Raw genomic sequence first — 115,343 nt, 5'->3', positions numbered from 1 at the left:
TAAAATCAATTGAAGATGAAAATCATGAATTTATTATAAATTGCAAAAAGGATGAACGTAAAGGAGTTCAGGCATTACTACAGCGGTGGCAGAAAAGAAAAGAAAAAGAAAGAAAATTAAAAGATCGTTTTTTTGAAATGATGACATATGAAAATTCCCTTTATAATAAAGGAATCAAGTATATTGCGGGTGTAGATGAAGTTGGGCGTGGTCCACTTGCAGGACCAGTCGTAGCAGCGGCAGTAATCTTACCACAAAATATTTTTTTGCCTGGTTTGAATGATTCAAAAAAGCTAACTGAAACGAAGAGAGAAGAATTATTTGAACAAATTATGAATGGTGCACTCTCAATAGGGGTAGGAATTATTACTCCTCAAATGATTGACGAGGTTAATATATATCAAGCTACAAAACAGGCAATGAAAAAGGCGGTAATGGGAATGGCACTTAAGCCGGATCTCTTATTGGTAGATGCAATGGAAATCCCAATACAGATACCACAATCGTCCATCATAAAAGGGGATGAAAAGTCAAACTCAATTGCCGCAGCCTCAATTATCGCTAAGGTAACGAGAGATCGCCTAATGAAGAGATTAGGGGAAGAATATCCACAATATGGTTTTGAAAGAAATATGGGTTATGGTACAGCTATACACATGGAGGCACTACAGAAATATGGAATTACGAAAGAGCATCGTAAATCCTTCTCACCTATCCGAGAATTAATCAATAATGATAAGGGGTAGAAAGCATGTTACCAATAAATCTTCTCCAATCCTTTTTACGAAATATGAATACTCACGATTTACATATTGAAGCAAAACACGCTAACAAGCTTGAAAAAAATCTCGAGCAGGAAATGGTTTCTCTGATGAAATTTTCTATGAATCAAAAAAATATGAGTAAAACAAATCCTTTGTTCTCACAGGTAGACCAAATTCAATTTAATCAGAGTGAATCAAGTCAGCTTCAACAAATTAGTATGCAATTTCCACAATTAGTAGGGTTCCCATTCAATAGGGCAACTGTTCAGTGGAATGGTAAAAAGGACAATGATGAAAAAATAAACCCTGATTACTGTCAAATACTATTTTATTTGGATTTAAAAGAAATAAGAGAAACTGTGTTGGATGTAAAAGTCCAAAATAGAATTGTGACAATTACTATTTTTAATCATACAGTAGGTATTGACAATTTGATTGAGGAATTAAAACCAACAATAAAGGAAAACTTAGCAAAGCTTCAGTTTAGCCTTGCCTCTGTTAAAGTAATCAATCCAAATGATGAACAGCAATCCCAGAAGGATACTCAAAAAGGATCTGGCCAAAATAATGGGGTGGACATTAAGATATGAGTAAAAATCTGAATAAAAAAAGTAAAGCTGTTGCATTGTCATATGATGAAAAAATTCACTCAGCACCAAAAATTATTGCAAAAGGAAACGGTATTGTAGCAGAGAATCTTATTGAAACAGCAATTGCTAATAATATTCCTGTGCAAGTTGATACTAATTTAGTAGAGTTGTTAAGTAAGTTAGAAATCAACGAAAGTATTCCAGAAGATTTATATTTAGCTGTGGCTGAAATATTTGCATTTATCTATAAGATTGATCAAAAGGTGTCAATCAATGAGGAATAATACTTTTTGAGTATAATAATTCATTACTCAATCTATTTTTAAAAAAACTATTCTACTATTTTTGCTAAATGGTAGACAATCACTATTTCATCTTATAAAATGAAAGCGCAGTCTATTTTTTAAATTAGAATTTTATAATTAATTCTGACTGTAATTAGAAATTTGCCAGGAGAAAATGTATAATAGCATTTGGACTGACAAAGTTATCATTACTTTTTTTACATAAGAATGGAGGATGGGAAATGAATATCCATGAGTATCAGGGGAAAGAAATCCTCAGGAAATATGGGGTAGCAGTTCCAAATGGTAAGGTTGCATTTACAGTTGATGAAGCTGTAGAGGCTGCTAAAGAACTGGGAACTGCAGTTTGTGTTGTTAAAGCGCAAATTCATGCAGGTGGTCGTGGAAAAGCTGGTGGTGTAAAGGTTGCCAAAAATCTTGATGAAGTACGTGGTTATGCTAGCGAAATTCTTGGTAAAACACTTGTCACACATCAAACTGGTCCAGAAGGAAAAGAAGTAAAACGTTTATTAATTGAAGAAGGCTGCGATATCAAGAAAGAATATTATATCGGACTTGTACTTGATCGTGCGACTTCACGAGTTGTATTAATGGCATCAGAAGAAGGTGGAACTGAAATCGAAGAGGTTGCAGAAAAAACACCTGAGAAAATCTTTAAGGAATATATTGATCCAGTAGTTGGACTGCAAGCGTACCAAGCTCGTCGAATTGCTTTCAATATCAATATTCCAAAGGAATTAGTTAATAAAGCAGTTAAATTCATGACCGCTTTATATACTGCATTTGTTGAAAAGGATTGCTCTATTGCCGAAATTAATCCGTTAGTTGTTACTGGTGATGGAAATGTAATGGCGCTTGATGCAAAATTAAACTTCGATGATAATGCACTATTCCGTCAGAAGGATGTTCTTGAGTATCGTGATCTAGATGAAGAGGATCCAAAAGAAATTGAAGCTTCTAAATACGATCTTAGCTATATTTCATTAGATGGAAACATCGGTTGTATGGTTAATGGAGCAGGTCTTGCAATGTCTACAATGGATATTATTAACCATTATGGCGGTGATCCGGCTAACTTCCTTGATGTTGGGGGCGGTGCTACAGCTGAAAAAGTTACTGAGGCATTCAAAATCATACTTTCTGATAAAAATGTTAAAGGTATTTTCGTAAATATCTTTGGTGGAATAATGAAATGTGATGTAATCGCTGAAGGTGTTGTAACGGCTACTAAACAAGTTGGATTAGAAATCCCACTAGTTGTACGTCTTGAAGGAACAAATGTAGACCTAGGTAAAAAGATTCTAAAAGAGTCGGGCCTTAATATAACTGCTGCTGAATCAATGGCAGATGGTGCACAAAAAATCGTATCACTAGTAGGATAGAAAGGCAGGGGACAAACATGAGTGTTTTTATTAATAAAGATACAAAAGTAATTGTTCAAGGAATAACTGGTTCAACCGCGTTATTTCATACAAAACAAATGCTTGAATACGGTACAAAAATTGTGGGCGGAACTTCACCAGGGAAGGGTGGAAGTGAAGTAGAAGGAGTACCAGTATATAACACTGTTAAGGAAGCTGTTGATACTACTGGTGCAAATGCTTCTGTTATCTACGTTCCAGCTCCTTTTGCAGCAGATGCTATTTTAGAAGCTGTAGATGCGGAATTAGATTTAGTTATTTGTATTACAGAGCATATTCCTGTGCTTGATATGGTAAAAGTAAAACGCTATATGGAGGGTAAAAAGACTCGTTTAGTAGGACCTAACTGTCCTGGTGTTATCACTCCAGAAGAGTGTAAAATCGGTATTATGCCTGGTTACATCCATAAAAAAGGTCATGTTGGTGTTGTTTCACGTTCGGGAACATTAACGTATGAAGCTGTACATCAGTTATCTCAAGCTGGAATTGGTCAATCAACAGCTGTTGGTATTGGTGGAGACCCGGTAAATGGGACAAATTTTATTGATGTACTAAAGGCGTTTAATGAAGATGAAGAAACATATGCTGTCATCATGATTGGTGAAATTGGTGGTACAGCTGAAGAAGAAGCTGCTGAGTGGGTAAGAGCAAATATGACTAAACCAGTAGTAGGATTTATCGGTGGTCAAACTGCACCTCCGGGAAAACGTATGGGCCATGCTGGTGCGATAATTTCAGGTGGTAAAGGTACTGCTGCTGAGAAAATTAAAACGATGAATGAGTGTGGAATTAAGGTTGCTGAAACACCTTCAGTAATGGGTGAAACATTAATTTCCGTTTTAAAAGAACAGGGTCTTTTCGAGAAATGTAAGACTCATTAATTCCTATTTAAAGAATCAGTTCCTTTTTTTAGGGACTGTTTCTTTATCATACAAAAAAGGAGCTTTTTATGGAAAAATTACGAGAAAAATTAATACATCTTCACCATTGTCGAGGAATTGGTTGGAAATCGATTTATTGTCTTCTAAAGGTTGACCCCATACTTTCTTCTATATATAATTACTCTTCAAGGTTCTACGAAAAAATTCTCCCAATTTCAAAAACTCAATTAAAATTATTTCTAAATGATTTGCATTCTGAATCATTCCAAAGTATGCTAAAACAATATAATATGAATAATATCCAGACGATTACCATTCTTGATGATCATTATCCATATCGACTGAAACAAATCTATGATCCGCCATGGGTATTGTATTATTTAGGAAATCCTGCAATTTTAAATGAAAATAAGATAATTAGTGTTGTTGGTTCACGAACACCAACAAGCTATGGCTATCATAGTATGGAAAAGGTTCTTACACCCCTTATCCGAAAAAAATGGGTTGTAAGTAGTGGATTAGCAAAAGGGATAGATACTAGAGCACATCAATTAGCGATACATAATAGAGGAAAAACGATAGCGGTTATTGCTGGTGGATTATATCATATATATCCTCCAGAAAATCGTGAACTTGCTGGAGTTATTAAGGAACACCATTTACTTATATCTGAGTATCCACCATATATGAAACCTGAGAAATGGCAATTTCCGATGAGAAATCGAATTATCAGTGGACTAGCCGCTGGTACAATTGTAATTGAGGCAAAAGATCGCAGTGGTTCGCTAATTACAGCTGATCAAGCAATTCAACAAGGTAGAGAAGTATTTGCGATTCCTGGTTCAATCTTCGAGGAGTCCAGTATTGGTACTAATAAATTGATTCAAAGTGGAGCGAAATTAGTTTTAAGCAGTGAAGACATTTTAGCAGAATTTGAATATGTTATATAAGCTTTTTGCAATATGAATAATAAAAAACATGTATATACTGTTTGACAAATTGTATAAGTATATTTAATAATAGGTAGGATTTAAATAATTTCGATTTTACCTCTTAAGGAGGAAGCACTTCATGTCAGACTTTTTAGTCATTGTTGAATCACCAGCAAAAGCAAAAACAATTGAAAAATATTTGGGAAAAAAATATAAAGTAAAGGCATCAATGGGCCATGTTAGAGATTTACCACGTAGTCAAACAGGAGTAGATGTTGATAACCAGTTTGAACCAAAGTATATTACAATTCGTGGTAAAGGACCGGTGCTGAAGGATTTAAAAACTGCAGCAAAAAAAGCGAAGAAAGTCTATCTCGCAGCTGACCCGGATCGAGAAGGGGAAGCAATTGCCTGGCATTTGGCCCATAGTTTGAACTTAGATGTTACTTCAGACTGCAGAGTTGTTTTTAATGAGATAACGAAGGATGCTATCAAAGAATCATTTAAACATCCGCGTGCTATTAATATGGATTTGGTTGATGCACAACAGGCGAGACGAATTCTTGACAGATTAGTAGGCTATAATATTAGTCCATTACTTTGGAAAAAGGTGAAAAAAGGATTAAGTGCTGGAAGAGTACAATCTGTTGCAGTTAGGCTAATAATTGAACGAGAAAATGAAATTCAAGATTTTCAGCCTGAAGAATATTGGACAATTAAAGGGGATTTCTTAAAAGGAAATAACCAATTTGAAGCTCAATTCTACGGTATCAATGGGAAAAAAATTGATTTAAATAATGAGAGTGATGTTAAAGAAAATCTGCGGAAGTTGGAAGGTAATACATTTTCTGTTCACTCGGTTACTAAGAAAGAACGGAAAAGAAATCCAGCACCTCCTTTCATCACATCATCATTACAGCAGGAAGCTGCCAGAAAGTTAAACTTCCGAGCGAAAAAGACAATGATGCTTGCCCAGCAATTATATGAAGGAATAAACATAGGAAAAGATGGAACTGTTGGTTTGATAACCTATATGCGAACAGACTCAACTCGAATATCTGAAACTGCTGTTCAAGAAGCATCTGAATATATTGGAACTACCTTTGGCAAAGAATATGTTACAGAAGTGAAACGAAAAGAAAAAAAGGGTGCTAAAACACAGGATGCCCATGAAGCAATTCGTCCAACATCTATTTATAGAGAACCGAGCAGTGTTAAAGAATTTTTAAGTCGAGATCAGTTACGTTTATACAAGTTGATTTGGGAACGTTTTATAGCAAGTCAAATGGCATCTGCAATAATGGATACAATGAGTGTAGATCTTATGAATGGACCAGTTGTTTTTCGTGCAACAGGTTCAAAAGTGAAATTCCCTGGTTTTATGAAAGTGTATGTTGAGGGAAGTGACGATGTCGAAGAAGAAAAGGAGAAAATGTTACCTGACTTAAAAGAGGGGGACAAGATATTATCTAAAGATATTGATCCTAAACAGCATTTTACTCAACCACCTCCTAGATACACTGAAGCACGCCTAGTTAGAATGTTAGAGGAACTAGGAATAGGAAGACCGTCAACGTATGCTCCAACTTTAGATACGATCCAAAAACGAGGTTATGTCTCACTTGATAATAAAAGATTTGTTCCAACTGAATTGGGGGAAATTGTATTAGAACTCATGTTGGAATTCTTCCCGGAAATTCTTGATGTAGAGTTTACAGCTAAAATGGAAAATAGCTTGGATGAAATAGAAGAGGGAAAAGTGGAATGGGTTAAAATTATAGATGAATTTTATCAGGATTTTGAAAAAAGATTAACGTTTGCTGAGTCAGAAATGAAGGAAGTTGAAATAAAGGATGAGCCTGCAGGCATAGACTGTGATAATTGTGGGCATCCAATGGTATTTAAGATGGGCCGTTATGGTAAATTCATGGCATGTTCGAATTTTCCTGATTGTCGTAACACGAAACCAATCGTAAAAGAAATTGGTGTTCCATGTGACAAATGTGGAAAAGGAAATATTATCGAAAGAAAATCTAAAAAGAGAAGAATATTTTACGGTTGTGATCGATATCCTGACTGTGATTTCTTATCATGGGATAAACCGTTAGCTAGAAAGTGTCCAAAATGTGAAAATCTTCTTGTTGAAAAGAAGTTGAAGAAGGGAATTCAAGTACAGTGTACAGAATGTGACTACAAAGAGGAGACCCAAAAGTAGCCACTTGGTGAGCATATCAGCTGCTCACCATTTTCTATTAATCGAAACACGCTCTCGGACACAATTCAGAATTTTTGAAAAAAATTATAGTTTTTGTTTGCAAGGGCTACTAAATTGTGATACTATTTAGTAGCCCTTGTGAGGTGAAGATAATGGAAAATGTGAAGAAATCGTTACAATTGTTTATTGAATATTTACAAATTGAGAAAAATTATTCACAATATACTATTGTTCATTATGAACAAGCAATTGAAGATTTTATATTGTTTATGAATCAACAATTGCTTTTACATTTTTCAGATATAACCTACTCTGATGTTCGTCTTTATCTAACGGAACTTTATAATCAACAGTTCGCAAGACGAACAGTTGCCAGAAAAATCTCGAGTTTGCGTAGCTTTTTTCAATTTCTTCTTAGGGAAAAATTGATTATTGATAATCCATTTTCATTAGTTTCCTTACCAAAGAAGGACCAAACGATTCCACACTTTCTTTATAAAGAAGAATTGGAGAAGCTTTTTGAAGCATCTGATCGTTCGACTAGCACGGGTCAACGAGATCAGGCATTATTAGAGATTTTATATGCGACAGGGATTCGTGTTAGTGAGTGTTGCCAGATTCAATTACAAGATATTGATTTTTCATTAGGTACAATTTTAGTACATGGTAAAGGAAATAAACAGCGCTATGTACCTTTTGGAAGTTATGCAGACCACGCATTACATGAATATATATCAAATGGTCGTAAGCAATTAATGGAAAAATCAACACTTCGAACAAATCATTTATTTTTAAATTTTCGAGGTGGATCGCTTACTACCAGGGGAGTAAGACATATATTAAACAATATAATTAAAAGGGCTTCTTCAACAATACATATTAGTCCGCACGTACTTAGGCATACGTTCGCAACACATTTATTGAATGAAGGTGCAGATATGAGGTCTGTTCAGGAATTATTAGGACATAAAAATCTATCGTCGACACAGATTTATACTCATGTTACAAAAGACCATTTGAGATATATATATATGTCTTCACATCCACGTGCATAAGGAGGTAAACGTGAAAATGTCTAGTTTCCATGCAACAACAATATTTGCTGTTAAACACAAAGGAAAATCAGCTATGGCAGGTGACGGTCAAGTTACATTTGGAAATGCTGTTGTTATGAAACACACCGCAAGAAAGGTACGAAAGCTTTTTCAAGATAAGGTAATCGCAGGATTTGCAGGCTCAGTTGCAGATGCCTTTACTTTATTTGAAATGTTTGAGGGTAGATTGGAAGAGTTTAATGGAAATTTACAAAGAGCTGCCGTTGAACTTGCGAAAGAGTGGAGGAGTGATAAAGTACTCCGAAAGCTTGAGGCCATGCTAATCGTAATGAACGAGAAAGATTTATTGCTTATATCTGGTACAGGTGAGGTCATTGAACCTGATGATGGAATATTAGCAATAGGTTCCGGTGGCAATTATGCTTTATCTGCTGGGCGTGCATTAAAAAAATATTCTGGTGAACATTTAAGTGCTAACGAAATTGCAAAAGCAGCCTTAGAAATTGCGAGTGAAATTTGTGTGTATACTAATCAAAATATTATAGTTGAGGAACTATAGGAGGAGATTAAAATGAGGACAAATCTAACTCCAAGACAAATTGTAGAAAAACTAGATCAATTTATTGTAGGTCAAAATCAAGCAAAAAGGGCAGTATCGATTGCATTAAGAAATCGATATCGACGGAGCTTGCTTGATGAGAAACTTAGGGATGAAGTTGTTCCTAAAAATATTTTAATGATTGGACCAACAGGGGTTGGTAAGACTGAAATTGCAAGACGTTTAGCCAAGCTTGTTGGAGCGCCTTTTATTAAAATAGAAGCAACTAAATTTACCGAAGTAGGTTATGTTGGTCGAGATGTGGAATCGATGGTTCGTGATCTTATCGAGACATCTGTTCGTCTTGTAAAAGAAGAAAAAATGGTAGATGTTAAAGAAAGAGCAGTTGAAAATGCAAATAAACGCTTGGTTGAATTGCTCGTACCTAGCTCAAAAAAACAATCCAACTATAAAAATCCGTTGGAAATGTTATTTGGAGGCAACACAACTTCAGAAAATGATACTGAAAGACAATCTGAAGACGAGAGCATAAGTGACCGGAGAAAAAGAACGGCACATAAGCTCGCGTTGGGAGAGCTTGAAGATCATTATGTTACGGTAGAAGTAGAGGAACAAGCACCTTCCATGTTTGATATGCTTCAAGGCTCAGGTATGGAGCAAATGGGAATGAATATGCAAGATGCCTTAAGTAGCTTCATGCCTAAAAAAAGAAAAAAGAGGAAATTAACAGTTAAAGAAGCTCGTAAAGTTTTAACGAATGATGAAGCTGCAAAACTAATTGATATGGATGAAGTAACCCAAGATGCAATTATTCGAGCAGAACAAACAGGGATTATTTTTATTGATGAAATTGACAAGATTGCGGGAAAAGGGCAAAATTCTTCCTCAGCTGATGTATCTAGAGAGGGCGTTCAACGTGATATTCTACCGATTGTAGAGGGATCTACTGTTGTAACCAAATATGGTTCAGTTAAAACAGACCATGTGCTTTTCATAGCTGCAGGTGCTTTTCATATGTCAAAACCGTCTGATTTAATACCTGAATTACAAGGTCGTTTTCCAATTCGGGTTGAGTTAACAAAATTAACTGTGGATGATTTTTATCGAATTTTAGTAGAGCCTGATAATGCTCTTTTAAAACAATATATAGCTTTATTAGAAACAGAAGGTATACAACTTGAATTTTCTGACGATGCTATTCGTAGGATAGCTGAAGTTGCGTATCAAGTAAATCAAGACACAGATAATATTGGTGCTCGTAGATTACATACGATTTTAGAAAGACTTTTAGAAGATTTATCTTTTGAAGCCCCTGATATATCGATGGAAAAAATTACGATTACACCAAAATATGTAGATGAAAAATTAAGTACTATCGCTAAAAATAAAGATTTAAGTCAATTTATTTTGTAAAAAGTTCAGGAGGAGTAATTTAAAATGCCATTATTAGAAAGAACTAGAAAAATTAATTCAATGTTACAAAAAGCCGCTGGTAAACCAGTTAACTTCAAAGAAATGTCTGAAACATTACGTGATGTAATTGGTGCAAACATTTTCTTATTAAGTCGTCGTGGCAAGTTACTTGGCTTTACAATTAATCAACAAATTGAAAATGAACGAATGAAAAAAATGCTCGAGGATCGCCAATTTCCAGAAGAATACACAAAAAGTTTATTTAACATTACGGAAACATCTTCAAATCTAGATATAAATAGCGAATATACAGCTTTTCCTGTTGAGAACAAAGAGTTATTTATGAGTGGCTTAACAACGATTGTTCCAATTATCGGTGGTGGAGAACGATTAGGTACACTTATCCTATCCCGTTTAGAAGAAGATTTTGGAAATGACGATCTAATTCTTGCTGAATACGGTGCTACTGTAGTTGGTATGGAAATTCTACGTGAAAAAGCAGAAGAAATTGAAGAGGAAGCAAGAAGTAAAGCAGTTGTACAAATGGCTATTAGTTCATTATCATACAGTGAATTTGAAGCAATTGAACATATTTTTGAAGAGCTTAACGGAAATGAAGGATTATTAGTAGCAAGTAAAATTGCTGATAGAGTTGGTATAACAAGATCTGTTATTGTAAATGCACTAAGAAAGTTAGAAAGTGCTGGTGTAATAGAATCTCGTTCATTAGGTATGAAAGGTACATACATAAAAGTACTTAATGACAAATTTTTATTTGAATTAGAAAAGTTAAAATCTAACTAATAACCAATCAAAAAAAAGATGGTTCATCCATCTTTTTTTTTTGCGGAAATATACTTTTGGAAAAAATGATGCGATAAATGCTATTTTTCGTCAAAAATAGTCAATGGAAAAAACTACACCTCCGAAAAATGTAAAAAAACAGTGAATGTTGTCTTAGTAACAACTATAATATACATAGAAGTGACCAGGACTAAAGAAGGATATTGTCGAAAAAAGGGTGATTTTCCATTAAGCTTCATAGACAGATAGGTAAAAATTCATTAGAATGAGATTTGTGTTACACAATTCATTATATATATTCGAAGCAAGTAGTACTTTTGTGAGGGGATAAAATTGAAACTTTTTTCTAATACAATAAAATCACTGGAAAATGCGCTAGATTACTCATCTTTAAGACAAAAGGTAATCTCTAATAACATCGCAAATGTAGATACGCCAAACTATAAAGCGAAAGATGTTAGCTTTAAGGACCATCTTACTAAGGAAGTTGGACAGCAAATGAGTGCCTATCGAACTAGTGAGAAGCATTTAGAATTCTCTCGCGGTAGCAGTTCTAACTATCAAATCACTACAAAAAACGACACATCTTATAATCATAATGGGAATAACGTTGATGTTGATAAAGAGATGGCAATATTAGCGGAAAATCAAATCTACTATAACGCCGTAACGGATCGCATAAGTGGGAAGTTTAACTCACTAAAGTCAGTAATTAGAGGAGGGAAGTAAGGATGTCGATTTTTCATAGTTTAAATAATAGTGCTTCAGCATTAACTGCTGGAAGACTAAGAATGGATGTTATTTCATCGAATATGGCAAATATTGATACTACCCGAGGAAAGCTGGTAAATGGTGAATGGGAACCATATAAAAGGAAGATGGTTGTCCAGCAACAACAGGGCGGGAACTTTTCTTCTTATCTTTCAAAAGCTGTAAATAGTAATAGTGTAGGTAATGGTGTGAAAGTAGCAAAAATCGTTGAAGATGAGACTCCGTTTGAACTTGTTTATAACCCAGATCATCCAGATGCAAACGAAGATGGCTATGTAGAGATGCCAAATGTTGATCCATTAAAAGAAATGGTGGATTTGATGAGTGCAACAAGAACGTATGAAGCAAATGTGACAGTCTTTAATGCATCAAAAGGAATGTTAATGAAAGCATTAGAAATTGGAAAATAGGTGAAATGTATGATTGATAAAATAAATTCAACAGCTCCACAAATATTTAATAAAACTTCAGTAAAACTACCTAGTGCAAATGAATCGCATGCAAACTTTGGCACTTTTCTAAAAGATGCACTTAATAATGTAAATAAAGCACAAAATAATTCAGATATAATGACACAAAAATTAATTAACGGCGAAAATGTAGAACTTCATCAAGTAATGATTGCTTCGGAAAAAGCAAGTGTTTCATTACAAGCAACTCTCGAAATCCGCAACAAAGTAATTGAAGCTTACCAGGAAATTATGAGAATGCAGGTCTAGTATGCCGATTACTTATTTCATCTTGTGACTAAGGGGCATGTTATGAACGAGAAACTAAACCAATATAAAAATAGAATAGTAGAATTTTGGAAGAAACGGTCATCCCTTCAAAAAGGCCTTATAATAGGGGGGCCAATTTTAGTTATATTATTACTAACACTTACTGTTGTTATAACGTCAAAACAAAATCTCGTACCGCTATATACTAATCTATCGGTACAAGAAACAGGGCAAATTAAAGCTACACTGGATTCAAAAGGCATTAAATCAGAAATTGCTGATAATGGAAAAACAATAAAAGTTCCTGAAGAAATGGTACAAACCTTAATGGTAGATTTAGCTGCAGAAGGTATACCTGATAGTGGAAATATAGATTATTCATTTTTTGCTCAAAACTCTGGTTTCGGTATGACTGATAATGAATTTAATGTCATGAAATTAGAAGCAACGCAAACAGAGCTTTCCAATCTGATTAAGGGCTTTGAAGGTGTGAATGATGCAAGTGTAATGATCACTGTACCAGAACAAGGTATTTTTGTAACAGAAAATAAGGAAGAGGCTTCAGCGGCTATTAGATTAAATACGAAGCCTGGATACAAATTTGATCAAGAGCAAATAAAATCATTATATCATCTAGTTTCTAAAAGCGTTCCGAACCTTCCTACTGATAATATCGTCATTACCAATCAATATTTTGAGTACTTTGATCTAGAAAATGAAGAAGATGCAGCAGGTGTTGGAAATATTGCTTCACAACTTGATTTAAAGCACGAAGTTGAACGTGATATCCAGAGACAAGTACAACAAATGCTTGGAACAATGATGGGGCAAGATAAGGTCGTAGTTTCTGTAACTACTGATATTGATTTTTCACAAGAAAATCGCCATGAAGACATAGTTACACCAGTTGATCCCGAAAATAATGAAGGGATTGATATTAGTGTGGAACGAATTACTGAAACATTTACTGGAAATGGAGCACAAGCTGGGGGCACTGCTGTAACAGGTGATGCTGATATACCGGGCTATGTTGCTGGCGATGAAGCAAATAATGGAGATTATGAAAAAGTCGAAGAACGTGTAAATAAAGAAGTAAATCGTATTAAGAAAGATATCGTTGAAGCACCTTATAAAATCAGAGATTTAGGTATCCAAGTAATGGTTGAAGCTCCAAATCCGGAAGATCCTTCATCATTACCAAATAGTACTGTTGAGGATATTGAGAAAATTTTGAGCACAATTGTAAGAACAAGCGTTAATAAAGATGCGAACGAACAGCTAACAGAAGATGAAATTAAAGATAAAATTGTTGTTTCGGTTCAAAAATTTAATGGAAAACAAGCTGTTAATACAGATGAAACTAGTAAGGCTAAGATTCCATTATGGATTTACATTGTTGGTGGAGTTTTAGTAGTACTGTTGATTGTTGTTTTAGTATTGTTATTTCGTAAAAAGAAAAATAACAATATCGAAGAAACGATTGAAGAAAATGAGGATGTCTTTTTTAATCCAATTCCTGATGTTAATGAAGAGAATGAATCTGAGGCTTCAGTTAGAAGAAAACAACTCGAAAAGATGGCAAAAGATAAACCAGATGATTTTGCAAAACTATTGCGTTCATGGCTAACTGAGGATTAAGGGGGTTACAAATATGGCAAAACGGGATGTTCATAGTGAATTAACAGGAAAGCAAAAAGCAGCCATACTCTTAATCTCTTTAGGACCAGATGTTTCTGCATCCGTATATAAACATTTATCTGAAGAAGAAATTGAAAAACTTACATTGGAGATTTCAGGTGTAAGGAAAGTCGATGCTGCTGCAAAAGAACAAATTATGGAAGAGTTTCATCAAATAGCTCTAGCTCAGGATTATATTACTCAGGGTGGAATTGGTTATGCGAAGACTGTTTTGGAAAAAGCACTAGGTCAAGAGCAAGCAAGTGTTATCATAAACCGACTAACTTCTTCGCTACAGGTGAAACCTTTTGATTTTGCTAGAAAAGCGGATCCGGGTCAAATTCTTAATTTTATTCAAAACGAACACCCGCAAACAATCGCCTTAATTTTATCGTATCTTGACTCAACACAGGCTGCACAAATACTTTCTGAATTGCCTCAAGATGTACAGGCAGATATTGCAAGGAGAATTGCGATAATGGATTCGACGTCACCTGAAATTATTAATGAGGTTGAACAAATTTTGGAACGTAAATTATCTGCAACTGTTACGCATGATTATACACAAACTGGTGGAATCGAGGCAGTTGTAGAAGTGTTAAATGGTGTTGATCGAGCAACAGAGAGGACAATTTTGGATGCATTAGAAATTCAAGATCCGGAATTAGCTGAAGAAATTAAGAAACGGATGTTTGTATTCGAAGACATCGTTACATTGGATAACCGTGCAATTCAACGTGTTATTAGGGATGTTGAAAATGAAGATCTTATGCTTTCACTTAAGGTTGCAAGTGAAGAAGTTAAGGATATTGTGTTTAAAAATATGTCTAGTCGTATGGTTGAGACCTTTAAAGAAGAAATGGAATTCATGGGTCCAGTTAGATTACGTGACGTTGAAGAGGCACAAACTCGAATTGTATCCGTAATTAGAAGATTAGAAGAAGCTGGCGAAATTGTTATTGCTCGTGGTGGAGGAGATGATATCATTGTCTAACGTAATTAAGTCGGGATTAGCACATAGTTCAGATACCTCTAAACGTATTATTGAATTAAAAATACTTCAATTTAGTGATACCAATAATGAGGAGGAAGAAACTACTCCTCAACATACGTATGGAGAGATTTTGGAAGAGGCTAATAGTAAGGCTAAAAAGATTATGGATGATGCCATCAGTTATTCAAACGCAATACGCCAACAAATGGAGCAAGAGAGGCAAAACTGGGAGATTGAGAAGCTACAATTGATTGAAAACGCAAAAGAAGAAGGATTTTTAATCGGTATTCAACAAGGAAAAGAAGCGGGATATGCTGAATGCAACGATTTGATTGCTGAAGGGAAAGAAGTAATTGAGGCATCAAAGCGTGATTATGATCAATACCTACAATCCTCTGAAGAGGTTATTCTTAAATTAGGAATAAAAATTGCAGAGAAAATATTATCAACACACTTAACTGAACATCCAGATGATTATTTGTATCTTGTAAAAAAAGCAATCAAGGAAGTGAAAGAACATACGAATATTACAATTCATGTAAATCCTTCCTATTATCCGTTATTTGTAAAGCAAAAAGACGAACTTCTAGCAATCTTTAATCGGGAAACAGATATATATATATATCCATCTGAAGAGCTAAAAGAAACAGATTGTCTCATAGAGTCTTCATTTGGAAAAATTGATGCAAGTGTTGATAGTCAACTAATGGAAATAAAAGAAAAGCTTCTTTCTTTTCTAATGGAGGAATAATTCGTGAGGGCAATAGAACTTCTCAGTGAAATTAATTCAATAGATTCCTATAAACGCTACGGAAAAGTTTCTAGAGTTGTTGGTTTAATGATTGAATCAAGAGGTCCTGAGTGTTCCATTGGGGATATATGTAATATTTTAGTCGGCTCAACTAAAAAAAGAAGTATACAAGCTGAAGTTGTTGGCTTCCGTGAAGAAAATGTCATATTAATGCCATTTTCAAATGTGAAGGATATTTCACCAGGTAGTATTGTAGAAGGAACTGGCAAACCACTTGATATCAAGGTTGGGGCTTCTCTTATTGGAAAAGTGTTGGACCCTCTTGGTCAAACTCTTGATGGAAGCTTAGCGACTAGAGGGTTGACATCTGTTCCAACTGAACAGGAACCACCAAATCCGATGAATCGTCCACCAATTGATGAACCAATTGAAGTTGGAGTAAGAATGATTGATAGTTTATTAACGGTTGGAAAAGGTCAACGAGTTGGTATCTTTGCGGGTAGTGGTGTTGGTAAGAGTACATTATTAGGGATGATTGCACGCAATACGACGGCAGATATTAACGTAATTGCACTTGTTGGGGAACGTGGTAGAGAAGTACGAGAATTTATGGAAAAGGATTTAGGTGAGGAAGGCTTAAAGAGATCAATTGTGGTCGTTGCCACATCTGACCAACCAGCATTATTAAGGATGAAGGCTGCAATGACCGCAACCGCAATTGCAGAATATTTTAGGGATCAAGGCCAAAATGTAATGCTGATGATGGATTCAGTTACACGTGTCGCAATGGCGGGAAGAGAGATTGGATTGGCGATTGGTGAACCACCAACTACAAAAGGATATACTCCAAGTGTATTCGCTACACTTCCTAAGCTTTTAGAACGTACTGGTGCAAATGATGTTGGAACAATTACTGCTTTTTATACTGTCTTAGTTGATGGTGATGATATGAATGAACCAATTGCTGATACGGTTAGAGGTATTTTAGATGGCCATTTTGTCTTAGACAGAAACCTTGCTAATAAAGGACAGTATCCTGCTATCAATGTGTTGAAAAGTATTAGTCGTGTAATGAATCAAATTGTGGTTAAGAATCATAAGAAGAATGCTGAAAAACTTAGAGGTATTTTGGCTACGTATATGAACTCTGAAGACTTAATTAATATAGGTGCTTATAAAAGAGGCTCATCCATTGAAGTTGATGAAGCGATCCGCTATTATCCAAAAATCATCTCATTTCTTAAACAAGAAACAGATGAAAAGGTTACATTCGAAGATAGTGTGCAACAATTAAATCAACTTACTGAAAAAGGTGAATGATCCCTATGAGTTATCAATTTAAATTTCAAAAAATATTAACGATAAAAGAAAATGAAAAAAATCAAGTTTTAGCTGATTATAAGGAATCAGTTAAGGAGTTTGAGAATGTTGCCCAAGGTTTATATGATTCCCTTAAGAAGAAAGAAACTCTTGAAGAGCATCAGCGCGAAGAATTGACTAATGGTCTATCCATTGATGATATTAGAAGCCAACAGTACTTTATTTCGAGCTTGGAAAAAACAATTAATTATTATCAACAATTAGTTGTAAAAAGTAGAAATAAAATGCAAAAACTACAGGCGATTCTAACTGAAAAAAATATTGAAGTGAAAAAATATGAGAAAATATCAGAGCGGGATTTTGCAAATCATGTACAAACAATAAATGCTTTTGAAAATCATTTTATGGATGAAATCTCGATTCAACAATATATGAACAAAGGAATTTAGGTGAGAGTATGGAAACTACTGAAAAAGATTATAGTAAAATCCAATGGTTTCTTTTCGTTATCTTCATTCCAACTCTTTTTACAGTCATATTAGTAATTGTATTATTATCTGTTGCTGGTGTTAATACGCTTGGAATGGTAAAAGATTTTGCTGAAAAAGTGCCTGTGATATCAAATCTGTTTACTGAGGAAGAAAAAGCAACTGAAAAAAATGAGAAAACGGAAGAAAAAGTTGTAAAACTTCAAACAGAAATTAGCAAGAAGAAAGAAAGTATCGATAAACTTGAAAAATCATTAACTACAAAACAAGAGGAAATTGATTCTCTAAAGCTGGAAATTAGTAAACTTACAAATGAATTAACAAGCCTTCAGGAGGATACTCTTTCGAAAGGGAGAACGTTTGAAGAACTTACGAAGATGTATGAAACGATGTCACCTAAGAATGCTGCTTTAATTATTCCCAATTTAAAGGAGTCAGATGCAAAAGAAATACTGGCTACTATCAAAACGGATAAACTTGCTGCAATTTTAGAGAAAATGTCTCCGGAAGACGCAGCTAAGTATACTGAGTTATTAACGAAATAAAGCTGTTATGTATTTGGAAGGAGGTGAAAAAAGTGAGCACAGTACCAGGATTCGACTTTAACGCATTGTCAAGCCAACCAACTGCTTTACAATCAAAAACAAAAGATTCTTCCGCTATTAAAGAATCATCTCTTGGAACGAATGTTGGAAAGAAGTCATTCCGTGAAAAGCTACAATCAATCGTAGATAAAACCAATCAGCCTCCTGTAAGAGAAAAAGTGACAGAGGAAAATTCTGAAGTTGAAGAACTTAATCAACAACTCGCTAGCATACTAAACACTGATGATAGTGATTTTGAATTATCTAATGAAGAGTTGAATGACATTCTTGCAACATTACAAGAACTCCTTCAAGCCGATCAAGACCAATCGGGATTAGAGGGTCTATTAGTTGATTTACCAAAGGATATCGTCGAACAAGTAGAGCTTTTCTTTGAAGCATTTCAAGCAGGAAAGAATGATTTAACACTAGAAAATTTGACAAGTAAAGATAGCATTATTGGTTTACTACTTGTGATGTCTTCGAATCACGACGAAACAAATACTTCAGGTCAGATTAATCATCAAGATCTGCAAAATTTATTAAAAAAGTTAAAGACCTTAGTTAAAGAAATGCTTCAAACTAGTCCAACGTCTGATCATCAGGATACAATCGATGAAAAGACATTAAAAGTACTAGCTACTTTAATAGGAAATCTTGATAAAAAGCTTGGTCTTGAAAATAAGCAAATTCAAGATCCGACAAATCGAATACACTACGTACAGTCGATTCATTCTCGGTATTTTTCAACACCAAAAGGGATTGTAAATGAAAAGTTACCGATGTCAAATCAGGTACTGGTTGAAAATTTGAGTAATAGTCAAACCGTTTCAACGATGCCTGTGGAAGCGGTGGTTGCGACTAATGATTTGTTGAATATGCCGATGAGTAGGACACAACAATTCACACTTTTTGTTGAACAGAATGGTAGACAAGTACCAAATCAAGAGCAATTTATTAAGCAATTCGAAAATATTCTAGCAAAAAGTAGTTACCTAAATAGTGGTGGACAACATAGGCTTCTCATTAAGCTTTATCCTGAACATCTTGGATCTTTACGAATCGAGCTACTCCAAAGTGAGGGTGGGTTGATTGCTAAAATAATGGCATCTACTAATCACGCAAAAGAATTAGTAGAATCACACCTATCTAGTCTCAAGCATTCTTTCCAAATGCAAAATATAGCTGTAGACAAAATAGATATTTCGACTCAGTTAATGCATCAAAGTGAAAGAAGCTTACAAAGGGAAAGTGAGCAACAGAAGCAGCAATCACAGCAACAAAATAATCAAAATGAACAGCATGATTCAAATGAAGAAAACTCATTTGTCGATGCGCTTCTTGATGAACTAGTCAATATTAAAGTATAGGTGGTTATTTCAATGACTAAAGTTGACCCAAGTTTGTATCTATCAAATTATCAAACTGAACGAAAAACAGGCTCTGACATTTTAGGCAAGGATGATTTTTTAAAAATATTAATGACACAATTACAAAATCAAGATCCTATGAATCCAATGGAAGATAAGGATTTTATTGCCCAAATGGCGACATTCTCATCACTGGAGCAAATGACCAATATGAATAAGACTTTGGAGAAGTTTGTCAATAGCCAATCTGGAGAACTTCTATTAAAATACAGCAGTATGATAGGAAAAGAAGTGGAATACAGCTATAAGGATACAGATGCTAATGGAGATGAGGTTACAAAGACTGGAAGTGGGGTTGTTAAATCTATTTCTCAAAAATCAGACTTTATTCAACTAGAATTAGAGGATGGAACCACTATCTACAACGATGAAATTATAAAAGTATCTGAGCCTTCTAGTAAACCGTAATCTTAGGAGGTGTTAACTTGGATCATCGAATTTTACAAATTCAAAACCATCCTTTATTCTTATCGAATCGCAATAAGTTAAAGGTTCCTGAACAGCCAAGTGTCACTTTTAAAGAATCATTACAACAAGAAACAAATTTAAAAATAAGTAAGCATGCTCAAAAAAGATTAGATGAGAGGAACATAAGAATTCAAGAGTCGAAATGGGAGGAAATTCAAGGGAAAATTTCTGAAGCAAAGACTAAAGGAATTCATGACTCACTAGTTGTTATGGGAGATGCTGCTTTGATTGTTAATGTTACTAATAATACAGTAATAACGGCAATGAATCGACAAGAGGCCAATTCGCAAATATTCACAAATATAAATGGAACAATTTTATTAGATTGAAAATATGGCTGGACCTTTAAAGGAAGCCAAGGTGAGCTGAATGATTGAAGCCACCAAATATAAAGGGGGAAAAAAGAATGCTACGTTCAATGTACTCAGGAATTAGTGGAATGAAAAACTTCCAAACAAAATTAGACGTAATTGGTAATAATATAGCAAATGTTAATACGTATGGTTTCAAAAAGGGAAGAACAATTTTTACAGATATTATGAGTCAAACAATTAACGGTGCGACTGCTCCGGGTCAAAACCTTGGTGGTGTGAATCCAAAACAAGTAGGTCTTGGTTCATCACTAGCAGCAATTGATACTGTTCATAATCCTGGAAGTATCCAAACAACAGCTAGAGTATTAGATGTAGCAATTTCAGGAGATGGTTTTTTTCAGGTGTCTCCAACATCTACTAAAGCAACAGGTTTTGATCAGGAAGCCATGTATACAAGAGCGGGCAACCTTTATCTTGATCAAGAAGGTTATTTAGTTACTAGTAGTGGAATGTATGTGCATGGATTTGGATCTTATCAAGCTACAGTACCACAAAGTCCTGAACCATCCGAAATTGACCCTAAAGATTTCACGTTTGCACCGGGGGCTACACCAGGCTATAGTCAAACTGCAACCCCTACAGTTCCGATTGCATACAAGCCTATCAGAATTCCGACTGATGCAAAAAGCATGAGTATTGGGAAGGATGGCTCTGTAACTTATGTCGATGCAGCAGGAACATTACGATGGGCAGGTCAGATGGTATTATCTAAATTCCCTAACTCTGGTGGGCTTGAAAAGGTTGGCGGGAATTTATTCAAAGAATCTTCTAACTCAGGTGCACCAGTATTAAACTTTGCTGGACAATCAGGTCTTGGTTCAGTGGAATCAGGTGCACTCGAAATGTCGAATGTGGACCTTTCTGAAGAATTTACAGAGATGATTGTTGCACAACGTGGTTTTCAAGCGAATACTCGAATTATTACAACGTCTGATGAAATCTTACAAGAACTTGTTAACCTAAAACGATAGGGGGTATGGGGCTTTGGTTTTTTGCTTAAGCCCCGATTAACTTGATAACCTTAACGAAATTAAATGGGAAGCAGTTTTCATTAAATGCATTGTATTTTGAGCAAGTTGAGTCGTTTCCAGACACAACCATCACGCTCACGAATGGAAAGAAATTTGTGGTTAAAGAGTCTGAAAACGAAGTTCAATTGAAGGTTATTGACTTTTACAAAAGGATAAACGTATTGAGCCTTCGTGAGAACCTGGAGGGATAAGCTGTTATGAAAAATAAGCTACTTATGATTATGGTTATAATTATAAGTTGTATTACCTTAGTAGGTACAACCGCTTTTATTATTATTACTAAATTTACAAATGATGATAAAGAGAAAGAACCATCAATCGAAAAAATTGTTGAATCAACTGTTGAGTTTCCAGAGATTACTACACAGTTATTGAGTGATGATTATATTCGTATTTCTTTTAACATTCAAACAGATAGTAAGAAAGCAAAAGAAGAATTGGAAAAAAGAAATTTTCAAGTTAAAAACCTTATTATTAAGGAGCTTGCCGGTATGAAATCTGAAGAATTTACTGGAGAAAAGGGAATTACTAATTTAGAGAACAAATTAAAGAAAAGAATAAATGAACTTATGCAAGACGGAACTGTCGTAAAGGTGTATGCGACCTCCTTTCTTCCACAATAATAGAATACATGAAGTTGTTTAAAGTGAAGCGGAGGTGGAACGATGCCGGGAGAAATTTTATCACAAAGTGAAATAGATGCCCTTTTATCAGCCATTTCAACTGGCGAAATGAATGCTGATGAATTGAAAAAGGAAGAAACGGAGAGAAGGGTAAAGGTTTATGATTTTAAACGTGCTTTACGTTTTTCTAAGGATCAAATAAGAAGTTTAACTCGAATTCACGAGAATTTTGCTCGATTATTAACTACTTATTTTTCAGCGCAGTTACGAACCTATGTTCAAATTACTGTAGCAACAGCGGATCAGATCCCATATGAGGAATTCATTCGATCCATTCCTAAGATGACGATTTTAAATGTTTTCGAAGTTCCGCCACTTGAGGGACGTCTATTGTTGGAAGTTAATCCGAATATTGCATATGCAATGATGGACCGAATGCTTGGAGGAAGAGGAGCAAGCGTTAATAAAATTGAAAATCTTACTGAGATTGAAACACAAATTATGAGTAATATGTTTGAAAAAGCGTTTGATCATTTAAGAGAAGCATGGAGTACAATGATTGAGATTGAACCCATTCTAACTGATTTTGAAGTAAATCCACAATTTTTACAAATGGTTTCGCCTAATGAAACAGTTGTTGTCATTTCATTAAATACTCAAATTGGTGAAACCAGTGGGATGATTAATATTTGTATCCCGCATGTGGTACTAGAACCCATTATTCCAAAGTTATCTGCTCATTATTGGATGCAATCAGCACCTAAAAAGGACAGAAATTTGCAGGAAGTAATTGAAATTGAAAATAATCTTAAGGATGCAAGTCTTCCAATAATTGCTGAATTAGGTGTATCGAATATATCGATTCAAGAATTCCTATTATTAGACAAAGGTGATATTATTCAGCTTGATAAAGAAATTAATCTTCCGATTATATTAAAAATAGGGAGTACTCCTAAATTTTATGTACAAGCAGGGAAAATGAATCGGAAGCAAGCTGTTCAAGTATTGGAACAGATTAAAGGGGGGAGCGATGAAGATGAGTAATGGAAATATGCTATCACAGGATGAAATTGATGCTCTATTAAAAGGTACCGATGATACAGACAACAATGAGCCAATGAGTGGTGAAGTTCATCCCCCTGTTGAAGATTATCTTTCATTAATGGAACAGGATGCATTGGGGGAAATTGGTAATATCTCTTTTGGAAGTTCAGCAACAGCATTATCAACCTTACTTAATCAAAAAGTTGATATCACTACTCCAAATGTATCAATCGTTCATAGAAGTAATTTATCAAATGAATTTCCACAGCCTTATGTTGCGATTCATGTAAGTTATACAGTGGGCTTTTCTGGAACGAATTTATTAGTGATCCAACAAAGTGATGCTACGATTATTGCAGATTTAATGCTTGGAGGAAATGGGGAGAACCCACCAGAGTTGTTAGGAGAAATACAATTAAGTGCTGTACAAGAAGCGATGAATCAAATGATGGGTTCTGCTGCAACTTCAATGTCTACTGTTTTTAGTAAAAAAATTGATATTTCACCACCTAGTATAGATTTATTGGATATTAAAGAAGGAGAGGGAACTGAAAAATTACCTTCTGATGATATTTTAATAAAAATATCATTCCGATTAAAGATTGGTGAATTAATCGATTCAAGCATCATGCAGTTAGTACCAGTTCAGTTTGCAAAAGAACTTGTGAATGAACTATTAAATCAGTCTGCAGGTCAGGAAGTCGCACCTGCAATTGAATATGCAGCGCCACAATTAATCGAACAAGGGATGCAAACTATGAATCAAGAAGAAAATACGACTCAAACGAATATTACACAACAACAGACACATTCATATGATCATCATATGAATCAGTACACTCCTGTACAACAACAAGGACCTCAACATCTAGGTTTGAATTTTGGGGGTGGTCAAAGTCAGGCAAATGTTCAACCAGCTGTTTTTTCAAACTTTGAGCAGGTTCATCTTAATGAACCTGAATCTAAGAACCTTAACATGCTACTAGATATCCCGTTGCAAGTAACCGTTGAGCTAGGCAGAACAAAACGTTCAATAAAGGAAATACTTGAGCTATCACCAGGTTCTATTATTGAATTAGATAAACTAGCAGGTGAACCTGTTGATGTTCTAGTTAATAGTAAACTCATTGCTAAAGGTGAAGTAGTTGTAATCGATGAGAATTTTGGGGTTCGTATTACAGATATTATTAGCCAAAGTGATCGTATTAAAAAATTGAATTAATGTAGGGGGATAAAAATTATGGCACATAAAATATTAATTGTTGATGATGCAGCATTCATGAGAATGATGATAAAGGATATTCTAACTAAAAACGGTTATGAAGTAGTAGGTGAGGCTGCAGATGGCGCACAGGCTGTTGAAAAATATAAAGAGCATCAGCCGGACTTAGTGACAATGGATATCACAATGCCAGAAATGGATGGAATCTCAGCACTAAAAGAAATTAAAAAGATAAACCCGAACGCAAAAATTATAATGTGTTCTGCAATGGGACAACAAGCGATGGTAATTGATGCGATTCAAGCCGGTGCAAAAGACTTTATTGTAAAACCATTTCAAGCGGACCGGGTTATTGAAGCAATTAGTAAAACACTTAGCTAAACGTAATAGCAGGAGGGTGACAACATTTTGATATACATGAAAAGAATATTAGTAAGCCTCGTTTTTTTTCACACATTGCTTGTCACTTTTCCTGTCTTTGCGGAAGAAGGACATGTTGATGAGAGTGTTACAGAACATCTTACCGAGCAAAATCAGCAAAAAAAGGAAATAGTCAATGAAGATAATCCTCCTGCCGTCGGTTCTGCAACGAATGAATTAGGTATTGGTGATTTTCTTAAATTAATTTTTACGACAATATTCATAATTGCTCTTATTTATTTTTTATTGAAGTTTGTTAATAAAAGGAATCGAGTCTTTAATCAATATAAATTTATGGAAAATATTGGTGGTACAAGTCTTGGAACAAACCGTTCAATCCAATTAATTAAAGTTGGTAAACGAATACTAGTTGTCGGTGTCGGTGAATCAATACAACTTTTAAAAGAGATAGATGATCATGACGAAATGAATGAAATTCTTGAACATCATAATACATCATTAGAATCAATGGGAAAACCAAGAGATATTGTGAATCGTTTTATTGAGAGATACAAAAATTCTAAAAGCAGTGCGAAAGATCCATTTTCTTCTATTCTTAAACAACAACTTTCAGAATTATCACAAGGGAGAAAAAGAATAGTCGAACAGCTTGAAGATAAGGAGTCAAATAAAGAATGAATGAATTTATGGAGTTTTTTAATAATAGTACCCCTGAAAATGTTTCGACATCAGTTAAATTACTCCTGCTGCTAACTGTACTCTCACTGGCACCAAGTATTTTAATATTAATGACTAGTTTTACTAGAATTATCATTGTTCTATCATTCGTTCGTACGTCTCTTGCAACACAGCAAATGCCGCCAAACCAAGTAATTGTTGGACTAGCTTTATTTTTAACATTTTTCATTATGGCACCAACATTCAGCGAGGTAAATGAACAAGCTTTGACACCATTATTCAATGAGGAAATTAATTTGGAACAAGCTTATGAGAGAGCTGCGACTCCATTCAAGGAATTTATGAGTGCACACACACGGCAAAAGGATCTTGCCTTATTCTTAAGTTATTCTGGAGCTGAAATGCCCGAAACCATAAAAGATATTCCATTAACAGCTTTAGTTCCTGCATATGCAATTAGTGAATTAAAAACAGCATTTCAAATTGGATTTATGATATTTATTCCATTTCTTGTGATCGATATGATAGTGGCAAGTGTACTAATGTCAATGGGTATGATGATGCTACCTCCAGTAATGATTTCCTTACCATTTAAAATATTATTATTTGTACTAGTAGATGGATGGTATTTGATCGTAAAATCCCTATTACAGAGTTTCCAAAGTGGGTGAAGTAAAAAATGAATTCTGAGTTTGTTATTTCATTAGCTGAAAATGGAATTTACACCATTTTAATGGTTTGTGGTCCTTTATTATTACTTGCATTAGTCATTGGTTTACTTGTTAGTATTTTTCAAGCGACAACACAAATTCAAGAACAGACTTTAGCGTTTATCCCAAAAATAGTTGCAGTCTTGCTAGGTTTAGTATTCTTTGGTCCTTGGATGCTTTCGAAAATGATTTCATTTACACATGATATTTTTAATAACTTAACAAGGTTTGTAGGTTAAAGTTAATGACTGAAATAATAACTAATTTCCCAGCATTTTTACTCGTATTAGTTCGAGTATCCAGCTTTTTTGTTACAATGCCGTTGTTTTCATATCGTACAATACCAGCTATGCATCGAATTGGAATTGCTTTCTTTTTGTCGTGGATAATGTTTTTTGTCATTGATAAGCCTACTCTAAATATTGATGAATTTTACTATATGTTAATTATGAAAGAAGTAATGGTAGGTCTCTTTATTGGATTTGTTGCCTATATGATTTTTGCTGCGGTACAAATCGCTGGTGGCTTTATTGATTTTCAAATGGGTTTTGCGATTGCGAATGTAATTGATCCACAAACCGGAGCTCAAAGTCCTTTAATTGGACAGTATTTATATACGTTTGGCCTTCTTTTTTTATTGACAATCAATGGTCATCATTTATTATTAGATGGTGTGTTTTATAGTTATGAATTTGTTCCAATGGACCAATTATGGATTCCTTTTGGAAATGAGAATTTAGTAGAATATGTCATAAAAGCATTTAATTCAATGTTTATCATTGCTTTTCAGATGTCATTACCTGTGGTTGGATCATTATTTCTAGTTGATATTGCTTTAGGTATTGTTGCAAGAACGGTTCCACAGTTAAACGTGTTTGTTGTCGGATTACCACTTAAAATCGGTGTAAGCTTTATTATCTTAATTTTTGTGATGTCCGTGGTATTCATGCTCGTTGGAGATTTAACTGAAAAAATGTTGTACACGATGAGAAGCCTTATGGATTTAATGGGAGGAAGGTAAATGTTCCTAGTAAGACTAGACTTGCAATTTTTTGCAGGTGAGAAAACTGAAAAAGCCACTCCTAAAAAGCGACAAGAATCAAGAAAAAAAGGCCAGGTTGCTAAAAGTGCTGATGTAAATACAGCAATTTTATTACTTGCTTCCTTTTCAATTTTACTGACTTTTGGTGGGTTCATTCTTGACAAAACTCTTGATGTTTTTAGACATTCTTTCACTAAATACATGTTGGTGAATCCGACAGAACAATCAGTACAAGAAATATTTGTAGAGCTTTCATTAGATGCAGCCATTATATTAGCCCCAATCTTGCTAGCTACTTTAATTGCTGGAGTTGCTGCCAATATGATGCAAGTTGGTTTTTTATTTTCTACTGAAGCAATTCAAATGAAACTTAGTAAGCTTGATCCGATTCAAGGTTTTAAGAGAATCTATTCAATTCGAGCACTAGTTGAAATGTTAAAATCTATCTTGAAAATTGTTTTTGTAGGAGTCGTGACATTTGCAGTAATATGGATGCATTTAGAAGATATTCTATTGCTTTCCCAAAAGAGTATTGGTTCTGCAATTATCGTCCTTTCCAAATTAACTGTCCAAATGGGTTTGTGGGCAGGTGGGGCACTATTATTCCTCTCTTTTTTAGACTATTTATATCAACGCTTTGATTTCGAAAAAAACCTTCGAATGTCTAAGCAAGATATAAAGGATGAGTATAAAAAAACAGAAGGTGACCCATTAATTAAATCAAAAATAAAACAAAAGCAACGCGAAATGGCAATGTCAAGAATGATGCAGGATGTACCAAAAGCCGATGTTATTATAACAAACCCAACCCATTATGCGATTGCTCTTAAATATGATGAATCCAAAATGGATGCTCCATATGTGGTTGCAAAAGGTGTTGATTTTGTTGCACAGAAAATAAAAGAAATAGCAAAAGCGAATGAAATAATTACAATAGAAAATCGACCTCTTGCAAGGGCACTATATAGCCAAGCGGAGATTGGTGACGCTGTACCAGAAGAGTTTTTTAAAGCAGTAGCTGAAATTTTAGCTTATGTATATAGACTTAAAGAGAAGATATAAAAGATTACTTCCCCACATAATGGTAATTGAATAAGGAGAGAATATAATGTCAGCAAGAGATTTATCCGTATTACTTAGTGTTATTTTAATAATTGCAATGCTTATCATCCCATTTCCCACTTGGTTGCTAAGTGTTTTGATTATCATTAATATTTCTCTTGCATTATTAGTTCTACTGACTTCAATGAATATGCAGGAACCACTTCAATTTTCAATCTTTCCATCTTTATTGTTATTATTAACATTATTTCGTCTAGGACTTAATGTTTCAACTACAAGATCGATATTATCAACTGGTGAAGCTGGCGGGGTTGTACACACATTTGGAACCTTCGTTGTAGGTGGAAATATACTTGTCGGTTTTGTAGTATTCCTCATTTTAATTATTATCCAATTCATCGTTATCACAAAAGGGTCTGAACGTGTATCTGAAGTTGCTGCGAGATTTACTTTAGATGCTATGCCTGGTAAACAAATGAGTATTGATGCTGACCTTAATGCTGGAATGATATCTGACGTTGAAGCACGCGAACGTCGTGAAAAGGTTGGACGTGAAGCCGATTTTTACGGAGCAATGGATGGGGCTAGTAAATTTGTTAAAGGGGATGCAATTGCAGGTATCATAATTGTTCTAATCAATTTGATTTTTGGTTTTATTATTGGAATGACGCAGCAAGGTCTTGGGTTACAAGAAGCACTTTCGAAATTTACATTATTAACTGTCGGGGATGGAATTGTTAGTCAACTTCCTGCTTTGTTAATTTCAACAGCTACAGGTATTGTCGTAACAAGAGCTGCATCCGAGGGGAATCTTGGAACTGATATCACAAGACAGTTATTTGCATATCCAAGAATGTTGTATGTGACTGCGGGTACAATCTTTCTATTAGGGTTATTTACACCCATTAATGATTTTTTAACAATATCAATTTCTGGATTATTAGCGATTGGTGGATTCATGATTTCAAAAACTAAAAATCAAGAGTCACAAATGGTCGATGATGCACCTGAAGAGATTGAGATGGATGATTTAAAAAGTCCTGAAAGTGTTGTGAATTTACTAAATGTAGATCCAATTGAATTTGAATTTGGTTATGGATTAATTCCACTTGCAGACACAAATCAAGGCGGAGACATATTAGATCGAATTGTAATGATAAGAAGGCAACTTGCAATTGAGCTTGGGATTGTCATTCCTGTTGTTAGGATCCGGGATAATATTCAATTACAACCAAATGAATATCGTTTGAAAATAAAAGGTAGTGAAGTCGCTAAAGGAGAACTATTGCTTGATCACTATTTAGCAATGAGCCCAGGTTTTGAGGATGATTCGATTGAAGGAATTGATACTGTTGAACCATCTTTTGGTCTTCCAGCAAAGTGGATTTCTGAAGACATGAAGGATCAGGCTGAAATGTTTGGATACACAGTTGTTGACCCACCATCTGTTGTTTCAACACATATTACCGAAGTAATCAAGAGAAGTGCATATGAACTTCTAGGTAGACAGGAAACAAAGCAATTACTCGATCATTTAAAAGAATCTTATCCAATTCTTGTTGATGAGGTCACACCAAATCCACTTTCTATCGGTGATATTCAGAAAGTACTTGCGAAATTACTCAAGGAGAATGTTTCAATTCGCAATTTACCGATTATCTTTGAAACACTTGCCGATTATGGAAGGATGACAACAGATACAGACCTTTTAACAGAATATGTAAGACAAGCACTGGCTAAGCAAATCACAAATAGTTATATTGTTCAAGGCGAAACAATGAAGGTTGTTACTCTCTCTGGTAGGGTTGAAAAGGCGGTCGCAGAAGGGGTACAACAAACGGAACATGGTAACTATTTATCGTTGGATCCAACTATTTCACAATCAATCATAGAATCAATTGCCAAACAAATTGAGAATTTAACTTTACAAGAACAATCACCAATTCTTTTATGTTCTCCGGCAGTTAGAATGTATGTAAGACAATTGCTTGAAAGGTATTTTCCACAAGTACCTGTCATTTCTTATAACGAGTTAGAAGCAAATGTAGAAGTCCAAAGTGTTGGGGTGGTGAATATTGAATGAAAGTAAAAAAGTTTATTGCATCCACAATGCCTGAAGCTATGAAGATGGTCCGCTCTGAGTTAGGAAGCGATGCAGTTATTTTAAATTCTAAGGTCGTACAAACCCAAGGTTTTTTAGGACTATTTAAAAAGAAGAATTTTGAGGTTATCGCTGCAATTGATTCAACAGAACCAAGCACTCAGAAGCTGCAATTAAAAGAAAAGAATCGTAAATTACCTGATGAGAATAAAACTGAAGTAATACGTGAGCATTCACCAAAGCTTCCAGTTTTGAATGAAAAAACACAAACAATTGATAATAATTTAGTTAAAGAGCTTGCAGAATTGAAATCCATGATGTTGGAACTTTCTTCCGATGTAAGTTCAAAATTTGAAAAATATCCAGGTCCATTGAAAAGTATGAATGAATTATTCATTGACCAGGATATCGATCATCAAATTAGACAAGCGGTTTTATCAGAATTGGTAGAGAAATGGTATTCAAATCAAAATAGTGGTTCATTTAATCAAGTTCAAGCTTGGGCAAAGGAAGCAATTATTTCGAGAATTTCCTCATTTCAATATGGTGGATTATCATATACGAAAAAATACGTTAACATCGTTGGCCCTACTGGAGTAGGTAAAACAACTTCTATCGCAAAAATTGCTGCAGAGTGTATTTTAAAAGATCAAAAGAAAGTAGCGTTTATTACGACTGACACATATCGAATCGCTGCAATTGAGCAATTAAAAACATATGCAAAAATACTAAGTGTTCCTGTTGAAGTTTGTTATTCAATAGATGACTTTCAACAAGCAAAACAAAAATATGAGAATTACGATATTGTATTTATCGATACTGCTGGACGAAATTTTCGAAATAAAAAATATGTAGATGATTTACAAAAAATTATCGATTTTTCTGATGAGATGGAAACTTTTCTAGTACTTTCTTTAACATCAAAGCTAACTGATATGAAAGAAATATTTGAGAAGTTCTCATCAGTTAATATTAATAAATATATTTTTACAAAAGTCGATGAAACTTCAAATTATGGTGCGATGCTTAATATGATTCTTCAATACAAAGTTGGTGTTGCATATTTAACAAATGGACAAAATGTTCCTGATGATATTGTAGAAGCAACTCCTACAATAATTGCAAATATTATACTTGGAGAAGATGTTAGATGACTGATCAAGCTGAAGCATTGCGACGCAAACTAGAATCTTTGAGTATTAACAGGAATACAGCAAAGACCATTGCAGTATTAAGTGGAAAAGGGGGAGTGGGTAAGTCAAATATTTCACTCAACTTTTCAATAGCCCTTTCTATGCGTGGAAAAAGGGTACTCTTGTTTGACATGGATTTTGGAATGGGCAATATTGAAATATTGATGGGAACTTCTACAAAATATTCAATTGTTGATATGTTTGAAAAAGACGTGACTCTAACTGATATGATTATTCGTGGACCTGAAGGGATTGACTATATTGCAGGTGGAACTGGATTATCTAGTTTATTTCGCCTAGATGAAGACAAGTCAGCGCTATTATTTAATCAATTACAATTGATCATGGATAAGTATGACTTTGTAATCTTTGATATGGGTGCAGGTATGACAGAAGATGTGATTAATTTTTTAATGTCAGTAGATGAAGTATTTATCGTTACAACTCCTGAGCCCACATCAATTACTGATGCATACTCAGCGATGAAACTTATTTGCATGTCTGATAATAGTGTCCCACTTTTTTTAATAGTAAACAGAGCTCAATCTGAATTGGAAGGGATTGCAGCTTCAAAGAGAATTCAACAGGTCACAAGGCAGTTTTTACGAAAAGAGATTAATGTAATGGGAATTTTGATTGACGACAAAAATGTACAAAAAGCTGTTAGTCACCAAGTTCCATTTATTCTGTATGCGCCTAAAGCACAAATAAGTAAAATGATAGAAAGTATCGTTAATAACTACGTAACAAACTTGAGTATGAAAGATAAAAATAGCTTCTCATTTATTTCAAAACTTCAGCGTTTTTTCGGTCGTAGAAAGAAGGGAGACTAACAATGGAGAAGATAAACGTTCTTATCGTTGACGACTCAGCATTCATGAGAAAGTTAATATCAGATTTTCTGACTGAAGATCCTAGAATTGAAGTTATTGGTACCGCTAGAAACGGTGTGGATGCTCTAGAAAAAGTCAAAAAATTACAGCCAGATGTTGTCACAATGGACGTTGAAATGCCTATGATGTCCGGAATTGAGGCATTAAAGAAAATAATGGAGACAATGCCATTACCTATTGTTATGTTATCTAGTACGACGAAAGAGGGAGCAGAGAATACGATTTTTGCCATGCAATATGGTGCGGTTGATTTTATACAAAAACCATCTGGCCCAATTTCAATTGATCTTCATAACATAAAAGAAGAAATCGTGACTAAAGTAGTACAAGCAAGTAAGGCGAATATAAAATCATTAAAAATTTCAATAAAAATGGAGAAAATCCCAACTAAAACAGATAATTATAGTAAAATAGAACTAAGAACAACTACTAATAACTTAAAAAAGCTCCTTTGTATTGGAACTTCTACAGGGGGACCAAGGGCCTTGCAACAAGTATTAACAAAATTTCCAAGCGATTATCCAGCTCCTATTTTGATTGTTCAGCATATGCCACCTGGTTTTACCAAATCATTAGCAAACCGACTAGACACCTTATGTAATATACATGTAAAAGAGGCTGAAGATGGGGAGTTAATAAAAATAGGTACAGCATATATAGCACCAGGTGGGTATCATTTAAAGGTTAAAAAAATTGGAACAACACTTGCTGTACAGCTTGATAAAAATGATATTCGTAACGGCCATAGACCATCTGTAGATGTTATGTTTGAGTCAGTTAGTGAGTTGAATGATTATGAAAAAATTGCAGTAATTATGACAGGCATGGGATCTGATGGGTCCATTGGATTAAAAAGACTCAAAGAAACTGGACAAGTCATTTCAGTAGCAGAGTCAAAAGAAACTTCTGTTGTCTTTGGAATGCCTAAAGCTGCAATAGAGACAAATTTAGTTGATAAAGTGGTTTCCTTAGACAAAATTGCAGAAACGATTCTAGCTTTTAATAAGTAAAAAGGGGTGTTATAGAATGGAAATGAATCAATACTTAGAGGTTTTTATAGAAGAGAGTAAAGAGCATCTTCAAGCTTGTAATGAGCAATTACTTGAACTTGAAAAACAACCTGATAATATAGCGATCGTAAATGAAATTTTTCGTTCAGCACATACATTAAAAGGGATGTCTGCTACGATGGGTTACGAAGACATGGCAAGTCTTACCCATCAAATGGAAAATGTATTAGATGGAATACGTAATTCTAAAATAAATGTTACTCCATCTATTTTAGATGTTGTTTTTCAAGCAGTGGATTATCTTGAAGAAATGATTTTTTCAATTGCTGATGGTGGAGATGGAAAAAAAGATGTTGCAGATGTTGTACTACTTCTTAAAAAAATAGAAAATGGCGATGAAGTGGAAAGTAATCAAAAAAATGGTTCTCTACCTAATTCGGAAGCGCCAAATATATCAATGTATGATGATTTTGAATTAACCGTTCTTCAACAATCACAAGAACAAGGTTTTCAAGGTTATGAGATAGCAATTAGTTTAAAAGAGGATTGCCTTCTCAAGGCCGCACGAGTATTTATGATTTTTGAAGTTCTTGAACAAGTAGGAGAAGTGATTAAATCAAATCCTTCAGTCGATCTGTTAGAGGATGAAAAATTTGAACATGAATTTTCAATTACCGTTGTTTCAAAGGAAGATGCAACTGATTTACAAAAAAGAATTATGAAAGTATCAGAAGTAGAGAAAGCAGAGGTACAGTTATTAAATTTAGAAGCTTTGAAAGGTAATCATCAAGAAACTGTTAACTCTGAGGTTGCAACAACGTCAGAATTAGAACGTGAACAACAAGTTCTGGCAATAAAAGAAACAACATCTACTGTACAATCGACCACAAAACATTCAAATACAAATAATAAAACAATTAGAGTAAATATCGAACGACTTGACATATTAATGAATCTTTTTGAAGAATTAGTGATTGACCGAGGCCGTTTGGAACAGATATCTAAAGAATTGAATCATTCGGAGTTACAAGAAACTGTAGAAAGAATGACAAGAATTTCTGGAGATTTACAAAATATTATTTTAAATATGCGTATGGTTCCAGTAGAAACAGTATTTAATCGATTCCCTCGAATGGTGCGTCAATTAGCGAAGGATTTGCACAAGAAAATTAATTTACAAATCATTGGCGCAGAGACTGAATTAGATCGAACGGTTATTGATGAAATTGGTGATCCATTAGTCCACTTACTTAGAAATGCGCTCGATCATGGAGTTGAAACACCTGATATACGATTGAAAAATGGAAAATCTGAAGAGGGTACTGTCATTTTGAAGGCATTTCATAGTGGAAATCACGTTTTTATTGAAATTGAAGATGATGGTGCTGGTATCAATAGAGAAAGAGTTCTTCAAAAAGCTATAAAAAATGGAATAGTATCTCCACAAAATGCCGGAAATCTGTCAGATAGCCAAGTATTTGATTTTATCTTCTCATCTGGCTTTTCTACAGCTGAAAAGATTTCAGATGTTTCTGGTCGTGGGGTTGGTTTAGATGTGGTAAAGAACACGATTGAATCTCTAGGTGGTTCGATTACAATAACATCTACAGAGGGTAGAGGATCAACATTCTCAATCCAGTTACCTTTAACCTTATCAATTATTTCTGTCATGTTGGTAGAAATACAAGCTGAAAAATATGCAATTCCATTATCTTCTATTATTGAAACAGCAATTGTGAAAAAAGAAGATATAATGCATGCGCATAATCAGAAGGTTATTGATTTTAGAGGGAAAGTGGTTCCACTTGTGTATTTAAAGGATACATTTGATGTACCCGTTCAGAAACCGGAAGATGAGTATTCCTCTGTTGTTATCGTGAAAAAAGGTGAAAATACTGCAGGATTAGTAGTTGATTCGTTTATTGGCCAACAAGAAGTGGTATTGAAATCTTTAGGAAATTATTTATCATCAGTTTTTGCAATTTCAGGAGCAACAATTCTTGGGGATGGTCAAGTTGCACTTATTGTTGATTGTAATGCTTTAATTAAATAGGTTAACAAAAACATAGAAACGCTGAAACCATAAGGGGGTAGATTAAATGTCTGATCAAGCCGTTACCACATTAAAAGTAGTTGTATTTGGACTCCAAGATGAAGAATATGGACTACCTGTTTCACATGTACAGGGCATTGAGAAAGTTCAATATATTACTCGAGTACCAGGAACCGCACCATTTGTAAAAGGAGTTATAAATCTCAGAGGTGTTGTTACTCCTATCATTGACTTACGTAATCGATTTGGTATTTCAGAAACAGATTACACAGATCATACAAGAATTATTATCGTAGCAACAGAGGACAAAGAAGTTGGATTAATTGTAGATGCTGCAAATGATGTTATTGATATTCCAGTGGATTCAATTGAACCACCTCCCGAAGTTGTCGGATCGGTTGAAGTTGAATATATTGAAGGAGTCGCTAAATTAGATAAGAGACTTCTTATTCTCTTAAACCTTGAAAAGGTACTTAACCCAGTTGAATTAAAAGAAAAGTCTGAAAGGTAGTTTGCTATGTCATTTCTCGAACAAATCAATTCAACACATATTGATATATTAAAAGAGATTGGAAATATTGGGGCAGGGCATTCAGCAACGGCATTGTCGAAATTATTAAATAAGAAAATTAACATGAATGTACCAGACGTAAAAATTGTGTCTTTTGAAGAAATGATGGAACTTGTGGGTGGACCAGATAATATTGTTGCTAGCGTATTTTTAAGAATTGAGGGGGATGTTCCCGGTAATATGTTTTTTATACTCCAATTAAATCATGCGAATAAATTAATTCAGGAGATGATTGGTGACAGTCAATTTTCATTTGATAATCCGTCATCTTCTGAATTAGGTTTTTCAGCATTTCAAGAATTAGGAAATATATTATCTGGTTCATATTTATCCTCCTTGTCTGATTTTACAAACTTGAATATGTTCCCATCAGTACCAGCTTTATCAGTTGATATGTTTGGAGCAATTATTGGCTATGGGTTAATTGAGTTATCCCAAGTCAGTGATTATGCAATTGTTATAGATACCGCCATTAATGAAAATGAAAAGCAAGATAAAGAAAATATATATGGGCATTTCTTTCTATTACCAGACCCGGATTCATTTGATAAGGTATTTAAAGCATTAGGGGTACTATCTAATGATTGACTTAAGTCAAATTATTAAAGTTGGGATAGCAGACATGAATGTTATAAAAGCTCCACAACTGATTCGTACTTCTGGATTAGGTTCTTGTGTTGGAGTTGTTATTTTTGATCAAAGCCAAAAGGTTGCTGGTCTCGCCCATATAATGTTACCAAGTTCTACTCTTTCTAAAGTTAATAACATGAATGTTGCGAAATATGCAGATACTGCTATTGAAGAACTAATTAATAATGTTATCAAAAATGGTGGTAGAACCCATTATTTGAAAGCCAAAATAGCCGGTGGTGCTCAAATGTTTCAGTTTCAATCTGGAAATGATATTATGAGAATCGGCCCCAGAAATGTTGAAGCTGTTTTAGAAGAATTAAAACGATTTAAGATTTCTTTGCTTTCTAAAGATGTTGGTGGAAGTAGTGGTAGAACGATTGAATTTGATCCAGAAACTGCAAAATTGAAGATTCGAACTGTTAATCAAGGAATTAAGGAGATTTAATATTTTGAATACTACCCTTTTGAAATGGAGGTGTGAAAATGTCACAAATATCATCAAATGATGACCAAGAATATTGGCAAATGTGGGTCGATACTAGGGATCCATTTGCAGGAGACGTGCTTGTTCGAAAATATATGCCACTTGTAACTTTCCATGTTCAAAGAATAGCAGTTACACTTCCTAAAAGTGTAAATAAGGATGATTTAAAAAGTTTAGGAATGATTGGTTTATTCGATGCATTAGAGAAATTTGACCCGTCCCGTGATTTAAAATTTGACACATATGCATCTTTTAGAATTAGAGGTGCAATTCTTGACGGTCTTCGGAAGGAAGACTGGTTACCTAGGAGTTCACGTGAAAAAGCTAAAAGGGTTGAAGCTGCTACTGATAAATTAGAACAGAAACTCATGAGAAATGTCACAATTAAGGAAATTGCTGAAGAAGCCAAAATGAGTGAAAGTGATGTATATCAAGCTGTGAATGAAGGTTTCTTTTCTAATGTTCTTTCAATGGATGATTATCAATATGAAGATGATGGTAGTGACAAGTCCGCATTCTCAATTAAAGATAATAGTATTTTAACCCCTGAAGAACATATCATAAAAGCAGAAATGCTTTCTCAATTAATAGAAGTGATTGAACAACTTAATGATAAAGAAAAGTTGATTATCAGTTTGTTTTATAAAGAAGAACTTACATTAACTGAAATTGGTCAAGTTGTGGGATTATCGACATCACGAATTTCACAAATACATTCCAAAGCTCTATTTAAGTTAAAGGATACATTACAAAAGAATATCCATTAAAGAGTGGGGGAGAAAAATGAATGATTTTGATTTAAATATTTCAAAGGACAGGCTAACTGTATATATCAATTTAATTAATGAAGACAAGCCAGAAATTGTATCAGAATCAGAAATTAATGAACTATTGTCTAGTTATGGAGTTACTTTCGGGATAAAAAAAGATGTAATACAACAAATCGCATCCAATTTGTCGGTTACATCTTATCCCCTACTTATTGCAGAAGGGCAACCGCCTGTAAAAGGACAGAATGGGTACTTAAAACTAGAGGTTAATGTTGAAGGAACAAAAGAATCATTAACTGAAGAAGTATTCAATCTAAGGGATATAATAAAAATCCCTTCTGTAACAAAAGGACAATTAGTGGCAACCATCTTTTCAAACACACCAGGCGTCCCAGGTAAGGATGTACATGGAAATGAAATTCAAGCAATTGACGGAAAACCGTATAGATATAGAATAGGAAAAAATACAATTGAAACAAATAGCAGAATTTATGCTACTTTAGATGGTCAAGTTAGTTTCTTAAATAATAACATAAGCGTACAACCACTATTTGAAGTCCAAGGTGATCTTGATTTGAAAACAGGAAATATTGATTTTATTGGTAATGTAACAATTCGTGGAAATGTTCCTTCCGGTTATACAATCAAAGCGGGTGGAGATGTTTCGATCTATGGTTTAGTTGAGGCAGCTGAAATTATTGCTGGTGGTTCAATCTTTATTTCAGGTGGCATTGTAGGCTCAAATAAGGGGAGATTAATTGCAAAGGGAGATATAGTTGCTTCATACATCAACCAAAGTCATATTGAGGCTGGAAATAATCTTGAAGTAAGTGGTTCAATTCTCCATAGCCATTGCACTACCAAAGGAAATATCAATTCTTTAAAAGGCAGTATTATTGGAGGAGTTATTTCAGCAGGAAAGAATTTGCAAATACATAACATAGGGAATGATCTACACACTAAGACAGAGGTTTTTGTGGGTAAGTTAAATGAAATTTATGAAGAAGAAAAAAGTATTCAAAAAGAAATAGAAATTGCAAGAAATGACTTGCAAAAATTAGTGATTATTGCAAAAAAAATTGCAGAGAAGTATAAATTAACTTCTTCACTCTCACCTGAAGAAATTGGGTTTCTAAAAAGACAAAAAGTAACTGAAGGTGAATTAATCGATAGAATAAATGATCTTGAAGAGAAATATCGAAATATTCAATCGCAAATCAATTCAGCGTTTGAAAGTAGCCTAGTTGTGAGTGGTTCCTTATATCCAAATGTTCAGCTTCATTTCGGTAAATACCAACGAATTACAAATCAGGTTTTCCGTGGAGTTTGTATAAAGTTATTAAATAAAGAAATTACGATTTCCGCCCTCTCTACTAATCAAAAGATAGAGGGAGAATTGGTAAAATGAGCTTGAAATTAATTGAATTGCAGGTTGCATTGCCGAGAACACAAGATGCCGGCAAGCTTAGTGAGCAATTAAGCTCAAGAGGTCAGCAAATGCAAGACCATTTAGCTGTTTCCATTCAAAAAAAAGATGAAAAAAATCGAAAACAAGTTAATAAAAATAATCAAAGTGAAGATGTAAATATGAAAAAAGAGGATTCATCAAATTCCGCATCAAAAAGAAAGCGTCAACAAAAGAATAATGAAAATGAAGAGGAACAAAGAGAACACCATCCATTTAAAGGAAACTTTGTAGATATTAGCGGATAGAGGTTTATTATGACTACTTTTTTATTTATTTTATGCTTTACCTTATTTGCAATTGTATTTTTTTTAATCATTCTTTTATTTCTTAAACTTTCTCATATAAAAGAACTAGAAAAAAAACAATCTAATCTTCTTAATGAAATGGAAAGTGCTATAACTGCATATGTGTTGGAAATAAAGGAAGAAAATGAGGTTTTCTTACAAAAACTTCAAAATGTAAAGAAAAATGATGAAACAAATGAACGGAAGAAACAAAATAATAATCAAGGTAAAAAATCAAATGCTAAAAAGGTAAGTGAGCAAAGCAGATTACAGATTACCGAAAATGAACTCACGAATGAGGATATAAGTGATCTTCTACCAACATACAAAATAGAAGAAAATAATGAGACAAACTTGCAAGAAGAAAATGTCAGCAATTCGGAATCTAACAATCCGAAAAAAAATGTAGAAACTGAAAATGGTGAAGAACTGGATATTCCAACACTTGTTACTCAGGTCATTATGTTAAGAAAACAAGGATTATCGATTGAGGAAATTGCTAAAAAGTTTAATAAAGGCACTACAGAATTAGAGCTTCTATTAAAAATTCACCAAAACGAATGATTTTTTCTTGATTGAGACCTTATATTGTGATATATTAATTTTTGGTGTTAATACACACGTTCATAGATTTAAGCATTGGTGCTGTTTATACAGTTTTGCTTTAAAGATGATATGAACGGAGGAGAAAAAACCATTAGGAGGAAATAACACATGTCAGTAATTTCTATGAAGCAATTGCTTGAAGCTGGTGTTCACTTCGGTCATCAAACTCGCCGTTGGAACCCAAAAATGAAGCGTTACATTTTTACAGAGCGTAACGGAATTTACATCATTGACCTTCAAAAAACAGTTAAGAAGGTTGAAGAAGCTTATAATTTCGTAAAGGAATTAGCAGCTAATGGTGGTACTATGCTTTTTGTTGGTACTAAAAAGCAAGCACAAGATTCAGTTAAGGAAGAAGCAGAACGTTCTGGTATGTACTTTGTTAACCAACGTTGGTTAGGTGGTACTTTAACTAATTTTGAAACAATTCAAAAGCGTATTAAACGTCTTAAGGATATTGAAAAGATGGAAGAAGACGGTACTTTTGATGTATTACCGAAGAAAGAAGTTGTTCAGCTTAAGAAAGAATTAGAACGTCTTGAAAAGTTCTTAGGCGGAATTAAAGATATGAAGCAATTACCAGATGCTTTATTCATCATCGACCCTCGTAAAGAGCGTATCGCTGTAGCTGAAGCACATAAATTGAACATTCCTATCGTAGGTATTGTTGATACTAACTGTGATCCGGATGAAATTGATTATGTAATTCCTGCAAATGACGATGCAATTCGTGCTGTAAAATTACTTACAGCTAAAATTGCTGATGCAATTTTAGAGTCAAAACAAGGTGAAGACGCAACTGCTTAATGAGCGAAGGGTGGTAAGAGGGATATAGCCTTTTATCACCTTTTTTAAGGATAGGTTATTCAAAAGGTCCGGTAAAAATGACACATCGAATTTCTTCGTTGGCTTGCTTTTCCGCTGCTCACGTATTAACTACATACGTTCCGCTGCTCAAAGCTGCGCCGCCTCGAACTTCTCGGTCCTTTTTATCCTCCCTTTTGAATTCGATTTTAAATAAATTCTGAACGATTATGTAATAATAGGAACAAACTGGTTTAAATACATACTTGCAAATGACAAGGAGGAAATCATTATGGCAATTACTGCACAAATGGTAAAAGAGCTTCGTGAAAAAACTGGAGCAGGAATGATGGATTGTAAGAAAGCTTTAACTGAAACAGATGGTGATATGGAAAAGGCGATTGATTATCTTCGTGAAAAAGGTATAGCAAAAGCTGCTAAGAAAGGCGATCGAATTGCTGCTGAAGGATTAACATATATTGAAGTTTCTGGAAATGAAGCTGTTATATTAGAAGTTAACTCTGAAACTGATTTCGTAGCAAAAAATGAAGGTTTCCAAACACTTGTAAAAGATCTTGCTTCACATTTATTATCTAAAAAGCCAACAAATTTAGATGAAGCTTTAGAACAAAAAATGGACAACGGTTCGACTGTTTCTGAATATATTAATGCTGCTATTGCTAAAATTGGAGAAAAACTAACACTACGTCGTTTTGAAGTGGTTAATAAATCAGATTCTGCAACATTTGGTGCATACCTTCATATGGGCGGAAGAATCGGAGTATTAACAGTTTTAGATGGCACTACGGATTCAGAAGTTGCTAAAGATGTTGCAATGCATATTGCAGCAGTTAATCCAAAATATATTTCACGTGATCAAGTTTCTCAAGAGGAAACTGAGCGTGAGCGTGAAGTTCTTACTCAACAAGCATTAAATGAAGGTAAACCAGAAAATATCGTTGCTAAAATGGTAGAAGGCCGTATTGGTAAATTCTTTGAAGATATTTGTCTTCTTGATCAAACTTTTGTTAAAAATCCAGATCTTAAAGTTCGTCAATTTGTAGAATCAAAAGGTGCTACTGTGAAAAGTTTTGTTCGTTATGAAGTAGGAGAAGGTATTGAAAAGCGTCAAGAAAACTTCGCTGAAGAAGTAATGAGCCAAGTGAACAAGTAAAAAGAAAACAGGGAACACATTGTGTGTTCCCTATTTTTGAAATGATGGAGGTTTACGATGAGTAGCGCAAAATATAATCGTGTTGTATTGAAGCTGAGTGGAGAAGCATTGGCAGGTGAAAAAGGGTTTGGAATAAATCCAACTGTCATCCAATCTGTTGCAAAACAAGTAAAGGAAATAGCTGATTTAGGTGTAGAAGTTGCTGTTGTTGTTGGTGGCGGAAACATTTGGAGAGGTAAAATTGGCAGCGAAATGGGAATGGATCGAGCAAGTGCCGATTATATGGGAATGCTAGCTACTGTTATGAATTCATTGGCCTTACAAGATAGCTTAGAAAATATCGGAATTCAAACTCGTGTTCAAACTTCAATTGAAATGCGTCAAGTTGCTGAACCATACATAAGAAGAAAGGCTATCCGTCACCTGGAGAAAAAACGAGTTGTCATTTTTGCGGCAGGAACCGGAAATCCATATTTTTCAACAGATACAACTGCAGCGTTGAGAGCTGCTGAAATAGAAGCGGAAGTAATATTGATGGCTAAGAACAATGTTGATGGTGTGTACAGTGCTGACCCAACAAAAGATAAAACAGCTGTCAAATATGAAACTCTATCTTATTTGGATGTTTTAAAAGAAGGTTTAGCAGTAATGGATTCAACTGCATCCTCTTTATGTATGGACAATGATATTCCACTTATTGTATTTTCAATAATGGAAGAGGGCAATATTAAACGTGCAGTATTAGGAGAAAATATTGGAACAATAGTAAGGGGGAAATGACTTATGGCAATAAATACATTGAACCAGGTAAAGGATAAAATGGAGAAAGCAATCCAATCATTGTCGCGTGAACTTGCAACAGTTCGAGCAGGTAGAGCAAACCCAGCAATTCTTGATAAAGTTTCGGTTGATTATTATGGAGCACCTACTCCTTTGAATCAACTTGCTTCTATCAATGTACCGGAAGCGCGAATGCTTATTATTCAGCCATACGATAAATCAGTATTAGGTGATATGGAAAAAGCAATTTTAAAAGCTGATTTAGGGCTTAACCCGACAAATGATGGTTCTATCATTCGTATAGCAATTCCAGCATTGACTGAGGAACGTCGCCGAGAATTAGTTAAACTTGTTAAGAAATATGCGGAAGAATCAAAGGTAGCTATTCGTAATGTTCGTAGGGATGGAAATGATGATCTCAAAAAACTTGAGAAAAATAGTGAAATTACTGAAGATGAATTACGTAGCTATACTGATGATATTCAAAAGTTAACTGACGATTCAATTTCTAAAATTGATTCAGTTGCAAAAGAAAAAGAAAAAGAAATCATGGAAGTCTAATCCATTTCAATGTACAATATATTGTAAAAAGACCCTCTACTTGATTACAGGGGGTTTTTTTGTTAATACTGTCTATTAATTATTACTCTATATTTGTACTAATAGACGCATATATATTAATAAAATCTTACTGGTAGGATTTTATAAGGGCGATGGAGGACTAGTTCTATGTTTTGGAAATTTAAAAAACAGAAGGATAATTCTGTATCTTTTTCAATAGACGAAATCATGAAAGGTCAAATTCCTAACCATATTGCAATTATTATGGATGGAAATGGAAGGTGGGCAAAAAAGCGTGCACTTCCTCGAACGGCTGGACATCATGAAGGCATGAAGGTCGTGAAAAGAGTTACAAAGCTTGCAAATAAACTAGGAGTTCATACATTAACTGTTTATGCCTTTTCTACTGAAAACTGGAAAAGGCCGCGGGAAGAGGTAAATTATTTGTTACGACTTCCTGAAGAATTTATGGGGACATTCTTACCAGAACTGATTGAAGAGAATGTACAAGTTCGAATTATGGGTAATAAAGATGCTATACCTGCACATACTCTTAGTGCAGTTGAAAAAGCAGTAAGTGAAACGAAACAAAATACTGGGCTTATCTTAAATTTTGCACTTAATTATGGAGGACGTGCGGAAATAATTCGTGCTGTTAATCAAATTGTAATAGATCAAAACGCAGGAAAATTAAGCGCAGAAATTAATGATGAGATTTTTTCAGGATATTTGATGAGTTCTAGCTTAGAAGATCCCGATTTATTAATTCGTACAAGTGGGGAAATCCGTCTTAGTAATTTTATGTTATGGCAGCTTGCTTATACTGAATTTTGGTTTACTGATGTACTATGGCCAGATTTTCGGGAAGAGCATCTTTTAGAGGCAATTCATGCATTTCAAAAGAGAGGCCGACGTTACGGCGGAATTTGACAAAGGAATGATACTTAAATGAAGCAAAGAATAATTACGGCAGTCATCGCTGCAGCTGTATTTGTACCAATTGTAATAATTGGACAACTACCATTTACAATTCTAGTCTATTTGATGGGGGCAATCGCAATTTATGAATTGCTGAGAATGAAACACATTAAAACTGTATCTTTTCCAGGTATTATATCGATAATTTTATTATGGATTCTACTAATACCTAGTAAATATATAGATTTTTTTGATAAAATAAATCTTTCAAAGGTTGAACTTGTTCTACTAATTGTTTTATTAATCCTCTCATATACTGTTATAACCAAAAATCAGTTTACATTTGATGATGCTAGTTTTGTGATACTTACAGCGTTGTATGTGGGATTTGGATTTTATTATTTAATTGAAATTAGAGCAGAAAAATTAATCTATATTTTCTATGCTTTTGTAGTTATTTGGACCACTGATTCTGGGGCTTATTTTATCGGAAGAAAAATCGGTAAAAACAAGCTTTGGCCTGAAATCAGTCCAAATAAAACGATTGAGGGATTTATAGGTGGTATAATAAGTGCAATAGTTTTTGCTTTTATATTTAATTTAATTACTGATATGTTTGATTCTTTATTCGTTTTAGTAATTGTAACTGTACTAGTTTCTATTTTTGGACAAATTGGTGATCTTGTAGAATCAGCACTTAAGAGACATTATAATGTAAAAGATTCCGGAAAATTATTACCGGGGCATGGCGGGATCCTAGATCGATTTGACAGTCTTCTCTTCATCCTACCAATCCTACATTTCTTGTTATTATATATCTGATTGTGTCGTTCGTGAATTTAGGGAGTGAAATATGTGAAAAGGATTAGTTTATTAGGTGCTACGGGGTCAATTGGGCAACAAACTTTAGATGTGATAGAGTTTCATCCCGACCATTTTAAACTAGTGGCCATGTCACTTGGGAATAATATTGAAACTGGTAGAGAGATTATTCGGAAATTCTCACCAAAACTCGTCTCAGTTAAATCACAGGAAGCTTATGAAAAACTTAAAGGTGAATTTCCGAATACTTCTTTTGTATATGGTGATGAGGGCTTGATGGAAGTAGCGACATATCATGATGCTAATATCATGTTAAATGCGGTCGTCGGAAGTGTTGGTTTAATTCCAACACTACAAGCAATAAAGGCTGGTAAAACGATAGCTTTAGCAAATAAAGAAACGCTTGTAACTGCGGGGCATTTAGTAATGGATGCCGCTAAGCGAAATCATGTTTCAATATTGCCTGTTGATAGTGAACACTCAGCTATTTTTCAATGTTTACAAGGTGAAAGTGAAAAGAGTATTGAAAAAATTATCCTTACTGCTTCAGGTGGGAGCTTTAGAGATCGAACTAGAGAAGAATTAGAAAATGTTACTGTACAGGATGCCTTGAATCATCCAAACTGGTCGATGGGAGCTAAAATTACAATTGACTCAGCAACAATGATGAATAAAGGATTAGAAGTTATTGAAGCACATTGGTTATTTGATTTACCATATGAGAAGATTGACGTTCTTTTACACAAGGAAAGTATTATTCATTCAATGGTTGAATTTCAGGACAGTAGTGTCATTGCTCAACTAGGGACACCAGACATGAAGGTTCCAATCCAGTATGCTCTTTCTTATCCCGATCGTCTTCAGATGCCTGTAATGAAAGAACGCTTAAACTTAGCGGAGATTGGAAAGTTGAATTTTTCAAATGCTGATTTTAAACGATTTAGATGTTTAGACTTGGCTTACAAGGCGGGAAAAGAAGGTGGAACAATGCCTACGGTTTTAAATGCTGCTAATGAAGAAGCAGTTGCTGCATTTTTAAATGGAAGAATTTCATTTTTAACGATTGAATCGATAATTGAGAATGTATTGGATAAACATCATACAGTAAAAGATCCAAGTCTGGATACAATTCGACAAGTGGATGAGGAAACGAGACGTTTCGTCGGGACATTATTAGCTTCAAAATAAATAAAATCATAGTTCAATCTAACAAAAGGTGGTTAAGCATTTGGAAACTGTGATAGCCTTCGTCATTATATTTGGCGCTCTTGTATTTTTTCATGAATTAGGACATCTTGTTTTTGCAAAAAGGGCTGGTATTCTTTGTCGTGAGTTTGCTATAGGTTTTGGCCCAAAGGTTTTTACTTTTAAAAAGAATGAAACTGTATATACGATTCGTCTATTACCTTTAGGCGGTTTCGTTAGAATGGCCGGAGAAGATCCAGAGATGATCGAAGTTAAGCCTGGACATAATATCGGGCTCTTATTCGATAATGAGGGAAAGGTTAATAAGGTAGTTATTAATAATAAGGATAAATTTCCTGACCTAAAAGTAATCGAGGTTGAAGAAGTAGATTTTGAACACAAACTATTTGTCACTGGCTACGAAGATGGTGACGATGAGACATTGAAAAGGTTTGAAATTAGTGAAACTTCTTTTTTTGTAGTTGATGGACAAGAGACACAAATTGCACCATATAATCGACAATTTGCTTCGAAAACGTTGCTGCAAAGAACATTAGCGATCGCTGCTGGTCCAGCAATGAATTTTGTATTAGCATTTTTTATTTTACTTGCAATTGGTCTGCTTCAAGGAACTCCAGTTGATAAACCAATCCTTGGACAATTAACTGAAGATGGTGCTGCTATTAAATCAGGTCTTCAAGAAGGCGATGTTGTCAAGGAAATAGATAAACAAGAGGTTACAACTTGGAAGGAAATTGTTTCGATTATTCAGGCACATCCTGAAGAAGAACTGCAATTTTCAATTGAACGTGATGGCCAGTTGCAAGATATACAGGTAACTCCAAAAATGCAAAAGTCTGAAGATGGTACAATTGGGGTTATCGGGGTCTATGGTCCTGTAGAAAAGTCAGTTTTCCCATCAATAAAATACGGATTTATCGAGACATATAATTGGACAAAAATGATATTAACAAGTTTAGGTAAACTTGTTACAGGTCAATTTTCAATTGATATGCTATCGGGTCCAGTTGGAATATATGTTTCAACTGATACAGTTGTACAATCAGGGATATTCTATGTTATGAAATGGGCGGCCATTTTAAGTATTAATTTAGGAATCGTTAATCTGTTGCCTCTTCCTGCACTTGATGGGGGTAGGTTGGTATTCTTTGCTGTTGAAGCTGTTCGAGGAAAACCAATTGATCGACAAAAAGAAGGAATTGTTCATTTTATTGGCTTTGCTCTTTTAATGCTTTTAATGCTTGTAGTTACATGGAATGATATCCAAAGATTTTTCTTAGATTGATATCAATTTTCTTAAAATAAGATTAATAAGGGAAAACATTGGAAGGAAATATAGAAAATCTTGTCGAAACAAATATCAAATATATAGTAAAATAGAAATATAAATATAAGGTACCCTTAGACTAGGGTACCTTACATTATTATGGGTGAAAACCTCTAGGAGAGAGGGGATAAGCATGGACATTACAAGTGAGCAAAAAGAGAGATTCCAACTCTTGCTCCAACAAATTGAATTAACTGAAGATGCGGTGATAGGACATTTTTCAGATGCATATATTGAGAAATTAATGGTTGATAAGGAAAAGAAAGCATGGCATTTTTACTTTGTTTTTAACAAGATTTTGCCGACCGATGTTTTTCAATTATTCTCAACACAACTTATTACGCGATTTTCACATATTGCAAAAGTTACCTTTTCTATTAATGCACAATCACAAGAGTGCACGGAAAATATTGTACAAGCCTATTGGCCGCTTTGTATTCAAGAGCTAGATGGTATATCACCACTGATGCTTTCGCTGTTAAATAACCAAGTTCCTAATTTAAACGGGATCAAGTTGATCATAAAGACGAGAAATGATGCCGAATTGATTGCGGTTAAGAAAAAGTATTCACAAATCATTTCAGAAATTTATCAGTCATTTGGTTTTCCAATGTTCCAATTAGATGCAATAGTGGAAAGTTCTGAAAAAGAGTACGAAAAGTTTTTAGAACAAAAACAACAAGAAGATCAGGAAAAGGCTTTGTTGGCAGTTGCTGATATGCAAAAGAAAGATCAAGAAAAAAATCAAGCAAATGAAATAACAGGTCCCGTTACAATTGGCTACACAATAAAAGACGATGAAGATATTAAACAAATTATTTCTATCCAGGATGAAGAACGAAGAATAGCAATACAAGGATATATTTTTCATGCTGAAACGAAAGAATTACGAAGTGGACGTACACTGTTAACATTTAAAATAACGGATTATACAGATTCCATTCTTGTAAAAATGTTTTCTCGAGATAAAGAAGATGTTAATCAGCTTCAAGCAATTAAAAAAGGTATGTGGGTAAGGGCAAGGGGGAGTATTCAAAATGATACATTTGTTCGTGATTTAGTCATGATGGCAAATGATATTAATGAGATTAAACCTAATGAAAGAAAGGATATTTCCCCTGATAATGAAAAGCGTGTTGAGTTGCATTTACACACACCAATGAGTCAAATGGATGCAGTTACGTCTATTAGTAAACTTGTTGAACAAGCAAGTAAATGGGGACATCCGGCAATTGCACTAACAGATCATGGTGTAGCTCAATCCTTTCCGGAAGCTTATGCAGCAGGGAAAAAGCATGGAGTGAAAATTTTATATGGGATTGAGGCAAATCTTGTCGATGATGGGGTCCCAATTGCATATAACGAGCAGAATCGATTGCTTGCTGATGATATTTTTATTGTGTTTGACGTGGAAACAACTGGTTTATCTGCAGTATATAACACGATTATAGAATTAGCGGCAGTAAAAATGAAAAATGGTGAGATTATTGATCGTTTTGAATCATTTGCGAATCCACATCATCGATTGTCTGCAACAACAATAGAACTAACTGGTATAACCGATGATATGGTTAATTCAGCCCCTGAAATTGGTGATGTATTAAAGAGATTCTATGAATGGGCTGGAGATGGAATATTAGTTGCCCATAATGCAAGCTTTGATATGGGATTCCTGAATGTAGGCTATAAGAAAATTGGGTATGAAAAAGCTACGAATCCGGTTATTGACACACTTGAACTTGCCAGATTCCTTTATCCTGAATTTAAAAATCATCGGTTGAATACGTTATGTAAAAAGTTTGATATAGAATTAACCCAGCACCATCGGGCTATCTATGATGCTGAGGCAACAGGTTATTTATTAGCAAAGCTATTAAAAGATGCGACTGAAAAGGGAATCGAATACCATAATCAATTGAATGATTATATGGGACAAGGAAAGGCATTTCAAAGAGCAAGACCAAGTCATATCACTTTGCTTGCGAAAAATGATATTGGTTTAAAGAATTTATTTAAGCTTATCTCAATTTCGCATTTACAGTATTTTTATCGAGTACCAAGAATTCCACGTTCACAGTTGCAAAAACTGAGAGAAGGTATATTGGTTGGTTCTGCATGTGATAAAGGTGAAGTCTTTGAAGGGATGATGCAAAAATCACCTGAAGAAGTTGAAGATATCGCAGGATTTTATGATTATCTAGAAGTACAACCACCTTCAAATTATAATCATCTCGTTCAATTAGAATTAGTTCAAAATCAAAATGAATTAAGAGATATTTTGAAGAATATAGTGAGTCTTGGCGATAAATTAAACATTCCTGTTGTAGCAACTGGAAATGTTCATTATTTAGATCCTGTTGATCATATTTATCGAAAAATACTTATCTCTTCACAAGGTGGAGCAAATCCCCTTAATCGCCATACTTTGCCAGAGGTGCATTATCGTACAACAAATGAAATGCTTGATTGTTTTTCATTTTTAGATAAAGACAAGGCGAAGGAAATCGTTATAACTAATACTCAAAAAATTGCGAATGAAATTGATGATGTTAAGCCAATAAAAGATGACCTATACACTCCTAAAATTGAGGGAGCAGAAGAAGAGATCCGCGAAATGAGCTATAAGATGGCCAGAAGTATATACGGAGAAAATCTACCTGAAATCGTTGAAAAACGATTAGAAAAAGAATTGACAAGTATTATCGGTCATGGGTTTGCCGTAATTTATTTAATATCTCATAAGCTTGTTAAAAAATCGCTTGATGATGGGTACTTGGTTGGTTCACGAGGGTCAGTGGGGTCATCTCTTGTTGCGACAATGACAGAGATAACGGAGGTTAATCCTCTAGCACCACATTATGTATGTCCAGACTGTAAACACTCTGAGTTTTTTGATGATGGATCAGTAGGTTCTGGTTTTGACTTGCCTAATAAGGAATGTCCAAACTGTGGAGCACAATTTAAAAAAGATGGACATGATATTCCCTTTGAAACATTCCTGGGCTTTAAAGGGGATAAGGTTCCAGATATTGATTTGAACTTTTCGGGTGAATATCAACCGCGAGCACACAATTATACAAAGGTGTTATTTGGAGAAGATTATGTGTATCGTGCAGGAACAATAGGTACTGTTGCAGAAAAAACAGCCTATGGTTATGTAAAAGGATATGCAAATGATCATAATTTACACTTAAGAGGCGCTGAGACCGATCGTCTCGTTGCGGGATGTACAGGTGTTAAGAGAACGACCGGTCAGCATCCGGGTGGAATTATTGTTGTACCTGATTATATGGATATTTATGATTTTTCTCCCATTCAATTTCCGGCTGATGATCTAAATTCAGAATGGAAAACAACCCATTTTGATTTCCATTCTATTCATGATAATGTGTTGAAGCTTGATATACTTGGACATGATGATCCTACAGTCATTCGAATGCTTCAGGATCTTAGTGGAATTGATCCAAAAACCATCCCAACAGATGATCCAGAAGTAATGAAGATTTTCAGTGGGACGGAAAGTCTAGGTGTTACAGAAGAACAAATTATGTGTAAAACAGGAACATTAGGAATACCGGAGTTCGGTACTAGATTTGTTAGACAGATGCTTGAGGATACTAAACCAACGACATTCTCAGAATTAGTTCAAATTTCTGGTTTATCCCATGGAACAGATGTATGGTTGGGGAATGCGCAAGAGTTAATTCATAATCAAACATGTACATTAAGTGAAGTAATTGGCTGTCGTGACGATATTATGGTTTATTTGATCTATAAAGGATTAGATCCGTCCCTTGCGTTTAAAATAATGGAATCTGTGCGTAAGGGAAAAGGTCTTTCAGATGAATTTATTGAAGAAATGAAAAAAAATAATGTACCAAATTGGTATATTGATTCATGTCTTAAAATAAAATATATGTTCCCTAAAGCCCATGCTGCAGCATATGTATTAATGGCAGTACGCATTGCGTATTTTAAGGTTCATCTTCCATTATTATATTATGCAGCCTATTTTACGGTCCGTGCTGATGATTTTGATGTTGATGCGATGGTTCGTGGGTCGAGTACGATTAAAAGTAGAATTGAAGAAATAAATTTAAAAGGTCTAGAAGCTTCCCCAAAAGAAAAAAACTTATTAACTGTTCTTGAACTTGCATTAGAAATGAGTGAAAGAGGTTTTTCATTTAAAAAGATTGATCTTTATCGCTCAAGTGCCAATGAATTTATTATTGATGGGGATTCATTAATACCACCTTTTAACGCAATTCCTGGTCTAGGTACGAACGCTGCATTTAATATTGTAAAAGCAAGAGAAGAAGCAGAATTTTTATCAAAAGAAGATTTACAAAAGAGAGGAAAGGTTTCTAAAACCATCCTTGAGTTTTTGGATAATCAAGGTTGTCTCGAATCATTACCAGAACAAAATCAATTATCTCTTTTTTAAGAGTGGTAAAATTCTTTTGTTTGCATAAAATTTCCGATTATGATATAGTTTTTATGGAAATGCTATGAATATTACTGTTAAAGGAGTGGGGAAACCCACTCTTTATTATTGGGCAAATCACCTTTTTTATGGCTCTTTTAGAATTTTGATTTAAAAGAGCTTTTTCTATACTTTCCAATTGCCTCCCTGCTAATTTAGCGGGGTGTTTTCAAAATCTGATCAAATAAAAGAGTATTCCTTTTTGAGTTAAGGAGGAAAAGCATGAGTAAGAAGGTAACACAAGTAGTAGAAGAATTAGTGATACCTATTTTAACTGAACTACAAATGGAGCTAGTTGATATCGAGTATGTTAAAGAGGGGAAAGAATGGTTTTTACGAGTATTTATAGATTCTGATGGTGGGGTTGATATTGAAGACTGCGGAACTGTTAGTGAGAAATTAAGTGAGAAGCTTGATGAGATAGATCCTATTCCGTATAACTATTTTCTCGAAGTATCCTCTCCAGGTGCAGAACGCCCATTAAAAAAGGATAGTGATTTCCAAAAAGCAATTGGAAAACAAGTATATGTTAAAACGTATGAGCCTATCGATGGAGAAAAAATATTCGAAGGTGAACTAACTTCATTTGACGGCAATATCGTTAAAGTTGATATCATGATTAAGACTAGGAAAAAAAGTATTGAAATTCCATATGAAAAGGTTGCAAGTGCCAGGCTTGCTGTCACCTTTCATTAGGACTCTACAATAAAGGGGGATTAGAAAGCAAATGAGTAGTGAACTATTAGATGCCTTAACATTGCTCGAGAAAGAAAAAGGCATTAGTAAAGATGTCATAATTGAGGCAATTGAAGCAGCACTTATCTCTGCGTATAAACGGAATTTTAATCAGGCTCAAAATGTTAGGGTGGATTTGAATTTAGCCAATGGATCGATGCGTGTCTTTGCTAGAAAAGATGTAGTTGACGAGGTATTTGATCATAGATTGGAAATTTCTGTTGATGAAGCAAGAACAATTAATCCAAATTATCAAGTGGAAGATGTTGTAGAAATTGAAGTAACACCTAAAGATTTTGGAAGAATTGCTGCTCAAACTGCAAAACAGGTTGTAACTCAGCGTGTCAGAGAAGCAGAAAGAGGAGTCATTTATACAGAATTTATCGATCGTGAAGAAGATATTATGACTGGTATTGTTCAACGCTTGGATTCTAAATTTATTTATGTTAGCTTAGGGAAAATCGAAGCATTACTTCCAGTTAATGAACAAATGCCAAATGAAAAATACAAACCACATGATCGCATCAAGGTTTACATAACAAAGGTAGAAAGAACAACAAAAGGTCCACAAATTTTTGTTTCAAGAACACATCCTGGATTATTAAAGAGATTGTTTGAAATAGAAGTTCCTGAGATATACGATGGAACTGTTGAAATTAAATCTGTCGCAAGAGAAGCGGGAGATCGCTCAAAGATTTCGGTTCATTCAGATAATCAAGAGGTTGATCCAGTTGGTTCATGCGTGGGACCAAAGGGCCAACGGGTACAAGCAATTGTAAATGAGCTAAAAGGTGAAAAGATTGATATTGTAAAATGGTCTGATGATCCTGTTGTTTTTGTAGCAAATGCTCTTAGCCCATCAAAGGTTTTAGATGTTATTGTTAATGAAGATGATAAAGCTACAACTGTAATTGTACCAGATTATCAATTATCGCTTGCAATTGGAAAAAGAGGGCAGAATGCTCGTTTGGCTGCAAAATTAACCGGTTGGAAAATAGATATTAAGAGTCAATCTGAAGCAGAGCAGTCCGGAATTTTCCCAAGAGAAAATTTTAGATTATTTGATGATCATCAAGAGGAAGAAGCATTCGATTTACATTCAGAAGAAATCGAGTGAGGTGAAATTTATGGTAGGGAATAAAAAGATACCATTACGTAAATGTATTGCTAGCGGTGAAATGAAGCCTAAAAAAGAACTAGTAAGAATTGTCCGTTCTAAGGAAGGTGAGGTTTTTGTAGACCTCACGGGTAAAAAGTCTGGTCGTGGTGCCTACATTAGCAAGGATAGGGAATGTATTTTGATGGCTAAAAAGAAGAACATTCTTGCAAATCAGCTTAAAATAGCGATTAATGACTCAATCTATGATGAACTGCTTCAATTGGTAGATAAGGAGAAAAATTCTGTAGATGAATAACAACCGGTGGATGTCGCTATTAGGTCTTGCCAATCGAGCAAGAAAGGTTGTTTCAGGTGAAGAACTTGTCATTAAGGAAATCCGTAATGGGAATGCCAAGCTTGTTCTATTATCTGAAGATGCTTCATCAAACACTGCAAAAAAAATGAATGATAAAAGCACGTATTATCAAGTCCAGCTACGTATAGTCAGTGACCGTTATTCATTAGGTCATGCGATTGGGAAAGAAGCACGAGTTGTTGTAGCAATAACGGACAGTGGTTTTGCAGAAAAAATTAGTCACTTGCTCGATTAATTTATTTGGGGGTGAACATATGAGTAGAATGCGTGTTTATGAATATGCAAAGAAACAAAATATCTCAAGCAAAGAAGTGATTTCTAAGCTAAAAGAGATGAACATCGAGGTAAAAAATCATATGGCAACGATTGAGGGAGATATTATTCAAAAATTAGATAGTTCATATACTAAGAAAGAAACAAATAATCAGCAGAAAAATGAAAGTAAACCGAAAGAAAATGTAAATAGTAACCAGAACGGGTCTTCTGATACGAAAGAGGTAAACAAGAAACCTGCTCCAAAAAGTCAAGATATCAAGAAGAATAATCAACAAGGTCAACAAAAACCGTTTAACTCAAATAATAAGAATAACAACAAAAATAACAAGAATAATAAAAATAAACAAAGAGGTCAACAAAAACCAAATCACCATCAGCCTGTTCAACCAAAGCCTGAAAAGAAATTACCAGAAAAGATTACTTTTATTGGTTCATTAACTGTTGGTGAGTTGGCTAAGAAATTAGGTAAAGAGCCTTCTGAAATTATTAAAAAGTTATTTATGCTAGGTGTTATGGCTACTATCAACCAGGAACTAGATAAGGATTCTATTGAACTCATCTGTTCTGATTATGGTGTTGAGGTTGAAGAGGAAATTGTGTTTGAGGTAACTGAGTTTGAAGGTTATTTGAATGAAGACAAAGAAGAGGATTTAATTGAAAGACCTTCAATCGTTACAATAATGGGTCATGTTGACCACGGAAAAACGACTCTACTTGATTCTATTCGTAACACAAAGGTTACTGCTGGAGAGGCAGGCGGTATTACACAACATATTGGTGCCTATCAAATTGTAGATAATGGAAAGAAAATTACTTTCCTAGATACACCTGGACATGCTGCTTTTACAACGATGCGTGCTCGTGGAGCTCAAATTACTGATATTACGATTCTTGTCGTAGCAGCAGATGATGGTGTAATGCCACAAACAGTTGAAGCTATCAATCATGCGAAAGCAGCAGAAGTTCCAATTATTGTGGCAGTGAATAAAATAGATAAACCTACCGCAAATCCTGATCGAGTCATGCAAGAGCTTACAGAACATGGCTTAGTTCCTGAAGCTTGGGGTGGCGATACTATTTTTGTTCCACTATCAGCACTTACTGGTGAGGGGATCGATTCATTGCTGGAGATGATTCTTCTAGTAGGTGAAGTTGAAGAATACAAGGCGAATCCGAAAAGACTTGCTACAGGAACTGTTATCGAAGCCCAACTAGATAAAGGAAGAGGTTCTGTTGCAACATTACTTGTACAAAATGGAACGTTACGAGTAGGAGATCCAATTGTTGTTGGAAGTACATTTGGTCGTGTGCGTGCAATGGTTAATGACCTAGGTCGTCGTGTGAAAGAAGCAGGACCTTCTACACCAGTTGAGATTACTGGCTTAAATGATGTACCACAAGCTGGAGATCAATTTATGGTATTTGAAGATGAAAAGAAAGCCCGTCAGGTTGGTGAAGCTAGAGCATCTAAACAATTAGTAGAGCAGCGTGGCGATAAGGTGAAAGTAAGTCTTGAAGACTTATTCGAACATATTAAGCAAGGCGAAATGAAAGAAATCAATTTAATTGTAAAAGCAGATGTTCAAGGTTCTGTCGAAGCACTTGCAGCTTCTTTACAAAAGATTGATGTCGAAGGGGTTAAGGTTAAGATAATCCATACTGGTGTTGGTGCAATAACTGAATCAGATATTACCCTTGCTTCCGCCTCTAATGCAATTGTAATTGGATTTAACGTTAGACCTGATGTGAATGCGAAAAGAACAGCTGAGGCTGAGGATATTGACATTCGATTACATCGAATCATTTATAAAGCAATTGAAGAAATTGAATCTGCAATGAAGGGTATGCTTGATCCAGAGTTTGAAGAGAAAGTAATCGGGCAAGCAGAAGTTCGTACTACTTTTAAAGTATCTAAAATTGGTACGATTGCTGGTTCCTACGTAACAGATGGAAAAATAACGCGTGATAGTGGAATTCGTTTGATTCGTGATGGAGTTGTTATTTTTGAAGGTGAAATAGATACTCTTAAACGATTCAAGGATGATGTAAAAGAAGTAGCTCAAAATTATGAGTGTGGGATAACTATTACGAAATTTAATGATATTAAAGAAGGAGATATCATTGAAGCATTTATTATGCAAGAGATTGATCGTAAATAATAACTATTGAACTTATAAGGTAAGAAGTAAAAGATACGTTCTTATGTTGTAAATCGAGGTGAAAACAAATGAGTTTACGACCTAATCGAGTTGGCGAGCAAATGAAAAAGGAACTCAGTGACATAATTGGCCGCAAAATTAAAGATCCACGGATTGGCTTTGTAACAGTTACAGATGTTCATGTTACAGGTGACTTACAACAAGCGAAGGTGTTTATTTCGGTTCTTGGTGATGAAGAACAAAGAGAAAACACTCTGAAAGGCTTAGCAAAAGCAAAAGGCTACATTCGTTCTGAAATCGGGCAACGCATTCGATTGCGTAAAATACCCGAAATCCAATTCGAGTTTGATGAATCGATTGATTATGGGAATCGTATCGAGACAATCATACATGAGATTAACAAGCAATCAAATCAAGAGTAAGATGGAGGATAGGCTTTCCTAAGTCTATCCCCTTTTTCATTGTAGGAAAGGAGTAAGTCATTATGGATGGTATTTTACTATTACACAAGCCAAAAGGGATGACATCCCATGATTGTGTCTTTAAAGTAAGGAAATTACTTAAAATGAAGAAGGTTGGTCATACAGGTACACTTGACCCTGATGTTTCAGGTGTATTACCAATATGTTTGGGCAGGGCAACAAAAATTGTAGAATTCATTACGGCTGAAGATAAAACATATGTAGGTGAGGTAACACTTGGCTATTCTACAACAACAGAAGATTCCTCAGGCGATATCGTATCTGAAAAGAAAGTAGACCGTGTAATTTCCAAATCAGAGATAGAAGACGTGTTCATGTCCTTAACAGGTGAAATCACTCAAACACCTCCAATGTATTCTGCTGTAAAAGTAAATGGGAAGAGACTATACGAATATGCAAGAAAGGGAATAGAAGTCGAGCGTCCCTCACGAAATATACATATTCATGAATTAGTATTGCTAGACGGTAAGGATGAGTATAAAGGAGACACAGTTTCTTTTAGATTTAAGGTAACATGCAGTAAAGGGACGTATGTTCGAACATTAGCTGTTCAAATTGGAGAGAAATTGGGCTTTCCAGCACACATGTCTGACCTTACTCGAATCTCCTCTGGCAACTTCCTTATTAACCAATGTATTAGTTTATCTGAGGTCGAGCAAAAAGTACAAGACCATACGATTAACACTTGCCTCATTTCAATTGAAGATGCACTTTTACATTTGCCGAATGTTATGATTAATGATAAAGTAGCAGAGAAGGTAAAAAATGGGGCAGTCTTGCCATTACCTGAAGGATTTGATCATATTCTAACTGCTCAACCCATCGCTATTCAAAGTATAGAAAAACAAATCCTTGCAATATATCAGAGACATCCAGAAAAAAACCATTTAATCAAGCCTATTAAAGTACTCGTTAACAATCAAGAATTAATATAAGTAAAGGTGAACGACAAGTGAAGACAATCCATATCACACATCCACATTCATTAAATAAAGATGATTTAGCACCAACTGTTTTAGCTTTAGGCTATTTTGATGGTGTTCATCTCGGTCATCAAAAGGTCATTAATACCGCCAAAAAAATAGCAGATGATAAGGGCATAGCTTGTTCAGTGATGACATTTGATCCTCACCCATCTGTCGTTCTTGGTAAAGGTGACAAACCAGTTGAATATATAACTTCATTAACAAAAAAAGAAGCTTTATTTAAGGATTTACAAATCGATTATTTATATATCGTCAATTTTTCGCGTGAATTTGCTAATTTATTACCACAACAATTTGTGGATCAATATATTATCGACTTGAATGCCAGACATGTTGTTGCCGGATTTGATTTTACATATGGTCATTTAGGCAAAGGGACAATGGAAACATTACCAGTCCAATCAAGGGGAGAGTTTACCCATACTACTGTTGAAAAATTATCATGTAATAATGAAAAGGTAAGTTCTACATTAATAAAGGAACACATTCGACAAGGTGAAATGTCGAATGTAAAAAGTTTATTAGGTAGAAATTATACTGTCAGTGGAATGGTAATAAATGGAGAAAAAAGAGGGCGAACTATCGGTTTCCCAACGGCAAATGTTAAAGTAGATCCAGATTTTATCGTCCCAAAATTAGGGGTTTATGCTGTTCGAATTCAGGTAAAATCAAAGTGGTATTTTGGAGTTTGTAATATTGGTTTGAAGCCAACCTTCCATGAAAATAAGAAAACACCTTCCATTGAGGTGCACATATTTAATTTTAATGAAAATATATATGATGAGCGAGTAATGATCGAGTGGTATGAGCGAATTCGGTCCGAAAAAAAATTCCCTTCCATCGATGAATTGGTTAAGCAAATTGAGCAAGATAAAAAATACACTCAGGAATTCTTTGAAAAAATATATGAACATACTTGCTTTTTGTCATAAAAAGTTGTATTCTAATTAACGTATGAATAGAACCATTGCTTGGCAGATCGAATCACCAACGTCTGCTCGGTAATTGGGGATTACGAGAATAGGAGGTGAATAGGATGGCAATCACACAAGAGCGTAAGAATGAAATCATTAACGAGTATAAAACTCATGCGAATGATACTGGTTCACCAGAAGTTCAAATCGCTGTCCTAACTGAGCAAATCAATAAATTGAATGATCATTTACGTACACACAAGAAAGATCATCATTCACGTCGTGGTCTATTAAAGATGGTTGGTAAACGTCGTAATTTATTAACATATCTTCGTAATAATGACGTAACTCGTTACCGTGAACTAATCAACAAGCTTGGCCTACGTCGATAATCAACACAAAAAGCGGGAGAATTCCCGCTTTTTTATTAGCTTAAAAAAGTACGGTTATTAACTAGTAAATAAAGTTACATTTTAATTGAATCTTACATATTACGTTAATATTGATATGTTCAAATAAATTTGTTCATACTAACAATACATATGATGACATATTATGCATTGGTTATAAAATGTATAGATAGAGAGGGGTACTATAAAATATGGATCAAGGAAAGCAAGTCTTCTCCATAGATTGGGCTGGCCGAACACTAACAGTTGAAGTTGGTCAGTTAGCAAAACAAGCTAATGGAGCTGTATTAGTCCGTTACGGTGAAACTGTTGTGCTAAGTACTGCAACAGCGTCTAAGGAACCAAAAAAATTAGATTTCTTCCCATTAACAGTTAATTATGAAGAAAGATTATACGCAGTTGGGAAAATTCCAGGTGGGTTTATTAAGCGTGAGGGAAGACCTAGTGAAAAGGCAATTCTTGCAAGTCGTCTAATTGATAGACCAATTCGTCCTTTATTTGCAGATGGATTTCGAAATGAAGTTCAAGTAATTAGCATTGTAATGAGTGTTGATCAAGATTGTTCTTCAGAAATGGCGGCAATGTTCGGTTCTTCATTAGCATTGTCTGTCTCAGATATTCCGTTTGAAGGACCTATCGCAGGAGTGACTGTTGGAAGAATCGATGGTGAATTTATCATTAATCCTTCTGTTGCGGATCAAGAGAAAAGTGACATCCACTTAGTTGTAGCAGGAACAAAGGATGCTATAAATATGGTTGAAGCTGGGGCTGAAGAAGTTCCGGAAGAAACAATGTTAGAGGCAATCATGTTTGGTCACGAGGAAATTAAGCGTTTAATATCCTTCCAGGAAGAAATTGCTGCAGCGATTGGAAAAGAAAAATTGGTTATCGAATTATATGAGCTTGATCAAGAGTTAGAACAAGAAATTCGCACACTAGCCGAAAATGATATTACAAAGGCTGTACAGGTAGCTGAGAAACATGCAAGAGAAGATGCCATAAATAAAGTAAAAGCATTTGTTGTGGCAAAGTTTGAAGCACAAGAAGTAGATGAAGAAACAATAAAGCAAGTAAAAGAAATTTTAAATAAATTAGTAAAAGAAGAAGTAAGAAGATTAATAACTGTTGAAAAGATTCGTCCTGATGGAAGAAAAATTGATGAAATTAGACCACTTTCATCTGAAGTTGGTAAATTGCCTAGAACCCATGGTTCAGGGTTGTTTACACGTGGACAAACTCAAGCTCTTAGTATTTGTACTTTAGGAGCATTAGGGGATGTGCAAATTTTAGACGGATTAGGAATTGAGGAATCAAAGCGTTTTATGCATCACTATAATTTCCCTCAATTTAGTGTTGGTGAAACAGGACCAATGAGGGGACCAGGACGTCGTGAAATAGGACACGGTGCGCTTGGGGAACGTGCATTAGAACCGGTTATTCCATCTGAAAAAGATTTCCCTTATACAATTCGATTAGTTTCGGAAGTGTTAGAGTCTAATGGTTCTACCTCACAAGCTAGTATATGCGCTAGTACACTAGCAATGATGGATGCAGGAGTACCAATTAAGGCGCCTGTTGCTGGTATTGCAATGGGATTAGTTAAGTCAGGTGAATATTATACCGTATTAACAGATATTCAAGGGATGGAAGATCACCTTGGAGATATGGATTTCAAGGTTGCAGGAACTTCTAAAGGTGTCACAGCTCTACAAATGGATATCAAAATTGAAGGATTATCACGTGAAATACTTGAAGAAGCACTTCAACAAGCGAAAAAAGGCAGAATGCAAATTTTAGATTCTATGCTTAGTACAATTAATGAACCAAGAAATGAGCTTTCAAAATTTGCTCCAAAAATCTTAATGATGACTATTAACCCTGATAAAATTAGAGATGTTATTGGACCAAGTGGTAAGCAAATTAATAAAATTATTGATGAAACCGGAGTAAAAATTGATATCGAACAAGATGGTACTGTGTTCATTTCTTCAGTAGATGAAAATATGAATCAAAAAGCTAAGAAAATTATCGAAGACATTGTTCGAGAAGTTGAAGTAGGACAAATGTATCTTGGTAAAGTAAAACGAATTGAAAAATTTGGTGCCTTTGTTGAAATATTTAGTGGCAAAGACGGACTTGTCCATATTTCTGAATTAGCAGAAGAAAGAGTTGGAAAAGTTGAGGATGTTGTATCAATTGGTGATGAAATTTTAGTAAAAGTAATGGAAATTGATAAGCAGGGCCGTGTTAATCTTTCAAGAAAAGTTGTATTGAAAGAAGAAAAAGAAAAACAACAACAACAATAACTGTAATAAGCCTGGAATCTCCAGGCTTATTAGGTTTATATAATGAAACAAATTATACATAGTTCTACCTTGTCCTTTCTTTACATATTTTTTAGTAAAGAGGGGGATAGCTATGAAAAAACATTACATACAATTTTTTGTTTTCATATGTATTTTATTATTATCGATAGGATCTTTACAAAATCCATATACGACAGACTATGTAAATGCCCTAAAACATAATCAAGAGAGTGTTACAGTTTCTGGACAAAATAACTTGCTATCTGAAATAGAAAAGAAATCAATTGAATATGAAATCCCAGCCGAGGATGCAAAAATTGATATCGTATGGAAGGCGATGCCTGGTTATAACGGATTAAAGGTTGATGTGAAGGCTTCACATGAAAGAATGAAGAAAGATGGAAAATTTGATGAAAAAAAACTTGTTTTCAAGCAAACTCCACCAAATATTCATCTAGAGGATCTTCCAGCAGAAGCTATATATAGAGGCCATCCTAATAAACCAATGGTATCATTTTTAATCAATGTTGCGTGGGGAAATGAGTACATTCCAGACATGTTAACGACATTAAAAAAGCATAATATTAAAGCAACTTTTTTTTTAGAAGGACGTTGGGTCAAGGAAAATCCTGAATTAACTCAAATGATTGTTGATGCAGGACATGAGGTTGGAAACCATTCATATTCACATCCGAATATGGAAAAATTATCAGCTGAATTGATTCGGGAGCAGCTCATTCAAACAAATGATGTGATCGAAGCAACAACTGGGAAGCAGGTAACACTTTTCGGACCACCAAGTGGTAGTTATCGAGCTGAGGTTGTTAAAATTGCTGATGAACTTGGAATGAAAACAATAATGTGGAGCGTGGATACAGTTGATTGGAAACGTCCCCAACCTCATGTGTTAGTTGAAAGAGTATTATCGAAAATCCATCCAGGTGCAATGATATTGATGCATCCAACTTCACCTACCGCTCAAAGTCTGGAAAGACTTATACTTTCAATTAAACAAAAAGAATATCTGATTGATAATGTGTCTACATTATTAAGTGAGGAACGTATATTATATAAAACTAAGTAGATAAATGCAGAAAATGAAGTGCATCGTTCGAAGAGTTTTAAACAGGAGGAAAATACACCTTGATTAAAAGATATACATGTCAAAATGGCGTTAGAATTGTTTTAGAAAACATCCCTACAGTACGTTCAGTGGCAATTGGAATATGGATTGGTACTGGCTCAAGAAATGAAAATGATCAAAATAATGGGATATCTCACTTCTTGGAGCACATGTTTTTCAAAGGGACAGAAACAAGAACTGCGAAAGAAATCGCAGAATCATTTGATAGTATAGGTGGTCAAGTAAACGCTTTTACTTCAAAAGAATATACTTGCTATTATGCAAAAGTTCTCGACGAGCATGCAAATTTCGCATTAGATGTGCTCGCAGATATGTTTTTTCATTCTACATTTGATGAAGGAGAGCTTAAAAAGGAAAAAAGCGTTGTTTATGAAGAAATAAAAATGTATGAAGATACTCCAGATGATATTGTCCATGACCTTTTAAGCAAGGCAAGCTATGAAAACCACCCATTAGGCTACCCAATTCTCGGTACTGAAAAAACGTTAACAACATTTAACGGTGATATGCTCAGACAGTATATGAATGATACGTATACTCCAGAAAATGTAGTTGTTTCGGTAGCAGGAAATATAGATGAAAAGTTTATCTCTGAAGTAGAAAAATATTTTGGAAAATATTCAACAAAGCATGAAAAACAAGAATTAAGGAAACCAACCTTCCATTCAAATACAATTACCCGAAAAAAGGATACAGAGCAGGCACATCTTTGTATGGGGTTTAACGGTTTACAAATTGGTGATAAGGACATCTACAATCTAATTGTGTTAAATAATATATTAGGCGGCAGTATGAGTAGTAGACTTTTCCAAGAAGTACGTGAACAACGAGGACTCGCATATTCAGTGTTCTCATACCATTCCTCATATAAGGATAATGGTATGCTTACTGTATACGGAGGAACAGGAAGTAATCAATTAGACTTATTATTTGAAACAATTAAAGATACACTAGATAAGTTAAAACAAGAGGGAATCACTGCTAAAGAATTAAAAAATAGCAAAGAACAAATGAAGGGCAGCCTAATGCTGAGCCTAGAAAGTACAAATAGTAGAATGAGTCGAAACGGAAAAAATGAACTCTTATTGAAAAAGCATAAATCACTTGATGAGATTATTTCTGAAATTAATGAAGTAAATGAACAAAGTGTGAATGAAATGACAAATCGAATTTTCACAGATCATTATTCAGTCGCTTTAATTAGTCCGTCCGAGGAATTACCGAAAAAACTTTCGAATTAGTTTGACGAATTGTTATAACGTTTAACTTCTAAAAAGTGGACTACTCCATACAATATAATAAGGGATATTGAAGGGGTGGTTGATTTTGAGATTAAGTGAACTAAGTGGCAAGGAAATTGTGGATGTAAAGCGTGCAGAAAGATTAGGGGTACTTGGCCAAACTGATTTAGAAATTGATGAAAAAACTGGTCAAATTAAAGCACTCATCATCCCATCTCTGAAGTGGTTTGGGCTAAAAAAACAGGGAAATGAAGTGAGGGTATCCTGGCAGCATATCCGAAAAATTGGTTCAGATATGATTATCATAGATATACCTGATGAATACCCAACAGAATAATAAAATTGAAATGACCTTTTTATGGGTCATTTTTTTGTTTTCGGAAAAGATAGCATCCCTTTCTGATCTGAATAAGTGCAACTAAGGCAATTCGTCAAATGCATAGTAATTTGTTTATTCACCTATTCAGCCTTCAATTCATAAGATGTTGGAGTAAATAAAATTGAAGAAGATTTTATTGATATCAAAATTCAAGATAAAAGTACGGTATTTGATCAAAATTTTTGCTTTTAAAGTAGGTGATAAATCTTATGTTGACTGATATGCACATCGCTATTATCGGTGGAGATGCAAGACAATTAGAAGTCATTCGTAAACTCGTTGAATTAGACTCAAGAATTTCATTAATCGGATTTGATCAACTTGATCATGGATTTACTGGAGCATCAAAAGAACGTATGGATGAAATCGACTTTTCAGATATAGATGCTATGATCCTTCCTGTCTCAGGAACGAACAGCGAGGGTGAAGTCGAAACTATTTTTTCAAATGAAACAGTGATATTGACAAAGGAAATTATTTCAGAAACTCCAGAGCATTGTATCGTATTCTCTGGAATTAGTAATGACTATCTAAATCAAATTGTAAGTGGTAGTAATCGAAAATTAATCCAATTATTTGAACGTGATGATGTTGCTATCTATAATTCCATACCAACTGTTGAAGGTACAATTATGATGGTTATTCAACACACTGACATCACGATACATGATTCAAAAGTTGTTGTTCTTGGATTAGGCAGAGTAGGTATGAGTGTTGCACGATCATTTTCTGCTCTTGGTGCACATGTTAAGGTTGGAGCAAGAAAATCAGAACATATTGCGAGAATCACAGAAATGGGATTGACGCCTTTTCACTTGGCAGAGTTGGAACATCATGTTAAGGATATCGATGTATGCATAAATACCATTCCCCATTTGGTAGTGAATGCAAGTATCATTTCGAAAATGCCTGCACATACATTGATTGTTGATTTAGCTTCAAAACCAGGGGGCACAGATTTTCGTTACGCTGAGAAAAGGGGAATTAAGGCATTGTTAGCCCCAGGCTTACCAGGAATTGTTGCTCCAAAAACAGCTGGGCAAATTATTGCAAATGTATTGTCACAGTTGCTACGAGAGTTAGTACAACAACGAGAGGAGAAAAAATAAATGACTAATTTAAATGGTAAAAGAATTGGTTTTGGTCTTACAGGTTCCCATTGCACATATGACGCGGTAATGCCAGAAATAAAAAGATTAGTTGATGCTGGGGCAGAAGTATTACCAGTCGTTTCATATACAGTACAGTCAACAAATACACGCTTTGGAGATGGCGAGGAATGGATTGCAAAAATCGAGGAGTTAACTGGTAAAAAAGTAATTGATTCAATTGTTAAAGCAGAGCCTTTAGGTCCGAAAATTCCATTGGATTGTATGGTAATCGCTCCTTTAACAGGAAGTTCAATGAGTAAATTTGCCAATGCAATGACTGACAATCCTGTATTAATGGCAGCAAAGGCCACATTACGAAATCAACGACCAGTCGTGTTAGGAATTTCCACAAATGATGCCCTTGGATTAAATGGAGTTAATCTAATGCGTCTAATGGCAACAAAAAATATATATTTTATTCCTTATGGGCAGGATTCTCCTTTGAAAAAGCCAAATTCGATGGTAGCAAGAATGAACATGCTTGAAGATACCGTACTTTCTGCTATTGAAGGAAAGCAATTACAACCAGTTATCATTGAAAAATACCGCGATGATGAAGCATAAATTTGAAAATTCTATGACAGAAGAGAAAGAATATTTAAATTCTTCTCTTCTTTAATGCGTGAATATGATAAAATAAAAATCATTAACGTAAAATAGGTAATTGCTTTTATTAGGAAGGGGTATTTAATATGACATTTAGTAATGAATTACATGTTGCTGTCGTTGGTGCAACAGGTGCAGTAGGAACAAGAATGATTCAAACCTTAGAGGAATCGAACTTTCCTTTAACAAAACTTTCATTATTATCATCCGCACGTTCAGCAGGTAAAAAAGTATTGTTCCGTGGTCAAGAACTAACTGTAGAGATTGCTACGCCAGATAAATTTGAAGGTGTTCACATCGCCTTGTTTAGTGCAGGCGGTGGTGTCTCAAAGGAATTGGCACCAGAAGCCGTAAAACGTGGTGCAATTGTTGTTGATAATACAAGTGCCTTCCGAATGGATGAAGGTGTACCACTTGTTGTTCCTGAAGTAAATGAGAAAGATCTACTTACGCATCAAGGAATCATTGCAAATCCTAATTGCTCTACCATCCAAATGGTTGTCGCATTAGAACCAATAAGAAGAGCGTATGGATTGAAGAAAGTTATTGTTTCAACCTATCAAGCAGTATCAGGGTCCGGTGCTGCTGCGATAGATGAACTTAATAAACAAACAAGAAATATTATTGCTGGTGAAGAAGTAACACCTGAAGTTTTACCAGTAAAAGGCGATAAAAAGCACTATCAAATTGTAGGCAATGCGATTCCGCAAATCGATAAATTTGAGGATAATGGATTTACTTTTGAAGAAATGAAAATGATTAACGAAACAAAGAAGATTATGCATTTACCAGATCTTCATGTTGCTGCGACTTGTGTCAGATTACCTGTTGAAACTGGACATTCTGAGTCTGTATATTTTGAAACAGATCAAAGTGATGTAACTTCTGCGGCAATTAAAGACTTACTAGCGGCATCACCAGGTATCATTTTAGAAGATAATCCTTCTGAGCAGCTATATCCAATGCCAATTAATTGTGTTGGAAAAAATGAAGTATTTGTTGGAAGGGTTCGTAAAGATTTGGATAATAATGAAGGTTTTCATATGTGGGTAGTTTCAGATAATTTATTGAAGGGTGCTGCATGGAATTCCGTTCAGATAGCTAGTAGTCTATTAAAATTAGGACTTGTAAAATAATTTAGATTTTAAAAAGTTATCTTTTCTTACAACATGGGGTGGTATAATGAACATCATTGTTCAAAAATTTGGCGGAACTTCAGTAAGTACCGAAGAGACTAGAGAAGTTGCTAGAAGGCATGTTACGAATGCGATTGCAGATGGGTATAAAGTAGTTGTTGTTGTCTCAGCTATGGGTAGATATGGTGATCCATATGCTACAGATACACTTATTGATTTAGTTGGTGGTTCAAATGCTTCCATAACGAAAAGAGAAAGTGATATGCTAGTTTCGTGTGGAGAAATCATTTCAAGTGTTGTTTTTACGAATATGTTAAACAAAAATGGTATAAAAGCAACTGCACTGAATGGTGGGCAAGCTGGTTTTAGAACAAATAATGAGTATTCTAATGCGAAAATAATCGAAATGAAATGTGAAAGATTATTAAGATCACTTGAAGATTATGATGTTGTAGTAGTGACGGGATTTCAAGGTATTACTAAAATAGGGGATATTACTACGATTGGGAGGGGGGGCAGTGATACATCAGCTGCAGCTCTTGGAGTTGCCCTTCAAGCTGATTGGATCGATATTTTTACGGATGTCGAAGGTGTTATGACTGCAGACCCTAGAATCGTTGATGATGCTAAGCCTTTATCTATCGTAACTTATAATGAGATCTGTAATATGGCATATCAAGGAGCCAAGGTAATACACCCGAGAGCGGTAGAGCTTGCTATGGAGGCAAAGGTTCCGATTAGGGTAAGGTCAACCTATTCAGACTCACCAGGAACATTAGTTACTACATTAGATAAAGGAACAAAAGGAATAGAGGTTAGAGAGCGATTAATAACAGGGATTGCTCATGTTACAAATGTAACCCAACTAAAGGTACAGGCAAAAACGGGACAATACAATCTCCAAACTGAAGTATTCAAAGCAATGGCCAATGAACAAATAAGTGTCGATTTTTTTAATATTACCCCTAATGGTGTTGTATACACTGTCTCTGGTGAAATGACAAATAGAGCAGTCGATGTATTAAGAGAATTAGGCTATGAGCCGCAAGTTACAGAAAAATGTGCAAAAGTAGCTACTGTTGGTGCTGGAATGAACGGTGTACCAGGTGTGACAGCTAAAATTGTAACAGCTCTATCTGAACAAGGTATACAGATTCTACAGTCAGCCGATAGCCATACAACAATATGGGTTCTAGTTAAGGAAGCAGATATGGTTAAGGCGATTAACGCTCTACACAAGGCATTCCATCTGTCTGAAGGTCCAGTTAGAGCAAATTGATTATCAAATGATTAGGAGTGAAATGAAATCATGACTGATTTCGGAAGAGTTTCAACAGCAATGGTAACTCCTTTTGATCGAAAAGGAAACATCGATTTTCAAAAAACAACACAACTCATCAATTACTTATTAAGTCACGGATCAGACTCACTAGTTGTAGCAGGTACAACTGGAGAGTCACCTACTCTTTCTTCTGAAGAAAAAATGGCGTTGTTTCGCCATGTTGTTTCGGTTGTCGATGGTCGTGTACCAGTAATTGCTGGAACTGGAAGTAATAATACGTATGCATCAATTGAATTAACAAAAAAGGCACAAGATGCTGGTATTGATGCGATTATGTTAGTAGCACCATATTATAATAAACCAAATCAAGAAGGACTATATCAACATTTTAAAGCAATTGCAGATAACACAAATCTTCCGGTAATGCTTTATAATGTTCCAGGAAGAACGTCGATAAATACATCTGTTGAAACAATTATTAAACTCTCGAAGATTCCAAATATTATCGCTGTGAAAGAGGCGAGTGGCAGCTTAGAAGCGATGACTGAAATTATTTCGAATACAGATGATGATTTTATCGTATATAGTGGTGATGATGGGATAACTTTACCAGCATTATCAATAGGTGCATATGGTGTTGTATCAGTTGCATCACACATTATAGGAAATGAAATTCAACGAATGGTATCTAGCTTTTTAAATGGAAGCATCCTTGAATCTGCCCAGCTCCATCAGGAATTATTGCCAATCATGAAAAGTATGTTTATTGCTCCGAATCCAACACCGGTTAAAACAGCACTTCAAATAAAGGGACTGGATGTTGGATCTGTAAGACTCCCACTTGTTCCCCTTACTGAAGAGGAACGGGTAAAAATAACGAATGTATTAAAAAATGTGTTATAAAGAACAAAAGTCAATCTTACGTGATTGGCTTTTTTCTTTTGCTTCTTTTAATGTGGGAATGAAAAGAAATCAATCGTTCATACTAAGAAACAAATGGTTGAAAGGAGAATATAATGGATCAGGAAAGATACATAAATACAGAGCAGACTGATGAAGATCAAGAAAAAAATAATGAGTCAAAGGGTTCAAGTTTAGTTGAAAAAATTCAACAATTAGGTCAGACAAATGTTCCTCAATTATCAACTGATAGTAAAATACATTGTTTAACAATTATTGGACAAATAGAGGGCCATATCCAACTCCCACCACAAAATAAAACGACTAAATATGAACATGTAATCCCACAAATAGTAGCAATTGAACAAAATCCTAAAATAGAGGGCTTGTTAGTCATATTAAATACAGTAGGTGGAGATGTGGAAGCGGGTCTTGCCATATCAGAAATGCTTGCTTCACTATCGAAGCCCACCGTTTCCATTGTGTTAGGAGGAGGACATTCTATCGGTGTACCAATTGCTGTATCATGTGACTATTCCTTTGTAGCTGAAACAGCAACAATGACGATTCACCCTGTTCGACTTACCGGGCTAGTTATCGGAGTACCACAAACATTTGAGTATTTAGATAAAATGCAGGAACGAGTAGTTAACTTTGTAACAGGCCATTCGAATATTACGGAAGAGAAATTTAAGGAATTAATGTTCTCCAAAGGAAATTTGACAAGGGATATTGGAACAAATGTCTTAGGTAAGGATGCAGTTGAGTATGGCTTAATTGATGAGGTTGGTGGTATTGGACAAGCTATAAAAAAATTAAATGAACTTATGGCAGAAAAAAATGGACTTGCTGAAGGTGAGAAGATACTACAATGATTTTATACACAATGATGCCAAGGGAAATGATATTTCCACAAGTGGAAGAAGAGTATCCAGTTCAAAAAATTGTTGAGTTTAATGGGGTAACACTAGCTGTAAGTCAAACAACAAATTTAGAGTATCGAATAGAGAGGATATTAAGTACAGATCCCCAGCATTACTTGCAACAGGATTACACACCTGGACAAAGTATTAAAGTGTCTGATCTTATTTAATACTCTTTATAGCTTATCTTATGATATAATTTAATAGAACTTAACGTCAGGAGAGCAGCCAAAAAAAGTGGCTGCTTTCTCATTACCATTATTAATAACAATGTTTAGTCCTTAAATGAAGTAGGTGTATGAATGGCGAAACGTAAAAGACGAAGTACAAAGAAAAAAGAAGAATGGAAAAAAACGATAAAATTTGAATTGCTTGGTCTGATTTTATTAGCTTTATCTTGTATTGGGTTAGCTAGACTAGGTAAAGTCGGGACAGGCTTAGTGTATGTTTTTCGATTTTTCCTCGGGAATTGGGATATTATTGGGCTAGTTGGCCTATTAATTGTGTCTATTTATATTATTTGGAATCGAAAATGGCCAGTTCTAGTTAGCAGGCAATTAATTGGTGTTTACTTAATTTTATTTGCTGTCTTACTTTTAAGCCATATTCCATTATTTAATCTACAAACGAACGAAGGTAAATTTACAGATCCAAGTGTTATTAAAAATACGTGGAATTTATATTGGTCCGTTGTGAGTGGAAATACGAGCACCTCTGATTTAGGCGGTGGGATGATTGGCTCCATTTTATTTGCTGCCTCTTATTTTTTGTTTGCAGAGTCTGGGACTAAAATAATTGCAATTTTTTTAATCATTATAGGGATTGTTTTGGTTACCGGTAAATCACTTCATGATTCGTTAATAAAAGTAACTAATCCTATTATGAAATTTATTAAAAAACATTGGACATCCTTTATAAATGATACTAGTGATTGGTTTAAAGGATATAAGTCTCGATCAAAACAAACGAAAACGAAAGCAAATCAAAAACCTCTTCAAAATACAAACAAGCCTATTGAAGAGATTCATCAAGATGACGAAACTTATGAAATACCGATTGAACCAATCATCTCAAATTTTGCTGACAAAGCATATGGACAAACCAATGAGCAAGACCAAAATAGGAAAAAAGATAAAAAGAAACAGGAAGATAACGAAGATTTTGAGGATAAAACGCCAATTACATTTGTAGAGCATGAAAATACAGATTATGAATTACCATCAATTCAACTATTACATCCACCTAAACAAAATAATCAAAGTACAGAACGAGAAAATATTTATGAAAATGCTCGGAAGCTTGAAAAGACATTTCAAAGCTTTGGTGTAAAAGCAAAAGTAACGAAGGTGCACCTTGGACCTGCTGTAACCAAATATGAAGTATATCCAGATGCGGGAGTAAAGGTAAGTAAGATTGTGAATTTAAGTGATGATTTGGCACTCGCATTAGCTGCAAAAGATATTCGAATTGAGGCGCCAATTCCTGGAAAATCTGCTGTGGGTATAGAAGTCCCTAATTCAGAAGTAGCAGTTGTTTCACTTCGAGAGGTACTAGAAGCTAATGAAAATAATCAACCAAATTCGAAGCTGCAAATAGGACTCGGCCGTGATATATCTGGGGAAGCAGTACTTGCTGAATTAAATAAGATGCCACACCTATTAGTTGCAGGTGCTACCGGAAGTGGGAAAAGTGTCTGTATTAATGGGATCATTATTAGTGTCTTAATGAGAGCGAAGCCCCATGAAGTTAAAATGATGATGATTGATCCGAAAATGGTTGAATTGAATGTCTATAATGGAATTCCACATTTATTGGCTCCTGTCGTAACAGAGCCTAAAAAAGCTTCACAAGCCCTTAAAAAGGTCGTAAATGAAATGGAGCGGAGGTATGAGCTCTTTTCCCATACTGGAACTCGAAATATTGAAGGCTATAATGAATACATAAAACGACACAACCAGGATGAAGAAGGTAAACAACCAAGTCTTCCTTATATTATTGTGATTGTGGACGAGCTAGCTGATTTAATGATGGTTGCATCATCAGATGTCGAGGACAGCATTACCCGACTTGCCCAAATGGCTCGTGCAGCTGGAATTCATTTGATAATCGCAACACAAAGACCATCAGTTGATGTCATAACCGGTGTAATTAAAGCAAACATTCCATCTAGGATTGCTTTTAGTGTTTCCTCACAAACTGATTCAAGAACGATTCTTGATATGGGGGGGGCAGAGAAATTGTTAGGCCGTGGTGATATGTTATTTTTACCTGCGGGTGCCTCTAAACCAGTTCGTGTTCAAGGAGCATTTCTTTCTGATGACGAAGTAGAGGAAATTGTCGATTTTGTAATCTCTCAACAAAAGGCACAATATCAGGAAGAAATGATTCCTTCTGAAACAACTGAAAAAAGTGAAGAAGTAGATGATGAACTATATGATGATGCGGTCCAACTTGTGATTGAAATGCAAACTGCTTCCGTTTCGATGCTCCAAAGAAGATTCCGTATTGGCTATACAAGGGCAGCAAGATTAATAGATGAGATGGAAGCTAGAGGAATAGTAGGACAATATGAAGGCAGCAAGCCTAGGACGGTACTTATTTCAGCAAAGAATGAAGATGTAAGTAGTTGAATAAAAGTGAACGAGAGGCATTAATGCCTCTTTTTTTTCGACAATATTAGATTTTAGTATTTATTTATTTTTGAAAAAATGATATATTATTGACGGTTAGAATATTGTCTAACATCAGAGGTCTGATGTCTTTTCACAAAAGTAAATGGAGGAACAGCAAATGACTATCAAGTTAGACAATCGTCACTTGTATTTGCAAGTTATTGATCAAATTAAACTGGACATTGAAAATGGGATTTTTAAGGAAAAGGAGAGGCTGCCATCAGAATTTCATCTTGCAAAGCAGCTAGGGGTTAGTCGGGCAACTCTTCGTGAAGCGCTTAGAATTCTTGAAGAAGAAAATGTGATCATTAGACGTCATGGGGTTGGCACTTTTGTAAACACAAAACCTTTGTTTACTGCGGGAATCGAACAGCTTAGTAGTGTTACAGATATGATCTTAAAAGCAGGAATGAAGCCAGGTACAATATTTCTTTCTTCATCTGTACATATACCAACAGATGATGATCTCTATAGTTTAAATTGTTCAAAGGATGAAGAAATTACAATAATTGATCGAGTCCGTACTGCAAATGGTTCACCTGTTATATATTGTATTGATAAGATTCTTAGTAAATATCTCCCGTGTAATTTCTCATATGAAGAGGAGTCGTTATTAGAATACTTGGATAAACGAGCATCTAAAAAAATTTCGTATGCGGTTACACATATTGAGCCTCTAGGTTACCATGAAAAAGTCTCACCGATTTTAAATTGTGAACCAGAGACATCGTTACTTTTACTCAAACAAATGCATTATGATGAAAATGATCACCCAGTCCTGTATTCCTTGAATTATTTTAAAGCAGACAAATTTGATTTCCATGTAGTTAGAAAACGAGTTTGAAATAATTTTCAAGAGAATTGCATAATTTAAGGAGGTGGTCGAGTCTAAGTCTAAATACTGATTGTAAATATGTAATGCTTACAAAATTTATAGGGGGTTTACTTTTATGTTGAAAAAGAAATTTGGATTCGGTCTTGCATTTGTACTAGCAGCTGGAACACTTCTTGGTGCATGTGGTGCAGATGAAAAGGGTAAAGATGGAGATACAAAAAAGGCTGACCTTAAGGTTGGAATGGTTACTGATGCAGGTACTATCGATGATAAATCTTTTAACCAGGGCACTTGGGAAGGTATTAAGCTAGCTGAGGATGAGTTAGGAATTCAAACGAAATATCTAAAGCCAGCAGGTACTACTGAAGCTGAATACTTAAAAGAAATAGGAAACCTATATGATGCAGGTTATAAGTTCATTGTAACACCAGGCTTTAAATTTGAAACAGCTGTATTTAAAGCACAAGATAAATATGAAGATGCAAAATTTGTTATTCTTGATGGAAATCCACATAGTGGAGATTTCAACCCAGTTGTAAAAGAAAATACTGTTGCTGTATTCTATGCTGAACATCAATCAGGTTTTCTAGCTGGTGTAGCTACTGCTATTGAATTAAAAGAAGGTGAAGCAGGCTTTATCGGTGGTATGGAAATCCCTGCAGTACAAAAATTTAACTGGGGCTTCCAACAAGGTGTAGCATATGCAAACGAAAATTTAGGTACAAAAATTAACTTAAAGCAAGAAAATGTACTATATCAAGGTACTTTTGATGACAAAGCTGCTGGTGGACAAATCGCAGCTCAAATGTTCGACCGTGGAGTAAATGTTATCTTTACTGCTGCTGGTGGTGTTGGTGTTGGAGCAATTGATGAAGCTAAGAAGCGTGTTCAAGATGGTGAAGAAGTTTGGATCGTTGGTGTTGACGTTGACCAATATGAAGATGGAAAATTACCTGATGGAAAATCTGTTATCTTAACATCAGCAATGAAGAAATTAGCTCATTCAACTTTTGAAATTATACAACAAGAATTAGATGGTGAATTCCCAGGTGGAAAAACATTAACATTGGATGTAAAAAATGATGGTGTTGGTTTACCTGAAAAAAATCCTAACTTAAGTGAAGATACAATTAGTAAAGTAAATGAAGTATATGAAAAACTTAAAGCAGGAGAAATTGAAGTTAAAGCAGAACAAGGTAGCTTATTTAAGTAAGAGAAACATAGAAGAGACGGTTTGCTTTCCGTCTCTTTTATTGTAAAGTACAATCTCAACATCCTTACCGTGTTGATGTGCTAATAGGGGAATGAATAGAGTCTAAAAAAAAGGTGAGTGCAGCTATGGAATATGTAATTGAAATGCTCAATATACGGAAAGAGTTTCCTGGAATTGTGGCAAATGATGATATAACCTTAACTTTAAAAAAGGGAGAAATACATGCATTATTAGGTGAAAATGGTGCAGGAAAATCAACCTTAATGGGTGTCTTGTTTGGGATGTATCAACCTGAAAAAGGAAAAATCAAAGTAAACGGCGAGGAAGTTCGAATTACCAATCCAAATGTTGCTAATCGTTTAGGAATTGGGATGGTACACCAGCATTTCAAGTTGGTTGATAATTTTACCGTTACAGAAAATATTGTTTTGGGTAGTGAACCGAGAAAATTTGGTATTGCACTTGATATTGATAGAGCTGCTAAAAGAATCGAAGAATTATCAAATCATTATGGTTTGAATGTTGACCCACATGCAAAAATTGAAGATATATCTGTGGGGATGCAACAAAGAGTAGAAATCATGAAAATGTTATATCGTGAGGCAGATGTCCTTATATTGGATGAACCTACTGCAGTATTAACTCCTAGTGAAATCGAAGAATTAATGAAAATTATGCGTAATCTCCTTAAAGAGGGAAAGTCAATTATTATCATTACTCATAAGCTTAAGGAAATAAAAGCTGTAGCAGATCGTTGTACAGTTATCCGTCGTGGTAAATCGATTGGAACTGTTAATGTGTCTGAGACAAGTGAAGCAAGTCTAGCAGAGATGATGGTTGGACGTCATGTTTCTTTTAATGTGAATAAGAAAGAAAGTATACCTGGTAAGGTTGTACTTAATATAGAAAATGTATCGGTGAAAAATAATCGTAAAGTTTTAGGACTTAAGAACTTCTCTCTTGATGTGAAAACAGGTGAGATTGTTGGAATTGCAGGAGTTGAAGGTAATGGTCAATCTGAACTTGTTGAGGCAATCACAGGTTTGCGCAAGCTTGAAAATGGTCAAATCTTTATCAATGGTGAGGATATTACGCATCTTCCAATTCGTAAAAGAATTGAAAAGGGAATTGCGCATATTCCTGAGGACAGACAAAAGAGAGGTTTAGTTTTAGATTATACTTTACAGTCAAATATGGTTTTAGAAGTGTATAATAAACAGCCTTTTTCTAAATTTGGCTTGTTAAACTACAATAAAATAAAAGATTATGCTAAAAAAATAATTGAGAGCTTTGATGTTCGATCTGGGGAAGGAACCTCTTCTATTGCTCGAACATTATCAGGTGGTAACCAACAAAAAGCGATCATTGGAAGAGAGTTAGAATTGAATCCAGATCTACTCATTGCGGTACAGCCAACCCGTGGATTAGATGTTGGATCAATTGAGTATATTCATAAGAGATTGATTGAACATCGTGATAAAGGAAAAGCCGTGCTACTAGTTTCGTTAGAACTAGACGAAGTATTGCAACTTTCTGACCGAATTGCCATCGTCAATAATGGGGAACTCATTGGCGTCGTTAATGCCTCTGAAACGAATGAAAATGAGGTCGGACTTATGATGGCAGGTGTAAGTAAGGAGAGAAGTGTATGAGAACAACGATTGTATCATTAATAGCCGTGCTTTTAGGACTAATAGCAGGTGGATTATTAATGTTGTTTATTGGAAGTAATCCTATTGAAGGATATTCCTATTTATTCCAAGGTGCACTTAAGAATCCAGAACGTGTTGGTAATATGTTAGCAACTGCCACTCCACTTGTTTTTACAGGACTTTCAGTTGCCTTTGCTTTCCGTACGGGATTATTTAATATTGGTGCACCAGGACAAATGTTAATTGGTGGTCTTTGTGCTACTGCTATCGGTTTATCATTTGATATGTCTAGACCAATGTTACTAGTGGTCATGGTATTAGCTGGTTTTATAGGTGGTGCTCTCTGGGCGTTTATTCCAGGATTATTAAAAGCGAAGTTTAATGTACATGAAGTTGTATCGACAATTATGATGAACTGGATAGGCTATTGGACAGTTTATTATGTTGTTCCAGGTTATTTTAAAGGTGAGTTTTTAGAAACAGAGTCAAAACAACTACCTGAAGCTGCTTCATTAAGAGTTCCTTTTTTATCAGATATGTTTCAAGGATCTTATATAAATTTAGGGTTATTTATAGCAGTAGTTGCTGTTATTGTCATAGGATTCATTATTAATAAAACCACTTTAGGTTTTGAATTGAAAGCTGTAGGATTTAATCGGGATGCCGCTGAGTATTCTGGTATGCGTGTGAATCGGAATATCATTTTATCAATGCTTATTTCAGGTGGTCTAGCTGGTCTAGCAGGCGTTGCCATGTATACTGGAAATGCTTCAACTATGCAAATTGGTATCATGCCATCTCAAGGTTTTGATGGAATAGCGGTAGCATTATTAGGAGCTAATGCACCAATTGGTGTATTCTTTGCAGCTGTCTTTTTCGGAATTCTATATTCTGGCACAGGATTTATGAATGCAATGACTGAAATCCCACCAGAAATTGCAAATACGATTATCGCAATTATTATTTATTTTGCAGCAACAAGTGTATTGATTCATCGATTGATAGGGAAGTTTAGTAAGAAACGCTCTAATTCAAATGATATTGCTGCTAAGAAAGGGGAAATATAATATGTGGACGATTATTGAACAAATATTTCCTTATGCGATTGTCTTTACGATTCCTCTTCTTATTACAGCTTTAGGTGGTTTATTTAGTGAAAGAAGTGGTGTCGTAAATATTGGTCTAGATGGGTTGATGATTATTGGTTCATTCGCAGGTGCCCTTACGATTCATTATCTTCAAGATATATGGTCGAATCATTCCCTCGTTTTATGGGTAGGATTATTAGTAGCCGCGTTAGCTGGCCTTTTATTTTCGTTATTACATGCATTTGCAAGTATTAATTTAAGTGCAGACCAAATTATTAGTGGTACTGCAATTAATATGATTGCTGGTGCATTAACGATATTTTTAGCAAGGAATATTACTGGTAGTGGTAATATTCGGATTACTTCCGGATTTGTTTCTGATAATGTTCCATTTTTGTCGAAAATTCCGATCATAGGAGACTTGTTTTTTTCTAAAACATATTGGACAACATGGGTCATTTTATTAATCTTAATTATCAGTGCTTTTGTTTTATATAAAACAAAATTTGGGTTGCGTTTAAGGGCGTGTGGGGAGTATCCACAGGCCGCAGAGGCTGCCGGTGTTAACGTCAGAAGAGTTCGTTATATAGGTGTTATGTTATCTGGTGCATTTTCTGGCTTAGGTGGGGCTCTAATAATCGTTACTTATGCTGGTGAATTTACAGGAACTGTTTCTGGATTAGGGTTTTTAGCACTTGCTTCATTAATATTTGGTCAATGGAAGCCATTTGGTATATTGGGTGCAACTTTATTTTTCGGGTTTGCAACTACAGTGGCAAACGTTTCACAAGTTATTCCTGAACTTGCAGTAATCCCGCCAATTATCCTTAAGATTTTCCCGTATGTTGTTACATTGCTTGCGTTGGTTGTTTTCTCTAAATCATCACAGGCTCCAAAAGCAGCAGGCGAACCTTTTGATTCAGGAAAGAGATAATTGGGTATTAATAAAGACGAGGAATGACTATGAAGTCATTCCTCTTTTTGACAATGAGGAGGAGTTTAATGAGCAAAAAGGAATTATTATGGGGGGGTCTATGTATCTGCTTAATTTTATTAGCATACATCATTCCTTTTACCATTTTGAAAAATATTACATTTTGGTACGGTAGCTTCTTATTATGGATCATATTAGCCCTCTTAATTATTGGAATTAATTACATCCTAGTTAAAGATTGGAGGGATTAAAATGAGTACATCATTAATATGGTGGGGCATTGTTATATATATAGTGATATCCCTATACATCGCTTACATATCAAGGGAAGAGCAGCAAAAAAACATGGCAGGGTATTTTCTGGGCAACCGGAAGATGAACGGATTCGTATCTGCATTAAGCTATAGTGCGACAACGTATAGTGCATTCATGATGGTTGGACTTGCTGGATTAACCTACCGTGGTGGAGTAGGAGCATTTGGTTTTGAAATTATCTATTTTATGGGAGTTACGCTAGTTGCTTTTTTTGGTCCACGGTTTTGGCTAGTTGGAAAAAAATATGGTTATGTTACTCCGTCAGAAATGCTTGGAGACCGCTATGATAATAAAAAGGTAGCGACAATCATCTCACTTTCTAGCTGCTTATTTTTAATACCATACAGTGCTGTACAATTAGCAGGGGTTGGATACTTATTAGAAGGGATGACAGATGGTGAAATTTCGTTTACAACAGGTGCAATCATTGCGACAATTTTAGCAATTGTTTTCACGTATTTTGCAGGGATTAGATCGGTTATGTGGACTGATTCATTACAAGCATTAATGATGATTATTTCATCAACAATTGTAGTATTACTACTTGTAAATGGCTTAGGTGGTTTTGGTAAATTTTTTGGTACTTTAAGTACTGAACATCCAAAGTCATTAGTAGTACCTGGAAATGGTTATTTTAGTTTTACTACCTTCCTATCTCTTACAATACCTTGGATTTTCTTTAGTATTTCAAATCCACAAGTAAGTCAACGAATGTATATGCCTGCATCATTAAAAAGCTTACGAAGAATGGTATTAGGCTTTCTTGTGTTCGGATTAATTTATACAATTGTTTCAGTTATGTGGGGATATTCGGCGATCATGCTATTTCCAGGACTTGATAATCCTGATGTTGCAACACCGAACTTATTATCTTCAGATTTAATCCCACCTGTTCTAGGTGTAATTGTGATGGTTTCAATTATGGCAGCAGCTATTTCCACCATTGATTCCATTTTATTAACACTGTCTTCATTATTTGCCAGAGATGTTTATGGTGGTACCGGTAAACGTTCAAATGAAGAAAAACAATTAAAGGTTGGAAAATTTATAATTCCTGTAATTGCAATTCTTGCATATGCTTTTGCTCAATTACAGCTTAATTTAATTGCAGTTTTGTCTGTTGCGGCATCCTCAGGATTAATTGTTTCAGTTCCAGCAATAATTGGGGCATTCTTCTGGAGAAGAGGAACTGCAGCGGGGGTTATATCGAGTGTATCGATTGGAGGATTACTCGTAATCATTCTTGAAATAACAAAGTTTAAACCATTTGGACTTGGTTCTGGTGTTTGGGGATTAGTGTCTGCAATCATTTTATTTATTACTGTTAGTCTCGTTACGAAAGCTCCTGAACAAAAGGCAAATGAGTTTTTAGAATATGTTAGAACTGCCATGCAAAAACATACAAAATCAGCATAACTTATTTTAGAGGCTAGTTAGTTTGACATAACTAGCTTTTTCTTCATAACTTGAATTTTTTGCTAATCTGGGGTTATAGTGATTTTAAGATTAATTTCTTCGTTTTAGTTGAAAAATAAACTATGAGCCTAAGGAGGAGATTATATTAATGATGCTGATTGATGAGAAAGAGCAGCAAATAAATGGATTAACGCTTCATACGATAACTACCGATAAGTATAAAACAAACACTTTAGTTTTAAAAATGAAAGCCCCATTGGAAGCCGAATTTGTAACCCAAAGAGCTTTGCTCCCATACGTTCTGCAAAGCGAGACAAAGAATTATCCTTCCTCAACCATTTTACGTACATTTTTAGATGGTTTATATGGTGCCAGTTTGAATGTTGACCTTTCAAAAAAAGGTGAGTACCATGTCATTACAATACGAGTAGAAATTGCGAATGAACTCTTTTTAAAGGATAAAACTCCATTATTAAATAAAGCGATTACCTTATTAAGTGATATTATTTTATCACCTGTTCTTGAAAACGGTGTATTTAAGAGTTCTACAGTAGAAAAAGAAAAACGTAGTTTAAAACAAAGAATTCAAGCTGTTTATGATGATAAAATGAGGTATTCAAATTTGCGGTTAGTGGAAGAAATGTGTAAAGGTGAACCGTACCAGCTTCATGTAAACGGGAGAATAGATGATATTGAAAAAATTTCTGCACAATCCCTATATGAATATTATCATAAAGTAATCGCTGAAGATGAAATTGATCTTTATATAATTGGGAATATTGACCCGACTGAAGTTGAAAAAATGGTATCAAGTTGTTTTAAATTTTCAAATCAAATAAAATCACAACCACCAACATCTACTGATAAAAAGATATCGAATGTAAATGAGGTTATTGAAAAAGAAGATGTTAAGCAAGGTAAATTGAATATTGGTTATCGTACAAATACGACATATAGTGACCCTGATTATGATGCCTTGCAAGTTTTTAATGGAATATTTGGTGGGTTTTCACATTCAAAGCTTTTTATTAATGTTCGTGAAAAAGAGAGTTTAGCTTATTATGCAGCTTCTAGAGTTGAAAGTCATAAGGGCTTATTAATGGTCATGTCAGGAATTGAATTTAAAAATTTTGATAAAGCAGTCACTATCATTAAGGAACAAATGGATGCGATGTTACAGGGTGATTTCACTGATGAAACCTTATCCCAAACAAAAGCAGTTATTAAAAATCAATTACTTGAAACGATCGACACTTCACGAGGAGTAGCCGAAGTTTTATACCATAATGTAATTTCAATGAAAAAACGTTCGATTGATGAATGGATGAATGGGATTCAAGAAGTAACGAAAGAACAAGTAATTGAAGTTGGTAAGAAGATTGAGCTTGATACTATTTATTTCCTTACTGGAATGGAGGCTGCAGAATAATGGAAAAAATAACATTCGATCAGCTTCAGGAAGACTTATATCAAGAGAAGCTTTCAAATGGGTTACATGTGTTCATATTACCGAAAAAGGGTTTTAACAAAACGTATGTTACGTTCACTACTAAATATGGATCGATTGATAATCAGTTTACACCATTAGGGGAAACTGAAATGATAAGGGTGCCGGATGGAATTGCCCATTTTCTAGAGCATAAATTATTTGAAAAAGAGGATGGTGATGTATTTCAAGACTTTAGTAAACAAGGTGCATCGGCCAATGCTTTTACCTCCTTTACAAGAACGGCATATTTATTCTCGAGCACATCAAACGTTGAGCAAAACTTAGAAACATTAATGGATTTTGTACAGAGCCCATATTTTACCGAAAAAACGGTAGAGAAAGAGAAAGGAATTATTGGTCAAGAAATTACAATGTATGATGATAATCCTGATTGGAGGCTTTATTATGGTGTTATCCAAAACATGTTCAAAGAACATCCCGTAAAAATTGATATTGCAGGCACAATTGAGTCGATTTCAAAGATAACGAAAGATTTATTATATACGTGTTATGAAACCTTTTATCATCCAAGTAATATGGTGTTGTTTATTGTTGGACCAGTCGATCCTGAAAAAATGATAAATCAAATTCATTCAAATCAAGATAAAAAGGATTATCAGGATCAGCCGGAAATTAATCGTTATTTTGCTGATGAACAAAGAGAGGTCTATAAGAAAAAGCAAGTTCTTGAAATGAATGTTCAATCCTCCAAATGTTTAGTTGGGGTCAAAGCACAGAATCCAAAGCGATCAGGTAATGATTTGTTAAAAAATGAATTGTCCATTAATATTATTCTAGATTGGTTATTTGGGAAAAGTTCAGAGCACTATGAGAAATTATACGATGAGGGACTAATCGATGAAACATTTTCATTTGATTATACAGAAGAATACGGATTTGGTTTTGCGATAATTGGTGGGGATACTACGAAACCCGATGAGTTATCTTCGCGTTTACGTGAAATTATGTTGAATTGTAAACAATCTCCAATTACTGCTGAGCAATTAGATCGTGTTAAAAAGAAGAAAATTGGAGTGTTTTTACGATCACTCAACTCTCCTGAATACATTGCAAACCAATTTACAAGATATGCCTTTAATGAAATGAATTTATTCGATGTTGTACCTGTCATGGAATCGCTAACAATTGATGATATTACAATGCTTACAAATGAATTTTTTAAAGAAGAATGTATGACTGAGTGTCAAGTATTACCAAAAAGAGTTAAGTAAAAGCATCCTTTTTTAAAGGGTGTTTTTTTAAGGGAAGAGGAGTTTGTATGAAAAAGTATGCATTAATAACTGGTGCAAGTGGTGGAATTGGACGTGCAATCGCTTTGGAGGCCGCAACTCTAGGTTATTCACTATATCTTCATTATAATGAGAATGAATCATCTGCTCTCGAGCTAGTGAATGAATTAGCGGAGCAAAATGTGGAGAGTTTTTTAGTTCAAGCGGATTTGAGCACAGACAGCGGAGTTGAAAAGGTCCTTAAACAAATCGATCATCCCATCGATGCCATTATCCATAATTCGGGGAAAAGTACATATGGTTTAATAACAGATTTCGATCGTAATACGACTGAAAAAATGATCACATTACATCTTACATCACCCTTTTTACTTACAAAAGCATTACTGCCAAATATGATATCGAAAAAATGTGGCAATATTATCGTTATCTCTTCCATATGGGGATTAATAGGGGCTTCATGTGAAGTTTTATATTCGATGGTTAAAGGCGGGCAAAATTCATTTGTAAAGGCCCTTGCAAAAGAAGTAGCTCCAAGTGGGATTCGTGTAAATGCAGTAGCCCCCGGCGCAATTAATACGAATATGCTTAGTGAATTTTCTGAAGACGATCTTGGATACATTAGTGATGATATTCCGCTAGGAAGAATTGGTGAACCGTCAGAGGTTGCTAACGCGGTAAAATTTATTTTGTCGGACCAGGCTACGTATATAACTGGTCAGGTATTGTCAGTGAATGGTGGCTGGCATTGTTAAGAATTTTTCTTGCGCATAAATTTAGATAGCAAATGCCAAACTATAAAATGTAATAACCTTATAAGGAGGGTCACTTATGTCTGTATTAGACAACTTTGAACAATGGAAGGATTTTTTAGGTGATCGTTTACAGCAAGCAAAATCTGAAGGGATGGACCAAAATGTCATATCTGACATGGCACATCAATTAGGTGATTATCTCGCTAATCAAGTTGAACCTAAAAATGCGCAAGAAAAAGTGTTAGCTGATCTTTGGAGTGTTGCTTCAAAAGAGGAACAAAAAGCGATTGCAGATTTGATGATTAAACTTGTTCAGGAGTAGAAAAGTTTTGTAGGAGAGGATTTTTCCTCTCTTTTTTAATTTTGAATGAAAATCTAATAATATTACTATAAAATGAATAACGATTGGTTTATAATAAGTATTGATATTCTTTAGTCATAATGTCAAATATATCCACCGTTAAAGGATGGTTTTATGGAGAAAAAAGAATGGTACTTTGAATATGAAATATCAAAAAACCGTCCAGGTCTTCTTGGTGATATTTCTTCATTGTTGGGAATGTTGTCAATTAATATCGTCACAATCAATGGCGTTGATGACCGAAGAAGGGGAATGCTTTTATTATGTGACAGTAATGAACAAATAGTAAGACTTGAATCAATTTTACATACAATGGACACGATAAATGTAACTAAGCTTCGTGAACCTAAATTAAGGGATAGGTTGGCAGTACGTCATGGTAGATACATTCAAAGGGATGCTGATGATAAAAAAACGTTCATGTTTGTTCGTGACGAATTAGGATTACTTGTTGATTTCATGGCCGAGTTGTATAAACAAGAAGGACATAAGTTAATTGGTATTCGTGGGATGCCAAGAGTGGGTAAAACAGAGTCAATTGTTGCTGCTAGTGTGTGTGCGAATAAAAAATGGTTATTTGTCTCTTCTACCCTTCTAAAACAGACAATTAGAAGTGAGCTTATTGAAGATGAATATCATGAAAACAATCTATTTATTATTGATGGAATTGTATCAACTAAACGTGCAAACGAGAAGCATTGGCAGTTAGTCCGTGAAATCATGAGGTTACCAGCTGTAAAGGTTGTGGAGCATCCTGATATATTTGTTAGAAATACCGAGTATACGTTGAAAGACTTCGATTATATCATTGAACTGCGCAATGAGCCAGAAGAAGAAATTACATATGAAGTAGTGGATGAACAGCAAATGTTTGCAAGCTCAGATTTTTCTGGCTTTGACTTTTAATATTGGTAGGTGAAAATAGTGACTGAACTAGGTGATCGACTGAGAGAGGCAAGGGAAGCAAAAAATCTAACATTAGATGATTTGCAAAATCTTACAAAGATACAAAAACGATATTTAATTGGCATCGAAGAGGGTAATTACAATGTGATGCCGGGGAAGTTTTATGTTCGTGCATTTATTAAGCAATATGCTGAGGCAGTCGGTTTAGAGGCTGAGCAACTTTTTGATGAGTATAAAACTGACATTCCAGGTACATATAATGAAGATATCCCCGAGCAAATTTCAAGGGTCCGGACAAGAAAACAAATTTCAACGAAATCTTCAAAATTAGTTGAAATGGTTCCGATGATATTAGTAATTGTTTTCATCCTTGGTGGACTATTCGCTTTTTGGTGGTTCCAAAAAGGTAATGATGTTGCCGAATCACCAAAGAAGGAAATTGAGAGTGAACAAACACAATATGATGAGTCAAATGAAGATCCGCCGAATAACAAGAAGGATGAAGATGTTGATGATGCTGTAGCCGGAGAAACGGATGATACAACGGATGATACTTCAGGAGAAGATGATGAGGCAGTTGAAGAAAAACCTGTACAAGAGTTAGTGCAAACTGAAAAGGGCTCAAGTACTGCAACTTACGAATTAAAAAATGCTGAAGCGTTTATGGTTGAGCTAACTGCAAAAGTTGATGGTCAAGCATGGGTTGATGTAAAGAACAAAAAGAATCATAAATTTATATATGAAACAATAGCAGATGGACAAATGGAAAAATTAGATTTGACAAATGAAACTGAGGTCATTTTTAACATTGGGAGATCATCAGATCTTGAAGTGAAAATTAACGGTGAAATTTTTGAATATCCATTTGACCCAAGCAAAGTCGTAACACAAAAAATTACGATTCGTTATACACCAGCAGTAACCGAATAACAAAAAGTCATCATATTGATGGCTTTTTTTACCTTATAAGTGTATTATCACTATTGAAGAAACTGATTTTTTCTCTTGGAGGTATTGTAAGTGAATTTACCAAACAAAATAACAGTAGCCAGAATATTATTAATACCACTGTTCCTAATTGTGATGTTTGTTCCTTTTGGATGGGGCAATGTAACAATAAGTACAATTTCCATTCCAATTAAAGACCTTGTTGGAGCATTTATATTTATTTTTGCATCATCAACTGATTGGATAGATGGGCATATTGCAAGGAAGTATAATTTAGTAACGAATCTTGGGAAATTTCTAGATCCACTAGCTGATAAACTTCTTGTGTCTGCTGCGCTAGTTACATTAGTTGAATTAGGATTAGCACCAGCCTGGATGGTCATTATTATTATTAGTAGAGAATTTGCGGTAACCGGACTTCGTCTCCTTCTAGCAGAAGGTGGAGAGGTGTCAGCTGCAAAAATGTTAGGTAAGATTAAGATGTGGGCTCAAGTCGTAGCTGTGTCAGCATTATTGTTACATAATTTTCCTTTCGAATTTATTTCTTTCCCATTTGATATGGTTGCACTATGGATTGCTGTCATTTTTACAGTTGTCTCTGGTTGGGATTATTTTGCAAAAAACAAACATATATTTGCAAACTCTAAGTAAAAGATGGTGATGAATTTAGATGGATGCTGAAATAATTGCAGTTGGATCTGAATTGCTATTAGGTCAAATTGCGAATACAAATGGACAATTTTTATCTAAACAACTTGCTGAGCTTGGGATAAATGTGTATTATCACACCGTTGTAGGAGATAATTCGAGTCGCTTAGAAAATGCAATCAGTATTGCGCAAACTCGTGCAGACTTAATTATTTTTACTGGTGGATTAGGGCCGACAAAAGATGATTTAACAAAGGAAACGATTGCTAAGATACTAGGAAAGAAATTAGTAACCGATGCGGAAGCATTAGAAGGTATTGAAGAGTATTTTATCAAAACTAAACGAATAATGACTGAGAATAATAAAAAGCAAGCTTTAGTTATTGAGGGATCTGATATTTTAAGTAATGATCATGGAATGGCACCTGGTATGGGCTTTATAGTCGATAACATTACATATATGCTTTTTCCTGGACCACCGAAAGAATTAAATCCAATGTTTCTGAAATATGGATCCGAATTTTTGTTAAAACAAATTGGTGAAGCTGAACGTATTGAATCAAGAGTTCTACGTTTCTTTGGAATTGGTGAATCACAACTTGAGACAGAAATTGAAGATTTAATCGAGGCACAAACGAATCCCACAATTGCCCCGCTTGCAGGGGATGGGGAAGTAACATTAAGACTGACCGCTAAGCATCGTTCTCCCGAAATAGCAAAGAAACTATTGGATGAAACGGAAGGCTTGATTGCAGACCGTGTTGGAGAATACATATATGGTTATGATTCTACTTCATTAGTCGACGAGTTAATGAACCGGTTAAAAGGTATGAATCTAACAATAAGTGGAGCAGAAAGTTTAACAGGAGGTCTTTTCTTAGAAGAGCTCACTCGCCTTTCTGGTGCTTCAGCAGTGATAAAAGGCGGAGTTGTTTGTTATACAAATGAAATTAAGGAACATGTGCTTGGGGTTAACAAATCAACTCTTGAAACTAAAGGTGCTGTTAGTGAAGAAACTGCAGAAGAGCTAGCTACGAAAGTAAGAAAGATTCTTCAATCAGATATAGGGATTAGTTTTACAGGTGTTGCCGGCCCAAATGAGTCAGAGGGTAAACCAGTAGGAACGGTTATTATCGGGATTTCCTGCTTGAATTATCCTACAAAGGTATATCCACTTCTTTTGACCGGAACACGTCAAGGAATTCGTACAAGAACAGTGAAGTATGGTTGTTATTATCTACTAAAAATGTTAAAAGAACTGGACAGTTGATCTTGACATCAGCTGTTTTTTTATTATTTATCTATCTTATTTATTGCTTTTGTGATGAATAGATTACAAAAAATAATTTTTTGCTTAACTAAAAAACAATTTTTGCGTTAAAAATTGGCTGATAATTACCGAATGAATGTTCGATTTTTTACTTGGCAAATCAAAGAAAACATTGTATAGTAATAATAGTAGTTTCAAAGATAAAGGAGGAAATTCAATGAGTGATCGTCAAGCTGCCTTAGAAATGGCATTAAAACAAATAGAAAAGCAATTTGGTAAAGGGTCTATCATGAAACTTGGAGAACAGTCTGATCGTAAAATATCGACTTCACCAAGTGGATCATTAGCATTAGATATAGCATTAGGAATAGGTGGATATCCAAAAGGACGGATAATTGAGGTATATGGTCCAGAAAGCTCTGGTAAAACAACTGTAGCACTTCATGCAATTGCCGAAGTACAACAAGCTGGTGGACAAGCTGCATTTATTGATGCTGAGCACGCGCTGGATCCAGTATATGCGCAAAAACTAGGTGTAAATATTGATGAATTATTACTTTCACAACCAGATACGGGTGAGCAAGCACTTGAAATTGCTGAAGCATTAGTACGTAGTGGTGCTGTAGACATTCTAGTTGTTGACTCAGTTGCTGCACTTGTACCAAAAGCAGAAATTGAAGGTGAGATGGGTGACTCTCACATGGGGCTGCAAGCTCGTCTAATGTCTCAAGCACTTCGTAAGCTATCAGGTGCTATTAATAAATCAAATACAATCGCTTTATTTATCAATCAGGTTCGTGAAAAAATTGGTGTTATGTTCGGGAATCCAGAGACAACTCCAGGTGGACGTGCTCTCAAGTTCTATTCATCTGTTAGACTGGAAGTGCGACGCGCTGAACAATTAAAGCAAGGAAACGATATAGTAGGGAATAAAACTAAAATTAAAATTGTGAAAAATAAGGTAGCACCTCCTTTTAAAGTTGCAGAGGTTGACATTATGTATGGAATAGGAATCTCTAAAGAGGGCGAAATTATCGATATGGGATCTGAGTTGGATATCGTTCAAAAAAGTGGTTCATGGTATTCATATAAAGAAGAACGAATAGGTCAAGGACGAGAAAATGCGAAGCAATTTTTGAAAGAAAATCCTGAAATATTAAAAGAAATTCATGAGCAAATTAGAGTCCATTACAAACTTGATGAAGATGTAATAGCACCTGTAGATAAGGAGCAAGATCAAGAAGAATTTGATTTAATGGACTAATTGAACCAATCGAAGAGGCACATCTGTGTCTCTTTTTTCTTCATTCGCTGTTATTTGCACCAAAAAAATCAGAAGTTTCGATCAAAAATCCCTCGAATTTACCATTAATATGCAACCTAATATGTGACAGGCCTTGACAATAAAAAATCTCACATTTACAATAAAAATGTATATTTTACATTTTGTTAGAATTAATACGTAAAGCAAAACTCGGATCTGGTGAGCTTTTGCTATTCAGACCCGAAGTATATTCTTATGCTTTCGGATCATTATTTTAGAATCTGATTAGCTTAAAAAGCCTTTGTGCTGTATATTGAAACATAACAATGTACATGCCGACATTTTGATCTAGCAAGAAAAGTTCATAGCAAGAGGAGGTGAAATGATGAACATTACCATTGCAATTATCTCCGCTTTGCTTGGCCTAATCGTCGGTGCAGTTGTTGGCTTTTTTGTTCGTAAATCCATTGCCGAAGCTAAAATAGCTGGTGCTAAAAGTGCTGCTGAACAGATTATTGATGATGCTAATCGTGAGGCAGATTCATTAAAAAAGGAAGCTCTTTTAGAGGCAAAGGATGAAATTCATAAACTTCGTACAGAGGCGGAAAGAGAAATTCGTGATCGAAGAAGCGAACTACAAAAACAAGAAAATCGTTTATTGCAAAAAGAAGAGAATCTTGATCGTAAAGATGAGACATTAGATAAGCGTGAAGCAATGTTAGAAAAGAAAGATGATTCTCTCGTTCAAAGACAACAGCATATTGAAGAGATGGAAAGCAAAGTGGAAGAGATGGTACGTAAACAACAAGTTGAGCTAGAGCGTATTTCTAACTTAACGCGTGAGGAAGCGAAACATATTATCCTCGAGCGTATAGAGAATGAGCTTTCACATGACGTTGCCTTAATGGTTAAAGATGCAGAAAATCGTGCAAAGGAAGAAGCTGATAAGAAAGCAAAAGAAGTTCTTTCACTTGCGATACAAAGATGTGCAGCTGACCATGTTGCAGAAACAACTGTTTCTGTAGTGAATCTACCAAATGATGAGATGAAAGGTCGTATCATAGGAAGAGAGGGAAGGAATATCAGGACTCTCGAAACCTTGACTGGTATTGATCTCATCATTGACGATACACCTGAGGCAGTTATTTTATCTGGATTTGATCCAATTCGTCGTGAAACAGCAAGAATTGCCCTAGAGAAACTTGTACAGGATGGACGTATTCATCCAGCAAGGATTGAAGAAATGGTTGACAAATCAAGACGTGAGGTTGATGAATACATTCGCGAAGTTGGTGAACAAACAACCTTTGAGGTTGGCGTTCATGGGCTGCATCCTGATTTAATTAAGATATTAGGTCGTTTGAAATATAGAACAAGTTATGGCCAAAATGTCTTAAAACACTCAACAGAAGTATCCTTCTTGGCTGGCTTAATGGCTGCCGAGCTTGGTGAGGATGAAACTTTGGCACGACGTGCAGGCTTACTTCATGATATTGGCAAGGCGATTGACCATGAGGTTGAGGGAAGCCATGTTGAAATTGGTGTTGAACTTGCTACAAAATACAAAGAACATCCTATTGTGATTAATAGTATTGCTTCCCACCATGGTGATACAGAGCCTACATCGATTATCGCAGTATTGGTTGCTGCAGCTGATGCTTTATCTGCTGCTAGACCTGGTGCAAGAAGTGAAACACTTGAGAACTATATCCGTCGACTTGAGAAGCTAGAGGAGATTTCTGAATCATATGAAGGTGTAGAGAAATCCTTTGCTATTCAAGCAGGCCGTGAAGTACGAATTATGGTAAAACCAGATACGATTGATGATTTGAATGCTCATCGACTTGCTCGTGATATTCGAAAGAGAATTGAAGAAGAGTTAGATTATCCAGGACATATTAAGGTTACCGTTATTCGTGAAACAAGAGCAGTTGAATATGCAAAATAAAGTGGTCATTAGACCACTTTTTTTCTTTTGACTATATAATAATTATGTTAATATAATTTATTGAATATATATCCAATAAGGGGCTCGAATAATGAAAATATTATTTATTGGGGATGTAGTTGGATCCCCAGGTAGAAATATGATTTCCGAATATTTACCCAAGCTAAAAGCTAAATTTCATCCTAATATTACAATTATTAATGGGGAGAATGCAGCAAGTGGTAGAGGTATTACCCAAAAAATATATAATGGTTTTATCGAGGCTGGTGCACAAGCAGTAACACTTGGAAATCATTCATGGGATAACAAAGATATATTTGAATTTATTGATTCAGCAAATTACTTAGTTAGACCTGCAAATTTTCCTACAAATACTCCTGGAAAAGGAATGGTTTTTTGCAGATCACTTGGTCAAGAAATTGCAATCATTAATTTACAAGGTAGAACCTTCCTTCCCCCACTCGATTGCCCTTTTGAAAAGGCAGATAAGTTAATTGAGGAAGCGAAGAAAAGAACTTCCATTATTTTTGTTGATTTTCACGGTGAAGCAACAAGTGAAAAGCAAGCAATGGGCTGGTATTTGGATGGAAGAGTAACGGCTGTAGTAGGAACACATACACATGTTCAAACAGCTGATAATCGTATATTACCGAAGGGAACGGCATTTATTACCGATGTTGGGATGACCGGTCCATATGATGGAATACTAGGTATGGATCGAAATGCAGTCATCAAACGGTTCCTAACTGCTCTGCCGGTTCGCTTTGAGGTTGCAGAAGGTAGGAGCCAGTTAAGTGCTGTTTTAATAGACATTGATCAAAAAAGTGGAACAGCAAAGAGCATTGAACGAATCTTGATTAATGATGATCACCCTTTTTTCGACTAAAAAAAATAGATAATTAAAATAGTTGTTACCCTAGGTAGCAGCTTTTTTTTGTCAGTTTTCAAAATTAATTTTGGAATTTTTAGAAAAAAGATTAAAAATGTGCAGGAATACTTAGTGTTACTAGTGAATATAGTATCTATGGGATAAATTTTTTCGTAAAAGGTTCTAACGAACACTCAAGATACATTGTAAAGAACAAGGAGGAAACTAGGAATGGAAATATTAAAAGTTTCAGCAAAATCTAACCCTAACTCTGTAGCTGGTGCACTAGCTGGTGTATTACGTGAAAGAGGAAACGCGGAAATTCAGGCAATAGGGGCAGGAGCATTGAATCAAGCAGTGAAGGCAGTCGCAATTGCAAGAGGGTTTGTGGCACCGAGTGGAGTGGACCTTATTTGTATTCCTGCATTTACTGATATTCTAATTGATGGTGAGGAAAGAACTGCGATAAAATTAATTGTTGAACCGCGGTGAAAATTTCTTTTCTTTAATTTAAATTAACCTGTTTGTCTATAATCGGACAAACAGGTGTTTTTGTTTAACTTATTAATAAGGAGTATAGAGAATATGAATATATTTGATGCACATTGTGATGTCATATATAAAATATGGTTGGATCCAACCATTTTATTTTCAAATTCACAAAAACTACATATCACGTATGAACAATTAGTGGAATCGGGTAGTAAAGTTCAATGCTTCGCAATTTATATTCCGGAACAAGTAAGACCGGAAAGTCGTTTCGAGGTTGCCTTAGAGATGATAGATATTTTTTATCAGAAAGTGATTGCTCCATCACCATTTTTGAAGGTCGTTAAGACTAAAGACGATATAAAAGCATTAAAGGATAGGGAAATCGGAGCTATTCTAACGTTAGAAGGCTGTGATGCGATTGATAACAGTCTCATAAAGTTAAAAACATTACTTAGATTAGGTGTTTCAGCTGTTGGACTAACATGGAATTATGCAAATAGTGTTGCAGATGGGATATTAGAAGATCGCGGTGGAGGATTGTCGTGCTTTGGTAAAGAGGTGGTCAATGAACTTAATCGTTCATGTATATGGACTGACGTTTCCCATCTTTCAATTAAAGGCTTCTGGGATGTAATGGAGTTGGCTGAATATCCAATAGCCTCACATTCGAATGCTTATACATTGTGTAATCATCCACGTAACTTAAATGATGAACAAATACAATGTTTAATTAAGAAAAATGGAATGATTGGGGTTACATTTGTTCCTCAGTTTTTAAGAAATGATGAAGAGGCTGTTCTTCGAGATGTTTTGAAGCATATTGATTTTATTTGCGCATTAGGTGGTGAGTATAATCTAGGTTTTGGATCTGATTTTGATGGGATAACAGAGACAACATATGGATTGGAGCGGTATGCGAAGTACGATGCACTCGTGAATTGCTTGCTAAATTATTACTCGGAAAGACAAGTTAGAAGGTTTCTATTTGAAAACTTTTTAGAGCATTTTCCACGTTAATAATCCTAATTAAAATAGGGAATTATAATAGTTTTAGAAAAAGTTAAAAAATATTCTCTTTTTCGGCAATATTTGACTTATAAGGCTTGCATTTTTTTTGTGTTAGGTCTAGAATTGAAAGCGTTTAGTACATATCCAACAGTTAATAGGAAACTTGAAGTTTCAGTTCATAATTTTAGGTTTTAAATGATTAAAATAATATATTCCAAACATTATTTATCATCATTAATCTATATTTTATAAATTTTGAAAGTAGTAAGTTAATTTCTAGTGATTTAGTTGGAATAGTGCTACACTTATATACGTATAAAAATTCATAAATGAACGTATTCCAAAGGGGTGTAAGACACATGATCAATCAACTTTCGTGGAAAGTTGGCGGACAACAAGGGGAAGGAATTGAGAGCACAGGGGAAATCTTTTCGATTGCTCTTAATCGGTTAGGGTACTATTTATACGGGTATCGTCACTTTTCATCACGAATTAAGGGTGGCCATACGAACAATAAAATTCGTGTAAGTACAACAAAGGTTCGTTCGATTTCCGACGATCTTGATATTTTAGTAGCTTTTGATCAAGAAACTATCGATTTTAATTTTCATGAATTACGTGATGGCGGGGTTGTTTTAGCAGATTCTAAATTTAATCCAACCATTCCAGAGAACACGAAGGTGATTATGTATTCGGTTCCATTTACTGAAATGGCAACTGAGCTAGGTACATCTCTAATGAAAAACATGGTTGCTATTGGTGCGACAAGTTCATTATTAGATATTGACCTTAATGTGTATTTGAATGTTGTTGATGAAATATTTGGGAAAAAAGGGCAACAAGTTGTTGAAAAGAATATGGAGGCTATTAAAGCTGGAGCAGAGTTCTTACAAGAACAACTTACTGAAGACATAAAAATGAAGCTTGAAAAAGCTGATGGTAATAAGCGAATGTTTATGATTGGAAATGATGCAATTGCAATGGGATTCCTAGCTGGCGGTGCAAGATTTATGCCTGCATACCCAATAACGCCTGCATCTGAAATTATGGAATATTTAATTGCGAAGCTACCTGAATATGGTGGAACTGTTATCCAAACTGAAGATGAAATTGCTGCATGTACGATGGCAATCGGCGCTAACTATGCTGGTGTTCGTACACTAACTGCTTCTGCTGGACCAGGCTTATCATTGATGATGGAGGCAATTGGATTGTCTGGAATTACAGAAATTCCTCTTGTTATTGTTGATACACAACGTGGAGGTCCAAGTACTGGATTACCAACAAAACAAGAACAATCTGATTTAATGGCAATGATTTATGGTACTCACGGAGAAATACCGAAGATTGTTATGGCTCCAAGTACAGTTCAAGAAGCTTTTTATGATGCAATTGAAGCATTAAATTTAGCTGAAGAATATCAATGTCCAGTCATTTTATTAACTGATTTACAATTATCTCTTGGTAAACAAACTGTTGAACCTTTAGATTACAGTAAGATTGAAATTAGACGTGGTAAACTGAACATTGATCAAGATTTGCCGGAATTAGAAAATAAAGAATACTTTAAACGCTATGAAGTAACCGAAGATGGCATATCACCACGTGTTGTTCCAGGTGTAAAAAATGGAATCCATCACGTTACTGGTGTAGAACATAACGAACAAGGTAAACCATCTGAAGTGGCTAGTAATCGTAAAGACCAAATGGATAAGCGCTTTAGAAAAGTAAGCAATATTAAATTTAATACTCCTGTTCATAAGGACGCTAAGCATGAAGAAGCAGATGTATTAATTGTAGGCTTTAACTCAACACGCGGTACAATTGAGGAAGCAATGGGACGTCTTGAAAAAGATGGTGTGAAAGTGAACCATGCACATATCCGTCTTTTACATCCATTCCCGAGTGAAGAAGTGTTGCCGTTAGTAAAATCAGCCAAAAAAGTACTCGTTATTGAAAATAACGCTACTGGTCAGCTCGCAAACATTATGAAAATGAATGTAGGACATGCAGAGAAGATTACTAGTTTCTTAAAATACGACGGTAATCCGTTCCTACCTCATGAAATTCACACAAAATGTAAGGAGTTGTTCTAAAATGGCAACATTTAAGGATTTTAGAAATAATGTAAAACCAAACTGGTGTCCTGGATGTGGAGACTTTTCAGTACAAGCTGCAATTCAACGTGCTGCTGCTAACGTAGGTCTTGAACCGGACAACTTGGCTGTTATTTCTGGTATTGGATGTTCTGGCCGAATTTCAGGTTATATCAATGCATATGGATTTCACGGAATCCATGGAAGATCTTTACCTATCGCACAAGGTGTGAAGATGGCAAATCGTGATTTAACGGTTATCGCATCGGGTGGAGATGGCGACGGTTATGCAATTGGTATGAGTCATACAATTCATGCAATTCGCCGTAATATCGATATCACATACATTGTAATGGATAACCAAATCTATGGATTAACAAAAGGTCAAACTTCACCACGTAGTGAAATGGGCTTTAAAACAAAAAGTACACCAAAGGGTTCAATTGAATCATCTCTTAATGTAATGGAAATGGCTCTAACTGCTGGTGCAACCTTTGTAGCTCAAAGTTTTTCAACAGATCTTAAAGACTTGACTGCACTAATTGAAGCTGGAATTAACCATAAAGGATTCTCTTTAATTAACGTGTTCAGTCCTTGTGTTACTTATAATAAAATAAACACATATGACTGGTTTAAAGAAAATCTCACAAAGCTTAGCGATATAGATGGTTACAATCCTAATAATCGTAATCAAGCGATGCAAACTTTGATGGAGCATAATGGTTTAGTGACTGGACTAATCTATCAAAATTTAGAGAAACCATCATATCAAGAGCTTGTTCATGGATATAGTGAAACACCACTTGTTCATACTGAATTAGAGTTAGAAGAAGATAAGTTCAATAAATTAGTAGCAGAGTTTATGTAATCCCTTAACCCTATTGAGGATACCTCAATAGGGTTTAACTTTATTCAGCAGAAGTCTCCCACTTCTATAAGTTTTGAGATGAATGCAAATCAGTTTCCAATTCAGTGGGGTTCATACCCTGACTGAATAAAGTTGAGCGCAAATACGCCAAGGCGCATTTGATTTGTATGAAACTTTACTCGTTGATAGCACAATGATAAAATAAACTTGGGCTAAACCATAATGATAGATTGAAAAACATTGTACAAATTTCTACAATTTACTTATTTTATTGTTTTAATATGATATAGACTTTATACTATTTAATTGGGCAATAGTTTTAAGTAAGGAAGGAGATTAAACATGAATGAGAAACAACGCCTTGAAAGTACACAAGTAGAGTCTTCGGACAAAAAATCCAGTAAGGACTACAGCCAATACTTTCAAGCGGTATATCAACCACCTTCTTTAAAAGATGCTAAGAAACGTGGTAAAGAAGAAGTAAATTATTTAGAAGGTGAATTTTCAATTCCTGATGATATGTTGGAAATTGGTAAGGGCAAAAAGTTTCTAATTAGAACATATGGCTGTCAAATGAACGAACATGACACTGAAATTATGGCTGGCATTTTCATGCAAATGGGCTATGAACCAACAGATAAAGCTGAGAATGCAGATATCGTATTGCTAAATACTTGTGCAATTCGTGAAAATGCTGAAAATAAGGTTTTTGGTGAGATTGGACATTTAAAACCTTTGAAAATCAAAAACCCTGATCTATTAATTGGTGTTTGTGGCTGTATGTCGCAGGAAGAGTCAGTAGTTAATAAAATCCTTCAAAAGCATCCATTTATTGATATGATTTTTGGAACGCATAACATTCATCGCTTACCACATATTGTAAAGGAAGCAATGTTTAGTAAAGAAATGGTGATTGAGGTATGGTCAAAAGAAGGCGATATCATTGAAAACCTACCTAAAGTTCGTAAAGGTGATATTAAGGGTTGGGTTAATATTATGTACGGCTGTGATAAATTCTGTACGTACTGTATTGTTCCATATACCCGTGGGAAAGAACGTAGTCGCCGTCCAGAGGACATTATTGAGGAAGTACGTCACCTCGCAAGACAAGGTTATAAAGAAATTACCCTTTTAGGTCAAAATGTGAATGCTTACGGTAAAGATTTTGCTGATACGAAATATGGATTAGGTGATTTAATGGAAGAACTTCGTAAAATCGATATTCCAAGAATTCGATTTACGACTAGTCATCCACGTGATTTTGATGATCATTTAATTGATGTCCTTGCTAAGGGTGGTAATTTAATGGAGCATATTCACCTACCTGTTCAATCCGGAAGTTCAGCTGTATTGAAACTTATGGCTCGCAAGTACACACGTGAATCATACTTGGAGCTTGTTCGCAAAATGAAGGAAAGAATACCAAATGCTTCATTTACAACAGATATTATCGTTGGGTTTCCGAATGAAACAGATGAACAATTTGAAGAGACCCTTTCCTTATATCGTGAAGTAGAATTTGATTCAGCTTACACGTTCATCTATTCACCACGAGAGGGTACTCCTGCTGCTGGAATGGTTGATAATATTTCGATGGAAGTTAAGAAAGAACGTTTACAACGTCTAAATGCTGTTGTAAACGAACTGTCTGCAAAGAAAAATTTAGCATACCAAGACCAAATAGTTGAAGTGTTAGTTGAAGGGGAAAGTAAAAATAACCCTGAAGTATTAGCAGGCTATACGAGTAAAAATAAATTAGTAAACTTTAAAGGACCTAAATCAGCAATCGGTCAGATTGTGAAGGTTAAAATTACTCAAGCAAAAACTTGGTCACTTGATGGAGAAATGATAGAAGAAGCGGTAGAGGTGAATTAAATGGCACAATATACAAAAGAGCAAATTGTAGAACGCGCAGAAGAGCTTGCAAAAATGATTGCTGAAACAGAAGAAGTAGATTTTTTTAAGAGAGCAGAAGCACAAATTAATGAAAATCAAAAAGTAAAAGAAATGATTGCAAGTATTAAAAGCTTACAAAAGCAGGCAGTTAACTTTCAACATTACGGAAAACAAGAAGCTTTAAAGAAGGTTGATTCTAAAATTGAACAACTTCAAGCAGAGCTTGATAGTATTCCTATTGTTGAAGAATTTAAGAATTCTCAAACAGAAATCAATGATTTATTACAATTAATCGCACATACCATTTCAAACAATGTTACGAATGAAATCATTCGTTCAACTGGCGGCGATTTATTAAAAGGTGAAACTGGTTCTAAATTAGCAAATGACAGTGGATGTGGCTGTCATTAAAAGGAAAAGTGAACGCACCTTGAGAGGTTAGATGTGGGAGCTAGACATAAAAACAAGCAAAGGCGTATAGATGCTTTTGCTTTTTTTTATTGAATTTTTCTTCTGAAATTTGAAAAGAGGTACATAAATGGGCTTCTGTGCATACAATGAATTATAAAGTTCTACATTGATTCACGGTTTTAAAAATGAATCTTCAAAAATACTCGCACACTAGTCAAATGTCCCGCATAGGATGAATTGAAGATTGATTGAGGAGGGTTTGTTCGAATGTCTGAATACAGAGAGATTATCACTAAAGCTGTAATAGGTAAGGGACGTAAGTTTACACAATCTACAAACACGATTTCTCCATCACATAGCCCAACAAGCATTCTTGGAGGTTGGATCATAAACCATGTTTATGAGGCGAAGAAATCAGGTAATACCGTAGAGGTACATGGAAGTTACGATGTGAACGTGTGGTATTCTTACAATAATAATACGAAAACAGATGTAGCTACGGAAACTGTAAAATACACAGATTGCATTAAGTTAAAGTATCGAGATGAAAATTCATTTGGTGACCATTGCGACATAGTAGTAGATGTATTACAACAACCAAATTGCTTGGAGGCTACTATTTCCCCGAATGGTAACAAAATTATTGTTCAAGTGGAGAGAGAGTATCTTGCAGAAGTGATTGGTGAAACAAAGGTTTGTGTCGCTGTGAATCCTGAAGGCTGTTATGATGATGACAAAGATTGGGATGTCGATGATGATGAATTTGAAGATTTAAATCCAGACTTTTTAGTAGGGGATTTAGAGGAATAGGTATGAACTAGGAGGGATCACTTCCTAGTTTTTTTCTGTTATTATCACGAAGGCATGATTCTGTCAGTTATGATATAATATTGAAAGAATGAAAGATTTTTGGGGGATTAAGATGGCAGAATATACGCCTATGATGCAGCAATATTTAGCGATAAAGGCAGATTACAAAGATGCCTTTTTATTTTTTAGACTCGGTGATTTTTATGAGATGTTTTTTGAAGATGCAGTTCAAGCTTCAAATGCATTGGAGATTACATTAACAAGCCGTGAAGGTGGAATTGGTGAGCGAATTCCGATGTGTGGTGTTCCTTATCATGCTGCCCAAGGATATATAGAACAACTAGTTAATCTAGGGTATAAGGTAGCTATATGTGAACAAACTGAAGACCCTAAGCAGGCAAAGGGTGTTGTTAGAAGGGAAGTTGTCCAGTTAATCACCCCTGGAACTGTGATGGAAGGGAAATCTCTTCTTGAAAAAGAAAATAACTTTCTTGCTTCAATTTCATCCTTTCCAGATGATACGTATGGAATTGCCTTAACAGATTTAACAACCGGAGAAAATCGAGTAACACTCCTTTCGAAGAATATAGAGGATGTTTTTGGTGAGATCTATGCGAATGGTGTTAAAGAGGTTGTCGTCTCTTCATCATTGGAAGAAGATATTCAAAAGCAAATAATAGAAAGATGTAATGTGACTATTTCATTTGAAGATCTGAACGATATTAATGAATCATTCATCATGTTAGTCAAACAATTAGATGATGAGAAATTGAAGGTTACATTCGGGAGACTTTTGCAGTATTTAATTAAGACGCAAAAAAGATCTTTGTCCCATTTGCAACCTGTAAAAGTTTATTCTGTTAATCAGTTTATGAAAATAGATTTTTTCTCAAAGCGTAATCTTGAACTAACAGAAACAATTCGTGGTAAAGGTAAGAAAGGTTCCTTATTATGGCTGCTGGATCAAACTGTGACAGCTATGGGTGGAAGGCTATTGAAACAGTGGGTTGATCGACCATTATTAAATAAAGCTGATATTGAAGCGCGTTTAAATTTGGTGCAAACATTCCTTGATCAATACTTTGAACGTCTGGAACTAAGGGATTTATTAAAAGAAGTATATGATTTAGAGAGGCTAGCAGGAAGGGTTGCCTTCGGTAATGTGAATGCGAAGGATTTAATCCAATTAAAAAAATCGTTAATGCAAGTACCTGAAATTTATAAGCTGGTTAATGATTTGAAACATCCCTATGCAAAATCTTTAAGTGAAAAAATGGATTTATGTGAGTCTCTAACACATCTTCTTGAACAATCGATTAAGGAAAACCCACCATTGTCTATTAAAGATGGTGATATTATTAATGATGGTTATAATGAAACACTCGATCAATATCGTTATGCAAGTCGAAATGGCAAGACTTGGATTGCTTCCCTCGAAAAAGAGGAGAGAGAGAAGACAGGAATTAAGTCGCTAAAAATAGGCTATAATCGGATATTTGGCTATTATATTGAAGTGACAAAAGCAAATCTTCATCTATTGCCAGAAGGAATGTATGAACGAAAACAAACGTTGGCAAATGCAGAACGATATATTACACCTGAATTGAAAGAAAAAGAAACACTTATATTAGAAGCTGAAGAGAAAAGTATTCAATTAGAATATGATATTTTTATCGATATTCGTGAGCAGGTGAAGGAATATATACCAAGACTACAATCGCTTGCAAAAATTATAGCTGAATTGGATGTATTACAATGCTTTGCCACTGTCAGTGAAGAGAGACATTATTGCAAACCGGTATTTTCAAAAAATGAAATCTTTATAAGAGATGGTAGACATCCGGTTGTAGAAAAAGTTATGAATTCTCAAGAATACGTGCCAAATGATTGTCTTATGAAGGAAGGACGTTCGGTTCTACTTATTACCGGTCCGAATATGTCGGGTAAGAGTACGTATATGCGCCAAGTTGCTCTCACAGCTATTCTGGCTCAAATTGGTTGTTTTGTGCCTGCAACTGAAGCAGTACTTCCTATATATGACCAAGTGTTTACAAGAATTGGTGCTGCGGACGATTTGATATCCGGACAAAGTACTTTCATGGTAGAAATGTTAGAGGCTAAAAATGCAATTGTAAATGCGACTGAAAATAGTTTGATTCTATTTGATGAGATTGGCCGTGGTACATCAACATATGATGGAATGGCATTGGCTCAGGCAATCATAGAATACATTCATCAGCATATTGGTGCACATACTTTGTTTTCAACGCATTACCACGAGCTGACAGAGTTAGAAAATGAACTGACTAACTTAATAAATGTCCACGTTCGTGCAATTGAAGAGAATGAAAAGGTTGTGTTCCTCCATAAAATAAAGGAAGGCGCAGCAGATCAAAGTTATGGAATCCATGTAGCACAGCTTGCAGAGCTCCCTATAAAATTAATTAACCGTGCTCGCGAAATCTTGGACAAGCTTGAGCAAAATGAACAACAGCCAAAAACAAATGTAAGATTAGATCATACACCTGATACTGGCCAATTATCATTTTTTGGTGAAGATAGAACAGTAATAAAAGAAGCTTTGAGTATATCGAATAAAGAAAAGCAATTGTTAGATTCGATTAAAGAAATTGACATTCTTGATCTAACACCAATTGAAGCATTAAATAAGCTCTACGAAATTCAAAAAAAGTTGAAATCTTAACATGAGTATATGTATTCCCTAGAAATGAGGTGAGTGAATGGGTAAAATCATACAGCTAGATGATCTCCTATCTAATAAAATAGCAGCAGGTGAAGTAGTTGAACGTCCTGCTTCAGTTGTTAAAGAATTAGTTGAAAATGCGATTGATGCAGGTAGTACGATTATTGAAATCGAGATAGAGGAAGCGGGTTTATCCAAGATTAGGATTATTGATAATGGTGAAGGAATGGATAGTGAGGATTGCTTGAATGCCTTTCACCGCCATGCAACAAGTAAAATCAAGGATGAAAATGATCTATTTCGAATTCGAACATTAGGGTTTCGAGGTGAGGCATTGCCGAGTATTGCCTCTGTTTCTGAGTTAGAAATGAAAACAAGCACTGGAGACAACTCAGGCACTCATCTGAAGTTAAAAGGTGGGGTACTCATTGAACAAAAATCGACGAGTAGTCGAAAAGGTACTGATATAACAGTTTCAAATCTTTTCTTTAATACCCCGGCTAGATTGAAATATCTGAAAACTGTACACACGGAAATTGGGAATATTACTGATACTGTGAATCGTATCGCACTTGCACATCCTGAAATTTCCTTACAATTACTGCATAATGGGAAAAAGCTGTTATATACGAGTGGCAACGGGGATGTTAGACAAGTCATTACAGCTATTTACGGATTAACAATCGCAAAGAAAATGGTTCCGATTCATTTACATTCATTAGATTTTACGATTGAAGGCTATATTTCAATGCCTGAAGTAACGAGGGCATCAAGAAACTATATTTCAACGATTATTAATGGTCGTTTTATAAAAAATTATCCTTTAGTTAAGGCGATCCAACAAGGTTATCATACTTTACTTCCTATTGGTCGCCATCCAATTGTTTTATTAAATATTAAAATGGACCCACTATTAGTTGATGTGAACGTACATCCGGCAAAGTTAGAGGTTCGTATTAGTAAAGAGCATGAGTTGAATCAATTAATTGAATCAGGAATTAAAGATTTATTTAAAGATAAACAATTAATTCCTGAAATATCGTTTTCTCCAAAAAAGGAAGTTGAAAAAACGGAGCAACAGTCTTTTACATTTCAACATAGGCCTGAGACAGAAAAATATCAGCCTGCCTACAATGACAATAGTATGATTAAAGAAATACCAAGACAAACTGAACCTTATCGAGAAATAAAAATTGATAAGGAAGTTGAGCAACCGATCATACAGCTCGAACCAAAGATAGAAAAAGAGATTCCCAGCTTGGATCTCCCTCATGAAGTAGTTAATTCTCAGGTCCATCAAGTTCATAATAATGAACGAATACCTGTTTTGTATCCAATAGGACAGATGCACGGAACATATATAATCGCTCAAAATGAAAATGGGCTATATATAATTGATCAGCATGCAGCACAAGAGAGAATAAAGTATGAATTTTTTAAGGAAAAGGTTGGACAAGTTATTTCTGAGGTACAAGAGTTATTAGTTCCGATAACTATGGAGTATGCAACAGATGAGTGTATTTTAATTGATTCATATAGAGAATTACTCGAACAGGTTGGTATATTCCTTGAACCATTCGGTCATAACAGTTATATTGTTAGGTCACATCCACAGTGGTTTCCGCTTGGTGAAGAAAAGACCATTATTGAAGAAATTATTGAACAGGTTCTCAATACTAAAAAAATAGATATTAAGAAACTAAGAGAAGAAGCAGCTATTATGATGAGCTGTAAGGCATCAATTAAAGCAAATCGACATTTAAGGAATGATGAAATTTTTTCGTTATTAGAGACTTTACGAAAAACATCTGATCCTTTTACTTGTCCTCATGGTCGACCAATTTTAATTCATTATTCAACGTATGAGATGGAGAAAATGTTTAAACGGGTCATGTAATTAATTTGTAAACTCGCCATTTGGCGAGCTTACTATTAATTAACAAAAATTTGTTATTTTCTCTATCGTTTTGGATATAATAGTTTGGTGGTCATCTTATTTTCTATGGTACTATTATAGAAAGAAAAAGATGTAAAGGTAGTGATCTATTGGGCAGTAATGAATTAAATAGAGAGAAGTTAGTTGTACTAATTGGCCCAACTGCTGTAGGTAAGACCCAGTTAAGCATTAAGCTAGCTAAACAATTAAATGCAGAAATTATTAGCGGAGATTCAATGCAAATCTATCGAGGTATGGACATTGGAACAGCGAAAATTACCGAAGAAGAAATGGAAGGTATCCCACATCATTTAATTAATATTAGAAATCCAGAGGATCCCTTTTCGGTTGCTGAATTTCAAACGCTTGTTAGAGAGTGTATTCAAAAAATCCATGAACGCGGAAAACTTCCAATGATTGTAGGTGGAACAGGACTATATATTCAATCTGTTATTTATGACTACAAATTTACAGATACAGCATCAGATCCAAAATTCCGAATAGAACTAGAACAACAAATTGCTGATGGTGGTGCTTTAGTTCTTTACGATAAATTAAAAAAATTAGACCCTGAAAGTGCTAAACGAATTCATCCTAATAATATTCGTAGGTTAATTAGAGCATTGGAAATTATACATACAACTGGAACAACAATCTCTGAAAATATAGATAAGCAAGAAGTGGAAGAACTTTATGACTTGGCAATAGTTGGGCTAACGATGGATCGAGAAATTTTATATAACCGGATCAACAAACGTGTTGATATAATGATGCAACAAGGACTTCTTAATGAAGTTTCGTCCCTGTATCAATCAGGCTTAAAGGACTGTCAATCCATTCAGGCCATTGGCTACAAGGAGCTTTATAGTTATCTTGAAGGAAAAGTTACCCTCGAAACCGCAGTAGAGCAACTCAAACAAAATTCGCGACGATATGCGAAGCGGCAGCTTACATGGTTTCGAAATAAAATGAATGTTCAATGGTTTACAATGGGTGACAATTTACACAGTGAAGAAAAGTTTAAGGAAATTTATAAATATATTGCAGGAAAGCTGGGAATTACAGAGAATAGATAGTAAGAGGATAAAAATTTGAAAATAGTTAATCACCCAGTATGTGGGTACGAAAATAGAGGAGGACAGTATGATGAAGCAAATTATTAATATCCAGGATCAATTTTTAAATCAGCTAAGAAAAGATGGAACATTTGTTACGGTATTTTTGTTGAACGGTTTTCAATTAAGAGGACTTGTAAAAGGTTTTGATAACTTTACGGTACTATTGGAGACTGAAGGTAAACAACAGCTTATATATAAGCATGCTATTTCGACTTTTTCACCACAAAAAAATATTAAACTTGAGCTTGAATAGGAAGAATAAGAATAAAACAACTTACTTTATAGTAGGTTGTTTTTATTTTTTTTCAAGATTTATATTTTGCAACATATAATAGATTTATGGGAAATGATTATTCGATTTTTAAATGGCAAGAAGGCATTTTAATTCCTCGCATAAATGTCTAGCTCCAGCGCCTAGTCCCTCGAGGTCAAATAACCTGAGGCAAGAAAAGTCATAAAGCGACTTTTTTGCCTCAGAACATTTGCTTGTCGGGACTGACCAAGGCGCTTGCGCTTTTCTTAATTCCTTGGGCTTTTGTCACAAAAAAATATCCTTCTACGTATAATGGAAAAGAATGAGAGGTGAGAGCTCTTGGATCAACCAATTACAATGAAAAATAACGGGCAAATAAATGTTATTTTAAATGGGGAAAAGAAGAAATTAAAAGTATTGCATTCCTCCACAATCGAGCCAATTACAACAAGGGTACAAACGAAGCACGCAGCCCTAAAAGAAATTGAAGATGAAATGAGTGCCCTTATAGGTTTGGAAGAAATGAAAAAAATGGTCAAAGAGGTATACGCATGGATTTATATTAATAAAAAGCGTGAAGAGCTAGGGTTAAAGGCAGGAAAACAAGCCTTGCATATGATGTTCAAGGGAAATCCTGGTACGGGAAAAACAACCGTTGCTCGCCTATTAGGAAAGTTGTTTTTACAAATGAATGTGTTGTCGAAGGGTCATTTGATTGAGGCTGAAAGAGCGGATTTAGTTGGAGAGTATATTGGACACACAGCCCAGAAAACAAGAGATTTGATTAAAAAATCATTAGGTGGCATCCTTTTTATCGATGAAGCGTATTCACTTGCTCGTGGTGGAGAGAAAGACTTCGGTAAAGAAGCGATTGATACACTTGTAAAACATATGGAGGATAAGCAACACGAATTTGTACTTATTTTAGCTGGATATTCCAGTGAAATGGATCATTTTTTATCATTGAATCCGGGATTATATTCGAGATTTCCGTTAGTAGTTGATTTTCCTGATTATACGGTTGATCAATTAATGGAAATATCACAAAAAATGATGACTGAAAGAGAATACAGCTTCAGTCCTGATGCAGAACGGAAATTGCGGGATCATTTGTTGAGCGCCAAAATTGATGCAAAACCTGGGACGTTTAGTAATGGCCGTTACGTTAGGAATATTATTGAGAAATCAATTCGTTCTCAAGCTATGAGGTTGTTAATTGATGATACGTTTGCTCGTCAAGAATTAGTATTGATAAGAACACAGGATTTAGTATTAAAAGAATAAGAGCCGCTTTAAAGGCGGCTCTTACATTTGTTGCTTATTTTGATTAATATGAATTGGTTTTGTTGGTAGTTTCCAGTCATAAATATAAGAGAGCATTCTTAGGATTACAATAATAATAAATAAGCTATATAATCCGAATGTTGATTGAAAAAGTCCCAACCCAATCGCAAGTCCAGCTACAATTGCCCATACCGCGTATATTTCTGAACGTAACACTAATGGCTTTCTCCTTGCAAGAAGGTCACGGACTATACCACCACCACTTCCTGTTAATACTGCAGCTACGACAACTGCACTTATTGGATGATTCATGTTAACTGCGTAAAGGGCTCCTTGAATGGCAAATGCTGCTAAACCGATTGCATCAAAGAAATTTCCCCATCTATTCCAATGTTTGATTAGAACATTAGGAAATAAAAAAATCGCAGAAATTGAAAAAAGTGCAATTAGAAAAAGTGGTCCTTGTTTCCAAAGCTCGGAGACAGGGACACCGATTAATAAATTTCGAATGGCTCCTCCGCCAAATGCAGTAACAATTCCTAAAATATAAACTCCTAATATATCATATTCTTCTTCCATTGCTATAAGTGCACCACTAATAGCAAAGGCAAAAGTTCCGATAATACCTAATACTTCCCACGCCATCATACTTCTCCTTCAATTACGTAATTCATGTTGGTTCAATATGATTTTATACACAAATAACGAACTGTACAATACAAAATTATTCATATTATCAATATTGGTTATATTTATATAATTTTGTTATGATATCATAGAATATTACGTTCCGAAGAAGGAGCATAATCATTTTGATGAAAAACAATAAAGGGGAAGCATATGTATACTGATATGGAATTTGGAAATGAAATAAAAACACTTGTTGAAGAAACTGAAGCGCAAATTAGCTCGATACATCAAGAAATAGATAAAAAGATTGATTATAATCAATATCGTGTTTTAAAGAGCTTTCAAACAAATAAGGTAAGTGATACTCATTTTAATCCATCTACCGGCTATGGGTATGATGATAATGGTAGAGATACACTAGAAGCAGTTTATGCTGAAGTATTAGGTGGAGAAGCAGCACTTGTACGACCACAAATTATTTCAGGAACCCATGCAATATCAATTGCATTATTTGGCATTTTACGGCCAAATGATGAATTGCTGTATATTACAGGTAAGCCATACGATACGTTAGAGGAAATTGTTGGAATAAGAGGTAGTGGAAATGGCTCTTTGAAGGAATTCCACATTGACTATAATACTGTAGATTTAACAAATGAAGGGAAACCAGATTTTCCTGCAATTAAGGCCGCGATTAATGAACGTACGAAGATGATTGGTATTCAACGTTCGAAAGGGTATGCGACGAGACCATCATTCTCAATCAAGGAAATTAAGGAAATGATTGATTTCGTCAAAGAAATCAAACCTGATTGTATTGTGTTTGTTGATAATTGTTATGGTGAGTTTGTAGAGACGAGTGAACCTTGTCATGTTGGAGCAGATCTGATAGCGGGTTCTTTAATTAAAAACCCAGGCGGAGGATTAGCGAAAACTGGTGGCTACATCGTAGGTAAGAAAGAATTGGTTGAAGCTTGTTCATATCGACTAACATCACCAGGTATTGGTGCAGAAGCAGGTGCATCACTTTATTCATTACAGGAAATGTATCAGGGCTTCTTCTTGGCTCCGCACGTTGTGGGACAAGCGCTTAAAGGCGCTATTTTCTCAGCGGCAATATTGGAGAGATTAGGGTTTAATACATATCCAAAGTGGAATAGTCCACGTACAGATCTTATTCAATCGGTTCAACTAGAAAATAAGGAAATGATGGTTGCTTTCTGTCAAGCGATTCAATTTGCATCACCTGTTAATTCTCATGTAACTCCGTATCCAAGTTATATGCCTGGTTATGAAGATGATGTGATTATGGCAGCGGGAACTTTTATTCAAGGAGCGAGTATTGAGCTTACAGCGGATGGTCCTACAAGACCCCCATTTGTAGCATATGTTCAAGGTGGGCTGACCTATTCGCATGTGAAAATTGCAGTTTGCTTGGCTATAAACTTTTTACTGTCTAAAGGATTAGTTGTAATGAAAAAAGAAGGATAAAAATTCCTTCTTTTTTTCATGTAAGAAAACCTAACATGAGTTTGACAGAATATCTAACATCGCTTAAAATAAGAAAATAAAGTAAAGGAGGAGCTGTAATGAGTGACGAAGTTAGACGTTCGATGCCGCTGTTTCCAATAGGAATCGTCATGCAGCTAACAGAGTTGTCTGCTCGGCAAATCCGCTATTATGAAGAACACGGCTTAATTTTTCCTGCAAGGACTGAAAGTAATCGTAGACATTATTCTTTTTATGATGTTGATCGACTTTTAGAAATAAAGAGTTTGCTTGAACAAAAGGTTAACCTTGCAGGTATAAAACAAATCCTTTCTATGAAAGATGAACAAGCACGTGGGAAGTTTGAAGAACAAAAAGTGTCTGCTAAGGAAGATTTATCAAATGCAGAATTAAGGAAATTGCTTCGGTCAGAATTGATTGATGCAGGCCGTTTCAACAAGCCAGATTCAAGACCGGGTCATATGACAAGATTCTTTCATTAACATCAGGAGGGTTAAAAATGAGTAGATTTACAAAAGAGGATATTTTTCGTTTAGCAAAAGAGGAAAATGTAAAGTATATTCGTCTCCAATTTACAGATATTCTTGGAACAATTAAAAACGTTGAAATTCCAATTAGCCAGTTGGAAAAGGCATTAAGTAATAAGATGATGTTTGATGGATCTTCGATTGAAGGTTTTGTCCGTATTGAAGAATCAGATATGTACTTATATCCAGATTTGGATACTTGGGTAATTTTCCCATGGACTGCTGAAAAGGGGAAGGTTGCACGATTAATCTGTGATATTTACAATGCAGATGGAACTCCTTTTGAAGGTGATCCGCGTAATAATCTTAAGAGAATGCTTAAGGAAATGGAAGCATTAGGATTTACTGATTTTAATCTTGGGCCTGAGCCTGAATTTTTCCTATTTAAATTAGATGAAAAAGGTAATCCAACTCTGGAATTAAATGATAACGGTGGTTATTTTGACTTAGCACCAACCGACTTAGGTGAAAACTGTCGCCGTGATATAGTATTAGAGTTAGAAGAAATGGGGTTTGAGGTTGAGGCATCTCATCATGAGGTAGCACCTGGACAACATGAAATTGATTTCAAATATGCAGATGCAATTAAAGCCTGTGATGATATTCAAACGTTTAAGTTAGTAGTTAAGACGATTGCCCGTAAACACGGACTACATGCCACATTTATGCCAAAGCCATTATTTGGTGTAGCAGGTTCTGGGATGCACTGTAATCTATCATTATTTAAAAATGGTGAAAATGTATTTTTTGATGAGAATGGTGATCGCCAATTAAGTGAAACTGCTATTCATTTTATTGCAGGGATTTTAAAGCATGCTCCTAACTTTACAGCTGTTACGAATCCAACTGTTAACTCATACAAACGACTAGTACCCGGCTATGAAGCTCCATGCTATGTAGCATGGTCTGCGCAAAATAGAAGCCCACTTGTACGAATTCCTGCTTCTCGTGGGTTAAGTACGCGGGTTGAAGTGCGAAGTGTAGATCCTGCTGCAAATCCTTATCTAGCAATGGCTGTGTTACTTGCTGCAGGGCTTGATGGAGTGAAGAATCAACTTGTCCCACCAGCAGCGGTAGATCGAAATATTTATGTTATGAGTAAACAAGAACGTGTTGAAGCTGGAATTAACGACCTTCCTGCAACACTTGCACAAGCACTTGAACAATTAAAGGATGATGAAATAATTACGAGTGCGCTAGGTCATCATTTATTTGAACATTTTATTGAAGCGAAAGAAATTGAATGGGATATGTTCCGTAAGCAAGTCCACCCTTGGGAACGCGAACAGTATATGACGACTTATTAAGAAATGCGCAAGCGTCTAAGCACTTGCGCTAGCCATTAATTCGCATAATTTTCTTATCTTTTAAATATAGAAAGCGGGTATTTTCCGAAAATGGAAATACCCGCTTTCTTATTCATTCTTTTAGTGTACGGTTCTGTATACACCAACAACTTTTCCGAGAATAGATACGTTATTTAAGATAATTGGTTCAAGTAGTGAATTTTCAGGCTGTAGTCGAATATGATCCTTTTCTTTAAAAAAGCGTTTCACAGTGGCCTCATCTTCTTCGGTCATTGCTACTACAATATCCCCATTATTTGCAGTTTGCTGTTGTCTAACAATTACCAAATCACCATCTAATATTCCTGCTTCAATCATACTATCTCCCATGATTTCAAGCATAAAGACGTGATCATCTGGCGAAACAAATCGGTCTGGTAGTGGAAAATACTCTTCGATGTTTTCTATAGCAGTGATAGGTTGACCCGCAGTAACCTTACCGATAATTGGAACATTTATAACCTTACTCTTAGGTATTTGATCCTCTGCATCCGCGTGTAAGATTTCAATCGCTCGAGGTTTTGTAGGGTCTCTTCTTATTAGTCCTTTATTTTCGAGTCTTGATAAATGCCCATGTACTGTTGAACTTGAAGCAAGTCCTACTGCTTCTCCAATTTCTCTAACGGATGGTGGATAGCCCTTTAATTTTACCTCATCTTTTATGTAGTTTAAGATATCTTGCTGTCTCTTTGAAAGTTTTGTCATCTCCGCTTCAACTCCTTGCCTCTGCCTTATTTACATAGATTATAGCATGTTCAACAAACAAATACAAACATAAGTTCGAATTAATGCTTGACACGAAACGTTTGTTCGCTTTATAATAAAAACAAATAAATACGAACAAACATTCTGTTGGAGGTTATTTAAGATGATGAAAAAACTACAAAGTGACTTTATATATTATGTATTATTTGTTTTGTTAAGCTTGGGTATGGTTTTTGCTTCAGCAATTTAAGCCATTAGTATAGGTGATTAATTTCGGTTAATAATAAGTCTTAAGCGAAAAACTTGTATAATATTTTTTCTTCTAGTACGATGAACAATGTTCCAATCATAATAAAAGGAGAACTTTTCAATGCTACCAAAAGAAAAAATAGATCGAATCAATATTTTATCAAAAAAAGCAAAATCAACTGGGCTTACAGAGGCAGAGAAAATAGAGCAACAGGAATTAAGACAGGAGTACTTAAAAGTCTTTAGAAATTCGATGACAAACACACTTCATTCAGTAAAGGTTGTTGACCCGGAAGGTAACGATGTAACACCAACCAAATTAAAGGAAAGCAAACAAAAACGATTACATTAAGGAATACATACTGTGCTATGTATTCTTTTTTTTACGAAACGTTTTGTATTCTCAATTTATTTGAACTGAAATTTAATAGTGAGAATCAGTGTGAAAGATCATGAATGATTTTTTGTATATACTTTAATAGAAGGTAATAAACTAATCCAGTATGATTTAAGGCTATAAATACCTTTGTTTTTTTGTTTTAATGTTGTACATTTGATTGACACGCTATATGATAATAGTTATACATAAGTAACTATTGAAAGGATGTTATCTAATGACTCATTCAATTACTGATCTTTCAATTGCCTCTATCCGTACTTTATCGATTGATGCAATTGAAAAAGCAAACTCTGGACACCCGGGAATGCCTATGGGTGCTGCACCAATGGCCTATGCATTATGGACGAAGCATATGAACCAAAATCCGAACAATCCAAAGTGGTTTAATCGTGATCGTTTTGTATTGTCGGCGGGCCATGGGTCGATGCTTTTATACAGCATGCTTCATTTATCTGGTTATGATCTTTCAATAGAAGATCTCAAAGAATTTCGTCAATGGGGAAGTAGAACCCCAGGTCACCCTGAATATGGACACACTGCAGGTGTAGATGCCACGACAGGACCACTTGGACAAGGGATTTCAATGGCTGTAGGAATGGCGATGGCAGAACGTCACTTAGCTGGAGTATATAATAAAGAATCCTATGATATAATCAATCATTTCACATATAGTATTTGCGGTGATGGGGATTTAATGGAAGGTGTATCGGGTGAAGCTTCATCATTAGCTGGTCATTTGAAGCTAGGACGATTAATTGTATTATATGATTCTAATGATATTTCACTAGATGGGGATCTAGATCGTTCGTTCTCTGAATCAATTGAACAACGCTATAAATCCTATGGGTGGCAATACATTCGAGTTGAAGATGGTAATGATGTTGATGCGATTGACAAAGCTATCGCTGAAGCAAAAAATGATTTGAATAGACCGACAATGATTGAAGTAAGAACGACAATTGGCTATGGTTCTCCAAATAAAGCAGGGAGTTCTAAGGTTCACGGAAGTCCTCTAGGCCTAGAAGAAACAAAGCTAACGAAAGAAGCTTACAATTGGACTTTCGAGCAAGACTTCCATGTTCCGAATGAGGTATATGTCCATTTCGATACTGCCATCAAACAAGCAGGGATACAAAAAGAAAACGAATGGGAACAAATGTTCGGCGGTTACAGAAAGAACTTCCCAGAGCTTGGTGCTCAACTAGAAATGGTGATAGAAGGCAAGCTTCCTGAAGGCTGGGAAAAATCATTACCTGTTTACGAAGAGGGTAAGAGTTTAGCAACACGTGCATCATCAGGTGAAGCATTAAATGCAATTGCTCAACGTATTCCTCAATTTTTCGGGGGATCTGCTGATTTAGCAGGATCAAATAATACGATGATCAAAGGTGCAGCTGACTATACCCCAGCTGACTATAGCGGTCGTAATATATGGTTTGGTGTACGTGAATTTGCAATGGGTGCTGCATTAAATGGTATGGCCCTTCATGGTGGAGTAAAAGTATACGGTGGAACATTCTTTGTGTTCTCTGATTATGTAAGACCTGCTATTCGTCTAGCAGCATTAATGAAATTACCAGTCACATATGTATTTACCCATGATAGTATTGCAGTGGGAGAAGATGGTCCTACACATGAACCAATCGAACAATTACCATCATTAAGATCAATGCCAAATCTATCGGTAATCCGTCCAGCTGATGGAAATGAAGCTGCCGCTGCATGGAGAACAGCTTTAGAATCAACAGAAACACCAACAGCACTAGTGTTGACACGTCAAAATCTACCTACAATCGCAGGTACAGATGTAAATGCCTATGAAGGTGTGCAAAAAGGCGCATACATTATTTCTAAAGCTAAGGGAGAGCAACCTGACGCATTACTTTTGGCAACAGGTTCAGAAGTAAGCCTTGCGGTTGAAGCACAAAAAGTACTAGCAAATGAAAATATTGATGTTTCGGTTGTAAGTATGCCATCATGGGATCGTTTTGAAGCACAATCAAAGGAATATAAAGAATCCGTTATCCCTAGGAACGTGAAGAAGCGTCTTGGTATCGAAATGGCATCTCCACTTGGTTGGGAAAGATATACTGGTGATGAAGGAGATGTCTTAGGTATTTCTCAATTTGGTGCATCTGCTCCTGGTGAAAAGGTAATGAGCGAATATGGATTTACAGTTGAAAATGTTGTAAACCGAGTGAAAAAATTAGTAAGTGAATAATTTGTAGGTAAAAGGAATCACAATAAGTGATTCCTTTCCTTTGTGCGCCCTGCATGGGCGAATACTCGGTGGTGAAAGTCCACTACAGGCTTGG

113 protein-coding genes (1 of these 113 running past the window's edge) are annotated in these 115,343 nt (G+C 35.1%); 111 read left to right on the top strand and 2 right to left on the bottom strand.

Going from position 1 to position 115,343, the window contains the following annotated elements; genetic code table 11:
* The 106 genes from rnhB to spoVK all read left to right on the top strand — a co-directional run.
* Positions 1–746, top strand: partial view of a ribonuclease HII gene (gene rnhB / locus MJG50_RS00565; protein WP_240251815.1) — the 3' portion only. It extends 37 nt beyond the left edge of the window; 746 of the gene's 783 nt are visible here — the last part of the coding sequence; the start codon falls outside the window, past its left edge; the stop codon is at positions 744–746.
* A gap of 5 nt (positions 747–751) precedes the next feature.
* Positions 752–1,354 carry a hypothetical protein gene (locus MJG50_RS00560; protein WP_240251813.1) on the top strand — a complete coding sequence of 201 codons (603 nt, stop codon included), beginning with the start codon at positions 752–754 and terminating at the stop codon, positions 1,352–1,354.
* Positions 1,351–1,638 carry an EscU/YscU/HrcU family type III secretion system export apparatus switch protein gene (locus MJG50_RS00555; RefSeq protein WP_240251811.1) on the top strand — a complete coding sequence of 96 codons (288 nt, stop codon included), beginning with the start codon at positions 1,351–1,353 and terminating at the stop codon, positions 1,636–1,638. Before MJG50_RS00560 ends, MJG50_RS00555 begins: the two co-directional genes overlap by 4 nt.
* Positions 1,639–1,880: 242 nt before the next feature.
* Positions 1,881–3,041, top strand: coding sequence for an ADP-forming succinate--CoA ligase subunit beta (sucC, locus tag MJG50_RS00550; protein WP_240251809.1), 1,161 nt, complete (start codon positions 1,881–1,883; stop codon positions 3,039–3,041).
* Positions 3,042–3,058: 17 nt separating this feature from the next.
* A complete protein-coding gene (sucD, locus tag MJG50_RS00545) occupies positions 3,059–3,961 on the top strand; it encodes a succinate--CoA ligase subunit alpha (RefSeq protein WP_240251807.1) in 903 nt (300 codons plus the stop codon).
* Between the two features lie 68 nt (positions 3,962–4,029).
* Complete coding sequence (gene dprA, locus MJG50_RS00540; protein ID WP_240251805.1) at positions 4,030–4,911, top strand: DNA-processing protein DprA; 882 nt, start codon at positions 4,030–4,032, stop codon at positions 4,909–4,911.
* A 121-nt stretch (positions 4,912–5,032) separates the two neighbouring features.
* Positions 5,033–7,108 carry a type I DNA topoisomerase gene (gene topA, locus MJG50_RS00535; RefSeq protein WP_240251803.1) on the top strand — a complete coding sequence of 692 codons (2,076 nt, stop codon included), beginning with the start codon at positions 5,033–5,035 and terminating at the stop codon, positions 7,106–7,108.
* A gap of 152 nt (positions 7,109–7,260) precedes the next feature.
* Positions 7,261–8,163 carry a tyrosine recombinase XerC gene (xerC, locus tag MJG50_RS00530; RefSeq protein ID WP_240251801.1) on the top strand — a complete coding sequence of 301 codons (903 nt, stop codon included), beginning with the start codon at positions 7,261–7,263 and terminating at the stop codon, positions 8,161–8,163.
* Positions 8,164–8,179: 16 nt separating this feature from the next.
* Positions 8,180–8,722 (top strand): ATP-dependent protease subunit HslV, encoded by a 543-nt coding sequence (gene hslV / locus MJG50_RS00525; protein WP_240251799.1) that lies wholly within the window; start codon positions 8,180–8,182, stop codon positions 8,720–8,722.
* Between the two features lie 12 nt (positions 8,723–8,734).
* On the top strand, positions 8,735–10,135 hold the full coding sequence (gene hslU, locus MJG50_RS00520) for an ATP-dependent protease ATPase subunit HslU (RefSeq protein ID WP_240251797.1): 1,401 nt from the start codon (positions 8,735–8,737) through the stop codon (positions 10,133–10,135).
* A gap of 24 nt (positions 10,136–10,159) precedes the next feature.
* A complete protein-coding gene (gene codY, locus MJG50_RS00515) occupies positions 10,160–10,939 on the top strand; it encodes a GTP-sensing pleiotropic transcriptional regulator CodY (protein WP_240251795.1) in 780 nt (259 codons plus the stop codon).
* 333 nt (positions 10,940–11,272) lie between these two features.
* Positions 11,273–11,668 carry a flagellar basal body rod protein FlgB gene (gene flgB, locus MJG50_RS00510; protein ID WP_240251793.1) on the top strand — a complete coding sequence of 132 codons (396 nt, stop codon included), beginning with the start codon at positions 11,273–11,275 and terminating at the stop codon, positions 11,666–11,668.
* A gap of 2 nt (positions 11,669–11,670) precedes the next feature.
* A complete protein-coding gene (flgC, locus tag MJG50_RS00505) occupies positions 11,671–12,120 on the top strand; it encodes a flagellar basal body rod protein FlgC (RefSeq protein ID WP_240251791.1) in 450 nt (149 codons plus the stop codon).
* Positions 12,121–12,129: 9 nt separating this feature from the next.
* A complete protein-coding gene (gene fliE / locus MJG50_RS00500; RefSeq protein WP_240251789.1) occupies positions 12,130–12,429 on the top strand; it encodes a flagellar hook-basal body complex protein FliE in 300 nt (99 codons plus the stop codon).
* A 42-nt stretch (positions 12,430–12,471) separates the two neighbouring features.
* The gene (gene fliF, locus MJG50_RS00495) at positions 12,472–14,067 is read left to right on the top strand and encodes a flagellar basal-body MS-ring/collar protein FliF (protein ID WP_240251787.1); all 1,596 of its coding nucleotides are present in this window, start codon (positions 12,472–12,474) and stop codon (positions 14,065–14,067) included.
* Between the two features lie 13 nt (positions 14,068–14,080).
* Positions 14,081–15,100, top strand: coding sequence for a flagellar motor switch protein FliG (fliG, locus tag MJG50_RS00490; protein ID WP_240251785.1), 1,020 nt, complete (start codon positions 14,081–14,083; stop codon positions 15,098–15,100).
* Entirely contained in the window at positions 15,093–15,851 is a 759-nt protein-coding gene (fliH, locus tag MJG50_RS00485) for a flagellar assembly protein FliH (protein ID WP_240251783.1), read from the top strand. Before fliG ends, fliH begins: the two co-directional genes overlap by 8 nt.
* 3 nt (positions 15,852–15,854) lie before the next feature.
* The gene (gene fliI, locus MJG50_RS00480) at positions 15,855–17,171 is read left to right on the top strand and encodes a flagellar protein export ATPase FliI (protein ID WP_240251781.1); all 1,317 of its coding nucleotides are present in this window, start codon (positions 15,855–15,857) and stop codon (positions 17,169–17,171) included.
* 5 nt (positions 17,172–17,176) lie between these two features.
* Positions 17,177–17,620, top strand: a complete 444-nt coding sequence (fliJ, locus tag MJG50_RS00475; RefSeq protein WP_240251779.1) for a flagellar export protein FliJ — start codon at positions 17,177–17,179, stop codon at positions 17,618–17,620.
* Positions 17,621–17,628: 8 nt separating this feature from the next.
* The gene (locus MJG50_RS00470) at positions 17,629–18,204 is read left to right on the top strand and encodes a MotE family protein (RefSeq protein ID WP_240251777.1); all 576 of its coding nucleotides are present in this window, start codon (positions 17,629–17,631) and stop codon (positions 18,202–18,204) included.
* Positions 18,205–18,236: 32 nt separating this feature from the next.
* Entirely contained in the window at positions 18,237–19,613 is a 1,377-nt protein-coding gene (locus MJG50_RS22270; RefSeq protein ID WP_240251775.1) for a flagellar hook-length control protein FliK, read from the top strand.
* 12 nt (positions 19,614–19,625) lie between these two features.
* On the top strand, positions 19,626–20,081 hold the full coding sequence (flgD, locus tag MJG50_RS00460; RefSeq protein WP_240251773.1) for a flagellar hook assembly protein FlgD: 456 nt from the start codon (positions 19,626–19,628) through the stop codon (positions 20,079–20,081).
* Between the two features lie 17 nt (positions 20,082–20,098).
* Complete coding sequence (locus MJG50_RS00455) at positions 20,099–20,470, top strand: TIGR02530 family flagellar biosynthesis protein (protein ID WP_240251771.1); 372 nt, start codon at positions 20,099–20,101, stop codon at positions 20,468–20,470.
* 77 nt (positions 20,471–20,547) lie between these two features.
* Positions 20,548–21,486, top strand: a complete 939-nt coding sequence (locus MJG50_RS00450; protein ID WP_240251769.1) for a flagellar basal-body rod protein FlgG — start codon at positions 20,548–20,550, stop codon at positions 21,484–21,486.
* A 41-nt stretch (positions 21,487–21,527) separates the two neighbouring features.
* Positions 21,528–21,737: a flagellar FlbD family protein gene (locus tag MJG50_RS00445; protein WP_240251767.1), complete on the top strand. Its 210-nt coding sequence runs from the start codon at positions 21,528–21,530 to the stop codon at positions 21,735–21,737.
* 6 nt (positions 21,738–21,743) lie between these two features.
* A complete protein-coding gene (fliL, locus tag MJG50_RS00440; protein WP_275695441.1) occupies positions 21,744–22,169 on the top strand; it encodes a flagellar basal body-associated protein FliL in 426 nt (141 codons plus the stop codon).
* A gap of 42 nt (positions 22,170–22,211) precedes the next feature.
* The gene (gene fliM, locus MJG50_RS00435; RefSeq protein ID WP_240251763.1) at positions 22,212–23,213 is read left to right on the top strand and encodes a flagellar motor switch protein FliM; all 1,002 of its coding nucleotides are present in this window, start codon (positions 22,212–22,214) and stop codon (positions 23,211–23,213) included.
* Entirely contained in the window at positions 23,206–24,435 is a 1,230-nt protein-coding gene (gene fliY, locus MJG50_RS00430; protein ID WP_240251761.1) for a flagellar motor switch phosphatase FliY, read from the top strand. Before fliM ends, fliY begins: the two co-directional genes overlap by 8 nt.
* A gap of 18 nt (positions 24,436–24,453) precedes the next feature.
* A complete protein-coding gene (cheY, locus tag MJG50_RS00425) occupies positions 24,454–24,816 on the top strand; it encodes a chemotaxis protein CheY (RefSeq protein WP_240251759.1) in 363 nt (120 codons plus the stop codon).
* Between the two features lie 36 nt (positions 24,817–24,852).
* On the top strand, positions 24,853–25,494 hold the full coding sequence (locus tag MJG50_RS00420; RefSeq protein WP_240251757.1) for a flagellar biosynthetic protein FliO: 642 nt from the start codon (positions 24,853–24,855) through the stop codon (positions 25,492–25,494).
* Positions 25,491–26,165, top strand: coding sequence for a flagellar type III secretion system pore protein FliP (gene fliP, locus MJG50_RS00415; protein ID WP_240251755.1), 675 nt, complete (start codon positions 25,491–25,493; stop codon positions 26,163–26,165). Before MJG50_RS00420 ends, fliP begins: the two co-directional genes overlap by 4 nt.
* Positions 26,166–26,173: 8 nt before the next feature.
* Positions 26,174–26,443, top strand: a complete 270-nt coding sequence (gene fliQ / locus MJG50_RS00410) for a flagellar biosynthesis protein FliQ (protein ID WP_240251753.1) — start codon at positions 26,174–26,176, stop codon at positions 26,441–26,443.
* A 5-nt stretch (positions 26,444–26,448) separates the two neighbouring features.
* A complete protein-coding gene (gene fliR / locus MJG50_RS00405) occupies positions 26,449–27,225 on the top strand; it encodes a flagellar biosynthetic protein FliR (protein WP_240251751.1) in 777 nt (258 codons plus the stop codon).
* Positions 27,226–28,308 (top strand): flagellar biosynthesis protein FlhB, encoded by a 1,083-nt coding sequence (flhB, locus tag MJG50_RS00400; RefSeq protein ID WP_240251749.1) that lies wholly within the window; start codon positions 27,226–27,228, stop codon positions 28,306–28,308.
* A 46-nt stretch (positions 28,309–28,354) separates the two neighbouring features.
* Complete coding sequence (gene flhA / locus MJG50_RS00395; RefSeq protein WP_240251747.1) at positions 28,355–30,391, top strand: flagellar biosynthesis protein FlhA; 2,037 nt, start codon at positions 28,355–28,357, stop codon at positions 30,389–30,391.
* Positions 30,388–31,563, top strand: coding sequence for a flagellar biosynthesis GTPase FlhF (gene flhF, locus MJG50_RS00390; RefSeq protein WP_240251745.1), 1,176 nt, complete (start codon positions 30,388–30,390; stop codon positions 31,561–31,563). The genes flhA and flhF overlap by 4 nt, the downstream gene beginning before the upstream one ends.
* A complete protein-coding gene (locus tag MJG50_RS00385; protein WP_240251743.1) occupies positions 31,560–32,435 on the top strand; it encodes a MinD/ParA family protein in 876 nt (291 codons plus the stop codon). Before flhF ends, MJG50_RS00385 begins: the two co-directional genes overlap by 4 nt.
* A 2-nt stretch (positions 32,436–32,437) precedes the next feature.
* Positions 32,438–33,505: a protein-glutamate methylesterase/protein-glutamine glutaminase gene (locus MJG50_RS00380; RefSeq protein ID WP_240251741.1), complete on the top strand. Its 1,068-nt coding sequence runs from the start codon at positions 32,438–32,440 to the stop codon at positions 33,503–33,505.
* A gap of 16 nt (positions 33,506–33,521) precedes the next feature.
* Positions 33,522–35,558 carry a chemotaxis protein CheA gene (locus tag MJG50_RS00375; RefSeq protein WP_240251739.1) on the top strand — a complete coding sequence of 679 codons (2,037 nt, stop codon included), beginning with the start codon at positions 33,522–33,524 and terminating at the stop codon, positions 35,556–35,558.
* 46 nt (positions 35,559–35,604) lie between these two features.
* Positions 35,605–36,069: a chemotaxis protein CheW gene (locus MJG50_RS00370; RefSeq protein WP_240251737.1), complete on the top strand. Its 465-nt coding sequence runs from the start codon at positions 35,605–35,607 to the stop codon at positions 36,067–36,069.
* Positions 36,070–36,075: 6 nt separating this feature from the next.
* Positions 36,076–36,717: a chemotaxis protein CheC gene (locus tag MJG50_RS00365; RefSeq protein ID WP_240251735.1), complete on the top strand. Its 642-nt coding sequence runs from the start codon at positions 36,076–36,078 to the stop codon at positions 36,715–36,717.
* Entirely contained in the window at positions 36,710–37,207 is a 498-nt protein-coding gene (locus MJG50_RS00360; RefSeq protein WP_240251733.1) for a chemotaxis protein CheD, read from the top strand. The genes MJG50_RS00365 and MJG50_RS00360 overlap by 8 nt, the downstream gene beginning before the upstream one ends.
* Before the next feature lie 38 nt (positions 37,208–37,245).
* Positions 37,246–38,013 (top strand): FliA/WhiG family RNA polymerase sigma factor, encoded by a 768-nt coding sequence (locus MJG50_RS00355; RefSeq protein ID WP_240251731.1) that lies wholly within the window; start codon positions 37,246–37,248, stop codon positions 38,011–38,013.
* Between the two features lie 16 nt (positions 38,014–38,029).
* Positions 38,030–39,424, top strand: a complete 1,395-nt coding sequence (locus MJG50_RS00350) for a FapA family protein (RefSeq protein WP_240251729.1) — start codon at positions 38,030–38,032, stop codon at positions 39,422–39,424.
* The gene (locus MJG50_RS00345) at positions 39,421–39,729 is read left to right on the top strand and encodes a hypothetical protein (protein ID WP_240251727.1); all 309 of its coding nucleotides are present in this window, start codon (positions 39,421–39,423) and stop codon (positions 39,727–39,729) included. Before MJG50_RS00350 ends, MJG50_RS00345 begins: the two co-directional genes overlap by 4 nt.
* 9 nt (positions 39,730–39,738) lie before the next feature.
* Positions 39,739–40,332, top strand: coding sequence for a hypothetical protein (locus tag MJG50_RS00340; RefSeq protein WP_240251725.1), 594 nt, complete (start codon positions 39,739–39,741; stop codon positions 40,330–40,332).
* Between the two features lie 150 nt (positions 40,333–40,482).
* Positions 40,483–41,181, top strand: a complete 699-nt coding sequence (gene rpsB / locus MJG50_RS00335) for a 30S ribosomal protein S2 (protein WP_240251723.1) — start codon at positions 40,483–40,485, stop codon at positions 41,179–41,181.
* Positions 41,182–41,470: 289 nt separating this feature from the next.
* The gene (gene tsf, locus MJG50_RS00330; protein WP_240251721.1) at positions 41,471–42,352 is read left to right on the top strand and encodes a translation elongation factor Ts; all 882 of its coding nucleotides are present in this window, start codon (positions 41,471–41,473) and stop codon (positions 42,350–42,352) included.
* Positions 42,353–42,409: 57 nt separating this feature from the next.
* Positions 42,410–43,132 (top strand): UMP kinase, encoded by a 723-nt coding sequence (gene pyrH, locus MJG50_RS00325; RefSeq protein ID WP_240251719.1) that lies wholly within the window; start codon positions 42,410–42,412, stop codon positions 43,130–43,132.
* Between the two features lie 3 nt (positions 43,133–43,135).
* A complete protein-coding gene (gene frr / locus MJG50_RS00320; protein ID WP_240251717.1) occupies positions 43,136–43,693 on the top strand; it encodes a ribosome recycling factor in 558 nt (185 codons plus the stop codon).
* A gap of 168 nt (positions 43,694–43,861) precedes the next feature.
* A complete protein-coding gene (gene uppS, locus MJG50_RS00315) occupies positions 43,862–44,623 on the top strand; it encodes an undecaprenyl pyrophosphate synthase (protein ID WP_240251715.1) in 762 nt (253 codons plus the stop codon).
* An 18-nt stretch (positions 44,624–44,641) separates the two neighbouring features.
* Entirely contained in the window at positions 44,642–45,433 is a 792-nt protein-coding gene (locus MJG50_RS00310; protein WP_240251713.1) for a phosphatidate cytidylyltransferase, read from the top strand.
* A gap of 33 nt (positions 45,434–45,466) precedes the next feature.
* Positions 45,467–46,621 carry a 1-deoxy-D-xylulose-5-phosphate reductoisomerase gene (locus MJG50_RS00305; RefSeq protein WP_240251711.1) on the top strand — a complete coding sequence of 385 codons (1,155 nt, stop codon included), beginning with the start codon at positions 45,467–45,469 and terminating at the stop codon, positions 46,619–46,621.
* 40 nt (positions 46,622–46,661) lie between these two features.
* Positions 46,662–47,924 carry an RIP metalloprotease RseP gene (gene rseP / locus MJG50_RS00300; protein ID WP_240251709.1) on the top strand — a complete coding sequence of 421 codons (1,263 nt, stop codon included), beginning with the start codon at positions 46,662–46,664 and terminating at the stop codon, positions 47,922–47,924.
* A gap of 175 nt (positions 47,925–48,099) precedes the next feature.
* A complete protein-coding gene (locus MJG50_RS00295; RefSeq protein WP_240251707.1) occupies positions 48,100–52,410 on the top strand; it encodes a PolC-type DNA polymerase III in 4,311 nt (1,436 codons plus the stop codon).
* Positions 52,411–52,671: 261 nt separating this feature from the next.
* Positions 52,672–53,145 (top strand): ribosome maturation factor RimP, encoded by a 474-nt coding sequence (gene rimP / locus MJG50_RS00290; RefSeq protein WP_240251705.1) that lies wholly within the window; start codon positions 52,672–52,674, stop codon positions 53,143–53,145.
* Between the two features lie 31 nt (positions 53,146–53,176).
* On the top strand, positions 53,177–54,301 hold the full coding sequence (gene nusA / locus MJG50_RS00285; protein WP_240251703.1) for a transcription termination factor NusA: 1,125 nt from the start codon (positions 53,177–53,179) through the stop codon (positions 54,299–54,301).
* Between the two features lie 10 nt (positions 54,302–54,311).
* Positions 54,312–54,599 carry an RNase P modulator RnpM gene (rnpM, locus tag MJG50_RS00280; RefSeq protein WP_240251701.1) on the top strand — a complete coding sequence of 96 codons (288 nt, stop codon included), beginning with the start codon at positions 54,312–54,314 and terminating at the stop codon, positions 54,597–54,599.
* Complete coding sequence (locus MJG50_RS00275) at positions 54,592–54,894, top strand: YlxQ family RNA-binding protein (RefSeq protein ID WP_240251699.1); 303 nt, start codon at positions 54,592–54,594, stop codon at positions 54,892–54,894. The genes rnpM and MJG50_RS00275 overlap by 8 nt, the downstream gene beginning before the upstream one ends.
* A gap of 19 nt (positions 54,895–54,913) precedes the next feature.
* Complete coding sequence (gene infB, locus MJG50_RS00270) at positions 54,914–57,094, top strand: translation initiation factor IF-2 (protein ID WP_240251697.1); 2,181 nt, start codon at positions 54,914–54,916, stop codon at positions 57,092–57,094.
* 68 nt (positions 57,095–57,162) lie between these two features.
* The gene (gene rbfA, locus MJG50_RS00265; protein WP_240251695.1) at positions 57,163–57,516 is read left to right on the top strand and encodes a 30S ribosome-binding factor RbfA; all 354 of its coding nucleotides are present in this window, start codon (positions 57,163–57,165) and stop codon (positions 57,514–57,516) included.
* A gap of 62 nt (positions 57,517–57,578) precedes the next feature.
* Positions 57,579–58,511, top strand: coding sequence for a tRNA pseudouridine(55) synthase TruB (truB, locus tag MJG50_RS00260; RefSeq protein WP_240251693.1), 933 nt, complete (start codon positions 57,579–57,581; stop codon positions 58,509–58,511).
* A gap of 17 nt (positions 58,512–58,528) precedes the next feature.
* Complete coding sequence (gene ribF, locus MJG50_RS00255; protein WP_240251691.1) at positions 58,529–59,494, top strand: bifunctional riboflavin kinase/FAD synthetase; 966 nt, start codon at positions 58,529–58,531, stop codon at positions 59,492–59,494.
* A 104-nt stretch (positions 59,495–59,598) separates the two neighbouring features.
* Positions 59,599–59,868 (top strand): 30S ribosomal protein S15, encoded by a 270-nt coding sequence (gene rpsO, locus MJG50_RS00250; protein WP_240251689.1) that lies wholly within the window; start codon positions 59,599–59,601, stop codon positions 59,866–59,868.
* A gap of 209 nt (positions 59,869–60,077) precedes the next feature.
* Positions 60,078–62,192, top strand: a complete 2,115-nt coding sequence (gene pnp, locus MJG50_RS00245) for a polyribonucleotide nucleotidyltransferase (protein ID WP_240251687.1) — start codon at positions 60,078–60,080, stop codon at positions 62,190–62,192.
* A 112-nt stretch (positions 62,193–62,304) separates the two neighbouring features.
* The gene (locus tag MJG50_RS00240; protein ID WP_240251685.1) at positions 62,305–63,276 is read left to right on the top strand and encodes a polysaccharide deacetylase family protein; all 972 of its coding nucleotides are present in this window, start codon (positions 62,305–62,307) and stop codon (positions 63,274–63,276) included.
* 59 nt (positions 63,277–63,335) lie between these two features.
* Positions 63,336–64,577 carry a M16 family metallopeptidase gene (locus MJG50_RS00235; protein WP_240251683.1) on the top strand — a complete coding sequence of 414 codons (1,242 nt, stop codon included), beginning with the start codon at positions 63,336–63,338 and terminating at the stop codon, positions 64,575–64,577.
* An 85-nt stretch (positions 64,578–64,662) separates the two neighbouring features.
* The gene (locus MJG50_RS00230; RefSeq protein WP_240251681.1) at positions 64,663–64,914 is read left to right on the top strand and encodes a YlmC/YmxH family sporulation protein; all 252 of its coding nucleotides are present in this window, start codon (positions 64,663–64,665) and stop codon (positions 64,912–64,914) included.
* A gap of 251 nt (positions 64,915–65,165) precedes the next feature.
* Positions 65,166–66,065 carry a dipicolinic acid synthetase subunit A gene (gene dpaA, locus MJG50_RS00225; RefSeq protein WP_240251679.1) on the top strand — a complete coding sequence of 300 codons (900 nt, stop codon included), beginning with the start codon at positions 65,166–65,168 and terminating at the stop codon, positions 66,063–66,065.
* Positions 66,066–66,671, top strand: coding sequence for a dipicolinate synthase subunit B (locus MJG50_RS00220; protein WP_240251677.1), 606 nt, complete (start codon positions 66,066–66,068; stop codon positions 66,669–66,671).
* A 128-nt stretch (positions 66,672–66,799) separates the two neighbouring features.
* Positions 66,800–67,849, top strand: coding sequence for an aspartate-semialdehyde dehydrogenase (asd, locus tag MJG50_RS00215; RefSeq protein ID WP_240251675.1), 1,050 nt, complete (start codon positions 66,800–66,802; stop codon positions 67,847–67,849).
* Between the two features lie 46 nt (positions 67,850–67,895).
* Positions 67,896–69,128, top strand: a complete 1,233-nt coding sequence (gene dapG / locus MJG50_RS00210) for an aspartate kinase (RefSeq protein ID WP_240251673.1) — start codon at positions 67,896–67,898, stop codon at positions 69,126–69,128.
* Between the two features lie 30 nt (positions 69,129–69,158).
* Complete coding sequence (gene dapA / locus MJG50_RS00205) at positions 69,159–70,034, top strand: 4-hydroxy-tetrahydrodipicolinate synthase (RefSeq protein ID WP_240251671.1); 876 nt, start codon at positions 69,159–69,161, stop codon at positions 70,032–70,034.
* Positions 70,035–70,147: 113 nt separating this feature from the next.
* Entirely contained in the window at positions 70,148–70,906 is a 759-nt protein-coding gene (locus tag MJG50_RS00200) for a ClpP family protease (protein WP_240251669.1), read from the top strand.
* Positions 70,903–71,124, top strand: coding sequence for a YlzJ-like family protein (locus MJG50_RS00195; protein WP_240251667.1), 222 nt, complete (start codon positions 70,903–70,905; stop codon positions 71,122–71,124). The genes MJG50_RS00200 and MJG50_RS00195 overlap by 4 nt, the downstream gene beginning before the upstream one ends.
* A 132-nt stretch (positions 71,125–71,256) precedes the next feature.
* On the top strand, positions 71,257–73,584 hold the full coding sequence (locus tag MJG50_RS00190; RefSeq protein WP_240251665.1) for a DNA translocase FtsK: 2,328 nt from the start codon (positions 71,257–71,259) through the stop codon (positions 73,582–73,584).
* A 160-nt stretch (positions 73,585–73,744) separates the two neighbouring features.
* Positions 73,745–74,470 (top strand): GntR family transcriptional regulator, encoded by a 726-nt coding sequence (locus MJG50_RS00185; RefSeq protein ID WP_240251663.1) that lies wholly within the window; start codon positions 73,745–73,747, stop codon positions 74,468–74,470.
* Between the two features lie 106 nt (positions 74,471–74,576).
* The gene (locus MJG50_RS00180; protein ID WP_240251661.1) at positions 74,577–75,674 is read left to right on the top strand and encodes a BMP family lipoprotein; all 1,098 of its coding nucleotides are present in this window, start codon (positions 74,577–74,579) and stop codon (positions 75,672–75,674) included.
* A gap of 125 nt (positions 75,675–75,799) precedes the next feature.
* Complete coding sequence (locus MJG50_RS00175; protein WP_240251659.1) at positions 75,800–77,326, top strand: ABC transporter ATP-binding protein; 1,527 nt, start codon at positions 75,800–75,802, stop codon at positions 77,324–77,326.
* Positions 77,323–78,393: an ABC transporter permease gene (locus MJG50_RS00170; RefSeq protein WP_240251657.1), complete on the top strand. Its 1,071-nt coding sequence runs from the start codon at positions 77,323–77,325 to the stop codon at positions 78,391–78,393. Before MJG50_RS00175 ends, MJG50_RS00170 begins: the two co-directional genes overlap by 4 nt.
* 1 nt (position 78,394) lies before the next feature.
* Positions 78,395–79,348: an ABC transporter permease gene (locus tag MJG50_RS00165; protein ID WP_240251655.1), complete on the top strand. Its 954-nt coding sequence runs from the start codon at positions 78,395–78,397 to the stop codon at positions 79,346–79,348.
* A 68-nt stretch (positions 79,349–79,416) separates the two neighbouring features.
* Positions 79,417–79,599: a hypothetical protein gene (locus MJG50_RS00160; RefSeq protein WP_240251653.1), complete on the top strand. Its 183-nt coding sequence runs from the start codon at positions 79,417–79,419 to the stop codon at positions 79,597–79,599.
* 1 nt (position 79,600) lies between these two features.
* Positions 79,601–81,079: a sodium:solute symporter family protein gene (locus MJG50_RS00155; RefSeq protein ID WP_240251651.1), complete on the top strand. Its 1,479-nt coding sequence runs from the start codon at positions 79,601–79,603 to the stop codon at positions 81,077–81,079.
* 154 nt (positions 81,080–81,233) lie between these two features.
* Positions 81,234–82,508, top strand: coding sequence for an EF-P 5-aminopentanol modification-associated protein YfmF (yfmF, locus tag MJG50_RS00150; protein WP_431307245.1), 1,275 nt, complete (start codon positions 81,234–81,236; stop codon positions 82,506–82,508).
* Positions 82,508–83,800, top strand: a complete 1,293-nt coding sequence (gene yfmH, locus MJG50_RS00145; protein WP_240251647.1) for an EF-P 5-aminopentanol modification-associated protein YfmH — start codon at positions 82,508–82,510, stop codon at positions 83,798–83,800. Before yfmF ends, yfmH begins: the two co-directional genes overlap by 1 nt.
* 47 nt (positions 83,801–83,847) lie before the next feature.
* Complete coding sequence (ymfI, locus tag MJG50_RS00140; RefSeq protein WP_240251645.1) at positions 83,848–84,573, top strand: elongation factor P 5-aminopentanone reductase; 726 nt, start codon at positions 83,848–83,850, stop codon at positions 84,571–84,573.
* A 76-nt stretch (positions 84,574–84,649) separates the two neighbouring features.
* Positions 84,650–84,895, top strand: a complete 246-nt coding sequence (locus MJG50_RS00135) for a DUF3243 domain-containing protein (RefSeq protein WP_240251643.1) — start codon at positions 84,650–84,652, stop codon at positions 84,893–84,895.
* 153 nt (positions 84,896–85,048) lie between these two features.
* Positions 85,049–85,840: a YmfK family protein gene (locus MJG50_RS00130; RefSeq protein WP_240251641.1), complete on the top strand. Its 792-nt coding sequence runs from the start codon at positions 85,049–85,051 to the stop codon at positions 85,838–85,840.
* 18 nt (positions 85,841–85,858) lie between these two features.
* A complete protein-coding gene (locus tag MJG50_RS00125; RefSeq protein WP_240251639.1) occupies positions 85,859–86,770 on the top strand; it encodes a helix-turn-helix domain-containing protein in 912 nt (303 codons plus the stop codon).
* 90 nt (positions 86,771–86,860) lie between these two features.
* Positions 86,861–87,439, top strand: coding sequence for a CDP-diacylglycerol--glycerol-3-phosphate 3-phosphatidyltransferase (gene pgsA, locus MJG50_RS00120; protein ID WP_240251637.1), 579 nt, complete (start codon positions 86,861–86,863; stop codon positions 87,437–87,439).
* A gap of 19 nt (positions 87,440–87,458) precedes the next feature.
* Positions 87,459–88,706 carry a competence/damage-inducible protein A gene (locus tag MJG50_RS00115; protein ID WP_240251635.1) on the top strand — a complete coding sequence of 416 codons (1,248 nt, stop codon included), beginning with the start codon at positions 87,459–87,461 and terminating at the stop codon, positions 88,704–88,706.
* A 217-nt stretch (positions 88,707–88,923) separates the two neighbouring features.
* The gene (gene recA, locus MJG50_RS00110) at positions 88,924–89,970 is read left to right on the top strand and encodes a recombinase RecA (RefSeq protein ID WP_240251633.1); all 1,047 of its coding nucleotides are present in this window, start codon (positions 88,924–88,926) and stop codon (positions 89,968–89,970) included.
* 385 nt (positions 89,971–90,355) lie between these two features.
* Entirely contained in the window at positions 90,356–91,918 is a 1,563-nt protein-coding gene (gene rny / locus MJG50_RS00105) for a ribonuclease Y (RefSeq protein WP_240251631.1), read from the top strand.
* A 91-nt stretch (positions 91,919–92,009) separates the two neighbouring features.
* The gene (locus MJG50_RS00100; RefSeq protein ID WP_240251629.1) at positions 92,010–92,804 is read left to right on the top strand and encodes a TIGR00282 family metallophosphoesterase; all 795 of its coding nucleotides are present in this window, start codon (positions 92,010–92,012) and stop codon (positions 92,802–92,804) included.
* A 213-nt stretch (positions 92,805–93,017) separates the two neighbouring features.
* Positions 93,018–93,278 carry a stage V sporulation protein SpoVS gene (spoVS, locus tag MJG50_RS00095; protein WP_009330666.1) on the top strand — a complete coding sequence of 87 codons (261 nt, stop codon included), beginning with the start codon at positions 93,018–93,020 and terminating at the stop codon, positions 93,276–93,278.
* Between the two features lie 93 nt (positions 93,279–93,371).
* On the top strand, positions 93,372–94,295 hold the full coding sequence (locus tag MJG50_RS00090) for a dipeptidase (RefSeq protein ID WP_240251627.1): 924 nt from the start codon (positions 93,372–93,374) through the stop codon (positions 94,293–94,295).
* A gap of 350 nt (positions 94,296–94,645) precedes the next feature.
* Entirely contained in the window at positions 94,646–96,382 is a 1,737-nt protein-coding gene (locus tag MJG50_RS00085; RefSeq protein ID WP_240251625.1) for a 2-oxoacid:acceptor oxidoreductase subunit alpha, read from the top strand.
* A gap of 1 nt (position 96,383) precedes the next feature.
* A complete protein-coding gene (locus tag MJG50_RS00080) occupies positions 96,384–97,250 on the top strand; it encodes a 2-oxoacid:ferredoxin oxidoreductase subunit beta (protein WP_240251623.1) in 867 nt (288 codons plus the stop codon).
* A 342-nt stretch (positions 97,251–97,592) separates the two neighbouring features.
* Positions 97,593–99,125 (top strand): tRNA (N6-isopentenyl adenosine(37)-C2)-methylthiotransferase MiaB, encoded by a 1,533-nt coding sequence (gene miaB / locus MJG50_RS00075; protein WP_240251621.1) that lies wholly within the window; start codon positions 97,593–97,595, stop codon positions 99,123–99,125.
* Positions 99,126–99,557, top strand: a complete 432-nt coding sequence (locus MJG50_RS00070; protein ID WP_240251619.1) for a YlbF/YmcA family competence regulator — start codon at positions 99,126–99,128, stop codon at positions 99,555–99,557.
* 267 nt (positions 99,558–99,824) lie between these two features.
* Complete coding sequence (locus tag MJG50_RS00065; RefSeq protein WP_240251617.1) at positions 99,825–100,367, top strand: outer spore coat protein CotE; 543 nt, start codon at positions 99,825–99,827, stop codon at positions 100,365–100,367.
* 112 nt (positions 100,368–100,479) lie between these two features.
* Positions 100,480–103,071, top strand: coding sequence for a DNA mismatch repair protein MutS (gene mutS, locus MJG50_RS00060; RefSeq protein WP_240252310.1), 2,592 nt, complete (start codon positions 100,480–100,482; stop codon positions 103,069–103,071).
* Positions 103,072–103,108: 37 nt separating this feature from the next.
* The gene (mutL, locus tag MJG50_RS00055; RefSeq protein ID WP_240251615.1) at positions 103,109–104,968 is read left to right on the top strand and encodes a DNA mismatch repair endonuclease MutL; all 1,860 of its coding nucleotides are present in this window, start codon (positions 103,109–103,111) and stop codon (positions 104,966–104,968) included.
* A 149-nt stretch (positions 104,969–105,117) separates the two neighbouring features.
* Entirely contained in the window at positions 105,118–106,083 is a 966-nt protein-coding gene (miaA, locus tag MJG50_RS00050; RefSeq protein ID WP_240251613.1) for a tRNA (adenosine(37)-N6)-dimethylallyltransferase MiaA, read from the top strand.
* 70 nt (positions 106,084–106,153) lie between these two features.
* On the top strand, positions 106,154–106,378 hold the full coding sequence (gene hfq, locus MJG50_RS00045) for an RNA chaperone Hfq (protein ID WP_240251611.1): 225 nt from the start codon (positions 106,154–106,156) through the stop codon (positions 106,376–106,378).
* Positions 106,379–106,717: 339 nt separating this feature from the next.
* Positions 106,718–107,662 (top strand): stage V sporulation protein K, encoded by a 945-nt coding sequence (gene spoVK / locus MJG50_RS00040; RefSeq protein WP_240251609.1) that lies wholly within the window; start codon positions 106,718–106,720, stop codon positions 107,660–107,662.
* Between the two features lie 21 nt (positions 107,663–107,683).
* Here the strand turns inward: spoVK and MJG50_RS00035 are convergent, their stop codons facing one another.
* Positions 107,684–108,307, bottom strand: coding sequence for a trimeric intracellular cation channel family protein (locus MJG50_RS00035; RefSeq protein ID WP_240251607.1), 624 nt, complete (start codon positions 108,305–108,307; stop codon positions 107,684–107,686).
* Positions 108,308–108,502: 195 nt separating this feature from the next.
* Here MJG50_RS00035 and MJG50_RS00030 point away from each other — a divergent pair, with 195 nt between their 5' ends.
* The 3 genes from MJG50_RS00030 (at position 108,503) to glnA (ending at position 111,635) form a co-directional block, all read left to right on the top strand.
* Positions 108,503–109,783, top strand: a complete 1,281-nt coding sequence (locus MJG50_RS00030) for a methionine gamma-lyase family protein (protein ID WP_240251605.1) — start codon at positions 108,503–108,505, stop codon at positions 109,781–109,783.
* A gap of 98 nt (positions 109,784–109,881) precedes the next feature.
* On the top strand, positions 109,882–110,283 hold the full coding sequence (locus tag MJG50_RS00025; RefSeq protein ID WP_240251603.1) for a MerR family transcriptional regulator: 402 nt from the start codon (positions 109,882–109,884) through the stop codon (positions 110,281–110,283).
* Positions 110,284–110,300: 17 nt separating this feature from the next.
* On the top strand, positions 110,301–111,635 hold the full coding sequence (gene glnA / locus MJG50_RS00020; protein ID WP_240251601.1) for a type I glutamate--ammonia ligase: 1,335 nt from the start codon (positions 110,301–110,303) through the stop codon (positions 111,633–111,635).
* Between the two features lie 120 nt (positions 111,636–111,755).
* Here the strand turns inward: glnA and lexA are convergent, their stop codons facing one another.
* On the bottom strand, positions 111,756–112,379 hold the full coding sequence (lexA, locus tag MJG50_RS00015) for a transcriptional repressor LexA (RefSeq protein ID WP_240251599.1): 624 nt from the start codon (positions 112,377–112,379) through the stop codon (positions 111,756–111,758).
* A gap of 370 nt (positions 112,380–112,749) precedes the next feature.
* Between lexA and MJG50_RS00010 the strand changes: the two genes are divergently transcribed.
* A complete protein-coding gene (locus MJG50_RS00010) occupies positions 112,750–112,980 on the top strand; it encodes a DUF896 domain-containing protein (protein ID WP_240251597.1) in 231 nt (76 codons plus the stop codon).
* A 262-nt stretch (positions 112,981–113,242) separates the two neighbouring features.
* Positions 113,243–115,249, top strand: coding sequence for a transketolase (gene tkt, locus MJG50_RS00005; protein WP_240251595.1), 2,007 nt, complete (start codon positions 113,243–113,245; stop codon positions 115,247–115,249).
* The last annotated feature ends 94 nt before the right edge of the window (positions 115,250–115,343 follow it).

The sequence above is a fragment of the Fredinandcohnia quinoae genome (genome assembly GCF_022427965.1).
Lineage (GTDB): Bacteria > Bacillota > Bacilli > Bacillales > Bacillaceae_L > Ferdinandcohnia > Ferdinandcohnia quinoae.
Note: the sequence above shows the minus strand (reverse complement) of the source record. Positions and strands in the feature narration are given on the sequence as shown.

Coding starts and splice junctions, on each gene's coding strand:
- MJG50_RS00560 (WP_240251813.1), top strand. CDS start 752: ATGTTACCAATAAATCTTCTCCAATCCTTTTTACGAAATATGAATACT.
- fliJ (WP_240251779.1), top strand. CDS start 17,177: ATGAGTTATCAATTTAAATTTCAAAAAATATTAACGATAAAAGAAAAT.
- uppS (WP_240251715.1), top strand. CDS start 43,862: ATGTTTTGGAAATTTAAAAAACAGAAGGATAATTCTGTATCTTTTTCA.
- MJG50_RS00010 (WP_240251597.1), top strand. CDS start 112,750: ATGCTACCAAAAGAAAAAATAGATCGAATCAATATTTTATCAAAAAAA.
- sucD (WP_240251807.1), top strand. CDS start 3,059: ATGAGTGTTTTTATTAATAAAGATACAAAAGTAATTGTTCAAGGAATA.
- MJG50_RS00080 (WP_240251623.1), top strand. CDS start 96,384: ATGGCAACATTTAAGGATTTTAGAAATAATGTAAAACCAAACTGGTGT.
- infB (WP_240251697.1), top strand. CDS start 54,914: ATGAGTAGAATGCGTGTTTATGAATATGCAAAGAAACAAAATATCTCA.
- MJG50_RS00380 (WP_240251741.1), top strand. CDS start 32,438: ATGGAGAAGATAAACGTTCTTATCGTTGACGACTCAGCATTCATGAGA.
- fliM (WP_240251763.1), top strand. CDS start 22,212: ATGCCGGGAGAAATTTTATCACAAAGTGAAATAGATGCCCTTTTATCA.
- MJG50_RS00375 (WP_240251739.1), top strand. CDS start 33,522: ATGGAAATGAATCAATACTTAGAGGTTTTTATAGAAGAGAGTAAAGAG.
- MJG50_RS00200 (WP_240251669.1), top strand. CDS start 70,148: ATGGATCAGGAAAGATACATAAATACAGAGCAGACTGATGAAGATCAA.
- MJG50_RS00190 (WP_240251665.1), top strand. CDS start 71,257: ATGGCGAAACGTAAAAGACGAAGTACAAAGAAAAAAGAAGAATGGAAA.
- mutS (WP_240252310.1), top strand. CDS start 100,480: ATGGCAGAATATACGCCTATGATGCAGCAATATTTAGCGATAAAGGCA.
- MJG50_RS00185 (WP_240251663.1), top strand. CDS start 73,745: ATGACTATCAAGTTAGACAATCGTCACTTGTATTTGCAAGTTATTGAT.
- miaB (WP_240251621.1), top strand. CDS start 97,593: ATGAATGAGAAACAACGCCTTGAAAGTACACAAGTAGAGTCTTCGGAC.
- lexA (WP_240251599.1), bottom strand. CDS start 112,379: ATGACAAAACTTTCAAAGAGACAGCAAGATATCTTAAACTACATAAAA.
- codY (WP_240251795.1), top strand. CDS start 10,160: ATGCCATTATTAGAAAGAACTAGAAAAATTAATTCAATGTTACAAAAA.
- dapG (WP_240251673.1), top strand. CDS start 67,896: ATGAACATCATTGTTCAAAAATTTGGCGGAACTTCAGTAAGTACCGAA.
- MJG50_RS00340 (WP_240251725.1), top strand. CDS start 39,739: ATGACTACTTTTTTATTTATTTTATGCTTTACCTTATTTGCAATTGTA.
- fliG (WP_240251785.1), top strand. CDS start 14,081: ATGGCAAAACGGGATGTTCATAGTGAATTAACAGGAAAGCAAAAAGCA.
- pnp (WP_240251687.1), top strand. CDS start 60,078: ATGGATCAAGGAAAGCAAGTCTTCTCCATAGATTGGGCTGGCCGAACA.
- MJG50_RS00420 (WP_240251757.1), top strand. CDS start 24,853: ATGAAAAGAATATTAGTAAGCCTCGTTTTTTTTCACACATTGCTTGTC.
- topA (WP_240251803.1), top strand. CDS start 5,033: ATGTCAGACTTTTTAGTCATTGTTGAATCACCAGCAAAAGCAAAAACA.
- MJG50_RS00085 (WP_240251625.1), top strand. CDS start 94,646: ATGATCAATCAACTTTCGTGGAAAGTTGGCGGACAACAAGGGGAAGGA.
- asd (WP_240251675.1), top strand. CDS start 66,800: ATGACATTTAGTAATGAATTACATGTTGCTGTCGTTGGTGCAACAGGT.
- MJG50_RS00130 (WP_240251641.1), top strand. CDS start 85,049: ATGGAGAAAAAAGAATGGTACTTTGAATATGAAATATCAAAAAACCGT.
- rpsB (WP_240251723.1), top strand. CDS start 40,483: ATGTCAGTAATTTCTATGAAGCAATTGCTTGAAGCTGGTGTTCACTTC.
- MJG50_RS00175 (WP_240251659.1), top strand. CDS start 75,800: ATGGAATATGTAATTGAAATGCTCAATATACGGAAAGAGTTTCCTGGA.
- MJG50_RS00310 (WP_240251713.1), top strand. CDS start 44,642: ATGAAGCAAAGAATAATTACGGCAGTCATCGCTGCAGCTGTATTTGTA.
- MJG50_RS00135 (WP_240251643.1), top strand. CDS start 84,650: ATGTCTGTATTAGACAACTTTGAACAATGGAAGGATTTTTTAGGTGAT.
- MJG50_RS00160 (WP_240251653.1), top strand. CDS start 79,417: ATGAGCAAAAAGGAATTATTATGGGGGGGTCTATGTATCTGCTTAATT.
- MJG50_RS00350 (WP_240251729.1), top strand. CDS start 38,030: ATGAATGATTTTGATTTAAATATTTCAAAGGACAGGCTAACTGTATAT.
- MJG50_RS00385 (WP_240251743.1), top strand. CDS start 31,560: ATGACTGATCAAGCTGAAGCATTGCGACGCAAACTAGAATCTTTGAGT.
- rimP (WP_240251705.1), top strand. CDS start 52,672: ATGAGTAAGAAGGTAACACAAGTAGTAGAAGAATTAGTGATACCTATT.
- spoVS (WP_009330666.1), top strand. CDS start 93,018: ATGGAAATATTAAAAGTTTCAGCAAAATCTAACCCTAACTCTGTAGCT.
- MJG50_RS00275 (WP_240251699.1), top strand. CDS start 54,592: ATGAATAACAACCGGTGGATGTCGCTATTAGGTCTTGCCAATCGAGCA.
- sucC (WP_240251809.1), top strand. CDS start 1,881: ATGAATATCCATGAGTATCAGGGGAAAGAAATCCTCAGGAAATATGGG.
- MJG50_RS00195 (WP_240251667.1), top strand. CDS start 70,903: ATGATTTTATACACAATGATGCCAAGGGAAATGATATTTCCACAAGTG.
- MJG50_RS00100 (WP_240251629.1), top strand. CDS start 92,010: ATGAAAATATTATTTATTGGGGATGTAGTTGGATCCCCAGGTAGAAAT.
- rbfA (WP_240251695.1), top strand. CDS start 57,163: ATGAGTTTACGACCTAATCGAGTTGGCGAGCAAATGAAAAAGGAACTC.
- rnpM (WP_240251701.1), top strand. CDS start 54,312: ATGGTAGGGAATAAAAAGATACCATTACGTAAATGTATTGCTAGCGGT.
- MJG50_RS00035 (WP_240251607.1), bottom strand. CDS start 108,307: ATGGCGTGGGAAGTATTAGGTATTATCGGAACTTTTGCCTTTGCTATT.
- xerC (WP_240251801.1), top strand. CDS start 7,261: ATGGAAAATGTGAAGAAATCGTTACAATTGTTTATTGAATATTTACAA.
- recA (WP_240251633.1), top strand. CDS start 88,924: ATGAGTGATCGTCAAGCTGCCTTAGAAATGGCATTAAAACAAATAGAA.
- dpaA (WP_240251679.1), top strand. CDS start 65,166: ATGTTGACTGATATGCACATCGCTATTATCGGTGGAGATGCAAGACAA.
- cheY (WP_240251759.1), top strand. CDS start 24,454: ATGGCACATAAAATATTAATTGTTGATGATGCAGCATTCATGAGAATG.
- MJG50_RS00025 (WP_240251603.1), top strand. CDS start 109,882: ATGAGTGACGAAGTTAGACGTTCGATGCCGCTGTTTCCAATAGGAATC.
- truB (WP_240251693.1), top strand. CDS start 57,579: ATGGATGGTATTTTACTATTACACAAGCCAAAAGGGATGACATCCCAT.
- MJG50_RS00345 (WP_240251727.1), top strand. CDS start 39,421: ATGAGCTTGAAATTAATTGAATTGCAGGTTGCATTGCCGAGAACACAA.
- dprA (WP_240251805.1), top strand. CDS start 4,030: ATGGAAAAATTACGAGAAAAATTAATACATCTTCACCATTGTCGAGGA.
- MJG50_RS00555 (WP_240251811.1), top strand. CDS start 1,351: ATGAGTAAAAATCTGAATAAAAAAAGTAAAGCTGTTGCATTGTCATAT.
- nusA (WP_240251703.1), top strand. CDS start 53,177: ATGAGTAGTGAACTATTAGATGCCTTAACATTGCTCGAGAAAGAAAAA.
- frr (WP_240251717.1), top strand. CDS start 43,136: ATGGCAATAAATACATTGAACCAGGTAAAGGATAAAATGGAGAAAGCA.
- flgC (WP_240251791.1), top strand. CDS start 11,671: ATGTCGATTTTTCATAGTTTAAATAATAGTGCTTCAGCATTAACTGCT.
- yfmH (WP_240251647.1), top strand. CDS start 82,508: ATGGAAAAAATAACATTCGATCAGCTTCAGGAAGACTTATATCAAGAG.
- MJG50_RS00360 (WP_240251733.1), top strand. CDS start 36,710: ATGATTGACTTAAGTCAAATTATTAAAGTTGGGATAGCAGACATGAAT.
- MJG50_RS00090 (WP_240251627.1), top strand. CDS start 93,372: ATGAATATATTTGATGCACATTGTGATGTCATATATAAAATATGGTTG.
- MJG50_RS00155 (WP_240251651.1), top strand. CDS start 79,601: ATGAGTACATCATTAATATGGTGGGGCATTGTTATATATATAGTGATA.
- MJG50_RS00220 (WP_240251677.1), top strand. CDS start 66,066: ATGACTAATTTAAATGGTAAAAGAATTGGTTTTGGTCTTACAGGTTCC.
- MJG50_RS00070 (WP_240251619.1), top strand. CDS start 99,126: ATGGCACAATATACAAAAGAGCAAATTGTAGAACGCGCAGAAGAGCTT.
- pyrH (WP_240251719.1), top strand. CDS start 42,410: ATGAGTAGCGCAAAATATAATCGTGTTGTATTGAAGCTGAGTGGAGAA.
- hfq (WP_240251611.1), top strand. CDS start 106,154: ATGAAGCAAATTATTAATATCCAGGATCAATTTTTAAATCAGCTAAGA.
- flhA (WP_240251747.1), top strand. CDS start 28,355: ATGTCAGCAAGAGATTTATCCGTATTACTTAGTGTTATTTTAATAATT.
- tkt (WP_240251595.1), top strand. CDS start 113,243: ATGACTCATTCAATTACTGATCTTTCAATTGCCTCTATCCGTACTTTA.
- flhF (WP_240251745.1), top strand. CDS start 30,388: ATGAAAGTAAAAAAGTTTATTGCATCCACAATGCCTGAAGCTATGAAG.
- MJG50_RS00370 (WP_240251737.1), top strand. CDS start 35,605: ATGTCTGATCAAGCCGTTACCACATTAAAAGTAGTTGTATTTGGACTC.
- fliY (WP_240251761.1), top strand. CDS start 23,206: ATGAGTAATGGAAATATGCTATCACAGGATGAAATTGATGCTCTATTA.
- MJG50_RS00065 (WP_240251617.1), top strand. CDS start 99,825: ATGTCTGAATACAGAGAGATTATCACTAAAGCTGTAATAGGTAAGGGA.
- glnA (WP_240251601.1), top strand. CDS start 110,301: ATGAGTAGATTTACAAAAGAGGATATTTTTCGTTTAGCAAAAGAGGAA.
- fliQ (WP_240251753.1), top strand. CDS start 26,174: ATGAATTCTGAGTTTGTTATTTCATTAGCTGAAAATGGAATTTACACC.
- hslV (WP_240251799.1), top strand. CDS start 8,180: ATGTCTAGTTTCCATGCAACAACAATATTTGCTGTTAAACACAAAGGA.
- rny (WP_240251631.1), top strand. CDS start 90,356: ATGAACATTACCATTGCAATTATCTCCGCTTTGCTTGGCCTAATCGTC.
- hslU (WP_240251797.1), top strand. CDS start 8,735: ATGAGGACAAATCTAACTCCAAGACAAATTGTAGAAAAACTAGATCAA.
- MJG50_RS00170 (WP_240251657.1), top strand. CDS start 77,323: ATGAGAACAACGATTGTATCATTAATAGCCGTGCTTTTAGGACTAATA.
- flgD (WP_240251773.1), top strand. CDS start 19,626: ATGACTAAAGTTGACCCAAGTTTGTATCTATCAAATTATCAAACTGAA.
- fliP (WP_240251755.1), top strand. CDS start 25,491: ATGAATGAATTTATGGAGTTTTTTAATAATAGTACCCCTGAAAATGTT.
- fliL (WP_275695441.1), top strand. CDS start 21,744: ATGAAAAATAAGCTACTTATGATTATGGTTATAATTATAAGTTGTATT.
- rpsO (WP_240251689.1), top strand. CDS start 59,599: ATGGCAATCACACAAGAGCGTAAGAATGAAATCATTAACGAGTATAAA.
- fliE (WP_240251789.1), top strand. CDS start 12,130: ATGATTGATAAAATAAATTCAACAGCTCCACAAATATTTAATAAAACT.
- MJG50_RS00240 (WP_240251685.1), top strand. CDS start 62,305: ATGAAAAAACATTACATACAATTTTTTGTTTTCATATGTATTTTATTA.
- fliR (WP_240251751.1), top strand. CDS start 26,449: ATGACTGAAATAATAACTAATTTCCCAGCATTTTTACTCGTATTAGTT.
- mutL (WP_240251615.1), top strand. CDS start 103,109: ATGGGTAAAATCATACAGCTAGATGATCTCCTATCTAATAAAATAGCA.
- fliF (WP_240251787.1), top strand. CDS start 12,472: ATGAACGAGAAACTAAACCAATATAAAAATAGAATAGTAGAATTTTGG.
- MJG50_RS00030 (WP_240251605.1), top strand. CDS start 108,503: ATGTATACTGATATGGAATTTGGAAATGAAATAAAAACACTTGTTGAA.
- MJG50_RS00165 (WP_240251655.1), top strand. CDS start 78,395: ATGTGGACGATTATTGAACAAATATTTCCTTATGCGATTGTCTTTACG.
- MJG50_RS00295 (WP_240251707.1), top strand. CDS start 48,100: ATGGACATTACAAGTGAGCAAAAAGAGAGATTCCAACTCTTGCTCCAA.
- MJG50_RS00470 (WP_240251777.1), top strand. CDS start 17,629: ATGGAAACTACTGAAAAAGATTATAGTAAAATCCAATGGTTTCTTTTC.
- MJG50_RS00180 (WP_240251661.1), top strand. CDS start 74,577: ATGTTGAAAAAGAAATTTGGATTCGGTCTTGCATTTGTACTAGCAGCT.
- tsf (WP_240251721.1), top strand. CDS start 41,471: ATGGCAATTACTGCACAAATGGTAAAAGAGCTTCGTGAAAAAACTGGA.
- MJG50_RS00365 (WP_240251735.1), top strand. CDS start 36,076: ATGTCATTTCTCGAACAAATCAATTCAACACATATTGATATATTAAAA.
- MJG50_RS00355 (WP_240251731.1), top strand. CDS start 37,246: ATGTCACAAATATCATCAAATGATGACCAAGAATATTGGCAAATGTGG.
- MJG50_RS00450 (WP_240251769.1), top strand. CDS start 20,548: ATGCTACGTTCAATGTACTCAGGAATTAGTGGAATGAAAAACTTCCAA.
- MJG50_RS00115 (WP_240251635.1), top strand. CDS start 87,459: ATGGATGCTGAAATAATTGCAGTTGGATCTGAATTGCTATTAGGTCAA.
- ymfI (WP_240251645.1), top strand. CDS start 83,848: ATGAAAAAGTATGCATTAATAACTGGTGCAAGTGGTGGAATTGGACGT.
- dapA (WP_240251671.1), top strand. CDS start 69,159: ATGACTGATTTCGGAAGAGTTTCAACAGCAATGGTAACTCCTTTTGAT.
- flhB (WP_240251749.1), top strand. CDS start 27,226: ATGTTCCTAGTAAGACTAGACTTGCAATTTTTTGCAGGTGAGAAAACT.